This window comes from Mycobacterium sp. IDUB_37 (genome assembly GCF_055419245.1).
The window spans coordinates 571,212-686,554 of record NZ_JBVAXG010000004.1; the positions used below are offsets into that span (position 1 = coordinate 571,212).

Genomic DNA, 115,343 nt, shown 5'->3' on the forward strand with positions numbered 1-115,343 from the left:
CGACCTGCTCCAACCGTGGTTCATCCGCAAGGGCGCGATGATCGCCTACTACGGGCAGATGGAGTTTCGGGCGCTGACCCACGGGTTGCAGGCGGGGCTGATGCACATGGTCTCGCAGCAGTTCTCGGCGCCGCTCTACTTCGGTGACTACACGGTCGCTGAAGGCCAGGGCAAACTCATCATCGGCGACCGCGGCTACGACATCAATTCCTATGATCTCGACGACGGCAATCTCACGATCCGTGCCGCGAATCTCCTTGCGTTCCAACCTGGATTGTCGCTGAATCAGTCGATCGTGCCGGGCTTCGTCACGTTGATCGGTACTGGAAAATTCCTGGCATCGTCCAACGGACCGGTGATGTTCGTGGAACCGCCGGCCCGCGTCGACCCCGAAGCGCTGGTCGGTTGGGCGGACTGCCCCTCACCCAGTCATCACTACGACCAGCGGTGGATCTCCAGCTTCGTCGCCGCAGGCGCGGCGCGGTTGGGCTTTCACTCCGGCGAGGAACGCCAATTCGACTTCACTGGTGCAGGAACCATCCTGATCCAGTCCAGCGAGAAGGTGCTCAATGACTCAAACTTGGTGCGCAGCATTGAATCTCAGCTGAGCGGCCTATCCAGCACCGGGCTGCAACGCCTTAACCACGTCATCACGGCGCAGCTTCAGCAGCAGCACCAGGTCTGATGGTGGCGACCCGCTGCGCCCGGCTTCGCCGCGCTTGCGATCGCCACGACTAGTCCTTACGCCCCGCCTGCCACTGCATGCCCCAGCCATAGGCCTGGTCGAGCAACCGCTGACCACCGTTGATGTACTGCACCTCGCGATTGACGTGCAGTCCACCCTGCGCGTAGTAGAGCTGCGCGACGGCGCAGATCCGTGCCTCGTTGTTGGGTGAGTCCATCCGCACCTCGATCTCCGGACCGGACGTCGGGAACATCGTCACCACACCGTCGACCGCCGCCCAGTTCGGCGCACCTTCGTAGATCATCGCGAAGATCAGGATCCGCTTAAACAGTTCGGGCTGTTGAAGATTGATGCGCATGTTCTCGCCGCCGGAGGACGATCCGGTGCGGTCGTCGGCGTCCAGCGAGATGAAGGGCGGTTGGGTTTCGGATCCGTAGGAGTTGCCCAGCGCCTGGACGACGCCTTTCTGCCCGCTGGCCAGCTCGTACAGGCAACCGAGGTCGAGGTCGATGGCGGGGCCGTACCCGCCGGTGTTCCAGTTCAGGTTGACCCGCATAATCCCTTGCTGCTCACCGGCTTTGGTCAGGCTGATGCGTGGCGCATCTTTGGTGAGTTTGATCTTGGACAGGCTGACTCCGCCCCCGGGTGGCTGCTGCGGCGGGTAGGCCGGCGGCGCCTGAGGCGGTGGATATGCCGGGGGAGCGGCGGGCGGAGGGTACGCCGGTGGCGGGGGATACCCAGAAGGCGGTGGGTACGCAGGGTTCGCTGGGGGCGGAGCCGGCGGTGGCGGAGGAATGCGGCCCGGTCGCTTGGTGTAGTCGATACCCATAGAATTCCTCTCGTAAAGTGTTCGCCCGCAAAGGGATTAAGAGGCAGGCGCTTCCTCGAGCTCCGGGGTGTCCTCGCCAGCGGCTTCCCGTCGATTGCGCACGATACTAGTGAGGAAGGCGGCCCCGATCAGGACGACACCGATCAAACCAGTGACGACCTCTGGGATCTCGTACTTGGGGGATACCGACACCAGCAAGATCACGGCCAAAGCGCCGATGGCCCAGTGCGCCCCGTGTTCGAGGTAGACGTACTCGGACAGAGTTCCCTTGCGCACCAAGAAGATTGTGATCGACCGCACGAACATCGCCCCGATGAAGCCCAAGCCGAGCGCGATGAGGATGGGGTCAGCGGTGATCGCAAAGGCGCCGATCACGCCGTCGAACGAGAACGAAGCGTCGAGTACTTCCAGGTAGAGGAACAGAAAGAAGCCGGCCTTGCCCGCTACCTTGGCGAGTTCGGAAGGCCCACTTCGGACTTCCGCCTCCTCATCGTCGTCCTCTTCCTCCACGTCGAACATCGAACCGAGTCCGTCGATCAGGATGTAGAGGATCAAGCCAAGCAACCCGGACAACAGCACCGTGGCGCGCTTGTCAGGCTCCGCGATGAACTGCGAAGCCAGGATGATCGCCACCCCCGCGACCGCTACGGCGAGTTGGTCGAGTTTGCCGGCCTTGGCCAGCGGCCGCTCCAGCCACGACAACCAGGTGATCTCACGTTCGTCGAAGATGAAGTTCAAGAACAACAGCAGCAGGAACGCGCCACCGAACGCGGCGATCTGGGGATGCGCCGCGGTCAGCGCGGTTTCGTAGCTGGGACGGCCGTCCGGGAAGAACGCGGCATGGTTTTCCGGCGGGTTGAGTGCTCGGTCGAACGCCTCGCGCGGGGCCAGGTCTGCAGTGATCCATACGACCAGCAGCGGGAAGACGCACCGCATACCGAACACCGCGATCAGGATGCCCAGAGTGATGAAGATGCGCTGCCAGAACTCGTTCATCCGGCGCAACACCGTGGCGTTGATGACCGCGTTGTCGAATGACAGCGAGACCTCGAGGACACCCAGGATCGCGCACAGGATCACCGCCTGGACGCCGCCGTACAACCCGGCGACGATCAGCGAAATGATCGTGACCACGATCGAGGGCCAAAATATCCGCCACGCCATGGGCCGACTCCTAATACCAGTGCGGACGCGTCAAGACGCGTCCGCAACGACGACTACCCGCATGCTGGCTCTCGAGTGTTAGACGTTTACGCCGTAATCCCGGGCGATACCCGCGAGGCCTGACGCGTAGCCCTGACCGATGGCGCGGAACTTCCACTCAGCGCCATTGCGGTAGAGCTCACCGAAAACCATGGCGGTCTCGGTGGAGGCATCCTCGGAGAGGTCGTAGCGGGCGAGCTCGGTACCGCTGTTGCGGTCGACGACGCGGATGAAGGCGTTCTGGACCTGACCGAAGCTCTGGCTACGGCTGTCGGCTTCATAAATGGAGACCGCGAAGAAGATGTTGGTGATGTTGGTCGGCGAGGCCGCGAGGTCGACGTTGATGACCTCGTCGTCACCGTCGCCGCCACCGGTGAGGTTGTCGCCGGCGTGCTCGATCGTCCCCTCGGGGGAGCGCAGGTTGTTGAAGAAGATGAAGTGCGAGTCCGAAAGCACCTTCTTGTTCTCGCCGGTCGCGATCGCGCTGGCGTCCAGGTCGAAGTCGGCTCCCGTGGTGGTCCGCACGTCCCAGCCCAAGCCGACGGCGACCGCCGTCAGGTTAGGTGCCTGCTTCGTCAACGAGACATTGCCGCCCTTGCTCAGACTGACGCCCATCCCATACCCCTCCATACGCTGTGCACAGCATTTCGGAACTTGTACCTGCAAACACAGGACCGACGCCCACGGTAGTACATGCGTGGTGACAAATACGAGGAGAATCTTTGTGCACCCCAGCTCACCGGTAGAATCCGTGCGTGCCTGGTCGGTGGTTCAAACGGTCAAGCGCGCCACGTAACAATCCGTACTTGGAGTCCGCGCAAGCGGCCCTGACTGCTGCGTTTTTGGACGTGGAAAATCGCCGGAACGTCGTGGAATCGTCCTTTCAGGCGGCCGCGGCCGTCGAGCCGAACCCAAGTCTTAAGCAACAGTTCGACGCCGTGCTGACCGTGTGTGACGACGCGACGGCGGCATACCTGACTGCGACTGGCTCAGATGGCCACCCGACCAGCGGCAATCCGAGCTCGTACGACCCGATGGCAAACGTGCAACGTGCACAGCAACTTCTCGACTCGGCCGGCCGCAGTCTGGACCAGTTCTACAACCGCCATGGAGCAACCCTGCAAGCGGCAGCGGCGCGAGGGCAGGCCGTGTCTGCCGAGGCCGACTCCGCCGTTGCCGAAGCCGACGACGTTACGCGCAGATTGAAGCAAATCGACGATGCGTTGCGCGCCTACCCCTCCGTCCAGCGGGTCACCGATGAGCTCGCGGTGGCGTACTACGACCTGGAGGTGGCGCGCCAGGGACGTGACATTGCGAATGTGGGCGATCGCAGCCGGAAGCTGAAGGAAGTCGCACGCACGGTCGCAGAAACTCTCGACGCGGCACCGAAGCAGGGAGACAAGGCGCGCCACACGCTGGCGTCGCTGCGCACCCGATTGGATGCGTTGCGGAACCGGGTCGACAGCGTGGATGCCAACAGGTCGGCGCTGCTACGGGAGTTTCACGGCGACAGCTCGCTCGATCTGATCAACAACGGGACGAAGAGTCGCGATCACCTGAACCGCGCCGACTCGCTGCTCGCTCAGGCAGTCGCGGCCGTGCGAGAACGTGGACCGGAGGCGGCGCTGGAGCTGGCGGCACAATCGCGTGCCGAGCTGACCGCAGCCGAAGAACTCATCGATGCCGTCGCCGACAGGCTTGCCATGCTTCGCGAGCTACGCAAAGATCCAGCCAGCAGGGAACGCGACGTTCGTTTCCGGCTGAGGGACGCCCAGCGGTTAGCAGTCGACCGGGGTGTAGTGAGCGAATGGGGAAAAGCACTGGACGCTCAAGCGGCGCGTATCGACGCGATCGTGCAAGGGCTGGGTGGTCCACACCCGGACTACTGGGGCTACCACCGTGAATTGACGGACGTGTCAACGTTTATCGGCACGATCGTTTCCCGCATCCGGCAACGTTCGGCCAGATGAGCACCCCGCACACCCCTTCGGTAAAGGCGATCCGACACTTCCACCACCTGTCGGAGTCCGAACATGAGCGGCTGTTCGTTCACGCGCCCGAAGAGTTCACCGACGACTCCGATCGCGAACTGCTCGCCGTCGCTCTGGGCGCCACCCTCTACATACCGGCCGATCGTCCCGGACTTGCGACGACGGTGGCGCGGCGCGCCAATGCTGGTGTGTGCTCGATGGTGCTCGACCTCGAAGACGCCATTGACGAGGGCTCGGCCGGTACCGCACTGAGCAATGTGGTCGCGGTGCTCGATGAATTGGCCGAGAAGAAACAGGCGACGCGGGCAATGATTTTCGTGCGTGTCCGCAGCCCAGAATGTGTTGGTCAGATTGCAGGGGCCCTCGGTGACGGGCGAGATGCATTGACCGGCTTCGTGATCCCGAAGTTCTCCGCAGATGGTGGTGAGCGCGTCTTGCGGGAGGTTGCGGAGGCGGCGCGGGTGATCGGCAAGCGGCTGTACTGCATGCCGGTATTCGAGTCGCCGGCCTTGGCTTATCGTCAGAGCCGCGATGCCGAGCTGGCGGCGATCGCTGAAATCCTTGCGGCGTATCGGGATTCGGTGCTGGCGATCCGTATCGGGGCTACCGACATGTGCGGGCTGTTCGGCATTCGGCGCGACCGCGACCTGACCATTTATGACGTCCGAGTCGTCGCCGATGTGATCGGTGACATCGTCAACCGCTTCGGCCGGGCCGATGGCACCGGATTCGTGATCACCGGACCCGTCTGGGAATACTTCGCCGATCACGAACGCCTGTTTCGAACCATGTTGCGGACAACGCCTTTCGCCGAGCAGGACGCCGTGCGGTTCCGCGACAAACTGGTGAGCCGCCACCTCGATGCGCTGCTGCACGAGGTGAGCCTGGACCGCGCCAACGGACTGCACGGCAAGACGGTGATCCACCCGTCGCACGTGGCGGCGGTGCATGCGCTGGCGGTTGTGTCGCACGAGGAGTACCGCGATGCGACGGACGTGGCGGCCTCGGAGGAGAGCGGGGTGCGTCGCTCGGAGTACCGCAACAAGATGAACGAACCACGGCCCCATCGGATTTGGGCGCAGCAGGTGCTGCGACGCGCGCAGGTCTTCGGTGTCGCGCGCCAGGGCGTGTCTTTCGTCGATCTGCTGACGGTGCTTGCTGGCCGATGACCCCATCGTCATGGGCGACAAGGACGTTCGGTTTCGCTGTCCTCGACCGCGGTGACGTCGGCGCCGACTCGGTCACCGAACTGGTGTTACCCGGCCTGCGCCGCAACCCACGCCGCGCGCACTTGTTGGTTTCGCCCGTCTTGGGCAAGCACATCGCCGCGCCGCCGGCCGCGGTGATCGACGCCGGCAATCGGCTCGCCGCCTGCGTCCGGTCGGTGGTCGACGGTGACGTCGACGTGCTGGGTATGGCGGAAACCGCGACGAGCCTCGGACATTGCGTCGCTGACGGTCTCGATGCCGCCTTATACATCCACACCACCCGGCGGTCCGCCGCGCCCGAGCACATCTACGCCGGCTTTCAAGAAGGCCACTCGCACGCGACCGACCACACGCTGCAGCCCAGCGCCGCCGACCTGTTGGAGCAGGGGCGCCCGTTGGTCATCGTCGATGACGAGATATCAACGGGAACAACGGCATTAGCGGCGATACGGGCGCTGCACCACCGTCGGCCGCGATCGCATTACGTGGTCGCGTCCCTGGCGGATGTCCGCGAACCCGAGCGCGATGGCGCGGTCACCGAGACATCCGAGAAGCTCGGTGTACGCATCGACCATGTCAGCCTCGCAGCCGGGCGGGTGTCGTTGCCGGCCACGCTGATTGACGAGGTCAACGCGCTGCCGGCGCCCACGCTCAATACCCCGACCAGCCCACGACGGGGGACCGGGCACCGTATCGAGGTACCGTGGCCGCAGTCGGTCCCCGAAGGTGGGCGGCACGGCTTCCTTCGTTCTGACGGTCCTGCGTTGCAGAAGGCGTTGGAACCCGCGGCCGGCCGGATCGCCGAACATCTTGACGCTGATCGGCCGGTTTTGGTGGTCGGTCACGAAGAGTTCATGTATCTGCCGCTTCGGATCGCTGAAACACTCTCCGCTGCTGGCTATTCGGTGCTGTACCAGTCGAGCACTCGTTCGCCCGCCTACGTCCACGACGTCGCCGACTATCCGTTGCGCCGCGGATATCAGTTCAGTGCGTGCGAGCCCGGCGACGAGGCACCCCGGTTCTTGTACAACGGCTGGCCCGGCGCACAGTTGCTTCTGATGATTGATTCCGTTGCAGATACGTCGCGGCTGAACGAGTCCGGCGGTGTGGTGGATGTCCTGACCGGCGTGGGTTACGACGTGCTCGTCGGTGCGCTGCCGTGAAGCCCCTCACCGGGCCGTCATTCGGCTCATACGCACCCGACGAGGTGAGCTGGCTGCTCACCGACCTGTCCGCCGTCCAGTTGGAAGCCGACACCGTCGAGCGCGAGCGAGAGATTCAAAGCGGCCGAGCTCATTACGCCGAATCCCTGCCGATCGAATACCAGCCGGATCAGGACTACCGGGACCTCTTCACTGCGGTGCTCGCCGAAAGTGCCCGGCGACTGGCCGTCGCGGTGGGCATTGTCACCGAGTTGGTGCTGGCCGAGCGTGGCCGCGATCTGGTCTTCGTGTCCCTGGCGCGGGCCGGCACGCCCATCGGCATCCTGATGCGACGTTGGGTGCAGCACCGACACGGCATCGAGTCTCCGCACTATGCGATCTCGATCGTCCGCGACCGCGGGATCGACACGGTTGCCCTGGATTATCTTGCCGCTCAGCATGATCCGCAGAACGTCGTGTTCGTGGACGGCTGGACCGGCAAGGGCGTCATCACCCGCGAGCTGGGCGAGGCGTTACGGGACTACCGCGAGGCAACCGATGTCGTGTTCGTCGACGACCTGGCCGTGCTCGCCGATCCCGGGCACTGCGTGCGCACCTACGGAACCCGCGACGACTTCCTGATCGCCTCGGCGTGCCTGAACTCCACCGTCTCGGGTCTGGTTTCGCGCACCGTGCTCAACCGCCGCCTCCTGGCGCCCGGCGACTTCCACGGCGCCAAGTTCTATCGTGAGCTCGCCGAGGATGATCAGTCCGCTACCTTCCTCGACTCGGTCTCGGCGCACTTCGACGCCGTGCTCGAAGACGTCCGGGACGGCATCGCCGAGATCCGGGCCGGCGACCGGACGCCGACCTGGACCGGATGGGCAACCGTGGAACGGCTGCAACAGGAGTACGGCATCGCCAACACCAACTTCGTCAAGCCCGGCATCGGGGAGACCACTCGTGTCCTGCTGCGACGAGTCCCGTGGCGCATCGTGCTGCGTGATCTCGAGGAGCCCGCGCATCGACACATCCGCATGCTTGCGCAGGCCCGGAATGTGCCGATCGTGCACGACCCTGACCTGGCCTATGCGTGCGTCGGGCTTATCAAAGACATCGCAAGATGAGCGCGCTGATCGCTTCCGACCTGGACCGCACGCTGATCTATTCGGATCGTTCCTTCGGCGAGGCCGTCGAGCGCACCTGCGTGGAGATCTACGACGGGTCGCCGGTGTCGTTCATGACCGACCAGGCGGTGGCAGCGTTGCGCGCGCTCGCCGCTCGCTGCATCGTGGTGCCCGCCACCACCCGCACCATCGCGCAGTACCAACGGATCGAGCTGCCTGGCGGACCGTTCCGTCACGCGGTGACCAGCAACGGCGGCAACATTCTCGTCGACTCGGCAGCCGACCCCGCCTGGAGCGCGGAGATCGCCGCACGCATCAACGACGGCGGACCACCGCTCGATGAGGTCATCGCCGCCCTGCAAGCACGCGTCAGCCACGACTGGGTGCAGAAGCTGCGCGTCGCTGAAGACCTGTTCTGCTACCTGGTAGTGCTCGAAGACAGGCTGCCCGACGCGTTCCTCGACGACTGGGCCGGTTGGTGCGCAAGCCGTGGCTGGGTGGTCTCCCGGCAGGGGCGAAAGATCTACACGGTCCCCGAGGCACTCCGTAAGTCGCACGCGGTCGCCGAAGTACGACGGCGGCTCATTGACGACGGCAGCCTGACTGAAGACGCGCCGGTGCTGGCCGCCGGAGACGGGGCACTGGACGCCGATCTGCTTAGCTACGCTGACCACTCGATCCGGCCGGCGCACGGCGAGCTGCACGCGCTCGACTGGCGTGCTCCGGGCACCGCGGTGACCGCTTCCAGCGGCGCCCGAGCGGCCGAGGAGATACTGGCTTGGTTGGCAGATCACAGTGCGTCGCGCCTGCCCTGACCAGCGGTACTTCGGCGACTCGTAGGGTTGTCGGTGCACCGGGCGAGAATTTGCGGCATCGCTGCTGCGGTGTTAGCTCCTGTGACAGGATAGGCACAGGTTGTAGGGGCCGCGAGAGCCTGTAAGGGAGGCCTGGGAAGTGCGCTGTGGGCTCACCGTATAACCCGTTCGATTCGGGTGCCGCGGCGAATATCGGCGGCCCGAGTCCGAGCGGCTTTCCGACTCCCGGCGGCTTTCCGACTCCGGGAGGTTTCCCGGCTGCCGGCCCTACCCCGTCGGCGAGCGCTGCGCCGTTGACCATCGCCAAGCCGCCGACGAGTGTTCTTGCTGTCGGTGCCGCTATCGCGGTGGTTGGTGCGGTGCTGGCTGGGATCTTTTGGGCCAGCTGGATCGCCCTCATCGGTTGGGTACTCGCCGGCCCGGTTGCCATCGGCGTCCTCGCTTTCTACGTTGCCCAGGACACTGCACGTCGCGCGGAGCCGGTCTACTTGCGCCCGGACTGGCTTGGCATGGCCTATGCCGCGGTGGCCTCGCTCGCGGTGATAGGCATCGTGGTGTCGTCGCTGAGCGTCGCCTTGTGGGTGGGCCGGCTGTGAATCGCATTCGCAACTTTGCCGCCGTCCTGGCGATATTGGTTGTCTCGGTTGCCCTCGCATCGCCGGCAGCGGCCAAGCCCGCCGAAACGGGTGCCGACCGGTTCGGCGGCTGCCTGGCGGCCCAGAAGACCGGCCAGATCCTGCTGATGATCGACGAGTCGGGGAGTCTGCAATCCACCGATCCGCAACACAACCGCGTGACCGCTGCGAAATACCTGGCCCGCAAACTCTCGCAGTTCTCCGGCGACTCCGGAATCAATCTCGACATCGCCGTCGCCGGTTTCTCCGATGACTATCACCCCGTGGTGGGGTGGACAAAACTCGATGCAGCCAGCTTGCCCGCGGTGGAGTCCGGCATCGACGGCTTCAAGAATCGCGACAGCGGGATCGATACCGACTATTGGTTGGCCCTCGACGGTGCCCGGTCGTCGTTGGGGAGTGCCGCAAAACCAGGCAACGGCAAACCGTGCCAGGCGCTGGCATGGTTCACGGACGGAAAGTTGGACTTCACCCAGCGGAACGCCACCAAGCCGTACGCGCCGAACACCAACCTGAACTCTCAGGCCGGCATCGACGCGACGATCAAGGCCGCTCAGGAAAGCATCTGCCGTGACGGGGGACTGGCCGATCAACTGCGGTCGTCCAATATCGTCACCCTCGCAATCGGACTGGCGCCCACGCCCGAGTCGAACTCAGATTTCGACCTGCTCAAGGCGATCGCGACCGGTCAGCCGACGGGTTCGGTGACTTCGTGCGGAGCGATCCGTAGCCCCACACCCGGCGATTTCTATCTGGCGCAGAACATCGACGACCTGCTGTTCGCGTTCGACAAGTTCACCACCCCGGGACAGCCGCCGATCGAGAACAGCACCGGGGCCTGTGCCCGGGTGATCTGTGAGGAGGGCAAACACCGGTTCGTGCTGGACCGTTCGGTGCGCAGCGTCAGCGTGCTGGCGTCAGCCGATCGGTCCGGGCTGGTTGCCTACTTGGTCGCGCCCAACGGTTCCCCGACAGAGTTGAAGGGCGGGCCGACGACGGCCGACGTAGGTGGCGTCAAAGTCGATTACCAATCCGAGGGTGGCAGGTCGGTATCGATCCGCATGACCAATTCCCAAGCGCCGCAATGGCAGGGCGTCTGGGCGGTGGTCTTCGTCGATCCGGTCGGTGACGGAAACGCCAAAACCCGCTCGAGCATTCACATCTCCGGTGACCTCTATCCGGCTTGGCCGGGTGCCGGAAAGTCCGCCCTGCACAGCGGGGACAAGGATGCATCATTGACGTTCGGCCTGGTGGATGGCCATCAGTCGCCCGTCGACCCTGCGACCCTGCCCGGTAAGGCCGTGTTCTCCGCCGTCCTGACCGATGCCAAAGGCGCCGAACACCCCGTCGCGGTGGACATTGCGAAGGATCGCATCACCACCCCGCAGGTCATCGATCTCTCCCAGGTCCCGCCCGGTGCGGCCACACTCCACCTGACGCTGGACATCACCACCGCCGACGCGCGCGAACCCAACGGCAACCTGGTGCCCGGCACTGCGCTCGCATCCCAACGGGTCGACCTGTCCGTCACCGTGGTTCCTCCGGTCGGCTATCCGAAGATCGGCGACCGTATCGATTTCGGCGTGCTCGAAGGTGACGGTACCTTCAACGCGAGCCTCGCGGTCACCGGACCGGGATGTGCGTGGGTGCCGCGCGACGGAGCGGCGACCATTGCCGCGTCTCCCGACGGGGTCGGCAAAGTGACCCTGGACTCGACTGCGGATTCGACGGATAACTGCAAGAAACTGGCCGAGAACCAACAGGCGCCGCTGCCGGTCGCGATACACATCCCGTCCAAGGGCAACGGCGTGATCAACGGCACCGTCCGAGTCATGGTTGCCCCGGCCGAAGGTGGCCGCGGACCTGTCGCCGTCGACGTGCCGTTCACCGCTTCACTGCACAAGCCGTTGAACACGACGAACTTCCTCCTCACGCTGCTGGTGGCGTTGATCCTCGGCCCGGGAGTGCCGCTGCTGCTGCTGTACCTCTCGAAGTGGCTCATCACCCGGATACCCGCCAAAGCCCTGCGGGCGCAACAGATTCCGGTCCGAGTATCGGGTGCATCGGTGCTGCGGGAAAACGGTCCGTTCGCGGTACGCGACGGTGAGTTGGTGAATCTCGTTCAAGGACTGGACAAGCCGGCCCGGCGGCTGGATCTCGGCGGTATCACCTTGCGCACCCGGATCGGTCGGTCACCGTTCGGCGCGGGCTTCGTCGTCGCGTCCGCGCCGGGCCGTGCCGGAGCCGCCGGGAAATCAGCAGCCATGCACGGCAAGACGCCGGACGCGAAACTGCCTCTGGCGGTGCACAACACCTGGTTTGTGTTGCGCGACCCGGCGGGCCCGCCTGACGTCGCCACCGTGGTGCTGCTGGTCGGCGGTGATGCGGGTGCCCAAGTCATCGACCGGCTTGTCAGTGAGGTCAACGCGTCGCTGCCACGGGTGCTGTCCGACCTCGTCGCCAAGACCGTTGCCAATACGAAGACGGGCACGAAGCCGCCGCCTTCGTCGGAAGTGCGCAGCGACAACCCGTTCGAGCCCGCAGGGTCTTCGGCCGCCAGCAATAACCCGTTCGCTCCGGGCGGCGGGAGCCAGTACGGACAGTCCTACCCGCCTAGCAGCAATCCGTTCGGCGCCGGTGCCCCGCCGAGTGGCGGTCCGTTCTCGCCCGGCCCGCCGTCGCGTGGGTCGCAGTATGGGCAGCCGTCGCGAGAGTCGAACAATCCGTTCGACTCCGGTGGTTCGCCGAATCCGTTCGGGCCCAGCGGTTCTCCGGGCCCACCTCCGCCGCCAGGCGGCGGTGACCCAACCAACCCGTTCAGGTGACCGGCTGCACCGCTTGTGGCGGCAGGTCCCCACAAGTCGGCTGCGCGACCAAGGAGGATTAGCAACGAATGCGTAAGTTCCTCGTCGTTGGATGCGGCGGTTCCGGTGGAGCCACGCTGGCCTACATGATGGATCAACTGCACTCCGACCTCGCCGACCACGGCGTGACGCGGATTCCGCAGGGCTGGCAGTTCGTCCACCTCGATGTGCCCACCTCGCCAACTCCGGTCCGCAATATCGGCACGGTGCGCGATCAGGGCGGCGTCTACGTCGGTACCGGACCACAGAGCGATAGCTACAAGGTGCTCGACGGCGCACTGTCCCAGCAGTTGATCGGCCGGCAGGCTCTGGACACGGTCGCCACCTGGGCGCCCCGCGAGCCCGAATCGGTGCACGTACCACTGAGTACCGGTGCGGGCCAGTACCGGACCTTGGGCCGGATCATCACGCTCAGCCAGGTCGGGCGGGTCCGCGAGGAACTCCAGCGAGCGTGGGACCGGCTATTCCTGAACTCGACGGACTCGGAGATGCGGGGGCTTTCGCTTCCCGGTGCCGGTGCCTTCGACCCGAATGACATGCCCATCGTGCTGGTGGTGTCGTCGATGGCCGGTGGCGCGGGTGCGTCGATGGCGCTGGACATCTGCCGGGTGCTGACCATGGTCTCGGGGCTAGACCCGCGCCTGATGGGCGTATTCATGGTCGCCCCAGACATTTTCAGCAGCCTGCCCGATTCGGCCGTTACCGGTGTGCGCGCGAACGCGCTGGCGATGCTGGGTGAGATCGTGGCAAGCCAGATCGGTGCGGCCCGCGAGCACGATGTCGCATTGTTGCGCGCGCTGGGCCTGGAACACGGTGAGGGTGAACTGATTCCGTTCGCCCGGGTCTTCCCAGTCGGTCGCCACGTCGGCGCACAACGCACTGTTTTCGGCGACGGCACACCCGATGCCGTCTATCGCGGATTGGGCCGCGGCCTGTCGGCGTTGATGCTGTCGGGCCAGGCGACACAGCAGTTCGTGGAATGGGATCTGACCAACGGCGCCGGGGTAGCGGGGAACCGCCACTACCTCGGGTGGGGCAACAAGCAGTGGACCAACTTACCTTGGGGCGCTTTTGGTTTCGCCAGCCTCAGCATGGGCCGCGACCGGTACAAGGAATACGCGGCGCAGCGGCTGGCGCGAAGCAGCACCGACCAATTGCTGCGTGGACATCTGCAGTCGGACAATCTGGCGTCCGACGAAGAGCAGGTCAACGCGATCCTGGACAACCAGTGGCCGAACATCTGCGCTGAGCTGGGCCTGCCGCTGGCGGGCGCGGGGTCGGTTGCGTCGTGGTTGATGGGTGGGGTGTTGCAACGCCACGATGCCGCCCAACAGGCGGTGGCCATCGTCGACGGGACGGTCCGCCGCGACATGCCGCAAGGGGGCGGTGTCGCCGCCGCGCAGTGGACTGATCGGGTGCGCCGGGTGCTCGCCGATCACCGTGACAACCTGCTGGCCGGATCCCGCCAGACCGCCGAGTTGGTGGCGTTTCGGTGGCAGGACCATTTCGTTGCCCGACTGGAGGCCGCGACGATCGCTGCCCTGGGCGACAAGGGGTTGCCGTACGCCACCGGCCTGGTCAAACGGGTGCGCCGCCAACTGCAGGATGTGGTGGTGCCGAGCGGTGCCGAACTGCTGCGCCATGCCCCGGGTGCCCGCATCGGGGAGGTCTCCGAGGACGCGAAACCCGTTCTCGCCGCACTGAAAGGCACCCTGGCCAACAGCTCCGAGGTATTGGAGCGAGTGCTGAGCGGCACTGTCGCCAACGTCCAGACACAGATCTATGCGCAGTTGGCCGACCAGGTCAGCAAAGCCTCCGCCGCACTGACGACCGAAGTGATCGACCAGTTGGTGTCTGCGCTGGACGAATCGCAGACGTTGCTGCGCCGCACGGTTGCCGAGCCGGCCCGCGAGCTGGGCTTGGCTTTTCTGCAGACCGACGAATACGCCGCATGGCCCTCGGAGGACGACGACGCGGTGGCAGCACGGTTTTCTGAGGCCAACAACGAAGTCATGCTCACCAGTTCGGCGCACTTCAAGCAACGCTATGAAAGCGATCTACCCCAGGCCGTGGGCACCGACGCGGGTACCCGTCACGCCTTCGAAGAAGGCATCCGTCGGGCGGTCTGGCATGTCATCACCGGTCGCTGGACGACCGTCAGCGGTACCCGCGCACCCGCCGACGACCAGCCGGTGGTGGAGCGCACCACGGCATGGCGTTCCAGTGTGTTCCCCCGCGATCCGGAGACGGGTGAGTCGCTGATCGCGCAACGCGCCCGCTACGACGTGCACACCCGTCCTCCCGAGTTGCTCTCCCGGGCAAGGAAATTCGTTGCGCGCGCCGGTGAGTCGTTCGACCGGTTCTGCTCGGTGTCGCTGCGCGAATTCGTGCTCGGCGCGGACAACCCGCCGGAATCGGAGATGGCCTACCGCCACCGCGACATCGTCATCAAATTCGGTGAGGCACTGAGCCTTGCCCGTCCGTTGGCCAGCGTCAACGAGAAAGCCATGCAGGCGATCCACGGTGCCGCCCAAATGGAATACCAGTACAAATTCTCGGCGATCCCGTTCAAGGACAACCGGGTCGCCGACGATCTGGCCGCCGCGCTGCGCGAACAGCCACGCATCGACAAATCCAGCGCGGATGCGCTCGCGCGTGCCCTCAACGATGAAGGAAAACTCAAGCGGATCAACATCTTCGGCTCCTACCCGAACTATTCGCCGCTGGCCTACACCGCGGTGATCTCGGAGGCCTCGCGGCAATGGCAGGCCGCCTCGCCGTCACAGCGCAGAGCATTCTGGACAATGCGGCGCGCTCGGCCGCTCACCGCGGCGCTGCCTATGCATCCCAGTGAACGGCTGGCCTGCGTCTCGGGCTGGATTCTGGGGCGCGCCATCGGTTTCATCCACGTTCCCAGCGAACCGGGAGCACAGCCAGCCCAGGTGTGGAGCACCGAGGAACGGCGCTGGCTGCCGTTCCCCAACCCCCTACTCACGCCACCGTCGGAGTTCCTGGCCGGCTATGACTGGCTGCCGGCCATCCTCGAGTCGTTCCTGATCGCGATCGCCCAGTCGCATCAGCCGCCGGTGATGTCCTCGCTGCTGCCCTACATTGCGCTGCGCCAGATCTATGACGAGTCCCCCGAAGACCCGGTATCGGGGATCCACTCGCTGGCGGCGAAGCGGCATTTGACGCAATTCCTGCGCACCGGAAACACCGAAACCGGCGTGGAATCCGTCGTCGACGGAACCGGACCCGGCGTCAGCGTCGACGAACGTGCCGCAGCTGTCGAGAACTATTTCAACCAGTTCAACGAATTCACCGGTCACCACTACATGGCGCCCGGCGAAGGCGCGACGCCCGGTAATCGCGGGGCTGCCGGTGGCGGATCCTTCTCGACGATCACGGTGCGCGCGCAGGCCGCGACCACGCCGATATTCCGGGACCTGGCCCCGGATGTTTTCGCCGCTACCCGCAAACTCATCGGCTTGGTCGCCGAATGTGCCGAGGCCGCTAAGAGACCCGTCACACACGACCCCGGTACCCAGCAGCCCCCAACCGGGCCTAGCGGCAACGCCTTCGAAATACCGGCCGGCGGGAACTTCTGAGATGCCGGATGCCACCGTTGTGCTCGCGCCGACCGGCGTCGCGGACGGCGTGCTTGCGGTCCTCACCGACCTGTCCGCGGCCGGACTGGTCGATCCGTTCTTCTGGATCACCGATCCCAGCGACGTCGAGCCACCGCAAACGCTGCTCCGCGTCGCGGGTGGCCGCACCAGCGATGTGGCCTTGCGGCAGTTCGTCACCGCGCGCAACCTCGACGTGGTCCGGATCTGCGTCATCGTGCCGTTGGTGGGATCGGGCCCGCCGCTGAGGCTGAGCCAGGAACGCGCCATCACCGATCTGCTGGCGTCATCGGTGGGTACCGCACGCACTATCCGGGTGCGAATCCTGTTGGCGCGCCCCGGCGCAACGCCACCCGCCGGAGCGCACGTCGCGGTGGACGGCTGGCACAACTTGCTGGTCGCGCCGGAAGACCGGCCCGGCCCGTCCATCGGCCATGTCCCGCTCCCGGCCGACGACAATCCCGCCGAAATTGGCCGTTTTGCTGCGCCGGTCGTGGCGGGTGCCCTGGGTCTATGGAGTGAACTCAAGCACGCCCCGCTCGATCACGCGCCGGTGATGCCCGGAGAAGTCGTGCGGCTGACGCGATCGTTCTACCGAAAGATTGATACCGGGCAGGCCGAATCGCAGTTGCGTCAGCAATTGCTGTCCCACCAGGGGGGCTTGCCGTTGCCCACCGACCACCGCGCCCAGGTTGTGTATGTCACCGACGTCTCGCTGGCCGCGACGAGCATGGCCGACAAATTCTGGACCAAGCACGCCGCGGTACTCAAAGGCCCTCGCCGCACTTACGAACAAGCCGCCGCCGCGCAGAAGATCGGCGTCGGCGCTGCGCTGAAAATGTTCTTCGGATTCATGTGGGCGGCAATCAAGAATGCGCCCGCATCCTGGTATGCCGCGATGATCAACAGTGTTTCCACCGGCATCGCAGCCACCGTCAATCGCGCGGTGTTCGGTGTTGCGGGGTCAGCGTACGAGGTGGTGGTCAACGGTCGCACCGCTCGCGGCCAACGCGCCGAATGGGCCGACATAGCCAATGCGTCCAGCCAGCTCAGCGGCGTTCTCGCCGGCCAGAATGTCGGTGAACACAGTTCGCGCATCGATCTGTCCGCCGTGTGGCAGGACTACAGCCGGGCGGCGATGACGCTGGCCGACGCGGGCGCGCGCGTCAACGAGTTGCCGCCGGTGCAGATCGGTGTGAGCCGGGCGATCATCGGCAGGGCAGCAGAGATCATGCCCGGTCCTGCCGAGAGATTCACCGGCATTCCGGGAGTCATCGCTGCCAGTGTCGAAGTCGACAGCATCGATGCCACCGACTCGCTGGGCCTGATGAGCCTGCGGCACAAGCTCAATGACCTGGAGCGGGGGGCCGGCAACGCGCTGCAGGCCCGCGAAACGCGGACCAGCATGGAAGCCTGGCAGCGCCAGCACGCGTCCAGTTTCGGCGTCGTCGTGGGCCGCCGGCTGGCCGATGCTTTTGGTTCGGTTTACGGCGAGGTGCAGGCGCGTCTGCAGAAACTCAACAACCTACCCGCGCTGCCGCCGGAGCCCGATTCGAGCAACAAGAAGCTGGCGCGCTGGATCCAGTTCACGCTTGTGCTGATGCTGCTGGTGACGGGCGCGGTCATCTACTTGAGCGTCATCGATCTGCTGAAGTGGTGGCACGCCTTGATAATTGCCCTGGCCACCTACCTGATCTGCCTGATCCTGTGCGTGCGCGCGTTCATGCGCAATCAACAAGAATTGTTCCAGCTGATCAACAAGCGCAAAGCCGTGCTCGACGAGCGTGCAGTCGACGACGACAACCTGCGCTCCGCGTTGCGTGACCTCAGTCGGCTCTCCCAGGCATACGGTGAGTACCTGGCATGGAGTCGCGCGCTGGGGGCCTTCCTGGCAGCGCCGCTGGGTCCCGATTTTCAGCAGAGTCGTGAGTCACTGCGCGTCTCTTGGGGTTTGCCGATGTCCACCGCGATCGGCTACGCGACACCGGCCAGCGACGACATCGCGACGACGGTCGGTTACCTGCGCCGCGACCTATTCAATCTCGGCTGGCTCAGTGGCGCCTGGGAGCACTTGGTCATCAGTGCGCTTCCACCACAGCCGGGTAGTCGGGAGAGCAACGCGGACAGTTCTCCGCTCTGGCTGAATCCGGGGCAGGGGAGCGGCTCGGTGCTGGACCAATGGGCCACAGCGCTTTACGACGGATCGGTGACCTCGACCGGCGCCGACGTCACCTGGCGACGAGCCCTGCAGAATCTGACCGGATCACTGGGGCAGTTGATCGACACGTTGGTCAGTCGCGTCCAGCAACCGGGTAGTGCGCCAGCGCCTCGAACGGAATTCCTTGCCGAGATCGATCGACCCGCACCGCCGCCAGGTACCTACCGCTTCGACTCATCGTTGTTGACCGACACGGCGATCACCAACGGCGCGGCTGCGGTGTTGCAGGACGATCGGCAGGTCAATCGCGATGGTGTCGGAATAGTCTGTGTGGCAACACAGTTCAGTGATGCCATCCCGGTCGACTACATCAATGTCGGTGCCGGGGACGTCGCGCAAACGATGTGGAACGAGCCGATTCCGGCCCCGCCGGGCGGGTCCCCCCGTACCCAGAGCGTCGACGTAGCCGAGTCCAGACCGGGCTACATTCCCGATCCCGGCGGGGGGTTCAAGTTCTGACATGGCCGATCCGAAGGAATTCAAACGCCTCGGGGTGCTGACCCTATGGGCGACTCGAGTAGCGGGCGTTGGCGTCACGACGCCACTCGCCGACGAACTGGCCACCGTCGCGGCCTTTCCCGAGGATTGGGCCGGGCGCGTAACCTCCCCGTTGCTCGCTTCCTGGGCGCCGACGATCAACTACCTTCTGCACCAGATCAAATTCGGGGTGAGTCCCGTGACCGCCGTCGATCTGCTGCCTGAAGAACTGGCCAGCGTTGTCGCAGAACCAGTCACTCCGACAACTCGTCCCGCCGCCCGGCCCACTTCACCGGGATTTTCCGTCGCAACAACAACCGACCCCGGGGAAGGTCAGCCGCCGCGGAGCAATCAAATCGTCGAGGCGCTCATGCAATGGCGCGCTCAGCGGATCTCCGAAGGTGCCGACGGCGCGGACCTGATCAGGGATGTCACCCTGAAAAATCTGGTCAAATGGGGATACACCGACGCAGAGCAGATCGGCAAGAAACTAGCCGGTCCGGCCGCGTACCTCGGTCGCGAAATCGCCGCTGTCATAGCGCAGTTCGCGGATGCGACATCGGGTAGCCCCACGCTGGCCGAAGAGGCAGCGCCCACCCTGGCAGCGGAACCCCCTGCCGTCGCACCGGCAAAGCGGCACCGCGCCGTGCCTAACGAAGCCGCTGAAGGCGTTGTCCTCAACCTCACTCACCGCGACTTCTGCGAGTACGAGTACGGCGACTCCGAGGTGCCGGTGGGGCCCATCACTATCCGGGGCACCGCGGACGGCGTGCGGTTGGCATATGAGCCGTTCATACCCAACGGCTCGAAGATGGTCATCTATCGGGTGGTATCCGGCGACGACTCGCCGCCGTTCAAACCGGAGGCCGGCGATCCGGTGGCGGTCACCACCGCCCTGCACGTGCATGACAACCGCTACCTGACCTGCGCGGTGCGCAATTACCAGGTGTGGTGCCACGTCGGTGTTGACGACGAGGACGCCCGACACAATCAACCCTTCCTGATCGCCGAGGGCCAGGAAGTCAGTCCCGTTGACGATTTCCATGTCAGCGAGGACGAGGGTCGGGTGATCGGCAAGTGGACGACCTACCCGGGCACCCAGTTGGTGCGAGTCTTTCGTATTCCGTTGGAGGGCAGTGCGCCTGCGCGGGAAGACCCGCGCAATCAGATCGGTGTGGGCCAGACCAACCTGACCGGCTTCGTCGACAACGAAGCCAAGCGTGGCATGCGCTATCTGTATCGGGCGTTGGCCGTCGTCACCGTCGGTTCCTCGCAGCGACTGTCGCGACCACGGCAACAGGAGATCCTGGTCTCGGTCGTGCTCAGCACCGTCGACGATATGAAAGTCACTATCGCCGAAGATAACTCGCGCTTCGACCTGGCCTGGACGACGCCGCAGGCCGGACAGGTCCGGGTATATCGGTGCAGTTCACCGCCGCCACCGGGCCTGCAGGGCAGCGAGATGCCCGAAGCTGCGCTGCAAGTGCAGGGATTCAATGATGAAGCGCTGATCAAGGATCCGGTCGTTGCGGGCGACGCCAACAGTTCGCGCGTTCTCGCCGTGCCGTGGCCGGCCGCCTGGGACCGCGCCTATCTGACGCCGGTCACGGTGCTCGGCGGCAATGCCCGCATCGGCACCACCAAGATCCAGACCCGCCCGCTGCCGCCCGTCAGCGACGCCGAGATCATCGAGCGCTTCGATACCGAGATCATCACCTTCGGCTGGCCCGCCGGCGCGGCCGCGGTGCTCGCCTACGTCGGCAGTACGACACTGAGCCCCGCGGAAATCTGCGACCGCAGTCGGCCCTTGGCCGAAATGAGCAGCGCAAAATACCGTCGCGACGGCGGGCTAGTCCTGCCGCGGCCCTTGGAGCCGAAAGGATGCATCGTTTGCCTTGTCCCGGTGGCATTTTCACGGGGCGAGCAGATCCGGGGGCAGGTCACCGCGCTGCGCTATACCGGTCTGCATCGACTGGGTTATCGCCTTCTGCCGCATGAAGATTCACCCCCGAACATCGGCATGTTGTCGCTGAAGACCGAGCTTGACATTGATTCGCCGCTGACCCTGGTCATGGTCTATCGCGCCGACCGATTGCCGCTCAACCCTGAAGACGGTGATCTGGTGTACTTCCGCTCAGCTCAAGGGGGCGAATCGACGCCGCAATGCCTGATCGAGGGCATGCCGCGCGGCGACTGGAAGACCGGATGGTTGGTCGATCGGCAGCAACGGCGTGGCTATTTCCGGCTTTTCATCGCGCGGGTCGCCGACCGCACCAGGCGTTACGCACTGGCCGATCCGTCGTTGCGGACGCTGTGGTACGAACCGCCGAGCGGAGCGCCGCAATGAGTGTCCGCTCGCCGTGGGACGTTGCGCTCAACAAGACCCCGAATGTTTCCGGCCCCCGTTACGCCGAACTGATCTACGCCTCGTGTGACGACCTGGGGTCCGGCGGTGGCTGGCAGGTCAAGGATGAGTCCGGTGACCTGACTGCCGCCGAACGCCAGGTGTTGACCGCTCGCATCGCCACACGATTTGACGCCGGCGAGCCATTGCCGACCTACCCGACGCCCGCTGAGATTGCCGCCCGTCGAGCCCGTTTGGTGTATGCGCCGCTCAAGGGGGACGCTGCCGCCTACTGGCACACCGTGGATGCCGGTAGGGATGCGACCGGACGGCCGGGCAACGTCTTCGCCCATGTTGTGCTCGATCGGCAGATCTCGGGCGCATCGCCGGTCCGGCCGATTGAATTGTGGCAGTCCCGGCACTGGCTTCGGCCATACGGTGCCGCCGAAGTCGCCTCCGCGACCCTTGCCGGGAACCCATTCCCCGAGCCCGGCGAACACATCAGCGCAACCTCGGTAATCACCTTCCTCACCGGAACCGCGATCGACCGGCAGAGCGTTTTTCGTGTCCTTCTCGATGCTGTCCATGCCGCCATGTCCGGGGGGCCTGGCGTGATGCTGATTACCGACGACCTCGACAGCGGACCGTTGTGGATCGCGGCAGTCAGCTATTTCATGCCACCGGCGACTGCCCGCAGATTCAGCTGGTCCACCCATGACGACCCGGCACTGGCAGCATCCGATCTGCGTGCGGGGATTCACCTGGTCGTTGTCACCCGCGACCGCGCGACCGATGCACGGGCACGGGCACGGGACTGGATTGCTCTCGACGAACGTGACGAGCCGGATATCGGTCAGCTCGGTTCGACGCATCGCACCAGCATGGGGACGATCACGGTGACGGGGTGGTCGGTACTGGGCGAAGGGGTGCTGAGCGACGAATTCTTGGCGATAAGGCTGCTGGCGGAACAAGACAGGATCGCATCAGCGCTAGGTGATCATGAGCTCACGCCAGAGTGGCCGCTGGCAGTCGCGGTGCGCCAAGAGCAGGAACTCAGCGAGTTTCATGCTGACGCAGACCAAATCATCGCCGAGGATGCGCCGCCCGACACCAACGATGTCGAATGGATCGGCGCGACGGTGGCCGCGGCCATTGCAGCGACCGCCCCGACAACCATTGCGGATGCCCACCAACGATTCATGCGGGCGCGCCAGCGGCAGGCCGGGTTACCCAATGCGGCAAAACAACTCCTGCGCAACATCCTCGCCGAACCCGAATGGATCGTCAGCGGCCCGCTGGCGGACCTGCCGTCCGAACCGGTGGTCGATCTCGAACCTTTCCGCCCGGATATCGACGACGCCTTGGAACGGTTGGCTGCCGGGCAATCGGTGCAACCGTTGTACGCACGGCTGCGCATGGTCGAACTGCTGCACCGGCTTGGCCGCGCGGGTACCTACGCCAGTCCAGATGCGTTGATACAACCCGGAACATTGACCGCACTTGCCGACAGCGTGTCGGCCCGCCCGTTGCTTGACGACGACGCGATCAGTCTCTCGGTGCGCGAGAAGGTGTTGCGTCCGTTGATCGCCCGCCAACCCGCACGGTTGCTCGATACCTACGACCGCCCGGTGTGGCAGTGGCTGTTCGGGGATGACGCTGCCGCGCCGGTGATTCCGCGCAGCCCGCATGCCCACGATGCCGTGTTGTTGCCGCGCTATATCGCGTGCGTGCTGAGCGATCGCGAAATGCTCTCTCTGACAGCGGAAGCGGCTTCGCGACTGGCCACCGACGCCATGTACCTCGCATTGACCGCCGACAACCTGTCCGACGCCGACTGCCGGGATCTGATCACCAGGCTCAGTGGGCACAGCCGATTGGCGGCGCCGCAGGTCCTGGACATTTTCACCCGGTGGCCCCGGCGGGTTCGGCCCGCAGCCGCGATCTCCGCTCTGTACTACGAGCCACTTCCCCCCGAACTGGTCAAGGTGATCGCGAACCTGCCGTTGACGCCGGATCATTGGGATCGGAGCGCGGTCGCCGCCGCGCGACTACGGGTGCTGTACGCGACCCAACCTTGGTCGGCCGAGATGGTTGAAAAGGCGTTGCGTGACTGTGCACCAACAGTTTTGGCCAACCTTTCGCCAGGCCATGTGGCTGATCTCGCCGACGACCTTCTGGAGACCCTGGCGGTATTGATCGTGGTGGGACAAACACGCGCTGATGCGTGGTCCGACGTCGAATCTCATGTTGCGGATGAACTTCGTCAAGCACTCGCCGGGCGGTCCGGCGATCTCGTCGACCTACTCTCGGAGTTGATCGGGATCAACGTTGTCGACGTCAATTGGTTTGTGGCGCACGCATTGCTGCGCCGCGTCGGCGCGGAGATTGAAAAGCCGACCTTGCTCGACGCACCTGCCGAGTTTGCCGAGTCGATCGATGAGGACGTCTGGTCGGATCTGTTGAGCGAATTGACCGAGCGCGGCGCCTATGTTGCTCCGGCCGATGCGGTTGACCTTCGGGACAGATGTTGGCCCGTCGTCCGCGCCCTGAGCGCCGACCATGCCGAGAAGTTCTTCTCCGGTTACGCCGAAGCCGCACGAGAGTGGCTGCAGCCCAATTACATCGGCAATAGGCAACGCAAGCAACCAGAGTCTCACTGGACGAGCTGAGAGGAAACACGTCTGTGGCGACTTACCTGCTGGACGGGGCCGGATCTGCGCGGCTACCGCGGCGTCCGCTATCGGTGACGCTGGCGGTCGTCGGCGCAGGCTCCTCGGGTGTGCGTCTGATAGCCCGCCTCAACAACGGTGCTGCCGCACCCGTCCGCATGCACTCCGGCGGGATGCTGATCGTGCCGCGTGTCGATGAAGAGATCATCATTGTGGCCGTGCCCGATTCGGGCCGGGCGCAGTTCGACGAGGACACGGTCCTGCACGTCACTATCGGGCCTGACAGCCCCGGGGATCTCGACGCCGACTACGCCGAACTCGCGCCCCGCGAGGTTTCCGGACTGGCTTCGATCGAATTAGCGACGATCGCTCCGGCAACCATGGATCAGGTGGCCGTCACAACCCGCCTGACCGCCGCCGATGCGCCATTGCCCCTACTGGCCAACCGTGCGCGGGTTGCCTGCCGTGGCGCGCTGGGAATGGACTCGTTGCCGCCGGAACGCCGGGTGACCGTTGGTTGTGTGATCGACCCCTCAGCGTCGATGGCACCGCTCGTTGTCAACGGAACACTTGCTGCCGCAACGGATATCGTCGCCGGAATCGCCGCGGTGGTCGGCGGCGCGCAGCCGCTGCACGCGTGCCTCGCTGATGGCGGTTACACCGAGATACCGGCGGGACCGACCGCGGAGCTGGCAGCGCGAGTCGGCAAGGCGCTCGGCGAATCCGGCTATGGCATCGGCGCCAACCTGGACGTCGCCGTGGGCCGCGTCGCTGACACGGCGGGACTCACCGTGGTGATCACCGATACAGCCATTCAACCTGCGCGGAGACACAGTCCGGTGAGCTTGTTACTGCTCTCGGAGTCTGGTCGCCGCTATCCCGGTTTCGCCGGTGCCGCCTTGCCGCCGCCACCCGCCAACGTTCGCGCTGATTCGTACTACGATTCCCACCCGCACCTGATCGACCAGGCGGTGGCAGCGTTGGTAGCTCCCCTGAGACAGCGGAGATGAGCAGATGACCAAGTGCCCGCGGTGTTTCAAGGCCCTCCCCGAACATGTTTCGACCTGGGTCGAGGCCCAGCCGCGCGAAACGGCGGTCGACCCGGTGGCGAGTGCCTACCGAGGACATCCGACCCCGATGGGCAAGATGGCCGAGTATCAGGTTCCGGCCGGGGTAGCGCCGACTGAGCCATCCCTGGGGCAGCAGGCCGAACGTGAACTGAACGGCGCGGTCATCGAGCTCTGCCCGCTGTGCCACTATCACCTACCGCCGTACTGGCGCACTGGCTCTGTCACGTGCGTGGCGATGGCGGGTGCGCGTTCCACGGGCAAGACCGTCTACATCGCGGTAATGATCAAACAACTGCAGCGGCTGCTCGAGAACCACGGCCACGAAATGGATTTCGTCAACGCCGATACGTACCGACGCTATCAATCCGACTACGAGAAGCCCCTTTACGAGGAACGTGGCATCCTGCCGCCGACCCCCACGGCCGCAACGGGCAGCGACCATCACGAGCCACTCATTTTCAGTCTCGGTGTGTGGAACGGTGTGCGGGAATTCCTGGTGGTCCGAGACGTTGCCGGCGAGGACATGGAGAACCGCAATGTCGGCGGGCCTCCGTGGGAATTCTTCGCTGCCGCCGACGCGGTGTTGTTCCTTTTCGACCCGATGCGCGTCGAGGAGGTCAGAGATCATCTCCGCGACCTGATTCCCACCGGTGCCGCCACCGGGGGTGACCCACGCGATGTGCTGCGCACGGTGATGCGCCTGATCGGCGACGGCAATCCCAAAGTTGCCGTCATACTCTCGAAATTCGATGCACTGCAGCAGCTTCGGAAGGTCACCGGGGGCAACTTCGGGCGCATCATGTCGAACGCGGGTGCTGCCTTTGCGCGTGACCCCGGCCTGGTCCCCGGGCACTACGACGACGACGAAGGCTGGTTGCTGCACGCAGAGGTGCACAGTCTGCTGCAACTTCTCGACGCAGGCCCGATGCTGCGCAACATGATCAACCCACAGAACGGTCGCCGTTACACGCACCGGTACTTCGCGGTGTCGGCGTTGGGCGGTGCTCCACACGGCCAGAAGATCAGTGCCAGTGGCATTTGCCCGTTCCGCTGCCTGGATCCGATGCGCTGGGTCTACGCTGACCGTCAAGTTCTGGCGTAAGCGTTTCATCGCGAAAGGGAGATTGACGCTATGTCGGTGAGCCTGCAAAAGGGTCAGCGCATTTCGATGGTCAAGGCGAGCGGTGGCACCCTGACCAGAGTGCGGATGGGGTTGGGCTGGGACGCGGCGCGCAAGCGCAGATTCTTCCGTTCGAAGCCGCAGGATATCGACCTGGATGCTTCGTGCATGATCTACAACCGCAAGGGCCGGATGGTCGACGCTGTCTGGTGGAAGCAGTTGGAGAGCAGAGACGGATCTATCGTGCATACCGGCGACAACCTGACCGGCGATGGGGAGGGTGACGACGAATCGATCATCGTCGACCTGAAGGCATTGCCCCAATCGGTCGCTACTTTGGTGTTCGTCGTCAATTCCTTTACTGGACAGAACTTCTCGCAGATCGAGAACGCAACCTGTCGCCTGGTGGACTGCACCACCGAAACCGAGATCGCCCGCTACGTACTGACTGGATCGGGCGTGCACAATTCGCAGATCATGGCCAAAGTGTCGCGCGATGGCGAGATTTGGACGATGACGGCCATCGGCGCGATCGCCAACGGCCGCACCTTTCACGACCTCGAACCGGCTGTGCGCCAATTTATTTGAGTGGCTGACGGCAAGGGAGGATGAGCACGATGCCCCAGGATTGGTCGAAGCGGCTGCAGCAGTTCAATGACGTACCGAAGAATCGGGAGACCCTGGCCAAGTTCGCCGAGTCGGCGCGGATTCCCGATCGGTTTCGTCCCGCATCCGCGCCCGCACCATCCACCTTCGAGCCGAGTCCGCCCTTCGTGTTTGACGTTCCGCTGGGGACCTACCCTGACGATGTAGCGGTGAGCCCTGCGCCGCTATCAAAGCCCCGGCGGCCCGTCACCGTACGTGCGGCTTCCTTTGCCCTCTTGGCCGCGGCGACGCTGACTTTGGCGCTGGTGGTGTTGGCCGTCGGGGCCATCACTCAGCTGAGAGAAACCCTGGACAATGCGCTGAAGCTCGACAAGAGCGGCGCGGCCACCCTGTTCGCCTCGGGATACGAGGACGATGCGCAGACCGCCCTCATTGCCTCGGCTGCCGCACTGGGAGCGGTCTGCGCGATCGTTTATCTGATTGTGGCCCATCAGATTTGGCGTGGGCGCCATTGGCCGCGCTGGGTCAGCCCATTCTTGGCCGTGCTATCGCTTCCCGCGCTTCTCCTCGGCCACCTGGCGATAGTGGTGGTTTTCGCTGGAATGTTCACTGCGGTCGTGTGTTGGTTGCCGAGCGCGCGAACGTTCGCCACCCAGAGTCGTGCCCACGTTGCCGCGGTGCGGGCAGCGCGCCGGCTTGGCTAGTCGTCGAGGCTGTCAGACTCCCGCGGTATTCTGAAAACGCTTCATGAGATGCCGTCGTCAAGCTCCGACTGGACGGCACGCCAACCCCACGCTCGTGGGTGGCTCGGATGACGAAGTGGCCCGCATCAACCGATGTCGGCAAGAGCGCCTCCTCGGCGGAGGCTTCGAGTTCGGGAATAGACATGACACCCAACAGGATTCACCCCTGCGGTTCCTATCATGCGGGACATCGCGTCCATTGGATCCAGGCGAAGAAGTCGTTCGAAAATCAGCCGACGTTCGAGGTCTCCGTGGTTCTAGGCTCCGATGGGCGCATTGAACTCGAAGGCGACGGAATCAGCCTGGTGATGTGGAACCACGATCCCGAGCAGTTCAGTGCGACGTGGCATTACCGTGGTCGCAGTTGGCCCGGTCAGCGAGCGCTGTGGCGACCACGTTTTCACCTGCTGACACCGTTCGGATTCGCGGGCGGCCATTTCAACTTGGCCGCGTTCGACGAGCGGACGCCTTGTCATGAGGGCGCACGGCAGTCGCCGGGGGAGTCACCCGAGAACTTTGTGACGCGAGCAGCGCGAGAAGACGGCGGATATGTGGTGCCGCTGGACTTCTTTCATCAGCCAGACGACGGCAGCTAGACCGTGTCACCCCTGGGATGTTCAATTATGTGATGGCGGAAGCGACGGAGCCTCCACGGCTGGCCAACGGCGCCGAGCGGTGCGTGTATCACACGCTGACCGAGCAACTGCAGCCCGACGATCTGGTGATCGCGAATCAGCGCGTGACCGACCATCGCAAGGACCACGAGGTTGACTTCGTCGTCGCCATCGAGGGCGCCGGCATCATCTGCATCGAGGTCAAGGGCGGCGAGGTCTGGCACGACGGCAAAGGCTGGTGCCAGTTCCGGGGTGGCAAGCAGGTCCGCATTGAGCCGATCCGGCAGGCGCGTGAAGCTTGTTACGCGCTTCGCGAATATGTTGAGGGCGACCCGCGCTGGACGCTTAAACGACCGCGCTGGGACCACGTTGTCGTCCTGCCCAATACCGAACTGCCGAAGAACTTTTCACTGCCCGAGTGCCCCCGGTGGAAGATCATGGACCGCACGGATCTGCCGATGCTGGTGCACAAGCTTCGCCACATCCTCATTCGTCAGGAACTCGACAAGCCGCTGCTTACCCAGGAAGGGATCCGTCAGCTCGCCATCGCTTTGAGCGGCCGGGGACTCCCGCAGCGTGACGTCGTGGCCCGCGCCCTCGCCAACGAAGACGGCGCGGACACGCTCACCGCACATCAGTCCGTCATCCTCGACGCCGTCCGCCTCCTGCATCGCGTCGAGGTGCGGGGCGGTGCCGGCAGCGGTAAGACCTTTCTCGCCATCGAGCAGGCTCGCCGACTTGCGCAAAGTGGTCAACGGGTCGCGCTCGTCTGCTACTCCCACGGGCTGGCGTCCTACCTGGAGCGCATCAGCGCCGCCTGGCCTCGGCGCCAGCAGCCGGCCTATGTTGGCGAGTTCCACGCTCTCGGGGTCAATTGGGGCGCACCCGAAGGACCCGATGAATCGCTGCGCACCGAGGAGACTGTGCAGTTCTGGGAGCATGACCTGCCGCTGCAAATGTCCGAACTCGCCGGACAATTGGAGCCGGGCCACCGATACGACTCGATTGTCGTCGACGAGGCGCAGGATTTCGCGGACGCCTGGTGGGATCCGCTGCTTGCCGCACTCAAAGACGACGAAGCCGGCGGACTGTATGTCTTCTCCGACGAGGGCCAGCGCGTCTTCAACCGACACGGGTCACCACCGGTTCCGTTGGTGCCACTGATCCTGGATCACAACGTGCGCAACACCAGGCAGATCGCCACGGCATTCCAGCCGCTGGTTGATCATCCGATGCGCTTTCTGGGTGGCGACGGGCCCTCGGTGAAATTTGTGCCCTGCTCGCGGGACGATGCCATGGATACCGGCGATGACCAGGTCGAGTCGCTTCTGGAAGACGGATGGCGCCCCGAGGACGTCGCCTTGCTGACCACCGGTAGCCGGCACCCCGAGCAGAAGGAACGCCAAGCTGCCGGCAACGCCGCCTACTGGGACAGTTTCTGGGACGCGGAGCAAGTGTTCTATGGCCACGTTCTCGGTTTCAAGGGACTCGAGCGTCGGGCGATCGTGCTCGTTGTCAACGAACAGACGGCGTTCGAGCGCTCTCGCGAGCGGCTCTACGTGGGCCTGTCGCGCGCCCGCGACCAGCTGGTCGTTTGTGGCGACCCAGACTTCATCCGCGAAGTCGGGGGACAGCTGCTGGCTCATCGGTTGGGGCTCTCGGCGCCGTAGTTACACTGCTGCTGGGTCGCCGCGCCGGGGGAGTGCTGCCGGTCGACCGCGCAAACTTGGCCGCAGCAGCGATTGTTAGGGCAATTTTTATTTCCGCTGCGCGCGCCTCACCGGAAAGTCTCAACTAGAGCTTTATGGTTTCGAACCATGACGTTGCGGGGGACCACGGTACTGCCAGAGCTTGAGATTCTGTCGGCCCTGGATTTCGATACGGCGGTTCCATGCATCTGCCAGAAGTTCTGCGACGAAGCCGACCATGCAGCGGACTGGTGGGTCACGCTCTCGTGCGGGTGCCGATACCCGTTCTGCAAGAAGGCCTTACAGATATCGAAGATTCGGTTGAAGGTGCGGTCGCTGACGTGTCGGCTGTGCTCGGCGCAGGACATCACCATCCGAAGTGTGAAGCGCATATAGCTTTCCCTGTTGACGGCCGCGCGGGGATGCCTAGTTGTACGCCGTGCTTCCCGCCACCGGGTGTGTGGTACTGACGATCTTCGCGATGCAGTGATCCCGATCGAACCCATGACTCCGGCACCAGGCCAGCGCGCCCTTGGCGTCGGCAAAGGCGGTGCCCACGATGGTTACCCAATAGTTCGGCTCGGAGAATGTTGACCAGTCTCCCGACCAGAGCAGCAGAGCGCCGAAACGATCCCTCAGCGCCACGTGTTCGTTTAGCGCCATTGCGTTGTCCCATGGGACGCCGCCCTCGATGGTGCCGGGGCGTTTCGAGCTCAGCTGCGGAACCCATAGGTCAGCGAGACGGCTGTAGACGAAAGACCGGTCACCGCTGACGTATTGGCGGAGTCGCTGCTCGGGAGACACAGCCGCTGCGGTCGTCGGAACAGGTGCGGGTCGCGTGCTTGAGGGCGTTGTCACCGACGCACTCGGCGACGGAGTAGTCGTCTGATAACTCGGTTGCTGATACGTCGGATACCCCGAGGTGGGGTAGGCGACGGTCGGCGTCGGACTAGGCGAATCGGACTTGCCCAGCACGTTAACCGCCAACAGGACGACCACCACGACCAGCGCGGCAGCGATGGCGACCAGAGTCGGAACCAGGTACTTCGACGAACTGTCGCCTTGAGTCGTCGGCGCAGGCGCAGGATCGAAACTCCTTGGCGGGGGACTGGATTGCGCGCGGAAGTGCTGGTGTTCCCTGGGTGCTTCCACGTAATGCGCGGCGAACACGGTGCCAGTGGAACTCGACCCATTTTCGTCCGCCGACAGGGCACGCTTAGCCGCGCGGGCCAACGCTCCGGCACTGCCATAGCGATCGTCGGGGTGTTTCGCCATTCCCCGGGCGATCACATCGTCGAGGGCCGCTGGGACGTTCTTGTTCGCCACGCTTGGCCGCGGAGGTGGCGATGACAGGTGGGCACCGACGACCTGCTGGTGATGCCCGGTGAACGGTGGCCGGCCCGTCAACGCCTCGTACAGCACGCACGCCAACGAATAGATGTCGACCGCGGCAGTCGCCTCCTGCTCGCCGAAACGCTCCGGCGCCATGTAGAGAAAGCTGCCTACCTGGTAACCGGCGACGGTCAGGTGCGTATCGCCTTTGGCTTCGGCGATGCCGAAGTCCACCAGGTAGGCGAAATCGTCGGGAGTGACGATGATGTTCTGCGGCTTGACATCTCGGTGAATCAGCCCCTGAGTGTGCGCGGCGTCCAATGCTGCCGCGACTTGGCGGATGATGTCGACGGCACGCTCGGGCTCGAGCACCGCCCCCTTCTTTACGGAGTCATGCAGGGTCTGACCCTTGACCAGTCGCATATCGATGTACAGCGTGTGGTCGATCTCGCCCCAGTCGTGGATCGGGATGACGTGCGGCTCCTGAAGGACCGCCGCGGCACGCGACTCACGCAGAAACCGGGTGCGAAAGGTGTCGTCGTCGGAGTACTCGTCGGGCAGCACCTTCAACGCGACGGTGCGGCCTTTGTCGGTGTCGAACGCTTCGTACACCTCGCCCATGCCGCCCTTGCCGAGCAGTTTGTTCACCTCGTACTTGCCGAAGGTCCCGCCAACGAGTGACTTCACGGCACCCCCTACCTCTGGTCTTTACGGGCAGTATCCGCGAGGGGTCTGACAAATCGAGCTAGTTTGCCGAGGCGGCAGAAACGCACTGAGTCTGAGGCGCCGGGGGCCAGATCCTTACCAGCAGTCGCCATCGCAACTGAAGCAAGTCCTCCACGAATCGCCATTGATCCGTCTCCCCGCGCAAACTCAAGCCGATTTTCGGAGCGTACGCCCGGTTCGCTAGATGGACAATCGGCCGGCTTACTTCTTGCGCAGCGCGACGATCTGGTCGTTGCGGCCGCCGACGTAGACGGTGCCCACGTTGTCCACCGCCAACCCCCACGGGTTGTCGAGGCCGGTGAAATGCAGCTCGACTTGCGTCGACGACCCGGCGGGCAGTTTGAGCGTCCGGCTGTTCCCGGTGTCAGTGACGTAGACGGTTCCCTGGCTGTCCAACGTCACACCACCCGGTTGCTTCAGGCCGGTAAAGGGCAGCGCCACTTGCTTTTTGGTGTCGGTAGGCAACATCAAGACCCTGTTGTTCCCGCCGTCGGAGACATAGACCGTTCCGGTGCTGTTCACTACCAGGCCGGTGGGATCTTTGAGGCCCGTGAAAGGCACCTCAGTCTGTGTGTTGGAACCGGCGGCGAGTGCGACTACCCGGTTCTTGGCTGTGTCGGTGACGTAGACGGTGCGGCTGCCGTCCACCGAGAGGCCGGTCGGATTGGCAAGGTCGGTGAAGGGCAAGACCTCTTGCTTCTGCGAGCGGGAACGAAGTACCAACACCCGCTTGTTGCCTGCGTCGTTGACGTACACGGTGCCGGTGTTGTCCGCTGTCACCCCGGTCGGATAGTTGAGGTCCGTGAACGGCAGGACGACCGGGCTGTTCGAGCCGGCGAACAACGCCAGGATCCGATTCTCTGGTGTGTCGGCGACGTACACCGTGCCGCCGCTGTCGACCGACAACCCTTGTGGGTCGCGCAAGCCGGTGAAGGGCAGTGTTACCTGCTCGGTCGCTTCGGCTTTCGGACTCGGCTTGCTGGAAATGAGTACTGCTGCAACGGTTGCCACGACCGCGACCGCTGCAGCGGCCGAGATGGCAACAGCCTTGCGTCGCCACCAGGGGGGCGACTTCGGCCGCGCCGGTGGTGGCGACGAGACGGGTCGTGCGGCCGGGGGCTCTGGGCGAGGGGCGGGGGCTACGGGTATTACCGGCCGCGCCATGGTCATTGCCGGGTCAACCTGCTGGCGCGGCGGTGGTGGGGGGCTCGGCGGTTGGGGGCGGTTGTCCGGGCGGCCGTTGTAATGCACCTGTGGCGGCGGCGCCGACCGGGCCTGAGTGGGCGTGTGTCGCACAGATCCGATGGCTTCGTGGGCGGCTCGGGCGAAATCCACGGCAGTGTCGTAGCGATCGCCGGGGTTCTTGGCCATACCTTTGACAATCACCTTGTCCAGCGACATGGGAATGCTGGGATTGGTGCTGGACGGTCGCGGCGGTGGCATTCGCAGGTGGCCGCCGATCTGTTGTTCTAACGTGTGGCCGGGAAACGGTGACCGTGCCGTCAAGCACTCGTAGAGCACGCAGGCCAACGAGTAAATGTCGGAGCGCGAATCTGCTGGGGCCGGACCGAACCTTTCCGGGGCCATGTAGTGGTAGGTCCCGATGACGTCGCCGACGGCAGTCAAAGCCAAATCGCCTGCTGCGCGGGCGATTCCGAAGTCGATCAGATAGGCGAAGTCATCCGCGTCGAGCATGATGTTGGACGGCTTGACGTCTCGGTGCAGCAGACCGTCTTTGTGCGCGGCATGCAAACCTTTCGCGGCCTGCTCGATGATGTGCACCGCCCGTTCCGGAGGCAGCGGCCCGCCGCTGAGCACCGACTCCAAGTCGTTGCCTTCGATCAATCGCATATCCACATACAGCCGCCCATGGATCTCGCCATAGGTGTGGATCGGGATCAGATGCGGACTGTTCAGTCGTGCCGTGGCGTGCGCTTCGCGGCGGAAACGTTGCTGGAATATCTCGTCGTTGGAAATGTCGGTCGGCAGGATCTTGAGTGCAACTACCCGTTGGGTATCTGCGTCATAGGCCCGCCACACCTCGCCCATGCCGCCGCGGCCCATCACCTCGATCAGCCGGTACCTTCCGAACGGCGTTCCCTCCAACAATCCCTCCTACCGACGTTTCCAACTACCACGGCCAGCAACTTGCCCGACCATAGCGTGCACCTATGACAGCCGCATGCGTTTCTGTGCGCTAAGGTGCCGCGTCGCTATTTTTGAATACAACGTTAGTGCTGGAAGTTGCCGCTGCATAGCGAAGAATGTCCGGGCTGCGATTACCGGCCGGATGGCCCGCCGCCGGCTTGCGGATTTCAAATCCAACGCTTGCCTGGCTCACACGATCTCGTGCGCGCAGCTTACTTTCGCCGCAACATGACGATCTCGTCATTGCGCCCGCCGACGTACACGTTGCCATTGGTGTCGACTGCTAAGCCCCACGGATAATTCAAGCCGTGCAGCGGCAACTCCGTTTGGGTCGATGAGCCTGGCGCGAGTTTGAGCGTCCGATTGTTGCCGCTGTCTGTCACGTACACCGTGCCGTGGCTGTCCAACGTGACGCCGCCGGGCTGCTTGAGCCCGGTAAAAGGAAGCACCGCTTGGTTCTTCGAACCGGCAGGCATCACCAGCACGCGGTTGTTGCCGCCGTCCGAGACATAGACGGCGCCGTTGCCGTCCACAACCAAGCCGGTCGGGTCGTTGAGTGCGTTGAAGGGCAATTCGGTCTGCGCATCGGATCCGGCCACGAGCGCAACCACGCGATTCTTTGCCGTGTCGGTCACGTAGACGGTGCGAGCGTTGTCCACCGACAGGCCGGTCGGGTTGTCGAGGTCGGTAAAGGGCAGCGTGCTCTGGGTGTTCGACCCGGCGAGAAGCGTGACCACCCGCTTGTTGCCGGCGTCGTTGACGTAGACCGTTCCACTGCTGTCTGCCGTCACACCGGTCGGATAGTGCAGGCCATCGAACGGGAGGACGTTCGCGGTTTGCGAGCCTGCGGGCAAGGCCAGGATCCGGTTGTGCGGGGTGTCGGCGACGTAGACCGTGCCGTCCGAACCCACCGATAGACCCTGCGGGTCACGCAGCCCCACGAAGGGCAGCGTCACCTGCTGGTATTCGTCGCTCGTTGGGCTTGGTTTGTTGATCAGGATCAGGGCCGCGATAGTCGCGACGACCAGGACCATGGCAGCGGACGAGATGGCGACCGCCTTGCGCCGCCACCACGGTCGCGCCGCTGGTGGCGGCGTTGCAGCCGGCGGTGCGGCCGGCGGCGCGGCCACCGGCTGAGGCGCGGAGAGCAAACTCGGTATGGGTCGCGCCATCGTCGGGGCGGCATTCTCGTCCTGTTGCGGCGATACCCGAGGTTGACTGCCGCTGTCCGAACGAAATCCGCCGTAACTGATGTTGCCGGACGGTCGCGAGATGGGCGCGGGCGCAGGTCGCGGCGGTATCGTGAGCGCCTGTTGGGCGGCTCGCGCCAAGTCCGGCGCGGTGCCGTAGCGCTCGCCCGGCTGCTTGGCCATCCCGCGCGCGATCACCATGTCCAGTCCTCCGGGCAGCCCCGGATTGGTGCTCGACGGGCGCGGCGGCGGGGTCTTCAAGTGGCCGTCGAATTGTTGACCAATGGTGTCGCCGGGAAATGGGTAGCGTGCGGTCAAGCACTCGTAGAGCACACAGGCCAGCGAGTAAATATCCGAGCGAGCGTCGACCTGTGCGGGGCTGAAACGTTCCGGCGCCATGTAGTGGCAGGTTCCAACGACATCGCCGGTCGCCGTCAGCGCCAATTCGCCTGCCGCGCGCGCGATTCCGAAATCGATCAGATAGGCGAAGTCGTCGGCCTCGAGCAGGATGTTGGAGGGCTTCACGTCCCGGTGCAGCAACCCACTCCGGTGTGCGGCATCCAGGGCTTTGGCGACCTGGTCGACGATGCGCACCGCCCGCGCCGGCGGCAGCGGGCCGCGGGCCAGCACCCACTCCAGGTCGCGCCCCTCGATCAACCGCATGTCCACAAAGAGCTGGCCGTGTATCTCGCCGTAGGTGTGAATGGGGATCAGATGCGGGCTGTTCAATCGCGCGGCTGAATGGGCTTCCCGGCGGAACCGCTGCTGGAATACCTCGTTGTTGGAAATCTCGGCGGGCAGGATCTTGAGCGCCACCTGCCGGTCGGTGCCGGCGTCGTATGCGCGCCAGACCTCACCCATGCCCCCGCGGCCCAATAATTCGATCAGCCGGTACTTCCCAAACAACTTTCCCTGCAACAAGCCTCCCACGGACACCTTCAGCTTCTGGCAGGCCACAACCTGCATCGATGGCAATCGCACGCAATTTTACTGCGCCGCGCCAGTGTCGCACCCTGTGTGTCCACGGAACTTAATCGTGGCGCTCCGCCTCCTGCACCAACTGCACCCGCGAGGCAACTCCCAATTTTACGTACACATGGGTCAGGTGCGGCTGGACCGTCCGCGGCGAGATGAACATGGTGCGCCAATGTCCTTGTTGCCCAAACCTTCCTGAACCAGGCGGGTCACCTGCGATCACCGCGTCCGCGTTGGGCGTAGGCGATCGCCTGCTCGGTGGACAAGGCGGCACCATCAGCCCAGCACGAATCAAAGTCACTGGATCCCAATGCATCCCGAACGGTAGTCGACATTTTGTCGTAGTCGGCCTGATACATCGGGAACCGCGGATTCTCCATGCGCTCTCGAACTGCCCAAGCTGCACCCAACAGTCGCGCCGCATGCGCGTGGTTCCCCTCGTCGCTCGCCAGGCGCGCCAAGCACTCCAGCGTGCTTCCGACTCCCGTGTACCCGCGGGTGTCAGTCGCGACGACGAGCGCATCGTGGGCATCGCACTCGGCCTGATCTGGATCACCCTGCGCCACAGCGATATAGGCGCGCACCGTGAGTGCGAAAACGCGGTACCAGCCGGGTACCACCGTGAGCGCTTCGTCGGCCCGCTGACGGGCGGCCACCAAATTGCCACAAGCCAACGCGGCCTCCGCATTCGGGGTGGCGCTTCTGGTGAACGCTTCGCGCAGTGGAACGGTCTGCGTCAGCGCCATCTCGGCGGACTTCCAGGCGGCCTGCGCGTCGCCCCGGGCAAGGTGAGCGTAGGCGAAGGTCGAAAGCACCGTGTCCGTCGCGATTCCGCCAATTGCCGCAGAGGCCGCCTGGGCAGATTTGGCCGCCGCGAGTGCGCCGTCGGCCACGCCGCGGTAGGCAAGGACGCCGCCGTGGCTGGTATTGCCGAAGACGGTCATGGTGAGATCGCCCGCCGCTTCAGCCTCGTCGATCAACTCGCGAAGGACCTGACAAGCGCGACGCAGAAATCCCTGATAGGCCAACCCGCAGCCCAGCCATTGCCGGCAGCTGCGAGAGAAGAACCTGTCGCCGATCTGTTCGGCGACGGCCAGTCCCTGCTCGCCGGCGGCGACGGCCGCAACGGGGTCCCCGGCGAAAATCGCCGCGGTCGCCTGATAGCTGAAGATCTGACACTCGCTCCACAGGTCGCCGGCCGCGCGCACCAATTCGATTGCCTCGGCGAAGTATTGCTGCGCCTCCTCCGCGCGGTAGAGGGTGAGCATTCCGCACGCGATGAGGGCGCGCGAGATCAGTGCCGGGTCGTCGATCTTGCGCGCAATGGCAAGGGCCACTTGAGCTCGCTCCGGATCGCAGGGCAGCCCGACCCAGGCGGAGAGAATGCTGCGGTGGGCGACCGCGCGAACCCACACCACCGGTTCGATCGTCGAGTGATCGGCATCGCCCAGGACGGCGTCGAACCCGGCCAGCGCCTCCATCACCCGGCCGCCGCGCAGCCACAACGGCCGCAACGAAGAGATCAACTGCAGCGCCATCTCGAGATTGGAGCTTTCGCGGCTCCACGCGAACGCGGCGCGCACGTTGTCGACCTCGGCTTGCGCCCACCGCAGCAACTCCTCGTCGCCGGGGTGTCCGCGGGCCTCGAGCGCAGCGGCCGCCGCGGTGTAATGGTCGCGGTGCCGGTTGCGCACCTCATCGGCTTCACCGGACTCGGAGAGTTTTTCCTGCGCGTACTGGCGAACGGTTTCTAGCAGGCGATAGCGCATCCCTTCGCCGGTGGAGGTGCAAGTTTCGAAGGCGACGACCAGCGACTTGTCCACCAACAGGCTGAGCTGGTCGAGCAACTGGTAGCCCTCTATCTCGCTGCTGGCTCCGACGCCTTGCGCGGCGTCCAGGTCGAACCCGCCGGCGAAGACGGCAAGCCGGCGGAACAACACCTGCTCGGTCTCGGTGAGCAACGCGAAGGACCAATCCACCGAGGCGCGCAGCGTCTGCTGCCGTCGCACCGCGGTACGCGAACCCCCGGTGAGCAATCGGAACCGGTCGTGCAGGCTGTCGACGATCTGATTCAGTGACAATGCCCGAATGCGTGCTGCGGCAAGCTCAATGGCCAATGGCATGCCGTCCAGGCGCTGACAGATCTCGGTGACCAGCGCGACGTTGTGTTCGTCGACAACGAATTCGGGCCGGGCGTGCCGGGCGCGGTCGGTGAAGAGTTCGATGGCGTCGTCGGCAACGGAGAGCGAGGGTATCCGCCAACTCAGTTCGCCGGGCACCCCGAGTGGCTCACGGCTCGTGGCCATGACGGTCAAATGCGAACAGGCGGCCAGTAATTCGACGACCATGGCGCCGCAGGCATCGAGCAGGTGCTCACAGTTGTCGAGTACCAGCAACATCGACTTCTCGCCGATGAATCGCACCAGTTGGTCCATGATGGCGCGGCCGGGCTCATCGGGCAGGCCCAGCGCGCGAGCCACGGTCACCGGGGCCACAACGGAATTGGTGATCGGCGCCAAATCGACGTACCACAGTCCGTCCGGAAATTCGGGGGTGAGTCTTGCGGAGACTTCGATGGCAAGACGGGTCTTGCCCGCACCTCCGGCGCCGGTCAGGGTGGTCAGTCGATTGCCGGTCACCAGGGCCCGCAGCTCCGTCATTTCGTCCACGCGCCCAACAAAATTCGTCAACTGAGCCGGAAGATTATGCGAGGTAGCAACATTGCGAACCCGCAACGGCGGGAAGTCGTTACGCAGATCCGGGTGGCACAACTGCACCACCCGCTCCGGGCGGGGCAGGTCCCGCAATGGGTAGTTGCCCAGCTCCGCCAGCCACACTCCGTTGGGCAGGTGGTCGAGGACCAGCGGCTCGGTCGCACCCGACAGCACGGTCTGCCCGCCGTGCGCGAGGTCGCGTAGCCGTGCGGTCCGGTTGATGGTGGGGCCGGCGTAGTTGGCCTCGTCGCGCAGCTGAATCTCGCCGGTGTGCACGCCGATCCGCAACCGGATCGGCGCCAGCGGCGCCAGTTGCAGGGCCAACGCGCACGCCACCGCGTCGGATGCGCGGGCGAAGGCCGCGACGAAACTGTCGCCCTCACCTTGTTCGAGTGGGCGCACTCCGTCGTGGGCGGCGATGGCCGTATTGACGGTGCGGTTGAGCTCTGCCAGGGCCGCGGTCATGCGCTCGGGCTGGGTCTCCCACAACCGCGTAGAGCCCTCGACATCAGCGAGCAACAGCGTCACCGTTCCGGTCGGCAGCAACTCGCTCACGCCCAAATCGTCCCAGGTAGCCGCGGTATTTCCGCGCGTTGGCTCATGCTAACCAGCTTGGCGGCCGGACTCACGTACTAAATCGGTGCAATCGCGCAGATTGGCACGATCTTGGGATCGGTAGCTGAGCGGGCCGCCTTGACTTAGCCCATGAGAAGAACAGAGGAGCGCACCGATTAGCAGAGTCACGATTTCCACGACCTTTGTCGGCTTCACGCCGACCGGCCAGGACGGCTTTGAGCTGCAGTCACTGTCGGGAAACTTTCGCTGCACGATGAAGAAGGCCGAGTCGGCTGACCCCGCCAGCACCGGCGATCTCGTCAAAATCACGCGCGCCTCCTGCGAATTGGAGACAAGGTAGGACCGATGAAGGCACGTGCCCTGGTCGCGCTCGCCATTGCGGCGGCGTGCTCGGCGGGATGTTCGCCGGCACCCGAGATGGATTCCAACTGGTCGCCACCAGCGACGACCGGCCCTGCGCCCGCGTACACGACAGTGCAGCAGTTGTGCGATACGCAGTCGTGGCCCATGGCGTTACCGAACGTCGTCGACCAACTCCTGTACCAGGCCAAGGACGGGGCACTCCAGTGCTTCGACAACCTCAAGACGTACGCGCCGGACGGACATGACCCGCTCAAGAACCCCGCTAAACCGGCCGAGAAGACCTACCGGATCATCGCCGTCTCACCCGCCGTCGGCACGCCGATCGGGCGCCACGACCAGGTGACACTTGACCTCGTCGAGGTGGACTCTCGAGAACCGTCCGCGTTTCGGCCGTGCGAATGGGTGACGACGAACGAAGCTGCGGGCATCATGGGCGGGCCAGTGACCGCCGAACCCTACGGCGGTCAGTCCGGGTCTGTCGATATCGCTTGCATTTACGACAAACCGGGCGATGTGGGGGACGCCGTGGAACTCGACCTGCAATTGCCCGGCGCATTTGCCGTCGACGCCGCCTCGGAATATGTGCTGGCGACGTCGGTGAGCCATCCCATCGTCGTCGAAGGTGTTGGAGTGAAGGCCGCCTGCGTCGACGAACTGACGACGACGCCGCCGTCGATGACGCTCGTCGTACTGCTCGATGGTGGCCGGGTGTTACGGGTCACGCAGGGGTACGGACAGTGCGGGACGTTGAAACGGTTCGCGCAGTTGGCAATTGGGCGGATCGGCGGATAAATCCATGCAGGACAGGATGATTGACCTATCCGAGCTTGAATGCGTCCCGCGAAACACTGAAGTAGTGCCCACTACTGCTGTCCGTGCACTTCATGCCGGTCTGCTCGTTGCTGGCACAGGTGATGGTGCCCTCCGAGATGGTCTGCCCGTAGTTGAGGGAAGCCTCGCCGGGAACGCGCAAGGTATCTCCGTGGCATTCGATTTGCGCGGGTTTGCCGGGTGCCAGGGTGAAGCGGCTTCCCCAGGCGATGTGCTTGCCGCACTCCGGTGGTGGCGGAGGCGTGTAGGTGTACTCGCTGATGTCGCAGGCGGCGCCGCTCGGACTCAGAGTGCAGTAGATGTTTCCCGACGGGGACTGGAAGTTGTCGGTACCCGCGTGCGCAGTTGCGGGGAGTGCGATCGCGACCGACGCGGCGACCATCAGAGCTTGGGGCACGATCTTCATCGGGCTGAGCTTAGTTGCTACGTCGAGCAGCGAAGTGAGGTTTATGTGAACTAATCAGGTGAGGGACCGGGAGTCCGCCACGTCGTACTCGGCCACGGACGCCGAAGTCATCGCCGCGCCTTGATCCTCCGACGGCCCCTCACCTCGGAATGCCTCGACCGCGGACTGCGACTCCCACCGCTCAAAGATGTTGATCCGCGCCGGATCGAGTAGGTCGGCGCTGATCGCGAAGTCGAGGCAACCCGGCGCCTCGCGCGCCTGCTCGACCACGGATACGCACCCCGCCAGATATTGCTCGCGATCGTTGGGTTCGACTTTGATGTGGCCGGCCACTATCACCATGGGCAATCACTTCCGTTCGTTCGGCTTTTGGTGCAGCCAGGCGAATTGCTCAATTCCGACCGCCTGCAGCACTATTCGTGACGCCATCGGCCACGAACGCAACGGCTCGGGGCCGGCCACGATCTCTGGCCGTTCGACGTGAAAGGTCTCGCCTCTCCATTCGAGTGTGCCGCCACTCGCACTGAGATTGCGGAACCAGTCGGTCGCGGTGCCATAAGTCAACGGCACCAGGAAGCCGTCGCCGTAGGCATTCACGCCGAGCGAAGTCTGATAGCTACGTCCACTTTTGCGCCCGGTATGAGTCAGTAACCCGTGGTCTGACTGTCGCGTTCCGGACGTTCTTCGGCTCACGGCGTTGGCCGCCTTCAGCAACCGCCGGAAGGAGTCGTATCTGAGCAGCGCGGCCCGATTTCGACGGGCGGCTCTGAACAACAACACCACCAGCAATTGGCCGACAACGACCGCAAGAACGACCATCAGGGCGGCCTTCGCAGCACGGGACGTTGGGGTTGTCGAGGCCATGCGGTGAGCGTAGGCCGTCGGTGCTGGGCCGGGCAGCGGCACTTGGGTGAGGGGCGCATGATCAACTCCGGTTGTTACCATCGCGCGGTGAGCCGATTTTCCAGGCGCGACGTGCTGAAATGCGCGTTCGCAGCACCGGTAGTCCTCGCCGCCGCCGTCGCAGTTCCACGCGCGACCGCGGCCGGCATCTCCGGAATGAGTGTGTTCCTCGACCCCGGTCACAACGGTGTCGCCGACGCTTCGATCAACCAACAGGTCCCCAACGGCCGCGGCGGCACCAAGCCCTGCAACACCTCAGGGACCGGGGCGAACGACGGCTATGCCGAGCACGCGTTCACCTGGGACGTCACCAATATGGTTGCGAGCAACCTGCTGGGACAGGGGGTGAACGTCCAGCTGTCGCGCAGTGATGACAGCTCCGCCGGACCTTGCGTTAACGACCGCGCCGCGCGAGCCAACGCGATGCACCCGGACGCCATCGTCAGCATCCACGCCGACGGCGGCCCCGCGTCCGGGCATGGATTCCACGTCAACTACTCCAGCCCGCCGCTCAACGATTCCCAGTCGGGCGGCTCGGTTCAGCTCGCCAACGCGATGCGCGGTGCCCTGATCGCGGCCGGCCTACAGCCCGCCAACTACATCGGGTCCGACGGCCTCTACGGTCGCGCCGACCTCGCCGGCCTGAACTTCGCGGAGTACCCGGCCGTGCTCGTCGAACTCGGCAACATGAAGAACACCGAAGACGCCGCCCAGATGGAAAGCCCGGAGGGGCGGGCGAGGTACGCCAGCGCTGTGACCCAAGGGATCGTCAACTATCTCCAAGCCAAAGCGGGGTAGCACCCGGCGTGTGATCGCGGTGGTCGCAGCGGTGGTTGTGGCGATCGCGATTGTCACGCTCACCGCGGCCGTCACCCATCGCTATGCTTCCGCGCCGCGAACGGCCGCACCGGCACCGCCTGCGCAACGGAGCACGCCGCCAACGCAATCCGCGCCGGTGGACCTGAAGGCTGATTTCGGGCAGTTGGCCATCCGGCTGAACGCGACCATGGGTATCAGCTTCAGCGCCATCGGGAGCGGGCAATCCATCACCAGCTGGGGCGAGTGGCCCGAGGGGCGGGCCTGGTCCACCATCAAGGTGCCCCTGGTGATCGCCGAATACCGTCATCAGCACAGCGTCACCGACAAGATGAAGGCCGCGATCACCGAATCGGATAACGCTGCCGCCGAAGCACTTTGGCAGCAACTCGGCGCGCCGGCTGCCGCCGCGCAGCAGGTCGAGCAGGTCCTGCGCGAAACCGGCGACCCGACCGTCGTCGAATCGCGAAAGCTACGACCAGAATTCACCGCTTTCGGCCAAACCGAGTGGTCGCTGGCCAATCAAGTGCGATTCCTGGCGAGCGCATTCTGCAATAAGGACAATGACCCGATCTTCGCTTTGATGGGCCAGATCGATCCGCAACAGAGCTGGGGGATCGGCACCATCCCCGGCACGCAATTCAAAGGCGGTTGGGGTCCGTCACCGGCGGGCAAATACCTCGTCCGCCAATTCGGTGTCCTGACCACCCCGGCCGGCAAGGTCGCTGTCGCGATCGCCGCCGAGCCGGCATCGGGATCGTTCGACGACGGCAGGCATGCCCTGGACGAAACCGCGATCTGGTTGGCGAGCCGCCTCACCCAGCTGCCCGCCGGACAGTGCCAGGGAAAGCCCTAGACACCTGGTACCGTGCCGCATAATCCCTAACGGGAGGAGGTGACGGTGTCAGCGGACGACCAGCGTGTCGGCACGACCTTCGGCAAGTACACGATTACCGGCGTCCTCGGCAAAGGCGGGATGGGCGAGGTCTACGAGGCCTACGACAACCAGATCAGAAGGACTGTCGCCCTCAAGATCATCAAGGGGCAGTACGCGAACGACCGGAAATTCCGCACCCGGTTCGAGCGGGAATCACACGCCGCCGCGACACTGCAGGAACCGCACGTCATCCCGATCCACGGCTTCGGCGAGATCGACGGCTCGCTGTTCATCGACATGCGCTTGGTGCGCGGCAAAGACCTGGACAGTTTGCTGACCGAGCGTCCGCTCGAGCCGGGCCGCGCGGTCGCCATCGTCACCCAGATCGCGGCCGCACTCGATGCCGCGCACGCCGACGGCCTGGTGCACCGCGACATCAAGCCACAGAACATCCTGGTCACCCCGGCTGACTTCGCCTACCTGGTCGACTTCGGCATCGCCGAGGTGATGGGGGAGCACACCCGGCTCACGGGGGTCAACATGCGCGTCGGCTCCTGGGCCTACATGGCGCCGGAACGATTCACCGATCAGGAGCTCACGCCCGCCGCCGACATCTACTCGTTGGCCTGCGTCTTGTACGAGGCGCTGACCGGCCAACTGCCGTTCCCGGCCGAGACCCAGGGCGGGTTCGTCGCGGCGCACTTGTCGACGCCGCCACCGCGGCCAAGCCTGACGAACCCGCGGATCCCGGCGACACTGGACGCAGTCATCGCCCGGGGCATGGCGAAGGAACCCGACGATCGTTACGGCAGTGCCGGTGCATTCGGCCGCGCCGCCGAACGAGCGCTGCGCAGCGGTGCGCGGACCGCGGTGGACCCGTCCGAGGATCCGACCCAGCAAGCGTCGTGGCCGCAGCAGCAGGCGCCGCGGCCGCGGCAACCGCCGCCACAACAGGCGCCGCGACCGCAACCACAACCACAGCCGCAACCACGAGCGCAGCAACCGATGCCGCCGTATCAGGCGGTCTACTCGCCCCCTCAACCTGTCAGCGAAACGCCCAGTAAGCCCGGACGGAGCTGGTTGGTTCCCACCGTGGTCGCGGTCATCGCGGTCCTGGCGATCGTCGCGATCGGCGTGGTCGTCGGGCTGCCGTCGGATAAGGACTCGCCGCAAACGCAGCCAACGTCGTCGTCGTTGACGGTCCCGCCGACCATCCCGCCATACTCGGACGAGCCGACGACATCGATACCGCAGCAATCGATCCCGCCGCGGCCCACTGGCAGCGCGATTCCGCCGTTGGTGACCGGTCCCGACCAGAGCACCACCCACCAAAGCTGCGACCAGGGTTTCCAATTGAGCGACGCCACCGGGTTCGGGTCGCACGGCGGGCGGGGCTCCGTGGCCACATCCTGCTACTTCGCCAACACGGTGCTGCGCACGTACTGGAACACCTACGGCAACGCCACCACCTCCGGCACCCGGACGGTCTCGGCGCCGGGCGCGGTCGACTGCAACACCGTGGCCGGTGCCAGTTGCGACCCGCGGAACAAGGCGAATTTTCTGATGCAGTGCGGCGGGGACGGCGCGAATTCCTGGATCCGATGCATCGGCGGCAAGGACGCGGTCGTCTATCTGTGGTAGCCGAAAGGCGTTACAGCAGTTCGGTAATCGAGGTGGTGACGATCAGCAGCAATGCGGCGATCCCAATGATGTGCACCTGCCGGCGAGGATTGATGTTTGTCGGCAGCGGAATTTCTGCCAACGTTTTCTGACGTCGTAGCGCGATCCCATAGGTGAGCAGCGCTACGGCGCAGGCCAATCCGGCCGGGATCAGCGCGCCGGACCCCACTTTGGCACCATGAACATCCTTGACGGCCAGCAGTGCGCCATTGACCAGGAATGCGAACGACGTCCGCGTCCAAGCCAGGGTGGTCCGCTCGACCGGCCCACCAGTCGTGAAGCGCGGGGCGGTCAACCCGTGACCGCCTTGGCAATAACTAATGCGAGTGCGATCAACCCCAGCACGATGAGACCTATCGCAAGCAAACCAGGCGTCGGATGCTTCGGGAGCGGGAGACCTCGGCGCATCGCGTGATCCGCCTGCCGCCAGCGCTGCAATCCGATCCCGCTGGTGCAGATGGCCAGCATGGCGAGGCCGACGCCGAGCACGCGTCGCGCGCCGGGCACCGCCAGTTCCGGGACGAGTTGCACCAACGCGACCGCGGCGGCCAGCAGCCCCAGCGAAGTGCGCTGCCAGGCCAGGAAAGTCCGCTCGTTGGCGAGGGTGAAGCGATAGTCGGGTTCTTGCTCGGTGACTGCAATGACTTCTTCGTCGGTGGCCACGTGGACATCGTAGATTCGGTTGGGTGCTGAAAGCGTTGCTATTTGATGTACAGGGGACCGCGACGGACTTTCATTCGACGGTCACCGACGAGGCACGGCGGATCAGTGCCGGTCGGCACCCCGGCGTCGACTGGGATGACCTGGTCCGACGCTGGCGTGCGGGGTATTTCGCGGCGTTGGAAACTGGACGTGAAGGGGCGTGGATCACGGTTCACTCTGTCTACCGCCGGGTTCTCGATGACGTTCTGGACGAAGTCGGCGTCGACGATCTCGCCGGCCCCGAACGCGACGAGCTCACCCTGGCCTGGCAACGGCTGCGCCCCTGGCCGGACACCGTCGCGGGGCTGACCCGGCTGAAGACTCGCTACACCCTGGCGACGCTGTCCAACGCCGACGTCAGCGCGGTGGTCAACCTCTCCAGGCGGGCCGGACTGCCCTGGGACGCCATCTTTACCGCCGAGATGGCCGGGGCCTTCAAACCAGACCCGGCCGCCTACCGGATGGCCGCGACGTACCTCGGCCTGCAACCCGCCGAGATCATGATGGTGGCCAGCCACAAGTACGACATTCGGGCCGCCGCCGAACTGGGCTTCCAGACCGCGTTCGTGGCCCGACCGCTGGAGTTCGGCGCCGGCGCCACCGCGGACGTGGCCTACGAAGACGAGTTCGACATCAACACATCCGACTTCCTCGATCTGGCACAGCAACTCGGCTGTTAGCCGAAAGCCCTTGCGCATCTGCCGGTTACGCTGGCCCGCATGTCGTCAAAGGAACAGCTGTGGAAGCAGCGCACCGAGTGGCCGCTCGCGGCGGTCGCCGTCGCCTTCCTCGTGATGTACTCGGTGCAGATACTTGCTCAGCCGCACGGTGAATTGGCGCGAGTGCTGTGGTTGCTGTGCTGGATCTCGTGGACCCTGTTCGTCGGCGACTATTTTGCGCGCCTGTTGCTGGCCGAGGATCGTCGAGAGTGGTTCCTGCTGCACCTTTTTGATCTGTTGATTGTGGCGCTGCCCTTCATGCGGCCGCTGCGGATGCTGCGCTTGGTCGTCCTGCTCGGTGTGCTGCAAAAGGCCGTCGGTCATGCGGTTCGCGGTCAGATTCTGCTGTACACCATTTCCGGGGTCACGCTGCTGATTTATGTAGCGTCGCTGGCCATCTTGGACGCCGAACGCCACCACCCGGGCGCCCCGATCAACTCCTTTGGCAACGCGGTGTGGTGGGCCATCACCACGGTCACCACCGTGGGCTACGGCAACCTCTATCCGGTGACCGTCACCGGACGGGTGGTCGCGGTGATGTTGATGATCGGCGGCATCAGCCTGATTGGTGTGGTGACCGCATCGCTGGCCTCATGGATAGTCCAGCGGGTGTCGGAAACCGACACCGCCAATCAAGCCGCGACCACCGTCCAGATCGACGAACTGCGCGACGAAATCCGCGCGCTCACTGAGCAATTGCGCCAGCGCAACACGTCGGAAAGCTAGGCCACTGCGGCTATCACGAGCCGATCAGCGTCAGCAGCGGGCTCGCCAGACGTTGGCTTCCTTGTATGCATCGCGCAGAAACTTGCGCTGCGCTTTGTCGGCAGGACCCCATCAGTCGTTAACCTGACTTCCAGCGGGTACACGCGACCGAGAGCCCAGGCACGTTTGGTGAGCAAAGGGGTCACACATGACCATCATCGACAGGACTTTCCGCACCGTGGGTCGCGCGCTGAAAGGCGCGGCAACGGCGACGGCGGAGGTGCCGGCTCCGGCTCTGGCCATGAGTGCGATCGGGTTGTTCGGCCTGGTCGATTGGCCGCTCGTGGTAGCCGTCAGCGGCAGCGCCTTTGTACTGCATCGAGCTGGCCTCATCGGCAAAAAGGCGGGGCCGATCGAGGTGTCGGAAGGCGATGCCGCCCACGGCCCGGACTAGATAACCCGCTGGCCTGCATCCTCATCAGCAACGCCGACGTCTTGTGGTTCCTCGAGCGACACGCCTCGCGTTTCCGGCAGCAGGTAGGTGCAGACCAGGCTGATCAGGACCATGATCGCCATCATGAATCCGATGCTCCAACTGCCGTAGTGGTTGAGCAGCGGGCCGGCAATCAGTGGTGGCACGGCCCCGCCGAGGATGCCGGCAAGGTTGATCGCGAGTCCGGCGCCGGTGTAGCGATGCCACGTGGTGAACAGTTCGGGCACGAACGAGGCCATCGGGGCGTAGGTGACCGCTGAGATGGCGTAGATGCCGGCGATCGCCAGCGCAAACAGGCCCGGCACGTCGGCGTCGATCAGTGGAATGACCGCGAACGACCAGGGCACAGCCGCCGCCCACCCGGCCAGGATGACCGGACGGCGGCCAACCCGGTCGCAGAGTCTGGCGGACACCGGAACCAGCGCGGTCCACACCAGGCCGCCGAGGATTCCGGCGATCAGTATCACGTTGCGGGACATACCGAGATGGCTGTGCGCATAGCTGGTCAGGTACGCCCCGGCCATGTAGACGTAGGTGAACAGTGCCACGAAGCTGCCCGACGCCAGCACGACGTAGGCAGGCTGCTGCCGGATGACATCCAGCAGTGGCGCCCGCGGAGGCCTGCTGTGTGCCTGTTGCTTTCGGAACACCGGGGTTTCGTCAATGGTGACCCGCACGTATAGGGCGATGGCCACCAGCAGCCCGCTGAGCAGGAAGGGCACTCGCCAACCCCAGTTGAGGAACGCCGGACTTGTCTCTCCCACTGTGTAATTGACGATCAGAAAGGTCAGGCCGGTCAGCAACGTCGCGATGCCAGCGCCGATCGCTGTGAAGGTGCCGTAGCGACCGCGTTGACCGCTCGGCGCGTATTCGGCGGCTAACAATGCCGATCCCGCCCACTCGCCGCCGACCGCAAAGCCCTGCAACAGTCGCAAGGTCACCACAATCGCCGGCGCCGCCTCGCCGATCGTCGCCTCGCCGGGCGTCAGCCCGACGGCTACCGTGCACAGGCCCATGATCAGCAAAGTGGCGACCAGGGTCGCCTTCCGTCCCAGCCGATCACCGAAATGTCCGAAGACGGCGCCGCCCAACGGCCTCGACACAAACGCGGCGGCGAACGTGCCCATCGAGGCGATCGTCGCCATCGCCGGGCTGAGGTTCGGGAAGAAAACGGTGGGAAACACCAAGGCCGCAGCAGTGCCGTAGATGTAGAAGTCGTAGAACTCGACGGTGGTGCCGACCATGCACGCGAACGCAATTCGTTTGACGCTGACGGGTTTGCTCACTGTCAGTGGCGCGCTGACCCGGTCAGCAACTGACCGTTGGCGCCTTGGAGCAGGCAGATCACGGTGCTCGGATCCGGATCGGCGCCGGTTCTGTCCTGATGTGAGTCGATCAGCCAGCCCACCGTGTAGGGACTGCCTTCGACGGGTTGTCCGGTGTAGGACGCGACGCCCGCAGCACACTCCCGATTGGCGACGGTGACGATGACCGAGTCGACGGCCACCGGCGCGCGCAGGAATACCTCCGCCAGATGCGGTGCCGCGCAATCGGCCACCGTGACGGTGATGCGGCTGAGATCTGCCGGTGGAAGGTCGAGTACACACTGACCGACCTGTAAGTCGATCCACTTCTGCGTCTGCCTGGCGGGGCTGGCGGGCTTCGGGGCAACCGCGGCGGTGACCGCCGTTGCTGACGAGGTGCTGGCCGCCATGGGTGCGGTGGCCTGGTGCGTCGGGGTGGCACAGCCCGCCAGCAGCGCCGCGGCACCTAGGCCGCACAGCGCGTCGCGGTTCCGAACCATCATGGCGGCGAGTGTAGGCATCCCGGTCCGCACGGGTACGCACATTCGGCCAAATCTGCGCATTCTGTGCGGGCCTGTCCCGTGATACGTTCCGACACGATGCGCCGCCACCTGTCCGACGTCCAACGCGTTATGCAACCCGCGGCGCGACTGCGCGAACAGGCCGAAGCGCTCGACGACTACGTCGGCAACGGCGACAGCGTGCTCGACGTCGGGTGCGGTACCGGGCATCTCTCGGAATATCTGCGCGACATGTACGGGGCGGTCCCAACCGGCGTCGACGTCAAAGATTTCCGCGCCGTCGACATCCCTTTCACGGAGTTCGACGGCACCTCAATCCCTTTTCCGGACAACTCGTTTGACCATGTCATCCTCAGCGAGGTGCTGCACCACAGCCACGATCCGGTAGGGCTCATCGCGGAGTGCCGACGAGTCGCGCGCCGTCGCATCATCGTGTTCGAAGACATGCCCGACGGACTGGTTGGAAAGGTCGCGCTGTTCGCGCACGTGCAAGCCTTCGCGCGCTACCACCGCTACCCATTCCGCCCCGCCCGCCCTGACGAATACCGCAAGGCGCTCGCCTGGCTTGGCACGAATACCGAGTGTGTCGCCCGAGTTCCGCAGCCCCCGGAGTGGCTGGGCGTCTACCCGCGGATTCTGTACGTCTACGAACTGCCTTTGGCCGACTAGCCCCGGACCGTTTCGATCGCCCAGGCCGGCATGATCGGCGCGCGAGTGAGTCCGTGATCGCCCTGGCCGATGCTACGCAACAGCCACTGCACCCGCAGGATGCAGCAGCCCATCCGGACCATCGAGAAGATCTCGTACCAATCCAGCGCCTGCAGGGGCCGACCGATCTTTTCCTCGAAGCGCTCGATGACCCGCGCCCGACTATCGAAGCCGGACAGCTCTGGATCGGCGTCAATCCCGTTGACCTCCAACGTTTGCCGACGGGTGGCCAGCCACCAGGCGAAGTCGGTCTCGGCCGGACACAGGCAGGCCTGCTCCCAGTCCAGCACCCCGATGATCTGACCGTTGTCGTCGAAGATGGCGTTGGACAATCGCGCGTCGCCCCAGCAGACCGCGAGTTCGGCGGGGTCGTCGGGCCGGTGGCGATGCAGCCAGTCGAAGGCTTCCGCGATGAGCCCGGGTACCTGCCTGTCGGTGGCCCATTCGACGTACTCGCGCCACCATGCCAGTTCGGCACTATTGCCGACGCCCTGCGGGCGGTGCAGCCAGGGCGCCTGATCTACCGGAACCCGTTGCAACGCAACCAAAGTATCGACGAACGAATCGTGAACTCGCCGCTGCACATCGACACCGGCGCCGTGCAGCCATCCGCGCGACGCATACGAGGTGTCCGACGGGGTGTGTCCGACAATGCGCGGCATCACCAGGAAGTTCGACCCGAGCCACGACGTGTCGGGCTCGAAGTAGATCGGCGATGGTGTGGCGACACCGTGCTTATGCAGGAAGTCCTGGGTTCTGGTCTGGCCGGCCAAGTCGTACTCGGCATAGATGCCGCCGCCGGAGGGCGGGATCCGCACGACGAATTCTCGGGTGTCGTCCACGCTGAACAGCAGGCTCTCGCTGGACCACCCCGCGGCGCGGTTGGCCGGACCCAACTCGCCGACGTCGACAGACTCGCCGAACCTGTGCTCGAACCAACCCGCGAGTTGCCGACGGGTAGCGGCAAGATCACGTTGGACAAGCGACAGCCCAGCCATAGACAAACAGTTACATATCAAGTATCAGATGTAAATAGACTCTGCTTACATATAAGGCATAAGACGTAAAGGAGGATCTCGATGGTCAGACCGGAGCCTCTGACGTTCGGGGACATCGAAGATACGACGAGACCGCTCGCGATCGTCGTGCACGGATTCCCTGACACACCGCATACCTGGAGGCATCTCGGGCCGGTGCTGGCCGAGCGCGGGTACCGGGTGGTGGCACCGTGGCTGCCGGGCTACGACGCACCGGCGACCGGACCGATCAGTGTCGGCACCTACGTGCGGCACGTGCTTGCGGTTCGCGTCGCCTATCGCGGCGATGAGCGCGCCGTCCTCGTCGGGCACGATTGGGGAGCTCACACGGCCTACGGGACGGTGGCCAGTGAACCGGGCGCGTTCCGCCGTCTGGTGACGCTCGCCGTCCCGCCGAGTCCGGCGCTGGGAGAATCGATCTTCAGCTATCCCCAGCTCAAGCGCTCCTTTTACATCTGGCTCATCCAGCAGGTCGGGCTGGCGGAGCATGTGCTGGTGCAGCCTGGATTCTGGGAACAGCTGTGGGCGGACTGGTCGCCGGGATACGATGCGCAACAGGATATTTCGTTGCTGCGCGAGTACGTCACTGCCGACACCATCACGGGCGTGATCGCTCCCTACCGCGCGACATTCAACCCTGACTTCGCCGACCCCGAGGCCGCCGCGGAAGAGGTTGCCGCACTTACTGCGCCATCGATACCGACCTTGTACTTGCACGGCACCAACGACGGTGGGTTGGGTGCCGAAGTGGTAGCCGGTGCGGCCGAGCACCTACAAGCTGCTGGATCGGCATTCGAAATGATCAACAGCACAGGTCATTTCCTGCATCTGGAACGCCCTGACGTTATCGCAGAACGTGTTTGCGCTTGGCTGGCCGACTAGCTAGCGGTCGCTGGGCGAGCAGGCCGGCGACCAATGCCTGCGGCATAACGTAATTCAGCCAGAAACTGATCGCTGTCGTTGCCACCCACCAGGTAGTGGCACACCGCCACCCGCACCACCGTGGACGCCGCCAAATCGGCATTCTCGCCGGGGATCAGGCGCGCGATGCGTTCGTGCAGCACCGGCATCACCCGCTTCATCTGTGCAAGAACGTGTTCGGGCTCGGTGTCGGCCAGGAAGCCCAGCGAGTAAGTGTGCTGGAAGGAGACGACGAATTGCAGAGCCGCATCGAGCCTTTCGGTACCACGAAGGCCGGCGACGGCCGTAGCCATGCCGGCGTCGAAGTTGTCCTGCTCGTAGAGTCCGAACGCGGCGAGCAGTTCGTCCTTCGACGGGAAATACCGGTACAGCGTCGGCCGGGAAACCTTGGCCTCGGCGGCCACCTCGGAGAGCATCAACCGCTTGCGACCACTACGCGCGAGCACCACGAACGTGGCCGCCAAGATCCGTCGACGCGTCGACGCTTCGGCGCTGGGAGGCAGACGGACGGGCACGTGGAGTACTTTACATCCATACCATCAAATGTCACACTGCATGGCGAGACAAAGGGACTCTAAACGTAAGGCAACTGGCGATGCTGTCAACCAATTACGGCGGTCTGGTACCCGAGGATGAGTCCTTGACGCATCAGATTGTCGACACGTTCGCCACGGTCAGCCAGTCGGACCCGTCCTGGACGGAAAAGATCTGGACTATCGCGCACGCGCGGGACAACTCGCTGCAGTTGGTCCTCGGTATCGGCAAGTACACCAACAGGGGGGTCTTCGACGGTGCCGGCGGTGTGTGCCGGGGCACCGAACAGTGGACCGTCCGCGCTGGTCGCAGGCTGTCCTCGGACCCGTCGGGCACCGACGTCGGCCCCATTCACTACAGCGTCGTGGAACCGCTGAAAGCCATCCGCGTCACGCTAGACAAGAGCGAGCACGCGCCGATCGCCTTCGACGTCACCATGCGCGGCAGCTTCGGCGCGGCACTGGAGGATCCCTGGCCGGACCGCAGCCCAGACGGCTTTCGGGTGACCCATAACGTGTTGCGCTACCACCAGATTGGGGTGGCCTCGGGGTGGGTGGAACTCGACGGCGTCCGCACCGACGTCAACCCGGACGAGTGGATCTCGATACGCGATCACTCCTGGGGCCTGCGTCCCGGCGTCGGCAAACCCATCCCCGGCCTGCCGCGCGGAGGTCGGCGCATCAACCAGATGCTGATGACCTGGTGTCCGATGACGCTCACCAGGCCGAACGGGTCGGCCTACTCGCTTTTCGTGTTCTTCCAGCAGGAGAAGGGCGAGGGCTTCGAATCCACCCGCTTCCAAGCCGAACAACAAAACGACGACGGCACCTCGCAGCGTTTCGCCGCCGTCGAACAAGACCTGCACTTCGACGACGGCAACCGGCGCCTCACCCACGGCACCATCACGCTCACCGAAAGTGACGGCACTAAGCGGCCTTTGACGATCACCGCGGCCGGGCCCACCGGGTTTCACCTCGGCACCGCCGGCTACTACGGCTGGAACGACTGGGTATACGGCGAGTGGGTCGGTGACCTCAGAGTGGAGGGCTACCACGTGCCGAACTGCGACCACCCCGACACGGCCCGCAAGGTTCACCAACTGCGGGACCTCTTGGTACGTGTAGACGATCCGGTTGGCGGCGGCACCGGCCTGGGCAACGCCGAGACCTTCGCGATGGGCGCCTTCCCCGAACGCGGTCTCAGCTCGTCGAATTCTTTTCTGTAAGCGCGGAAATCGCAGAGATCTTCAGGCCTTCATCGACCATGACCTCACTGGCAGCACGTTCTCCGGAGCGAATGGCCCCGTCAATCCAGCCGCACATCACGGACGAACTCTCGGTGCCCGCCCAATGGATTCGACCGCACGGCCTGCGCAACGCATGCCCGAACTCGGTGAGTACACCGGGCGGTGCGTGGCTGAGCATTCCGCCTCCGGAGTAACGCTCCCGGCTCCAGTTCTGCTCGACGTAATCGACCGGCGCTGCGGCCTTGGCCCCGAACCGTTCCACCAACGCATTGAGGACGGCCTGACGGCGCCCCGCTTCGTCGAGGCGCTCGTATTGTCGTGCCGTGGGGCCCTCGATGATCACACAGAGAATGCCGGACGTCGCGGTGTCGGTACAGGCGTCGATGGTGACTTGGGCCAGCGATCCTGGCGCCGCCGACTGGCCGCACAAACCGTCGCGCCGCCAAAACGGCTCGTCGTAGACGATCGAGACCTTGACGACCGCGCCGCTCGGCATCCGCTGGTGCAGAAATGACCGATCCGTGGGAAGCATTGGCTCATAAACGATTTGGCTGGCAATCGCGAGCGGGACGGCGACAATGGCGTGCCGGGCGCGGACGCTGTCGCGTTCGCTGCGCACCGTGACGCCGTTGGCGTCCTGCTCGATGGTCCGCACCGGCCGCGAGAGGTGAATCGCATCGCCCAACTCGGCGGCCATCGGTCGGTAGATCGCGCCCATGCCGCCGACAACCCGTGAATCCTGCGACCCACCTTTGGCGCTCAGCACGAAGCCGGGGCCACCGGCCGATCCCATCTGATAGAGCATGAAAAGCATCGACACCTCGCTGGCTGCCGAGGTGTAGCAGCCGGAGATGGCCAGATCGAGCAGGTCGTGCGCGGCTTTGGACCTGACATTCTTGTCCAGCCACTGGGCCAATGTCATACGGTCCCACTTCTGGGCTTTCTTTGCCTTCCAGGGGGTCTCGAGCGGGATGGACTTGCACATCTGGCCCAACTCGAACATCGCTGCGCCCAGGCTCAGTGACGCCCACGGACTCAGGGTCCACGGGACGGTGCCGTGGTAGCGGATCTGCTTACCGTCGACAACCATCATGGCTTCGCCGTCGGTGTACTGCGGGAAGGTTTTGACGCCGAATTCCTTGGTGAGTGCCAGGATTCGGTCCTGTGTCGGCCCGATCCATGCGCCACCCTTATCAATCCATGAACCGTCGTCGCGCTCCACCGTGAAAGTGCGACCACCGACCCGATCGCGCGCCTCCAACAGGACAACCGAATGGCCGGCCTGGCGAAGCCGAAGTGCCGCAGTCAAACCCGCGAAGCCAGCGCCGACGACGCATACGTCGACTTCGGTCATGACGGCGGAGTCCAAGCCACTTGCAGGCTCTTGATCCCATGAATGAACTGGGAAAGCAGACGCGCGGGTTCGTCGGTCGCGACGATATCGGGTATCTCGCGGCGCAATTCGTCGAACGCCACTCTGATCTCGCGACGGGCCAGATTGGCGCCCAGACAGAAGTGGGCGCCGCCGCCACCGAAGCCGACGTGTGGGTTGGGGTTACGTGCCAAGTCGAACATCCACGGGTTCGCGAACTTTGACTCGTCCCGGTTGGCCGAGTGGTACCACAGCGTGACCTTGTCGCCTTCAGCCATTTTGGTGCCGCTGAGTTCGATATCGCGGGTCAGGGTGCGGCGCATATAGGTCACCGGCGATGCCCAGCGCACGACCTCCTCGACGGCGCTGTGCGACAAACCGTCAAAGTCGGCCCACCATTTCTCCCGCTGCTCGGGATACCGTGACAGCGCAAGGACGCCGTGGCTGATGGCGTTTCGGGTGGTCTCGTTGCCGGCCACCACCAGCAGGATGAAGAACATCGCGATTTCCGACGACTCCAGGCGTTCGCCGTCGACCTCGGCTTCCACCAGGGCGGACGTCAGGTCGTCGTGGTGGTTGGCGCGGCGGTCTTCGGCAAGCGCGGTGGCATAGGCGCCGATGTCCATCGCAACCTGGCCGAACTCCTCGAAGTCGGTTGCCAGGTCCGGATCGCCGAAGCCGAGAATCACGTTCGTCCAATGGAATACCCGCTGATGGTCCTCTTCGGGAATGCCCATCATGTCGCAGATGATCTGCAGCGGCAGCGGTCCGGCCAGCTCGCTGACCAGATCGCATTGCCCATCGGGATGATTGGCGACCATCGAGGTCACCAACCGGTGCGCCCGCTCGCGCACCGATGTTTCGATGCGGGCCACCACCTTTGGCGTGAACGCCCTACTGACGATCGAGCGCAGCCGCTGGTGGCGCGGATCGTCCATCACGATCATCGAACCGAAATACTCGGCCAATTCCGGCGTTTGGTCGCTGATCACGATGTTGGGGCTCGAACTGAAGATTTCGGGATGACGGCTGGCGAAATGCACGTCGTCCAGCTTGGTCAGCGCCCAGTGCCCGTTGCCGGCGGTGAATCCTTCGATCTCGATCGCGGGCCAGAACGAGATCGGCGCCTCCCGGCGCAAAGTCGCAAAGGCGCCGTCGCGGTACTCGTCGTCGAGGGCCCAGAAATCCAGCGAGCCGAGCGCTATGTCGGCAACGGGGATCTCGGGCGGCGCCGTCCCGTTGACGCGTGACGCAAGGCCCGGTTGCTTGCGCGCCGTCGGGTCAGTCTTGAGGTCCATGCGATTCTCCTACGCACCGCTTCGACTGTGAAGCGCCTGCCATTCGCGAGGGTAGTCGTGATCGCAAGCGCATCAACCGCGTCAATGCGAGCAGACGGCCCGTCCGGGCGTCCCGGTCGAGTGCGCGTCATTCACCTGCGTGCCGTCGAGCGAGATCTTGCAGGCGATGGTGCCCTGCCCCTGGGCGCTGAGCAGGAAGACCTCGCCACCGAAGGCCTGAAACTCGGTTGACCACGGCAGGGGCACGTTCGTCGCGTTCAGCTGGCCCTGGGGCGTCTGGTACGAGATGTACTCGGCAACGCCAGTGCCGCTCACCTCGTAGCGGACTTGTGGAAACGCGCCTGGCAGGGGGACAGCGTTTGCCACGCCACTAGTGGCCGCGAAGGCGGTGCCAATGGCAAACAGGATCGTTGATGCGCGACGACTTGTCATGGTTGTTCATGTTGTCATCACCTAGGGGTGATTACGAGACCCTTTTGGCATGGAACTTCGTCGCGATCACAAGCGCGGCGGAGCCGGGCGCAGTGGGTCGCGACCGTCGGACCTCGTCGCGATCACAAGCGCGGCGGAGCCGGGCGCAGTGGGTCGCGACCGTCAGACCTCGTCGCGATCACAAGCGCGGCGGAGCCGGGCGCAGTGGGTCGCGACCGTCGGACCTCGTCGCGATCACAAGTGCGGCGGAGCCGGGCGCAGTGGGTCGCGACCATCCGACCTAGGGTGAGAGCTAGGGGCCGAGCAGGAGGTGTAGATGACGCAGAGTGGCGTTTCCAAGAGGGTGGTCGTGTGGGGCACCGGCTTCGTGGGCCGGATGGTGATTCCCGAGATCGTCAAGCATCCCCTCTTTGAGTTGGTGGGTGTGGGCGTCAGCAACCCGGACAAAGTTGGCCGCGACGTGGGTGAAATCTGCCGTTTGGACGAGACGGTCGGCATCACCGCCACCGACGACGTCGACGCGTTGATCGCACTCAAGCCCGACGCGTTGGTGCACTACGGCCCGACGGCGTTGCACGCCAAAGACAACATCCTGTTGATCACTAAGTTTTTGCGGGCCGGCGTCGATGTGTGTTCGACGTCGATGACGCCATGGATCTGGCCGACGATGCCGCAGAATCCGCCCAACTGGATCACGCCGATCACCGAGGCCTGCGAGTTGGGGGAGGCGTCGTGCTTCACCACCGGCATCGACCCGGGTTTCGCCAACGACCTGTTCCCGCTGACGCTGATGGGCCTGTGCTCCGAGGTCAAGAAGGTCCGGGCCTCGGAACTGCTGGACTACACCAACTACGAGGGCGACTACGAGTTCGAGATGGGCATCGGGCGCGAACCCGAGTTCAGCCCGATGCTGGAAAACAAGGATGTGCTGATCTTCGCGTGGGGCGCGACGGTGCCGATGATCGCGCACGCCGCCGGCATCATGCTCGACGAGATGACCACCACCTGGGACAAGTGGGTAACCCCGACCGACCGTAAGTCGGCCAAGGGCGTCATAAAGGCCGGCAACGTCGCTGCCGTCCGGTTCACCATCAACGGGCTTTACCAGGGCGAAACCCGCATTCAGTTGGAGCACGTCAACCGCATCGGCCTCGACGCCGCGCCCGACTGGCCGACGGGTCACGACAATGACGTGTACCGGGTCGACATCGAGGGAACGCCGAGCATCTTCCAGGAAACCGCCTTCCGGTTCACCGACGGCTCGGGCCGTGATGCGGCGGCAGCGGGTTGTCTGGCCACCGGACTGAGGGCCCTCAATGCCGTCCCCGCAGTCAACGATTTGTCGCCGGGCTGGGTGACCGCACTCGATCTACCGCTCATTCCCGGCGCGGGAACTATTCGCTAACCAGCGACGATGGCTCATGATGGAGTCGTCGTACAGCTCACGCACAGCCGACCCATAGATTGGCTATAGGTATTGCCGAAAAAATTGGAACAAATGGGGTGAGGTGGGTGCAGCGCATGCCACCGGATACAGGGATGGGAGCACATGGCAGACGAAGTTAGGCCCGCGCTGGGTCTATCGATCGGTGCCACCAATATGGCGGCCGTGACGGCGGACCACGCCATCACGCGCAAACCCGTGTTGACCCTGTATCGGCAGCGCGCGCCCGAGGTCGGGGTGCCGGCGGAGAACCCGAGACTGGATGAACCCGGGCTGGTGATCAACGACTTCGTGGACCGGGTCGGGGACCGGGTCGGCATCGTCGCCGCCGATGGCTCGATGCACCGCAGTGAAGCCCTGGTCGCCGACGGGTTGAGGGCGTTGGCCTATGCCGCCACCGGCGGTCGCGCGCTACCGGAGAGCGCCGCGGTGACCTATCCGACGCACTGGTCGCCGACCGCGATCGACGCGTTGGGTGGGGCGCTGAGTCGGGTGACCGAATGGTCGTTGCGGGCCAAGCCGTTGACGCTGATACCGGACGCCGCGGCAGCCCTGTTCGCGGTGCGCGCCAACCCGGGCATACCTGCTCGCGGGGTCGTCGCGGTGTGCGATTTCGGCGGCAGCGGGACGAGCCTGACGCTGGTCGATGCCGCCGCCGACTATCAGCCGATCGGTCCCACCGTCCGGCATCACGACTTCTCCGGCGACATGATCGACCAGTTGCTGTTGACCTACATCATGTCCGAGATGCCCGGCACCGGTTCCTTCGATCCGTCCGGCACGTCAGCGATCGGGTCACTCACCCGGCTACGGTCCGCCTGCCGCAATGCCAAGGAACGCCTCTCGGCCACGACGGTGACCACCCTCGCCGAAGAGGTGCCGGGGATGCCCGGAGATGTTCGACTCACTCGCAACGAGCTCGAGGAGACAATTCGCCCGGCGCTCGACGGAGTCGTCCGTATCATCCAGGAATCACTGGGGCGCAACGGAATTGGTGGTTTGGTAGCCATCGCCACGGTGGGTGGTGGCGCCAATATCCCGGCGGTGACGACGTCGCTGTCCGGGCACTTCGGGGTGCCGGTCATCACCACGCCCCGCCCGCAACTGACTGCGGCGATCGGCGCCGCGTTGCGCGCGGCTCGCGGGCCGGGTGACACCAGTGCCACTGCGCTGACGCCCGCTGCGCCTCCTGCGCACGCTGTACCTCCTGCGCCCGCTGCCGCTGCGCCGGCAATCGCTCCGCTCGCGCAGGGGCCGGACGAGAGTGGCTATCAGGACCTCAATATCGACGCTCCGGTGTCGGCGATGAAGCCGGCTTTGGCCTGGTCGGAGGCAGCCGAGCAGTCTCGTGTCATGCCGGCCGTCGATGCGGGTGAGGGCGGTGGTTCGGGATTCACTGCCGCACGCCCGCAGATGAAATTCGAGCAAGAACCCAAGCCGAAATCCGAGGGCAAATCCTCGCCTTTGCCGTGGTACCGCCTGCCGGCAGTGATCATCACCAGCACCGCTGTGGCGGTGGTGCTCGTGGGGACTGCGGTGGCGATCGCGCTGAGTTCAGGGAGCGAGCAAGGGACGAAGCCGCCGGTGGTGAGCACTGCTCCCGTCACGCCGACAACCTCAGCGCCGCCGCCGGCTCCCGAGAGTGCCAGTCCTGCACCGCCCCCCGCGCAGACCCCCGAGGCAGCTCCCCAGCAAGAGGCTCCGCCGGCATCGCAGGCGCCGCCGCCTGCCACGACTGAGGCGCCGCCGCCGCCGGCCACGACTGAGCCGCCGCCGCCTGCCACGACTGAGTCGCCGCCTCCGGTGAGCACGCCGCCTTCACCGCCGGTGACCACAGCTCCCTCGCCGCCGGTGACTACCCCGCCTCCGGCGCCGCCGGTGACTACGCCGCCGCTACCGCCGGCCCCGCCGCAAATTCCACAGATTCCCCAGATCCCGCAGATACCCGGCATTCAGAACATCCCAGGCATGCCACGAGTCCCCGGGGTCGGTCAGGCTTCCGTCCCGGGGACTCGTGGCGGGTAGGGTCCGCAGGGCCTAGGTGCTTGCTTTTTCTTTGTCTTGGGCTTCCTTGAGGACTGCGGCGTTGAATTCCTTGTCCTTCTCGAAGTTTTCCTTGACTCGCTCTTCGGCTTCTTTGTTCAACTGTTCGGTCGACTTGTCGCCGTCATCGGCGTTCTCGTCCGCTCGCGCACCACGGTCGCTGGTCTCGGTGAGGTTGCCCCTCCCGCCGCCCTTCTTCTCATCCTTGTCTTCAGAGTCACCGGCAGGCTTTGTCGATTCCGGTTCGTCGGACTCATCGGTGGCCGTGTCTTTCTTGGCCTCGTCTGAAGAGCCGTCCTTGTCGGAGTCCTTCTCTGTGCTCTCGTACTTCGGATTGCCGTCATCGTCGAGCCACTCGTTGACCGCGCCGCCGGTGATGGTCTTGCCGGACCCAGGCAGCACCAAGGTGGGCCGGTCCTGGTTGGCAATCTCGATCATTTCTTCGGCTTCTTTTTTCTGCTCATCGCTCACGTCGATGTCGTCGGAGACGCCGATGCCCGGGTCTTTGTCCTCGGGCTCGTCTCCTGACTCGTCTTTGGCCTTGTCCTTGGCCTTGGTTTCTTCGTCAGCCTGATCTTTTGCCTCGTCAACACTCAACGCTCTCGCCCCCTACGGAGTTAAAAATTGTGCCCGACCACTGTGAGGACTACCACTAAAGCGTTGTGTCGAAACTATTACGCGGACGAACCACGCTTGACCAGCACTATTGACGCAAGCGGTATTTTCATCCGTTTGGGAGCCTGGGCCAGTCGTGCGGCGACTGACGCCTCCAGTCGTTGTACGAATTCTGATGCACGTGGGTCACTAACGCCGCCGTCAAGACCTGCCGTCAGCGTCGGGAACAGGGCGGCACGGGCGAACGCAGCCCACTGCGCGCCGAATGTCTCTGCATCGCAATCCTTTTGATACCGGGTCCAGAATCGGTCCTCGGCGTTGAACATGTCGAGATGGTCGATGGTCAAACCTTCGAACCAGCCACTGGGCAAGAAAGGAGCGCGAAAGTCCTTCTCGCTGCGGGCAACCACGGGTATCACCATGCGCTGTACCTCGTCGTCGCGCAGCATGCGCTGTTCGGTCAACTCGTGCAGCGCCGCCATCATTGCCTCGTTCAACGGTCGGTAGCCGAATTCGCCGTCCTCGTCGAGAGCCATGGTCAGCACCACCAACCTTCCGCCGGGGCACAATTCGCGCCCGCGGAATGCCACGAAATTGTTCCAGTCGAGCGCTGACTGACGCGCATATGCTTTTCGCGCCTCGTTGTTGGTGCTGTACGCGACCTGCACATGGTCGGTGACTCCCGGAGCGCCGGCCGGAACCCGGCTCAGCCACTGGACCGCCCACGAAGACCAGCCGAGGTTGACCGTGCCGGTCGGCAAGATCTGTTCGTAGAACGATCGGCCGACAGCGGACGGGAACGTCGCGTTGTCGTGGTGCAGGTAGCTGTCCGGGTCGTCGGACAAGGTTTGAAACAGCGTGGTGAAGTCGTTCTCCGGCACATCGGTATGCGCCATCAGGATTGCGTGGTCGTGACGGGTGCGGCTTCGTAGGACCTCGATGGCGGATGACATCGGCTTCAACGAATTGTGGCCGGTGGCCGCGCCGTAGTCGGCGACGACGACCGGCGATGGCGGTTTGGGCAACGGCACCTGTCGGGCGGCCTGCTCGAACAGCGCCACGGCCGGCACCAATCCAGCCGCCTGCAGGCGCGACGACTGCGTGTAGGTCGCCGATTCCATCGGTTCCGGACGCACCACGACGCTCGACTCGGGTATGCGAGCCTTCGGCGGCATTTCAGGCCTGCGTCGGGTAGCTGACACCGGTAAGTCTCTCTGAGATCTCCCAAAGTCGTTCGCTGTCAGCATTATTGGCGGCTTGCGAGGGAACCTTTGCCTCCGTCACGCCGCCGCCGGCGGCTTCGTAGAAACCGCGGGGCCCGTAGAACGCGCCGCCCTCCGCCTGCGGCGTGGCTGCGGCATAGAGGGCCGGCAGGATCCCCTCGTCAATCTCCTGCCACAGGAAGGGGGCGAAACGCCATGACGAGGTGTACAACCGTTGCATCAGGGCGGGCTTCTCGCGACCGTGCGACGGTCCACTGATCTGCAGGTTGGTCTTGGTCAAGCCCGGGTGCGCCGCATTCGACAAAATGCCCCAGCCCGCCTGAACGCTGCGACGTTCCAGTTCGCGGGCGAACATCAGAACCGCCAGCTTCGACTGCCCGTAGGCCGACATCGAGACGTAGGACTTCTCGAACTGCAGGTCGTCGAAATGAATTTTGCCGCGGCGGGCCGCGAGGCTGCTCAGCGAGACCACCCGGGCGTTCTGCGCGGCCCGCAACAAGGGCAATAGATGCCCGGTCAGCGCGAAGTGCCCGAGATGGTTACTGCCGAACTGCAATTCGAAGCCATCCGAGGTGGTGTCGCGTTCGGGCGGGGTCATGACGCCGGCGTTGTTGATCAAGATGTCGATCGGGCGTCCGAGTGCATTGAGGTCCTCACCCAGGGCGGCGACCGAAGCCAACGACGAGAGGTCCAACTCCTTGATGGTCAGTTTGGCGTCGGGCACAGTGCGACGGATCTCCTCGATGGCCGTCTCACCTTTGGCGCGATTGCGGATGGCCATCACGATGTCCGCGCCGGCCACTGACAGTCGCTTAGCCAGACCGAACCCCAGGCCACTGTTGGAACCGGTGACGACGGCCAACTTGCCGGACAGATCGGGCACCGTGGCGATGAGATCGTTGGCCATTCGAAGGCTCCTTTTCCGGTTTACGGGTCTCCGGTCGGAACTAGTGTCCCCTCTGGGACTCGGTTCTCGCGCGTCGACCTGTCCATATCGCCATGTTTGCCGGGCGCGCGGTTAGCTGGGGCTTTATCGGCCCGTCTCGCGCGTGACACACTGCCTGGATGAACAGCAGACGGGCCGCCAAGATATCGCTGACCCTGGCCATCGTGACGATGGTGGTAGCGGTGGCCGGGTTCATCACCACCTTGGTGCTTAATGCCTTCGTCCTGGATGAATACGACGCCTACGGTGAGGTGCCGATCCCGGGCTCCGGCAGCATTCACCTGCCCGCAGGCGAGGTCACGGCCAGCCTGCACGTGATGGTCATCGGCGGCCCGAACGGCGGCGGTTTCCCGGTGCCACCGCTGGGTCTGGGCATCACCCCGCCGGTAGGTGTGCCGAAGCCCGAGGTGACCGAAAGTAGCGGCAGCACAACGTCAATCAATAACGATGTACACGTGCGGGTGTGGAAGATTTACGTTGCGGCAGAGGGCAATTACGACATCACCACCGAGGGACAGGTCAGCGGGTACATCAATCCGCGCCTGGCTTTCGGTCACCAGAGTTCGCACGGCAATCTGGTTTGGGTTTTCGTTGCGCTCTTCGTCGTCGGACTTGTCGATCTGGTGCTGTCAATCTTCTGGCTGAGCCGCACTCGCCGCATCGTGGTGACGTCTGGGTTGAACAAGCCATTTCTCAGCGAGCCCGCCGGCTACGTCTCGCCCCTGGCTACGGGGCCGAAATCTGCTTATGTGCCGCCGCCGGCTCCGTTCGAGTCGACGGGGGAGGGAGTGCGGGTGGAGCGGCTGAAAACCTTGGCGTCGCTGCGGGATTCGGGCGCGCTCACCGAGCAAGAGTTTCAGGCTGAGAAGCGCAGGATTCTCGACGGGTACTGAGTTTCTCGCGCGTTCGCTAGGGCGGATGAGGGCGCGTGTTTGTCCTGGACGCGCCGTCGTGGTTGGCATTGAGCGGTCGCTCGCTGGGGATCGCCGGTGGTCGTGGGCGAGGGTGCAGAGAATTACGGGGACACGCCACGTTTGGCGCGATTCTGTGCACGCTCGCGGCTAAGTCTCGGCATGACTCAGTGCCCGCGCGCGACCCACTCTTCGTAGTTGACGATCTCTTCGCCGATGGTGGTGCTGTCGCCGTGTCCGGTGTGCACAACAGTTTCGCCGGGAAGCTTTCCGAGTCGCTCCGAAATCGACTCGAGAATTGTCGGGAAATCCGAATACGAGCGGCCGGTCGCTCCCGGTCCGCCGGAGAACAGTGTGTCGCCGCTGAACACGATGCCCAGGTCATGGACGTACCAGCACACCGATCCCGGGGAGTGTCCCGGGGTGTGCAGCGCGCGAATTTCCGTTCCCCCGACTTTCAGCGCTTCGCCGTCACGAATTGGGCGAAAGTCACTGTCCGGGTGCGTCATTCGCCACAACACCTCGTCGGCCGGATGCAGCAGCACCGGCGCGTCGAGCGTCTTGCCCAGTTCGGGTGCCACCGTCACATGGTCGTTGTGGCCGTGCGTGCATACCACCGCCACCACATGGCGGCCCGCGACGGCCTCGACGATCGGTGCCGCGTCATGCGCGGCATCGAACACCACGACATTGGAGTTGTCGCCAATGAGCCAGATGTTGTTGTCGACTTCCCAACTGCCGCCGTCGAGTTCGAAGGTGCCGTGGGTGACCACCTTATTGATGTCAACCATCAGAGCACCACTACCGAGCGCAATACCGTGCCGTCATGCATCTTGTGGAAGGCCTCCTCGATGCCGTCTAGCCCGATTCGTTCGGAGACAAACTTCTCCAGCGGTAACCGGCCCTGCAGGTACAGGTCGATCAAGGTGGGGAAGTCGCGCTCGGGCAGGCAGTCGCCGTACCACGACGACTTCAGCGAACCGCCGCGGGAGAAAAAATCCACCAGGGGCATGTCCAGTCGCATGTCGGGCGTCGGTACCCCGACCAGCACCACGGTTCCGGCCAGGTCGCGGGCATAGAACGCCTGCTTCCAGGTTTCGGGTCGGCCGACCGCGTCGACCACGACGTCAACGCCGAAGCCGCCGGTGAGGTCCTGGATGGTCTCGACGACATCGAATTCGCGGGCGTTGACAGTGTGGGTGGCGCCGAACTTGCGCGCCCAATCGAGCTTGGTGTTGTCGGTGTCCACCGCGATGATCTTCTTCGCGCCGACCAGCGCGGCCCCGGCGATCGCGGCATCACCGACTCCGCCGCAGCCAATGACGGCGATGGTGTCATCGCGCGTGAGTGCGCCCGTGTTGATCGCGGCACCCAGGCCGGCCATCACGCCGCAACCCAGTAGTCCGGCCACGGCCGGGTCGGCTTCCGGGTTGACCTTGGTGCACTGCCCGGCCGCCACGAGCGTCTTGTCGGCGAACGCCCCGATTCCGAGGGCGGGGGTGAGTTCGGTGCCGTCGGTCAGCGTCATCTTCTGCGCGGCGTTAAATGTGTCGAAGCAGTAATTAGGCCGGCCCCGCTTGCAGGCTCGGCACTGACCGCACACTGCTCGCCAGTTCAGAATTACGAAGTCGCCGGGCGCGACGCTGGTGACGCCGGGGCCGACTGCTTCGACGGTGCCAGCGGCCTCGTGACCGAGCAGGAACGGATATTCGTCGTTGATACCGCCTTCGCGGTAAGTGAGGTCGGTATGGCAGACGCCGCACGCACTGATGTCGACGACGGCCTCGCCCGGCCCGGGATCTGGGATGACGATGTCGACCAACTCGACGGGCTGGCCCTTGCTCCGTGAAATCACGCCGCGCACTGTCTGACTCATGCGTTTCAACCTACTGTCGGTCGCCATACACCGCTCAGCCGCCCGTCTAGTCGGCGCGAACGAATATGAGTGTCCGTCGGCGTGGTCGTGGCCCTGAGCGCACATGGGATTGTGCGTGTGCCGGAGGGCGTCTGATCGCTTCGCGTGAAAGTGGAATCACTTTCCAAAATGCCAATTGTGGAATCGGGGATGTTTTCGATCCGTCCCGGTGCGGGCGCGTGATCGCGGAAAAAACGCGTTTGCTCACTATTTTTGGACGGAATACGAAATCGGGTGCGGGAAGCTGCAGTTCGCGGTGAAAAAGAGTTCCTAAACCGAATTTTGGAGTCGTGTGCAATAGCCATAAAACGAACAAAGACCTTATTGCGATTTAATTGACGCCGTCGCTACGCTTCACCCCGAATTGCGCGCTTTATGCGACCTAAGCTGCCGCTCGGGTTGTCCTGTCTTATGGGGGTACGGGATGTCGTTTGTTATTGCTGCGCCTGGGGTCTTGGCTTCGGCGGCTGCGAGCCTGTCCGGGCTTGGGCTGAATATCGAATCTGCCAGTGCGGCAGCGGCGGCGCCCACGAGTCTCATCGTGGCAGCGGCTGCCGATGAGGTATCGACGGCGATTGCAACGTTATTCGGGACACTCGGTCAGGAATTTCAAAAGATCAGCATCCAAACGTCAGCGTTTCACGCGCAATTTGTGCAAGCGCTCAGTGCGGGAGGGGGCGCTTACGCCGCCGCCGAGGCTGCCAGCGTTTCACCCTTGCAGACATTGCAGGGATCGGTGCTTTCCGTCGTAAATGCGCCCACCATGCTGCTGGCGGAACGTCCGTTGGTTGGTGACGGCGCCAATGGAGCGCCGGGGCAGGCAGGCGGGCAGGGCGGGATTCTGTCGGGCAACGGCGGTAACGGTGGAGCGGGGAATGCGCCTGGTATGGCCGGTGGACGAGGCGGGGATGCCGGGTTGATCGGCAATGGCGGCAACGGTGGGGCCGGTGGCATCGGGGCCGCCGGCGGGCGCGGCGGCAATGCGGGCCTGCACGGTAACGGGGGAATGGGCGGGGCCGGTGGCGCCGGGTTGGCGGGCGCGGTCGGGAGTGCAGCCATGATGCCGGGCGGGGCAGGCGGCGCAGGCTTCAACGGCGGAAATGGCGGGGCCGGTGGGGCAGGCGGCAACGGTGGAACCTTGACCGGCGTCGGGGGCGCCGGCGGTGTCGGCGGGGCCGGCGGGTCTGGCGGCGCGGGCGCGGCGGGCGCGAGCGGGGTCGGCTACGGCCTGGCCGGTGGCGCCGGCGGCAATGGCGGGACCGGCGGTATGGCCGGCGCCGGGGGACTTGGCGGCAACCACGGTCTGTTGTCGGGCCAGGGGGCCGACGGCGCAGCGGGTATCAGCGGGGTTGGTGGCGCCGGCGGTGCCGGTGGTAGCGGAGATGTCGGCAGCAATGGTGTCTCCGGTGGTGGCGCCGGTGGCGTCGGCCACAACGGCGGGGCGGGCGGCCAGGGCGGCGTCGGTGGCGCTGCCGCCGAGGGTGGCGTCAGCGGTAACGGCGGCGGTGGTGGGGCCGGCGGGCTCGGCGGCCAGGGCGGAATCGGTGCGACCGGCGTGGGCTTCAATGTCGGCGGTGGCAATGGCGGCGCCGGCGGCAATGGCGGTGCGGCCGGAAACGGTGGGGTGGCCGGTGCCGGCGGTGGCGGCCAGGCCGGCGCGGCGGGTAGCGGTGGCGGCGGTGGGAATGGCGGTGCTGGCGGGACAGGCGATGTGGGTTCGGCCGGCAACGCCGGTAACGCCGGCGGTTCAGGCGGCAAGGGCGGAAACGGTGGATCCGCGAGTGCTACCGGCATCGGCGGCAACGCGGGCAGCGGCGGTCACGGTGGCGCCGGTGGTGACGCGGGAGCCGACACCGGTGCTGGTGGCCAGGCCGGCGGTGCCGGCGGCAATGGTGGTGACGCCGGCGCGGTCGGCAGTGGCGCCGTCAAGGGCACCGGCGGACATGGCGGTCACGGCGGTGACGGTGGCGACGGTGCCGCCAGCACTGCCGCGAAGGCCGGCGTTGCCGGCAATGCTGGCGGGGCAGGCGGTACGGGTGGCAGCGGCGGTAACGCTTCCGGTGCGGGCAGCGTCGGCGGTGACGCGGGTGACGGTGGCAATGGCGCGGCTGGCGGCGCGGCCGGTGCTGACGCCGGTAGTGGTGGTAAGGCGGGTGGCAGCGGCGGCAACGGCGGGTCCGCCGGCGCCGTGGGCAGCGGCGCGGTCGTGGGCAACGGTGGCGCCGGCGGGACCGGCGGCAATGGTGGCAACGGCAGTGCCAGCACCACGATCGGTGCGTTGGGCAAGGCCGGATACGTGGGCGGCGCTGGCGGTCAGGGCGGCGACGGCGGCAGTGCCATGGGTGCGGGCAGTGTTGGCGGCAAAGCCGGCAATGGCGGCAATGGTGCCGCCGGCGGTGCTGGTGGTGCCGACACCGGTAGCGGGGGTCAGGCCGGTGGTGCTGGCGGCAATGGTGGTGCTGCGGGCGCGGTCGGTACCGGTGCGACGGTGGGTGGCGGTGGCGCCGGTGGGACCGGCGGCAATGGCGGTAGTGGCAGCGCAAGCACTACTGCCGGTGCGGCAGGCAAGGCCGGGTATGCCGGCGGCGCTGGCGGTCAGGGCGGCGACGGCGGCAGTGCCACGGGTGCGGGCAGTGTCGGAGGGAAAGCCGGCAACGGTGGTAACGGAGCCGCTGGTGGCACCGGTGGTGCCGACACCGGAAGCGGGGGTCAGGCTGGCGGTGCCGGCGGCAACGGCGGTGCTGCGGGCGCAGTCGGTACCGGATCGGTTGCATCGGGCGGTGGCGGTGTTGGTGGAACTGGCGGCACCGGGGGCCAGGGCGGTAGCGCCAACACCGCGACGGCAGGAAATGCCGGCAACGCTGGCGGCGTCGGCGGCAAGGGCGGCAACGGTGGTGCCGGTGGCGCTACCGGTACCGGCGGCAACGCGGGCAACGGCGGCCAAGGCGGCAACGGCGGCACTGCCGGTGCTGACACCGGAAGCGGCGGCAAGGTCGGTGGCGCAGGCGGAAACGGTGGTGCTGCCGGTGCGGTCGGCACCGGAGCGACCGTGGGTAACGGCGGCGCTGGGGGTACCGGCGGCGTCGGCGGAAATGGCAGCGCAACCACCTCGACCGCCGCGGCGGGCAAAGCCGGGTACACCGGTGGCGCCGGCGGTCAGGGTGGCAATGGCGGCACTGCCACAGGCGCAGGCAGTGTCGGCGGCAAAGCTGGCAATGGCGGTACTGGTGCTGCCGGTGGAACCGGTGGTGCTGACACGGGAACTGGCGGGCAGGCCGGCGGTGCCGGTGGCAACGGTGGCGCTGCCGGCGCGGTCGGCACTGGAGCGACCGTGGGTAACGGTGGCGTTGGTGGGGCCGGCGGCAATGGCGGCAACGGCAGCGCAAGCACCACCAGCGGTCCTGCCGGCCAGGCTGGTTACACGGGTGGTGCCGGCGGCCAGGGCGGCGACGGCGGCAATGCCACAGGTGCGGGCAGTGCCGGCGGGAAGGCCGGGAATGGCGGTAACGGTGCTGCCGGCGGGACCGGGGGTGTCGACACCGGATCCGGCGGCCAGGCCGGTGGTGCCGGCGGCAATGGCGGTGCCGCGGGCATTGCTGGCACCGGCACGGCTGCGGCAGGGGCCGGCGGCACCGGTGGCACTGGCGGTACGGGTGGTCAAGGTAGTAACGCCAACATCGTGGCGGCCGGAAATGCCGGCAACGCTGGCGGCGTCGGCGGCAAGGGCGGCAGCGGTGGTGCCGGCGGCGCTACCGGGATTGGTGGCAACGCGGGCAACGGTGGCCAAGGCGGCAACGGCGGTACTGCCGGTGCTGACAACGGAAACGGTGGTCAGGTCGGTGGCACCGGCGGCAACGGTGGTGCTGCGGGTGCGGTCGGTACCGGTTCGACCGTAGGTAACGGTGGCGTTGGTGGGACCGGCGGCACGGGTGGCAACGGCAGCGCCAGCACCACGACCGCAGCGGCGGGCAAAGCCGGTTATACCGGCGGCGCTGGTGGCGTTGGTGGCGCCGGCGGCAATGCCACGGGTGCGGGCAGTGTCGGTGGTAAGGCCGGCAGTGGTGGTAATGGTGCTGCGGGTGGGACTGGTGGTGCCGACACCGGAAGCGGCGGTCAAGTCGGTGGCGTAGGCGGTGACGGTGGCGCCGCGGGCGCTGTCGGTACCGGTGCGGCCGCCTCCGGCGGTGGCGGTGTCGGTGGAAATGGCGGCACTGGAGGCCAGGGCGGTAACGCCAACGCGGCGGCGGCCGGCAATGCCGGTAATGCAGGCGGCGTAGGCGGCAAGGGCGGCAGCGGTGGTGCCGGCGGCGCTACCGGGACTGGTGGCAACGCGGGCAACGGTGGCCAGGGCGGCAACGGCGGTACTGCCGGTGCTGACAACGGAAACGGTGGTCAGGTCGGTGGCACCGGCGGCAACGGTGGTGCTGCGGGTGCGGTCGGTACCGGTTCGACCGTAGGTAACGGTGGCGTTGGTGGGACCGGCGGCACGGGTGGCAACGGCAGCGCCAGCACCACGACCGCAGCGGCGGGCAAAGCCGGTTATACCGGCGGCGCTGGTGGCGTTGGTGGCGCCGGCGGCAATGCCACAGGTGCAGGCAGCGTCGGTGGTAAGGCCGGCAGTGGTGGTAATGGTGCTGCGGGTGGGACTGGTGGTGCCGACACCGGAAGCGGCGGTCAAGTCGGTGGCGCAGGCGGTGACGGTGGCGCCGCGGGCGCTGTCGGTACCGGTGCGGCCGCCTCCGGCGGTGGCGGCGTCGGTGGAAATGGCGGCACTGGAGGTCAAGGCGGCAATGCCAACGCGGCGGCGGCCGGCAATGCCGGCAACGCTGGCGGCGTAGGCGGCAAGGGCGGCAGCGGTGGTGCCGGCGGCGCTACCGGGACTGGTGGCAACGCGGGCAACGGTGGCCAGGGCGGCAACGGCGGTACTGCCGGTGCTGACAACGGAAACGGTGGCCAGGTCGGTGGCACCGGCGGCAACGGCGGCGCGGCTGGCGCCGTTGGTAGCGGTGCAACCGTTGGTGGCGGCGGCGCTGGGGGCACCGGCGGCAACGGTGGAAATGGCAGTGCTAGCACCACAATCGGTGCGGCGGGCAAAGCCGGTTACACCGGAGGCGCCGGCGGCCAAGGCGGCGACGGTGGCAACGCCACAGGTGCGGGGAGCGTCGGCGGCAAGGCCGGTAATGGCGGCAACGGCGCTGCCGGTGGAACGGGTGGTGCTGACACGGGAACTGGCGGGCAGGCCGGCGGTGCAGGTGGCAACGGCGGTGCCGCGGGCACCGCTGGCACCGGCACGGCTGCGGCAGGTACTGGCGGCACCGGTGGCACGGGCGGAACCGGTGGTCAAGGTAGCAACGCCAATGCAGGCACGGCCGGCAACGCAGGCAACTCCGGTGGGGGCGGCGGGCAGGGCGGCAACGGTGGCGCTGGCGGCGTGACCGGCACCGGGGGCAACGCTGGCAACGGCGGCCAAGGGGGCAACGGTGGAGCTGCCGGTGCGGATAACGGAAACGGCGGCAAGGCCGGCGGCGCAGGCGGCAACGGTGGCGCCGCGGGTGCCGTCGGCACCGGTGCGACCGCGGGTAGCGGCGGCGCAGGTGGCACTGGTGGAAACGGTGGCAACGGCAGCGCCAGCACCACCACGGGCCCGGCCGGCCAAGCCGGCTTCAACGGTGGCGCTGGCGGCCAGGGCGGTAACGGCGGCAACGCGACAGGTGTCGGCAGTGTCGGCGGCACGGCCGGTAACGGCGGCAACGGTGCGGCCGGCAGTAATGCCGGTGCTGACAACGGCAGCGGCGGCAAGGCCGGCGGCGCAGGCGGCAACGGTGGCGCCGCGGGTGCCGTCGGCACCGGTGCGACCGCGGGTAATGGTGGCGCAGGTGGCACTGGTGGAAACGGTGGTAACGGCAGCGCCAGCACCACCCCGGGCTCGGTCGGCCAAGCCGGCTTCAACGGTGGCGCCGGCGGTCAGGGCGGTAACGGCGGCAACGCGACGGGTGTCGGCAGTGTCGGCGGCAAGGCCGGTAACGGCGGCAACGGTGCGGCCGGCAGTAATGCCGGTGCTGACAACGGAAGCGGCGGCAAGGCCGGTGGTAACGGCGGCAACGGCGGTGCTGCCGGAGCATTCGGCACCGGCGCGACTGCGGGCAACGGCGGCACCGGGGGTGACGGTGGCAACGCGGGTAACGGCAGCGCCAGCACCACCACGGGCGCGGTCGGGCAGGCTGGTTACGACGGTGGCGCCGGCGGCCAGGGCGGCAATGGCGGCAACGCCACAGGTGCCGGCAGCGTCGGCGGCAAGGCTGGCAACGGCGGCAACGGTGCCGCAGGCAGTAATGCGGGTGCCGATACCGGCAGCGGCGGGAAGGCCGGCGGTAATGGCGGCAACGGCGGTAACGCTGGGTCAGTCGGTACCGGGGTTACCGCGTCGGGCAACGGCGGTGTCGGCGGCAAGGGCGGTAACGGCGGCGCCGGCAGCTCTAGCAACACCGGCCTCGCCGGCATCGCCGGCAATGCTGGCGGCGCAGGAGGCAACGGCGGTAACGGCGGCAACGCCGTTGGCAACGCTGGTGTCGGCGGCGCTGCCGGTGCCGGCGGTCAAGGTGGCAATGGTGGCGACGGCGGCGCCGACACGGGTACCGGCGGGACCCGGGCCCCCAACGGCGGCGCCGGCGGTAAGGGCGGCAATGGCGGCAGCGCCGGCATCGGCACCACGACCGGCGATGGCGGCAAGGGAGGCACCGGCGGCAATGGCGGCAATGGCGCGACCGGGGTCACCGCCCCGGGTGGCGGCGACTTTGGTGGTGTCGGCGGCAAGGGCGGCGGCGGCGGTAACGGTGGCAATTCCGGCAACGGCGGTACCAATGGCGGCAGCGGCGGCGGTGGCAACGGTGGCAATGGCGGTAACGCCGGCGACGCCGGCCCCACCTCCGGCATTAATGGTGGAGGCGGTAACGGCGGTGACGGTGGCGCCGCCGGCACAGCCGGGAGCGGCGGTGCAGCGAGCGCGGTCGGTGGTGCGGGCGGCAACGGCGGCAATGGGGGGAATGGTGGCGAGGGCAGCGATTACTTCGGTGGCGGTTCGCCTCCTTCAGGTCCTGCTGGCGGATTCGGCGGTAATGGTGGCGCCGGCGGTGCCGGCGGTGTCGGCGACCTCGTCGAAATCGGCGGCAACGGCGGCAACGGTGGCGTCGGCGGCCGGGGTGGCGACCCCATCAACAACAACGGTGTCGAGCCCATCTTTGGCGGTATCGGCGCCACGGGCGGTGCTGGCGGAGCAGGTGGCGCCAGCACCGGCGGACTGTTCACGAACACGGGTGGTGACGGCGGCAACGGTGGGGTTGGCGGCGGCGGTGGAAACGGATCACCCGGCTACGACACCATTGCGTCCGGAACAGGCGGTCGCGGAGGCACCGGCGGCGGGGGCGGAGCAGGTGGTGCCGCCAGCGGTCCCGGCGCCACTGGCGGAGACGCCGGGGTTGGCGGTGCGGGTGGTACGGGAGGGGATGGCGGTCGGGGGCTGGCAGGCCGCGGCTTCCCCGGTGGTACTGGCGGCATCGGCGGTAAAGGCGGCGGCGGAGGTAACGGCGGGATCGGCACCGTCAACGGCGCCGGAGCTGCGGGCGGTACCGGCGGCAGCGGCGGCAACGGCGGCACCGGCAGTGTTGGTGGTCTTGGCGGAGCCGGCACACCTGGCAAGGGCGGCGGCTCCGCCACGGGGACTGCCGGCGGAGTCGGCGGCGGCGGCGGCTCAGGCGGCGACGGCGGTATTTGATCAGGTGATGTCGTTCGGGTCGTCGGTGTAGCGTCGCCGACGTGACGTCCGCACATACCGCCGTCGGCACTGGCCCGGAAACCACCGAGACGTTCAGCGAACGGATCGTGACGATCCTCGACAACGCCAGCCTCTCGCTGCTGTTGAGCATCGGACATCAAACCGGTCTGTTCGACACGCTGGCCGGCCTGTCGCCGGCCACCAGCGCGCAGATCGCCGATGCTGCCGGACTCAACGAACGCTACGTCCGAGAGTGGTTGGGCGGCATGACAACTGGACACATCGTCGGGTACGACCCGGCCGCCGCCACTTACGAGTTGCCGGCCCATCGGGCGCGAGTGCTCACTCGCGCGGCGGGGCCGGACAATCTCGCCAAGGTCGCGCAATTCCTGCCGTTGCTCAGTGGCGTCGAGCAGAAGATAGTCACCTGCTTCCGCGAGGGCGGGGGCGTTCACTACAGCGACTACCCCCGTTTTCACCGGCTGATGGCCGAGGAGAGCGGGGCGGTCTTCGATGCCTCGCTGGTCGACATCGTGCTGCCGTTGGTCGATGGCCTGCCGGAGCGGCTGAGCTCCGGCGCGGACGTCGCCGACTTCGGCTGTGGCAGCGGACATGCGATAAACGTGATGGCACAAGCCTTTCCGGCGAGTAGATTCACCGGTATCGACTTCTCCGACGAGGGCGTCGCGGCCGCTTCCGACGAAGCTAGCCGGCTGGGTCTGACGAACGCGATCTTCGAAAGCCTCGACCTCGCACAGTTGGACAAGGAATCCAGTTTCGACGTCATCACCGTCTTCGACGCCATCCACGACCAGGCGCATCCGGGCCGCGTACTGGCGAACATCCACCGCGCGCTTCGGCCCGGCGGCGTTCTACTGATGGCAGACATCAAGGCGTCGAGCCGCCTCGAGGAGAACATCGGCCGGCCGATGAGCGTCTACCTCTATACGACTTCACTCATGCATTGCATGACGGTCTCGCTGGCGCTGGACGGCGACGGACTGGGCACCGCCTGGGGCACGCAGCTGGCCACGGCGATGCTCCACGAGGCAGGGTTCGCCGACCTGCGGGTGGCGGAGATCGACGGCGACCCGCTCAATAACTACTACATAGCTCACAAGTGATGGCAGCCCTAGACGTTCTCGATGACTGGCCCGTCCCGAAGGCCGCCGCAGCGGTCGTTGGACCCGACGGCGTGCGGGCCACACACGGCGATACCTCCCGAGTGTTCGCCCTTGCCTCGGTGACCAAACTGCTGGTGGCGCGCGCGGCACAGATCGCGATCGAGGAAGGGGTGGTGGAACTCGACACCGAGGCCGGTCCGCCCGGGTCCACGATCCGCCACCTGCTCGCGCACACCTCCGGTCTGGATATGCACACCGACAAAGTGCGGGCCGAGCCCGGCACCCGTCGGATGTATTCCAACTACGGTTTCGCCGTGCTCGCGGAGACCATCGAGCGGGAGTCCGAGATCGAATTCGGTACCTACCTGTCCGAGGCGGTGTTCGAGCCGCTCGGCATGTCGTCGACGCGACTGGACGGCGGCGCAGCGGCAGCCGGGTACGGGGGAGCCTCGACGGTGCAGGACCTGGCGGTGTTCGCAGGCGAATTACTGCGTCCGGCGCTGGTGTCGGACCAGATGCACGCCGACGCGACCGCCGTGCAGTTCCCCGGTCTGGACGGGGTGCTGCCGGGATATGGATCGCAGCGCCCCAACGATTGGGGGCTGGGCTTCGAGATTCGGGATTCCAAATCTCCGCATTGGACGGGAGCCCACAACTCGGTGCGCACGTACGGCCATTTCGGTCAGGCGGGTGGGTTCATCTGGGTGGATCCGGACGCGGATCTGGCGCTGGTGGTGCTCACGGACCGTGATTTCGGGGAGTGGGCGCTGACGCCGTGGCCCGAAATTTCGGACCGAATCCTGTCCGTGTGATTTTTAGGAAACGCACAGTAGCGCAACACCGGCATCACGAGGCACAATAGACACGCAAGACACAAAATTTGATGCGAGCATGCTGCTCGTCGGGTTCACCAGGTCGTTGGGGAAGACGTCCCTCGTGGAACCGAAGGAGCAACAAAATGCGTGCGTCTAATCAGTTCGCCGACGTGACGGCTGGTGTGGTGTACGTCCATGCCTCGCCAGCGGCGGTTTGCCCGCATGTCGAGTGGGCGTTGTCGTCGACCTTGCAAGCCAAGGCGAATTTGGTGTGGACGCCGCAACCGGCCATGCGTGGTCAGTTGCGTGCGGTCACCAACTGGGTCGGTCCCGTCGGGACAGGTGCCCGGTTGGCGAACGCGTTGCGTTCGTGGTCGGTGCTGCGGTTCGAGGTCACTGAGGACCCCAGCCCCGGCGTCGACGGGCACCGGTTCAGTCACACGCCACAGCTCGGCCTGTGGACCGGGGCGATGAGCGCCAACGGCGACATCATGGTCGGCGAGATGCGACTGCGGCAGTTGATGGCTCAAGGCGCGGACACCCTTGCCGCCGAAATGGATTCGGTGCTGGGAACCGCATGGGATGACGCGCTGGAGGTTTACCGCGACGGCGGTGACGCCGGCGAGGTGACCTGGCTCAGCCGGGGTGTTGGCTAGCGGCCGTGCCGCGTCCGCGGCGATACCGGGCGTGACCGTCGCGAAGGGACCGGTTGCACGCGTCGCCGTAGGTCGGCGTCCGGTGCAGCGGGCCGCGGTCGTCGAGCCGGATGCGGACGTGACGGGGCGCCACCACATGGCCTCAGCGATCGCTAGCGCGGCGGAGCCGGGCGCGGCGGATCGCCACGATTTGGCCTCAGACGCGCCGGGTCGCCACCACATCGCGGACCCGAACGGTATACCTGGTCGCCACCGCAAGGCAGAACCGAGTCCAACGGGTCGCCACCACAGAGCGGAGACAGGTTCAGCGGGTCTCGACCGTCAAGGCTGAATCGGCTTGGCCGACACCGGTATATCGACGTTGCCCTGGCACGCGCCGCTTGCGATGTCGGTGTGGAAGACGCCGGTGAGGATTCCGTACTGGCCCGGCGTGTAAACGGTTATCGACTTGGCCGGCGCGTATTCCATGGTGCCGTCGGGCAGCAGGCAGTCCCACTTCCACGTCATCTCGCGCACCCATTGGGCGCCGTTCCAGGTGAATTCGATTGCGGACGGCATGGATTGGTTCTTGGGCGGCGCGGGGTTGTTGACAGTCGCCACGCAGACGCCGGCGTTGCAGCTCGAGCTGAGCGAAACGTTGGTCCGGTGGGCAGGTTCGTTCTGACCCGCGGCGATGCTGGTGCCGGACTTGGCGTTGGTCGAGAGCACCATCAGGTACGGCCCGTTCCACGAGGCCACCTCGCTGGCCTGGGCGATCGGAGTCAGGCACAGCGATGCGCCTATGGATGCAGCTGCCGAAGCAACCGACACGGTCCTAGCAAGACGCGACACCATCCCAATGCCTCCCGATTTCGAGTGGGTCTGGCATGAATGTCGCGATCGGTCACCGGGTCGTTACAAACTGGGGCGCAGCACCTGCAGGGCGGCGGGCACCGCGGAGATCTCGGCCGGCAACGGGCAGGCGTAGTCGCCGTCGGCGTACACGTTGATCCCGGGGCACTCGACTTCGATGGTCCTGGCGCGTGCGGTGGTGACTTCGTCGAGTCCGACGTGCGTGCCGTCGATGACTTTGGGGAAGAAGCGGATCAGCTTCGTCCGGGATTCCGACTTGACCATGGTGAGGTCGAGCAGGCCATCGGTGCGGTCGGCGTTCGGACAGACCAGCATCCCGCCGCCGTAGCTGCGGGTGTTGCCAAAGGCCGTCATCGTGAGATCGGTTTCGATCTCCTGCTTTCCGTCGAGCATCAGGCGGAACGGCAGCAACCGCAGCTGCGACAGCTCGGCGAGCATCGCTACGTAATACCGGGCCTTTCCGTGTGGCCAGCTCATCCGATTGGCCCGATCGGTCACCAGTGAATCGAATCCTGTTGCCGCCACCGTGCCGAACCACTTCGTGTACCCCGTGCGGTCCTTGATGCGGCCCAAGTCAATGGTTTCTGACCAGCCGTCCACCACGATGTCCGCGGCTGCCTCGGGATCCTTTGTGGGAATGCCGAACTCGCGAGCGTGATCGTTGCCGGTGCCTGCCGGGATGATCCCCAGCGGGACATCGCTGCCCGCCAACACCTGCAGCGCGTTGGTGATGACGCCGTCGCCGCCGGTGACGACGACCGCGTCGGTACCCTTTTCCACTGCGGCCGCCAGCAGATAGCGGGCGTCTTCGGCGTTTTCACCCACGATCTCGATGACTTCCACACCGCGGTGGTGCAACCGCGCGATCGCACGTTGCGCTGCCTCGACCGCGGCACCGTGTCCCGACAGGGGATTGGTCAAGGCGGTGACCTTCGTGATCTCGCGCTGGCCCGTCCGTCCGGTAGCCGGATTTTCTCTGGTCACGGAATCAGCTTGCCGGGGTTGAGAATTCCGGCAGGATCCAGTGTCGCCTTGACCGCACGCAGCACCTGCACGCCCAGGTCGCCGATCTCGTCGCGCATCCAGGCGCGGTGGTCGGCGCCGACCGCGTGATGGTGGGTGATGGTTCCGCCGGTGGCCATGATCGCGTCACAGGCGGCCTTCTTGGCTGCCCACCACTGCTCGAGTGCGTTGCCGCGCTGGCCGGCGACCACGGTGAAGTACAGGGACGCACCGGTCGGGTAGACGTGCGAGACATGGCACATCACCAACGCAGGAGTTCCGGATTCGGCCAACGAGGTGGTCAGCGCCTCGGTGACGGCGGCCTTGAGCGCGCCGATGTTGGACCAATGGGTCGCGGTCTCCAGCGTCTCGCACAATGCGCCGGCGGCCAGCAACGAGTCGCGGAGATAGGGCGCGCTGAATCTGCCGTGCTCCCAGGTCTTTGCGGGCCCTTCGCCCAGGGACCTACCGCCGTGCGCCTCGAGTAGCGCGCGGGTCTCGGCGTGCCTGCTCTCGGTGTGTTCCTTGGTGCCCTCGAATACCGTCAGGCCCAAACATCCACCGGCGCTTTGCTCTTCGCCGATCGTCTCGTGGGTTGCCAGATTGACACCGCTCTCGACCTCGTCGGAAAGCCGCACGACGGTGGGGCCGGTACCGGCCTGGGTCACCGCACGCAGGGCCGCGGCCCCGGTCGCGAAGTCGGGGAAAGACCACGCCTCATAGCTCGTCGTCTCCGGAACCGGGTGCACGCGAAGCCGCACCTTGGTGATGACGCCCAAGGTTCCTTCCGAGCCGATCGCCACCTGGCGCAGGTCTGGACCGGCCGCAGACGCCGCGACCCGGCCTAGGTCCCACACGCCGACCGGCGTGACCATGGTGAGCCCGATGATCATCTCGTTGAACCGGCCGTAGCCGGCGGAGTCTTGGCCCGACGAGCGGGTGGCCGCGAAGCCGCCGATGGTGGCGTACTCGAAGCTCTGCGGGAAGTGGCCAAGCGAGAAGCCCTGTTCACCGAGTAGGCGTTCGGCTTCCGGTCCGGTGACGCCGCCGCCGAGTTCGGCGATGCCCGAATCCTTGTCCAGGGAATGTAATTGGTCGAAACGACGCAGATCGAGCGAGATCACCGCGTTGAACTGGCCACGAGTGGGATCCAGCCCGCCGGTGACGTTGGTGCCGCCGCCGAAGGGGACCACCGCGATGCCGTGATCGGAGCAGTAGCGCAGAATCTCGGCGACCGTCTCGTCGTCACCGGGCAACAGCACGGCGTCGGGCGCATCCTGGACGCCTCGGTCCTTGCGGCGCAGCATGTCGGGAGTGGACTTGCCGCCGGCCCGCAGCACCCTGTCGCGGTCCGCGGTGCGGAAGAACTCGGTGCCGACGATCTTGGTCAGACCCTCCTGATCGGCTTCTGACAATGTCGACGGACGCAGTTGCACCTGGTCGATCTGAAGCTCGTCTTCATCCGAATCTTCAAGTCCGACAACCTGCTTGAGCAGAGTACGGATTCCGTCGGACAACGGCTTGGCGGCGGCCGGGTCGCCCCACGCGTTCCATTTCATTGGCGGAAGGTATTCATCAGGATGCGTCATGCGTTACAGTATTACATATGCTGTCAATGAGTAATGAACCATCTTCGGATACCGGGGATCGCATACTTGCTGCGGCGGCGAGTTGTGTGGTGGATTACGGCGCCGACCGGGTGACGCTGGCTGAGATCGCTCGTCGCGCGGGCGTGAGTCGCCCGACGATCTATCGGAGATGGCCGGACACGCAATCGATCATGTCGACCCTGTTGACCAACCACGTCACCGACGCGATGCGCGACGCGCCCTTCGACGGAAACGATCGAGAGGCGCTGGTGCGACAGATAGTTGCGGTGGCCAATCGGTTGCGCGACGACGATCTGATCAGGTCGGTGATGCATTCGGAATTGGCCCGCGTCTACATCACCGAGCGCCTCGGGGCGAGCCAACTGATCCTGATCGAAGGGCTGGTAGCCCGGCTGGAGGAGGCGCAAAAGTCGGGCAGCGTACGGGCCGGTGACCCCCGTCAACTCGCCACCATGGTTCTGCTGATTGCGCAGTCGACAATTCAGTCCGCCGACATCGTCAAACCGATCCTCGACGACGAGGCGCTCGCCACCCAACTCTCCTACTCGCTGAACGGATACCTGTCCTGATGGACCACTCCACGACTCTCAACGCCGCGCGACGCACCGCCGACCTGCAGGCGCTGGCCGACGGTGAACCGCTGGACGTCATCGTGATCGGCGGCGGCATCACCGGCGCCGGCATCGCGCTGGACGCCGCGTCTCGAGGCTTGCGTACGGCTCTGGTGGAGAAACACGACCTGGCCTTCGGTACCAGTCGGTGGAGTTCCAAACTGGTGCACGGCGGGCTGCGCTACCTGGCCAGCGGCAATGTCGGTATCGCCCGGCGCAGTGCCATCGAACGCGGAATCCTGATGCAGCGCAACGCACCTCACCTCGTCTCTGCAATGCCGCAATTGGTTCCGTTGTTGCCGTCGATGAACCACGTCAAGCGTGGGTTGGTGCGCGTCGGATTTCTGGCCGGCGACGCGTTGCGGGTGATGGCGGGCACGTCGTCTTCGACGTTGCCGCGGTCCCGTTGGATTTCGGCGCGTCGGGTGGTGGAGATGGCGCCGACCGTTCAGCGCGAAGGTCTGGCAGGTGGCTTTTTGAATTACGACGGGCAGCTGATCGACGACGCGCGGTTGGTGACGGCAGTTGCGCGTACCGCTGCTCAACACGGCGCGCGGATCCTCACCTACGTCGCCGCATCGGAGGCGACCGCCAATTCGGTGCGATTGACCGACCAGCGCAGCGGCGAGTCATTCGACGTGAAGGCCGGCGCGGTCATCAGCGCCGCGGGAGTGTGGGGCGGGGACATCGACCCGGCGCTGAAGTTGCGGCCAAGCCGCGGAACGCATTTGGTTTTCGATGCCAGCGCATTCGGCAATCCGACTGCGGCGCTGACCATTCCGATTCCGGGTGAGCTCAACAGGTTTGTCTTCGCCATGCCTGAACAACTCGGCCGGATCTACCTCGGACTGACCGACGAGGACGCGCCCGGCCCGATTCCCGATGTGCCGGAACCATCTTCGGAAGAGATCTCGTTCCTGCTCGACACGGTGAATACCGCGCTGGGAACCACCGTGGCGGCCTCAGACGTGATCGGCTCCTATGCCGGGTTGCGGCCGCTGATCGACACGGGTGAGGGCCGTACCGCTGATGTGTCACGCGACCACGCGATCTTCGAGTCACCGACGGGCGTGATCAGCGTGGTGGGTGGCAAGCTCACCGAATACCGTTACATGGCAGAGGATGTACTGAACCGAGCCATCGAGGTACGAAGTCTGCACGCCGCGGACTGCCGTACCCGCAATCTGCCGCTGATCGGGGCGGCGGCGAATCCAGGACCCGCCGCCGGACCGGGTGCCGGCTTGCCGGATTCCCTGGTGGCGCGCTACGGCGCCGAGGCGTCGACGGTCGTTGCCTCCGCCACGTGTGAGCGGCCGACCGACCAGGTCGCCGATGGCATCGACGTGACCCGGGCCGAGTTCGAGTACGCCGTCACCCATGAGGGCGCACTGGATGTCGGCGACATACTCGATCGCCGCACCCGCATCGGCCTGGTGGCGCGGGACCGCGAGCGGGTGGTCAGCGTGGCCGAGGAGTTCCTCGCGGGGGTCTAGTCGGGTTGGGTGAGCAGACGCAAACTCGCACAATTTCGAGCGAAATCGTGCGAGTTTGCGTCTGCTCGCGGGGGCGTGGTTATCGGGTGCGGTTCATGTGATGGGCGATCCGTTGAGCCAGGCGTGCGGGTTCACGCCGGACGTCGTAAACCACGATCGGGATAACTATCCATCCGAGTTCTTGGATGGCCGCCAACCGTGCTTTGTCGCGAAGCATCTCGTCGCGCCCAGCATGCCATTGGATGCTCTCGTATTCTGCGACCAGACGAAATTCAGGCCACGCGAAGTCGACGCGGTACACGGTGCCGTCCGGGCAGCAGATCGGATACTGGAGTTCGGGAGTCGGAAGCCCGTTATCGATCATGACAAGTCGCGCTTCGCTCTCCATTGCAGATTCCGCAAGCGCATCTGCAAAAGGTAGAAGGTCACGCACTGCGACGATGCCGCGACGGCCACGCTGTTCGGCGACGGCACATTCAATTTCGTTGCGGTTGCACTGCATTGAATGCAGGGCCGCGTCAAGGGTGGCGAGCGCCCGCGGACGGCGCAACTGCCGTGCAACCTCGACCGCTGTCCAAGCGGGTGCTGTGGCGAGCCGTTCCTGGACCACCTGTAGCCGAGCTCCGACACGTTGGTGCACCAACAAGCCGGTTGTGGGGCGCATACGAACGCCGGGGTCAAGTACGTGAATGGCAGAAGTGTTCTCAGTGTCGAACCCATACAGCGCGGCGGCCGTTCCCAGGCACGCAACAGCCTTCTGGCCCATGAAGGAATCGAGAGCAGCCAAGCGGCCCAACAGATCTGGCTGCTCTGCTGCGTACACGCCGTGCCACACGCGGACCAGGGCGCCGGCCTTGACTTGGACGTCGAGCTGCTGGCGAGTCATGACAGTCAGCAGCTGCGCGGTGGTGGCAAATCCGCCGGCTTGCTCTAGCAGCGTGGTGGCATCGGCATGCACTGCGAAAGCATCTACTGACCGATCCGACGAGGCTAATCAGTGCTGGGGATAAGTGGTGAGCAGACGCAAACTCGCACGTTTCGATGTTGAAACGTGCGAGTTTGCGTCTGCTCGCGGTAAGGGGGTGACCCTTACAGCGGGATGTTCTTGTGGCGGCCGCGACGGGCGGGCGCCTGAGCCAACGCTTCGGTCAGCTTGCTGCGGGTGTGCGCAGGGTCGATCTTCTCGTCGACCACACCGATCTCGATGGCGCTGTCCACGCCACCGGCGATGCGCTCGTGCTCGGCGGCGAGCTCCTCGTGCAGCGCCTCGCGCTCATGCTCGGGCGCGGCGGCCAGCTTGCGCTTGTGCAGGATGCCGACGGCCGCTTTGGCGCCCATCACCGCAACCTCGGCGTCCGGCCAGGCGAACACTTTGGTCGCATTCAGCGAGCGGGAGTTCATCGCAATGTAGGCCCCGCCGTAAATCTTTCGCGTCACCAGCGTCACCCGGGGCACGCTGCATTCACCGAATGCGTGCAGCAGCTTGGCGCCGCGCCGCACCACACCGCCCCACTCCTGGTCGACACCCGGCAGGTAGCCGGGCACGTCGACGACGACCACCAGCGGGATCCCGAACGCGTCGCACAGGCGCACGAAACGCGCTGACTTCTCGGCACTTTCGGAGTTCAGGCAACCGCCCAGCCGCAGTGGGTTGTTGGCGATCACGCCGACCGTGCGACCGGACAACCGGCCAAGCCCGACCACCATCGACGGCGCCCACTTGGCCTGGAACTCGTCGAACGGGGTGTCCCCGTCCAGGATCGCTTCGACGATCGGGTGCACGTCGTAGGCACGACGTGCGGATTCGGGCAGCAGCGCCCGGATGTCGGTGTCGCCGGCTTCGGCCTTGCTGCGGTCGAAATGACCTTGCTGGCAGAACAATCCGACCAGACGGCGGCTGCGCTCATAGGCGTCGAGTTCGTCGTCGGCGACGATGTGGCACACGCCGGACTTCTTGTGATGGGTCTCCGGGCCACCGAGCGACGCCATGTCGACGTCCTCGCCGGTGACGCTGCGGACGACGTCCGGTCCGGTGACGAACACCCGACCCTCCGGCGCCATGATGACAACGTCGGTCAGCGCCGGTCCGTAGGCGGCGCCGCCGGCGGCGAAGCCGACGACCACCGATATCTGCGGGATGTAGCCGGACGCGCGGATCATTGCCTCGAACACCGTGCCGACCGCGTGCAACGCCCGAACGCCCTCGGCGAGCCGAGCGCCGCCGGAGTGCCAGATGCCCACGATCGGGCTCTGCTCCTCGATGGCGGTGTCGTAGGCGTTGACGATGTGCTGGCAGCCTTCAGTGCCCATGGCGCCACCCATGACGGTGCCGTCTGTGCAGAAAGCGATGGTCCGCACGCCGTTAACGGTGCCCGACGCAGCGAGCACTCCGGAGCGGTCACGCTCGTGCAGCAATGCCAGGCTGTCGTTGTCGAAAAAGTTGCTCAGGCGCAGTAGCGGATCGCGGGGGTCGAGCGACTCGCCAACCGCCTCAGGGGCCATGATTGTCATCGCAGATCTCCTTGTTCGGCAGTGATGCTCTGGGTTTATCCGACGGTTCTTGGGTTTCTCTTGCGTTTTCCTAGTACCGCCCAAAGGCGATGGCCACGTTGTGGCCGCCGAAACCGAATGAGTTGTTGATCGCGTAGTCGTATTTGCCAGGTCGCGGCTTGCCTGCCACCACATCCAGGTCGATTTCTGGATCGAGGTTCACCAGGTTAAGTGTCGGCGGGACGATCTGGTCCCGCAACGCGAGCACGGTCAGGATCGACTCCAACGCACCGACCGCACCGACGGAGTGGCCGAGCGCAGATTTCGGGGCGTACACCGCGGGGCGGTGACTGCCCATCGCGTTGTTGATCGCCCTGCCTTCCGCCACGTCACCAACCTGGGTGCCGGTGGCGTGGGCATTGACGTGGTCGATGTCAGTGGGGGTCAGACCCGCCAGCTGGATTGCCCGCGAGATCGCGTGCCCCGCGCGGACACCGTTGGGGTCGGGCGCCACCATGTGGAAGCCGTCCGAGGTGATGCTTGCTCCCATGATCCGCGCGATGATGTTCGCGCCACGGGCCTTCGCGTGCTCCTCGGTTTCGATCACCATCAGAGCGGCAGCCTCGCCGAACACGAAGCCGTCGCGGTCCTTGTCGAACGGACGACACGCACCGGCGGGGTCATCGTTGTTGGTGGACATCACGATTCGCATATTGGCGAACCCGGCGATGGGCACCGCCTCAATCTTTGTCTCGACGCCGCCGCAGATCGCGATGTCGGCCTCGCCGAGCACGATTTGCTGCCACGCGTGAGCGACACCCTCGGCGCCAGAAGCGCACGCCGAGATCGGTGTGATGACACCGGCCTTGGCGTGGCGTTCCAGACCGACTGCCGCGGCAGCGCCGTTGGGCATGTACTTCTGCACGGTGAGCGGGGAGATCGCTCGGAAACCCTTCGCGCGCATGGCGTCGTAGTTGAAGACGAGTTCTTCGGCTGAGCCGAGGCCGGTCCCGATGGACACCATCAACCGATTGGTGTCCACCTCGGGCGAACCGGCGTTCTCCCACACCCGCCGGCCCATAATCGTGGACATCCGCTGCAGGTAGCCCGTCCGACGCAACTCGACTCGCGTGAGATGGTGGTCGAACTCCTCCAACAGGTGACCGCCGATGTGGACCGGCAGGCCGAACTCCTCCACAAACGGGTCATCGAGCGTGCGGATCCCGGACTGGCCGTCGAGCAACAACTTGAAGGTGTTGTCGGCGTCGGTTGCCAGCGCGGTCGTCGCGGCGATGCCGGTGACGACCACATTCGGGAATGCTTTCCCGGTAACCAACTCTGTCATGGCGTTTACGAACATTCCTTCCGTACGTCGTGGTGATCGCGAGGCCGGCAATGCCGGTCGAAGCGGGTCACCACCGTCTAGCCTCAGTAACGCCCGAAGGCGAGTGCCACATTGTGGCCGCCGAACCCGAACGAGTTGTTGATCGCGTAGTTGAACTCGCCATAGCGAGGCTCACCAGAGACAACATCAAGTTCGATCTCAGGGTCCGGGGTCTCGTAATTAAGCGTCGGTGGAATGACTCCGTCCCGAAGGGCCAGCACCGTTAGAGCAGATTCGAGCGCGCCCACCGCACCGATGGAGTGGCCAAGCGCCGACTTCGGTGCGTAGACCGCGGCACCCTCGCAACCAGCGACCCGAAGGGCGTTGGCCTCGGCAGCGTCGCCGATGGGTGTCGCCGTTCCGTGAGCGTTGACGTGGTCAATGTCCTTGGGGGACAAGCCCGCCAGCTCCATTGCCCGAAGCATCGCCCGACCGGCACGTGCGCCGTCGGCCGCGGGCGCCACCATGTGGAAGGCGTCCGAGGTGATACCGGCGCCCATCAACCTGGCCAGCGGCTTGGCGCCGCGTGCCTTGGCGTGCTCCTCGGTCTCGATGATCATGAGCGACCCGGCCTCGCCGAACACGAAGCCGTCACGGTCCTTATCGAACGGTCGCGACGCGCGCTCTGGCTCGTCGTTGCGAGTCGACATGGCCCGCATCATCGAGAACGCCGCGATGGGCAGCGCCTCGATGGGGCCCTCAACGCCACCGCAAACGGCAAAGTCTGCATCACCCATGACGATCTGACGCCACGCGTGAGCGATGGCCTCAGAGCCCGAGGAACAGGCCGACACCGGGGTGATAACCCCGGCGCGGGCGCCGAGTTGCAGACCCACGACCGCCGCGGCGCCGTTGGGCATGATCATCTGAACGGCGAGCGGCGACACCTTGCGGGGGCCGCCCTCGTTCATCAGGTCGTAGCTCTCCACGATCCGCTCGGCGCCACCGAGTCCGGTGCCGACGACAACAGAGAACCGGTCGGGATCGACCTCGGGGGCGCCAGCGTTCTCCCACAACTGCGTGCTGAGCCACTTGCTCATCCGCTGGACATAGGACATGCGGCGCATGTCGAGCCTGCCCATGTGGTCGTCGAACGCCTCCTTGAGGTGCCCGCCGATTCGGACGGGCAGATCCCACTTGGTGACGAAGTCGTCTTCGAGCACACGGATGCCGCTTTCGCCGGCTAACAAGCCCTTCCACGTGCTCTCGATGTCCGGCGCGAGCGATGTCGTCGCCGCGACGGCAGTTACCACAACGCTGGGGTAACCGCCATTAGCAGTGGAAGGCTTGGTCACTTGCTTTCCAGCCTCGACTGAACGTTGGCAGCGGCCTCGGGGTTCTCGGTGACGAGCTTGGAGCGCAGTGCCTCAGCAGCCTCGGGGTTCTCTTCCTCGAGCTTCTGGATGTAGGAGACGACGTCGCCGACGGTACGCAGACCAGCGAGGTCCTCGTCCGGGATCTTCACGCCGTACTTGTCCTCGGTCTGAACGGCGATCTCAACCATCGACAGCGAGTCGATGTCCAGGTCGTCAACGAACGACTTCTCCGGGGTGACCTCGGACGGCTCGATACCGGTGACCTCTTCGATGATTTCGGCGATACCGGCGATGATTTCTTCTTGACTGACGGCCACAGTATTTCCCTTCATAACATGTTGTGTACAAACCGATTTGACGTACTTTTAGTGATTCCGGCTCGAGTTGCAGTTAAAGACTGGCCAGCTCGTCCAGATCTGCGGGTGACTTGACGGCGCGCGTCGGAACCCCCCGAAGTTCGCGTTTGGCGATACCGGTGAGTGTGCCCGCGGGCGGGAACTCCACGATCGCCTCGATGTTGTGCTCACGCAGCGTCGCGGTGCACAGATCCCAGCGCACCGGCCGGGTCAGCTGAGAAACCAGGGACTCCATCGCCGCGGCGGCGGAAGTCACCGGCTTGCCGTCGAAATTCGACAACAGGGTTGCGGTGGGCTCGGCGGTCGCGATACCGGCTGCCGCTGCGGAGTAGCCGGCCAGCGCGGGAGCCATGAACTCGGTGTGGAAAGCACCGGCCACACCCAATGCGCGAACGCGGGCCCGGGCGGGCGGGTCCTCGGCGAGCTTTTCCAACGCGGTCAACCGGCCCGCGGCGACAATCTGGCCGGCGGCGTTGCGGTTGGCGGGCACCAGGTCGAGTTGCTCGAGGCGGTTCAGCACCTCGGCCTCTTCTCCACCGAGCAGCGCGGACATGCCGGTGGGCTCGGCGGCGCAGGCCTTGGCCATCTCGGCACCACGGGTGGCGGCCAGCATGACGGCGTCATCGCTGCCGAGCACGCCGGCGATTGCGTAGGCCGCGATCTCGCCGACGGAGTGCCCGGCCACGATTACCTCGCGTCCTGACAACAAGCCCCTCTTGGTCAACTCCTGGTGGGCGAGCAAGGTGGCAGCGACGATCAACGGCTGGGCGATCGCGGTGTCGGTGATCTCTTCGATCGATGCGGTGGTACCCAGTCGTGCCAAGTCCAGGCCGCTAGCCTGAGACCATGCGGCGATCTGGTCTGCCGCGCCGGGCAGTTCCAGCCACGGCGACAGCATTCCTTCGCTCTGGGAACCCTGTCCGGGCGCAAGCAATGCAATCACGTGTCTAAGAGAACACTGTGAAGACGGGTTTGCGGGGTGTAACAGATTATGAACCTCGTCTTAAGTTTTTGTAGACTTCCTACAAAACAGCTCCGTAAGCTACATGTTTGAGATCCGGCCGCGATCTGTCATATAAATCACTATCGCCCCGACGGGCCTACCGTACCGCCTCTGACCGGCAGCGGAAGCCCTGAGACCTGATTGTTGCCGACCCCTGAAGGGTGTGTCGGGTAGTTGAGTTGACCCACCGTCGCCGCCACTCGCAGCACATACGCGTCCCGCGGCTCGGTGGGGTCACGCCCGGTGAACTCGGCGATCCGCTTCAGCCGGTACCGCACGGTGTTTGGATGAACGAACAACTTCCTGGCACAAGCCTCAATCGCGCCGCCAGAGTCTAAGAAAGCATTTAAGGTTTCGAGCAGTGTGGGACCCGCATCCGCGAGTGGCTGCATGACATCGGTGTGCAGCGCCACGATCGCCGAGGCGTCGCCCATCAGGGCCCGTTCCGGGAGTAGTTCCCTGGCCTGAACCGGTCGCGGAGCGCCACGCCAGCCTGCCACCGCGTTCATCCCGGAGATCGCCTCGCTGGCGCTGTGATAGGCCGCGCTCAGCATGGGCGCCGTGGGGCCGATGACCACTGGATTGTCGGCAAATGCCCCCAGGATGTCCTTCAAGAATTTGTCGGTCGGTGACAGCTGGCCGGAGACGATGGCCACCAACCAGGTGCCGTGCACGTCGGTCAGGGCCGCCCTGCCGTGCCGGGCGGCGATGTCGCGGACGACCTGACTGGCCCGCTCGCTGCTGTTCTCGGTGGCCTCGCCGTCGCGGTTGGGCGCCGGGGTGCCCACCACGACCGTTGCCGGCGCGGTGGTGTCCCAGTTCAGCGCGGCCGCCCTGGACAGCAGTTCCGGACCGGTGTCGCCGCGGACGACGGCGTCGACGACGCTGGCCTCCATCCGGCTGTCCCAGGCGCCTCGGGCCTCCGCGGCATCGGCGTAGGCGGTGGCGGCAGTGAACGCCAGGTCGCGGCTGTACTTCAAGATGCCCACTGTCAGCGCGGTCAGCTGCTCTTCGGAGCGCGCCAGCAGCGGCACCACCTCTTCGAAGTACTCCATGGTGGTCCGGACCATGTCCACGGTGTGGCGCAGCGCGATGCGTCGCGTCAGGTCCTGGGGCACCAGCTCGAAAGCCTGCGCGGTGTAGCTGACATTGCTGTGGGGGTCCTGCATCCACTCGACGAAGTTGACCACCGCTGTCTGCACCACCAGCGCCACGCTGGCGCGCTGGGAGGCTTCCAGGTCACCGAAGAACGGCAGCCGTTCCTGCATCGCCGAGACGGCCTCGGTGGAAAGTCGGCCCGAATACTGCTTCAGCCGCCGCAGCAGCGAGTCGGGCACGGCGTCGAGCATCTCGAGTGGAGATTTGAGACGCGCCAGCTGCGCCTTGTTGTCGGTCACTCCTAAAAGCTACGCCCAATTTCTGGAAGGTTCTTCCAAAGGGAGCGGCGCGATTGTGAGCCAGCTTCACGTTCGGTGCCGAGCGTGAAACCAGCTTCACGTTCGGTGCAAGGCAGGCAGTGTCAGGCCACGCCGGGGTCGGAGGTCTGCTCCGGTGCGGCCTGGACGTCGTCGATCTTCAACTCGCGCGCTGCCGCGACGGCCACCGAAGGGTCGATCTCACCGTCGCGGGCCAGCGCCTCGAGCACCGCGACGACCAGCGATTCGGCGTCGGTGTTGAAGTAGCGCCGCGCGGCGGGCCGGGTGTCGGAGAAGCCGAAGCCGTCGGTACCCAGCGTGACGTAGGTGTTCGGCACCCACGGCCGGATCTGCTCGGGAACCGCGCGCATCCAGTCCGACACCGCGACCACCGGGCCACTGGTGTCTTTGAGGACCGTCGTGATGTACGGCTCGCCCGGCGTCTCGTCCGGGTGGCGCAGCCTCTCCCTCTCGATGGCCACACCGTCGCGGTTCAGTTCGCCCCAACTGGTCACCGACCACACGTCCGCGGACACGTCCCAGGTTTCTGCCAGCATGTCGGCTGCCTTGAGCGCCGAGGGCATCGAGACCCCGGAGACCAGGATCTGCGCCGTATTGGATCGCTTCTGCTTGGCCACCCGGTAGCGATAGATGCCGCGCAGCAGGCCCTCGGGGTCGAAGTTCTCCGGCTCCGGCGGCTGGCGGTAGGGCTCGTTGTAGAGGGTGATGTAGAAGTAGATGTTCTCCGGGTTCTTCCCGAACATCCGCTCCAGGCCGCTTTCGATGATGTACGCGACTTCGTAGGCGAACGACGGATCGTAGGACACCACTGCCGGATTGGTGGCCGCCAACAGCAACGAATGCCCGTCGGCGTGCTGCAGGCCCTCACCGACCAGCGTGGTCCGGCCGGCGGTGGCGCCCAGCACGAAGCCGCGGGCCATCTGGTCGGCCGCGGCCCACAAGCTGTCGCCGGTGCGCTGGAACCCGAACATCGAATAGAAGATGTAGAGCGGGATCATCGGCTCGTTGTGGGTGGAATACGACGTGCCGACCGCGGTGAACGAACCCATCGACCCGGCCTCGTTGATGCCCTCGTGCAGGATCTGCCCGATTGCGCTTTCCTTGTACGCCAGCATCAACTCGGCGTCGACAGCGGTGTACAGCTGCCCGTTGCGGTTGTAGATCTTGAGCGACGGGAACCACGAGTCCATCCCGAAGGTGCGCGCCTCGTCCGGAATGATCGGGACGATCCGCTTGCCGATTTCCTTATCCCTCAGCAGTTCTTTGAAGGTGCGCACCAGCGCCATGGTGGTGGCTACCTCCTGGTTGCCCGACCCCTTCTTCAGCGCCTTGTAGGTGTCGCGGCCGGGTAGCTTCAGCACCTTGGCCTTGGTCCGGCGCTCGGGGAGGAAGCCGCCGAGGGCGCGGCGCCGGTCGAGCAGGTAACGGATCTCCGGGGCGTCCGGCCCGGGGTGGTAGTACGGCGGCAGATAGGGGTCTTCCTCGAGTTGGGCGTCGCTGATCGGAATCCGCATGGCGTCCCGGAAGTGCTTGAGGTCGTCGGCCGCCAGCTTCTTCATCTGGTGCGTTGCGTTGCGGCCCTGGAAGTGGGCGCCCAGCGAGTAGCCCTTGATGGTCTTGGCCAGGATCACCGTCGGCTGGCCCTTGTGGGCGGTCGCGTCGCGGTAGGCGGCATAGACCTTGCGATAGTCGTGCCCGCCACGCTTGAGATTCCAGATCTCGGAGTCGCTCATCTTCTCCACCAGCGCCTTGGTGCGCGGGTCGCGGCCGAAGAAGTGGTCGCGCACATAGGCGCCGTCGTTGGCCTTATAGGTCTGGTAGTCGCCGTCCGGGGTGGTGTTCATCAGGTTGACCAGCGCGCCATCCCGGTCGGCGTGCAGCAGAGCGTCCCACTCGCGGCCCCAGACCACCTTGATGACGTTCCAGCCGGCGCCGCGGAAGAACGACTCCAGCTCCTGGATGATCTTGCCGTTGCCGCGTACCGGGCCGTCGAGGCGTTGCAGGTTGCAGTTGATCACGAAGGTCAGGTTGTCCAGGGCATCGTTGGCGGCTACCTGGATCAGCCCACGGCTCTCCGGCTCGTCCATCTCGCCGTCGCCCAGGAACGCCCAGACGTGCTGGTCGGAGGTGTCCTTGATGCCGCGGTCGTGCAGGTAGTGGTTGAACCGCGCCTGGTAGATGGCGTTCATCGGACCCAGGCCCATCGACACAGTGGGGAATTCCCAGAAGTCCGGCATGAGCCGGGGGTGTGGGTACGACGGCAGGCCGCCGCCGGCGTGGCTGTGTTCCTGGCGGAATCCGTCCAGACGGTCGCTGGTCAACCGGCCTTCAAGGAAGGCGCGCGCGTAGATGCCAGGGGAGGCGTGGCCCTGGATGTAGACGTGGTCGCCGCCGCCAGGGTGTGATTTGCCGCGGAAGAAGTGGTTGAACCCGACCTCATAGAGGGCCGCCGACGACGCATACGTCGAGATGTGGCCGCCGACGCCGACACCGGGTCGCTGCGCGCGGTGCACCATGATGGCCGCGTTCCACCGGATCCAGGTCCGGTAGCGACGTTCGACGTCCTCGTCGCCGGGAAACCACGGTTCCAACTCGGTGGGGATGGTGTTGACGTAGTCGGTCGACGTCAGCGCCGGGATAACGACCCGCTGCTCGCCCGCCCGTTCCAGCATTCTCAGCATCAAATACCGCGCCCGCGCGGGCCCGGAGCGCGCCAGCAACTCGTCGAACGACTCCAGCCACTCCGACGTTTCCTCGGGATCGATGTCAGGCAGATAGGACGCCACACCTTCGCGAATCACCCGAACGCGGTCGGGTTCGCTTGTGCTGCTTTGGGTTCTGGCCAGATCGTTGCGGGAGAACTCAGTGGTCAACGCACTACTCCTGTAGTTGGCAGGGTGGCTCTCAATCGATCGCACCCCTATCGTGCCGCACCGGAGTACCCGGCGGATAGGCGCGGTCCAGTCCATTTGTTGCTTCGACCCGCACTTCTTGGCACACCGAAGTCGGGACTTGTGGGGCAGATGGGATCGCGACCCGGTAACGTCACGCCCGTGCTCATCGGATGGCGTGCCGTCCCTCGCCGGCGCGTGGGGGAGTTTCCCAAGCGCGGTGCCACGGCTCTGGGATGTGTTGCGGTGCTGGTGATGGGAATCGTGGGGTGTACGAAGGTCACCGACGGTATCGCCGGGCCCGACACCAGCGTGGCCCCGGCGTACCGGTCGTCGGTCTCGGCATCGGTGTCGGCATCGTCGGTGACGTCCAGCGTCAAGGAATCGCAGCGTCAGCAATCGCTGACCACCAAGGCAATCCGGACGTCGTGCGACGCGCTGGCGACCACGAGCAAAGAAGCCATCGACAAGGTGAACGCCTTCGTCGCGGCATTCAACGCCGGCAAGAGCACGGCGCCGGCCGAACGTCCCGCGATCGACGCGCTCAATGCCAGCGCCACCGCCGTGGAGAGCAGCTACAGCGACGCCATCCCGGGTCAGATGCGTCAGGCTTTTGACACCTATAACGACGCGGCGCGGCAGGTGGCGAACGCCATCGGCACCCACGCGCCGACGGGCGAATTCAATAAGCGGGTCGATCGGCTCAATGACGCCAAGACCAAAGCACTGAAGTTGTGCATGGGCTGATGAGCAATCTTCGTATGAAGCTGGCTACCGCCTGTGCGACGATAGCGTCAATCGCTACTCGTACGGTTGGTTAAGGGAGGATTCAAGTTGGTCGCGGCGGATCGCGCCTACGCTCGAAAATTGGGCGTTGAACGGGACCAAGTCGTCCAGGAGTGGGGCTGGGACGAGGACACCGACGACGAAATCCGGGGGGACGTCGAGGATGCCTGCGGCAGCGAGCTTCTCGACGAGGATACCGATGAGGTAGTCGACGTGGTGCTGCTGTGGTGGCGCGACGGCGACGGGGACCTGGTCGACACGTTGATGGACGCGATTACCCCGCTCGCCGAGGACGGCGTGATCTGGGTGTTGACGCCAAAGACCGGTCGGCGAGGGCATGTGGCGCCGGCCGATATCGCCGAGGCGGCCCCCACTGCGGGGCTGATGCCCACGTCGTCGGTGAATTTGGGCAACTGGAGTGCCAGCCGATTGGTTCAGCCGAAGTCGCGGGCCGGGAAGCGCTGATGCTTGACGTCGGAGCTATCGCCCCCGACTTCACGCTGCGAGACCAGAACCAGCAGCCCGTCACGCTCAGCAGCTACCGAGGGGCCAAGAACGTGCTGCTGGTGTTCTTCCCGCTGGCATTTACCGGGATCTGTCAGGGTGAGCTCGACCTGCTGCGTGATCACCTACCGCAGTTCGAGAACGACGACAGCGCGGCGCTGGCCATCTCGGTGGGGCCGCCCCCTACGCACAAGATCTGGGCGACTCAGAGCGGGTTCCTGTTTCCGGTGCTCTCGGACTTCTGGCCGCACGGTGCGGTCAGCCAGGCATACGGAGTGTTCAACGACGCAGTCGGCATCGCGAACCGCGGTACTTTCGTGGTCGATCGGTCCGGAGTCATCCAGTTCGCTGAGATGAAAGGGCCTGGTGAGCCCCGCGATCAGAAGATGTGGGTCGATGCGTTGGCGGCGCTGAAGGCCTGAGCGTTTTGGGTGGTTGGCCTTTCGGCGTGTAACCTGCGCCGGGGCAAAAGGGCGCGTAGCTCAGTGGTAGAGCTCTGGTTTTACACACCAGCGGTCGGCGGTTCGATACCGTCCGCGCCCACCAGTGTTTACGCATGTCAGCGGCATACTGAGTTGATTTGGCTTGAGGGCAACCCCCGTCGTGCCAAGAGTGCGCCAACTAAGTGCCGGGACCCGGCGCAGGTGAACGGAACGCAGGACTTCGTCCCAAACGTATTCGAGCTGACCGGGGCCAAGGAGCGGCTGTGGCCCATCAACGAGCACAGCTGGTTGTCGGGCATCCTCCGACGCATTGACCGAGCCACCTGGCGGGCGCCCTTGCGCTCAAGGAAGCCGGGCGAAGAGAACCCGAAGGCCGCTCTCTCCCGGGGCGGCACCGCATGACACGACTACCGACACTGCGCGTTTGGCGGCCTACCGTGAGATTGGCGGGCTGTAATCAACGCTTCCGTCGGCGGGGGATATCCCGCCGAGAAGCACGTCGCCCGCCGATTCGATGCCAGAGCGTCTTCGTACACGTGGCCGTAGACCCGGAGTGTCATCGCCGGATCGTGGTCCAGCCACTTCGCCGTCGCCGACAACGTGGTGCCGCTGTCGAGCATCCGCCGGCGAGCTCGCTGCTGTGCAGTGGCGGCGGAACGCCTTGGAGCACGGTCTCGGGCCGAATCGGAGAGCCATCCTCATTGATCCCAATGAGGCCTGTGTCGATCCATGTCGGGCCGAACGCCAGTCTTTCGCGCTTCGCTTTGATGCCGGGCTCGCCGAAGGTGCTGAACAGCTCGGAATACCCGGCGCCGTTGGGCGCGCCCGCAGGTAGGCCAGCGCCGCGGCGGAACGGTTTCCGCGCTTGGCGCGCTGGGGGATTCGTTCGCTGTACAGGCGCAGTGTCAGCAACTCGTCGAGGTTCGGGGTGTCGAGGTGCTGCAAGCGGATAGAGCAAAACGCGGGGCTGTGCAAGCCTTATTTCAAGATGGCGGCTAGAGCGTCTTTCACAGCTTGATACGCAGGTTTCGGGTTACCCGCAGCGTCGAGCAGCCCAAAGTTGTCCATGATGTCGTTCAGGTCGGTGCCAGCATCGACCATGTCGTAGAAGAACACCGGTCCGGCCCACGGGGTGGTTTTCTCCCACGCCAGAACTTGAGCCACGGCCGTGGCTTGGTCGGCGGCACTGACTGAGGCGTAGGGCGCTGTGCCAGTGGGCGCGCCGAACTCAGTCAGCCAAACCGGTTTTTGCATGACATCATAAACGGACGTAATCGACTGTAGCCCAGCCACACTGGGTAACTCTGGGAATGTATACGGGTGCAGCGCAACACCATCCAGGTACTTGTTTGCCCCAACCGCGTTGAGCCCCTCCACAAAATCCAATGGCGAGATCTGTCCCGCACTCGATAATCCCCCAGACAACACAAAAGAACTCGGGTCGACGGCTTTGATTGCCTGGTAGCTAAGCTCCAGCAACGTGGCATAACCAGCGACTTCTGGTGTTGGTCCCCAGAACTCGCGAATGTTGGGTTCGTTCCACACTTCCCATGTGCTGATCTTGCCCTGATAGTGGGTGGCCGCTGCGGATGCGAACTCAGCGAATTGAGCCGGATCAGTAGGCGCTCCGTGCATAGTGGGGGTGTTACCCGTGGTAGCCCAGTCTGGGGCGTAGGTGACCAGCCCAACGATCTTGAACCCATACTCCTGCGCCAGATCCACCATCGGGTCGATATAGGACCAGTCCAAGGTGCCCTGCGACCATTCAACAGCCTGCCAGCCGATCTCTATCCGAATCCACGTCATGCCAGCGTCTTTCATCGCCTGCAAGGAAACCGCCGTCCACTGCGTCGGGTCACCAGCCGGGAGTGCCGCACCACCACCGCCGTGATCGACGTGACCTGTGCCGCCTTGCCCGCCTCCGCCCCCGGTGCCGCCGAGGCCGCCTGCGCCGTTGGTATCGCCGTCCCCGCCTGCTCCGCCGGTATCGCCGGGATGGCCCACGGTGCCCGGGGACCCTGGCGCGCCGCCGCCGCCGGCGCCGCCGGTGCCGCCGGTGCCGCCGGTGCCGCCGGTGCCCGCTGCACCCGTGGGCCCGGCGGTCCCCACCATGCCCGCGGCCCCGCCGCTGCCGCCGGGGCCGGCGTCACCGCCGTTGCCGCCGCTGCCACCAATGCCGCCGACTGCATCCACGCCCACACCGGCACCACCCAGGCCGCCGGTGCCGCCCCTGCCGCCGGCCCCCCCAACCCCGCCGGCCCCACCATTGCCGAACAACATCCCGCCGTGGCCGCCGGCACCGCCCGGACCGCCGACACCACCGGCACCACCCTGGCCGCCAGCGCCACCCGCGGTGCTCGCCTGGCCGACCGTGCCGGTTACACCCGCCCCGCCGGCTCCGCCGATCCCGCCCTTCCCGAACAATCCGGCATCACCACCGCGGCCGCCGGCCTGCCCCGGGGCACCAGAGCCGCCGGCACCGCCGTTGCCCCACAAGATCCCGCCCGCCCCGCCGGCCTGCCCGGTGCCGGGCGCCCCGTTGGTGCCGTCACCGATCAGCGGGCGCCCCAGCAGCAGGTTGGTGGGCGCGTTGATCACACCCAGAATCGCGTCCTCGAGCGGCTGCAGCGGCGAGGCATTGGCCGCCTCAGCGGCCGCATATGCGCTGCCCGCGCCGTTCAAGGCCTGCATGAACTGGGCATGAAATGCGGCCGCTCGCGCGTTGAGCGTCTGATACTCCTGGCCGTGGCCGGAGAACAGCGCCGCAATCGCCGCCGACACCTCATCGCCAGCGGCGGACACCAGCGCTGTGGTCGGGGTCGCGGCCGCGGCATGTGCCGCGTTCAGCGACGCTCCGATGCCGGCCATATCCGCGGCCGCGGTGGCCATCAAGTCTGGTGCTGCGATCAGATATGACATCGCTGTCCTCCAGTACGGCCCACGACACATGACTCAGCAGCTAAAGACGACAGCCCGATTGAGGCGGGAGCAAACCACCTTCTGTCAAATGTTCTGACTCAGTTCGGCTGAAATTGAATCGCTCAAAAACTTTCCCATTAGTTAAATACCTGATCCGAGATATTGCTAGTAGTTCTTATCGCATTCAGCGAATTCAAATCGTATAAAAACGCGCTTACTTGCAGATCAAATATCCTGCCGAACGCCAAATGTCGTACTAAAGTCATGTGTTGAGCCCGTCGCGCAGACCTGGAGTACTCGGTACGGAGTCGGTGTCGAGATGCGGGGAGGGGGCGACAAGAGGCCAGCCGTGCGGGCCGGGTGCGCCATCCTGGCCGAAGAGGCCCGCAGCGCCACCGGGGCCGGCGTCGCCACCGGTGCCGCCGGGCGTACCGGTGCCGCCGGCATCGCCATTCCCGCTGATGCCGAAAATGCCTTTCGAGTTGCCGCCGCCGCCACCACCGCCAGTGCCGCCGATATTGGCGGCGAGGTTCGCCCCGCCGGACCCGCCGGTGCCGCCACCGCCGAAGATCACCCGGCCAGCCGCATCTGAACCGGCCTTTCCGCCGTCGCCAACCAGGTGGCCACCCGCACCGCTGGCGCCGCCGGTCCCATCCACCCCGTCCGCGACGTTGCCCGATCAACGGGCGCCCGAACAAGAAATTCGTCGGCGAGTTGATGAAACCGATGAACTGCTGAAACGGCGAGGCAGCAGCCGCCTCCGTCAGCGCGCATACGACCCAGCACCAGCCGACAAGCCGCCAAAAAGCAATTCTGGAACGCTGCTGCTTGCGCACTGACCGCTCGATACTCCACCCATGGGAATCGAACGTTGCCGCAACAGCCGCTGACGCTCATCCCCAGCCGCGGCCAATAGGCCTTTCGTCGGGACCGCAGCAGCCGCATTGGACTTCCACTAGCGACCGATGCCGGTAAGGTCTGAGGCCGCAGCCAACAAAGTCTTAGGCGCTGCGATCAAACTGGGCATCCGAGACCACTCAACTAACTCGGTCACGACTTAAAGAAGTCGGCACGTGGGCCTCGGCGCCATGCCAAACGACTCGGCAAATACGAACGATCGTCGGAATTTCGTTAAGAAGAACAATATATCCATAAACTGCAACATCGACTAAGTGGTTGGCATAACCAGCACGACGATGCTGATCTGGCGCGGCGACGAACCCGGCGTGCGCATATTCAGTGCTGGGTCAATTAACGGCGCCGCGGGTTACCTGCGGGCCGGGCGCGGTGCGATGTCGCGACAAGAGTCGCGCTGCTTGACCCGGTGCTCCGAGTCGGAGCATCGCGGCCAATGCCGTCTCGAGGACCACTTCCTGTTGCACGCGGCTGCCGCCGATCGATGGAAGCCCGGAAAGCGATTCGAGGAGATAGTCGAGCGCGGCGCGCGGCTCACCCGCTGTCAACGCGATGAAGCCTTCACCGATCAGGCGCAACGTAGTTGCCTGTTCGTTGGTCGCGTCGGGAACACTGATCGCGCGGATCGCGGCCGGGTCGTTCGCCGCCGCCAAGAGAAGCAGCGCGTGAAATGCCATGAACGGTGTTTTCGGTGCGTAGGCAAGCGAGCCGACCTCGGCGAGTATCGGCATCGGATCCGGCGGAGTCACCCAGTCCGGGTGCAGGCGCGCCCGCCAGGCAAGTGAACCCGCATCGACCAAACAGCGCACGTCCCTGGAATGGGGCGGCGCGAGAGACGATGCGTACCGGCGCGCCGCCGCAGCGGCATTGCCCATGGCGAGTTCGTGCAGCGCGGCATGCCACTGAAAGTGCGGGACGTAACGCTGCGTGCTGCCGTGACCGGCGATCCATTCCGTTAGCCATTTCAGTCCGGCTCCGTGCGCGTCGCTCTCGTAGTGGACGTGGGACAGTGCGTGCGCGGCGTTGCCGTTGCCCGGGTCGAGGTCGAGCGCGGCATCGGCGAGATCGGCGGCGTCATACCAAAGGCCCTGTTCGGTTCGCCCGTACGCCCGTAACCCCAGATACCAGGGCGCCTCGCCGTGCACGCCGGTGAACCGCTCGACATACTGCCAGGCGTCCGGCAGTGCGCCGCCGACCCCCGCGAACGCAATCGACGGTGCGAGCACCAGCAATGCGACCGGGTCATCCGGCACGCGGTCGAGGTGGTCGATGAGTGCGGCGGTGCCTGCGGCGTTCCCCTTCTCGCACCATGTTGCAATGGCCTCGACGTGGCTGCGGTCCTCTTCGCTGCCATGTGCGAGCGCAACCCGGGCTCGCGCCAGGTGGCCGTTGACTGCGTCGGGACCGCCGGCCCGGTCGGGACGTTCCGTGGCAATCATCGCCAGCGCGACATGCGCACGCGCGTGGTCGGGATCTTCCGCGATCGCGGCGGCGAAAGCTACCGATGCACCGTCCTGGACGGCCAGCAATCGACGCACGCCCTCGGCGTAAGAAGCATTGGCACCGGCCACTTTTGGGGTGGTCGTGATGAGACGGGGTGCCCTCATCGGACGTTCGCACACGTCGTAGGCCAGCAGTTGCGCTGTGGCGGCGGCCTGAGCGCGAATCTCGGGGATCGCCGTGGTCTCCCACTCCTCGCCCTGACGGATCGCCCCAATGCAAATGATGCCCTGGACCACGGCGCCGCCCTCGTCGATGAGGCGGCCGTCGGTATCGAGTCGAACGCCGATGCCGCACGGGTGCATCGACGCGACACCCGAAGCCAGCAGGTTCGCCCACAGGGGGGAGCGTTGCAGGGACCGTCGATCCCACGCGGTCCCGGTGGCGCCAACCACCGCGTCACCGCGCCGACGAACTGATCCCTCGGTGGTCGTCACGACCAGTTCGACCCCATCTCCGCGCAGCGATACATCGGCCACTTCGCCGGCCTCGATGATCAGTTGGCCACTGCCGATCGCGGCATCAATCGCGGTGGCGATCGTCGGTGGCATCCGGTGGCGCAGGACCTCCCACTGCCGCAAGTCCTCGCGCAGGAGACGGCGTTGGTCCTCCCACCCCAGCGAGCGCCACAGCCGAGCGGTGCGTGGCCGCACTGCGTCGATAACTTGTCGCCAGTTCAACCCGGCGTCGCGAGCGTGTGCGAGATCCGCACCGAGTGCGGCACGCAGCTGATCCAGGGTGTTCGCGTCACCGAGCGCATCGAGGTGAGGTAACTCTGTCGGCGCGCCGGTGTCGCGGAATCGACGCGGGAGTGCGCCGTGGCGCGACAACATCGTCACCGTGGCGCCGCGTGCGATCAGATGCAGCGCTACGTCGATGCCCGTGAGTCCAGAACCGATCACCAAGACGCTCTCGGGCCGACGCGCACCAAGAGCCGCGAGCGCGCCGGGTCCCCAGGGATCCACGACGACCTTGCCGTCAGTGCCCGCGGCCAACACCGGAGCGAACGCGCGTTCCAACGAGTCGGGCAGGCCACCCGCGGGGCGCCCAGACGCAAGCACAACGGCGTCGGCCGATAACGAACGTCCGTCGTTCAGCTTCACCTGCGTTGACGCGCCGGGTACCAATCCGACGACCTCGGCGGTCTCGATCCGCACGGCGGCACCCGCCAGTTGCTCCCGCAGGTAGCGGCCGTACGCGAGGCGCGGTGCGAAGCTCTCAGCCGGCGCGACAGCTCGTTCGTCCAGCCAACGACAGAAGTGGTCGGGATCGTCCGGCCAGGCAGACATGCGATGCGCAGGAACGTTCAACAAGTGGGTCGGGTCGTTGGTGCCGTACGCCGCGCCGGTGCCGGGGTGACCGGACGCGTCTATCAGCGTGATTTGAAAGTCTGGTTTGCTCCGGCGCAGATGTGCCGCGGCGAGTACGCCTGCAGCACCACCACCCACGATTGCGACGCGGATCACAGCGGAAGGTTATCTCTTATGGGTCGGCCGTAGTGTCCATATGAGGCGAGCGATCTGTCTTGAAGGAGCCCGATGACCGCACTGGAAGGTCAGAGTTTTCGCGCCGACTCGGTACCGCAGAACTGGGCAGCGCTCGGCGCCTGGCTTGGCGATCGCGGGATGGCGCTCGACGCGGGCGAGCCCCGTCAGTTCGCGAACGGTCTGGCGAACCTGAACTATCTGATCTCGGTCGATGGCCGACCCGTGGTTCTGCGCCGGCCGCCGGGCGGACAACTGGCCGAGGGTGCCAGTGACATGAAGCGCGAGTTTCGGGCACTGAGTCGACTGCATGTGCACTACCGTCGCGCTCCGCAGGCAGTGGCTTTCTGCGAGGACGCCTCGGTACTGGGGAGCCCATTTCAGCTGATCGAATACCGGCCGGGCACCGTAGTGTCCGACACGATTCCCGAACACCTTGCCGGCATCCCCAATGGCCGGCTCGCTGACGAATTCGTGACCGCGCTCGCCGAACTGCACTCGATCGACCTCGACACTCATCCTGAGCTCGGTGACCTCGGGCGTCCCGAGGGATTCATCGCACGACAGATTTCCGGTTGGAACCGGCGGGCGCACAATGCATTCGACGGATCACCGCCGACAGCGGTCGAGCACATCGTGTCCTGGCTGGGCGCCGCAGCGCCAGAGCCGTCGATCAAACCGACTGTGCTGCACAACGATTTCAAGTTCGACAACGTGATCTTTGATGAAACGGGCACGGCCGCCGCCGTGATCGATTGGGACATGTCGACGCTGGGCGATCCACTCTTCGATCTCGGCGTCACGCTGTCCTACTGGGCGCAACCGGACGACGCGGACGTCATTCGCGAACTCCGATTGGCCCCTTCACTGCAGCCGGGCTTCCCGGACCGAAAAGCACTCGCGGCGAGGTACTTTGCCGCCGCAGGGCGCGAAGCGGTGCCGGTGGGCTTCTACCTGGCGCTGGGTCGACTCCGGCTCGCGATCGCATGGCAGCAGATGTTCGTGCTGCATCAACGCGGGGCGCTCGTCGGTCCGCAGTACGCCGCATTCAGCCGCATTGCGACGTCCGTCTTGGCGGTGACGGCCGATTCTCTCTCGACAGAACACTTCTGATATTCCCACTCGGAAGATATTCCCCCTACACACAAAGAAAGAGGATGGCTCCGTGATCGACTTCTCCGTACCCGCGGAACTGACCGCGCTCGGCGAACGGGTCCGCACATTCGTCATCGACGCGATCATCCCCTACGAGCGCGACCCGCGACTCACCCAGCACGGCCCCACCGACGGGTTGCGCCAGGAACTCGTCGAGTTGGCCCGCAACGCAGGCCTGCTGACCCCGCAGGCGTCCACCCGATTCGGCGGCAAGGGCATATCGCATATCGAGCAGTCAGTGATCTACGAGGCCTCCGGGTGGTCCACGCTCGGACCCGTGGCAATGAATTGCGCTGCGCCTGACGAGGGGAACATGTTCCTGCTCGACAAGCTGACCACCGACGAGCAAGCTGAGGTCTTCCTGAAACCCGTTCTCGACGGCCGGGTCCGATCCGTGTTCGCGATGACCGAGCCCGGCGGAGCAGGTTCGGACCCCTCGCAACTGCTCACCGAGGCGCGACGCGACGGCGACTCCTACGTCATCAACGGCCGCAAGTGGCTCATCACCGGCGCAAACGGCGCGGGCACCTGGATCGTCATGGCCAACGTGGTCGACGATGGAGATCTCAGCGGACCAACGTTGTTCCTCGCCAAAGGTGATGACCCCGGATCTGGAGGCATCGTCATCGAGCGGGTGATGAACTCCATGGACCGCAACTATGTCGAAGGACACGGCGTGGTCGTCTTCGACGATCTGCGGGTGCCGGTGGCGAATGTGCTCGGCGAAGTCGGCCAGGCAATGCGCTACGCGCAGATGCGCTTGGCCCCGGCGCGCCTCACGCACGCCATGCGCTGGTTGGGTGCCGCATCACGTGCTCAGCACATCGCCTTGGAGCATGCGAAGACCAGAACGGCGTTCGGCGGCCCGATCATCGACCATCAGGGCGTCGGATTCATGCTGGCGGACAACGAGATTGCGCTCACCCAGTGCCGCCTGGCGATCTGGCACACCGCCTGGGTTCTGGACCAGGGGCACAAAGGGCGGCACGAGAGTTCGATCAGCAAAGCATTCGTGTCTGAGGAGCTGTTCAAGGTCGTCGACCGCTGCATACAGGTCATGGGTGGAATCGGCGTTACCGACGAAACGCCGATCGAGATGATATTCAGGGACATCCGCGGATTCCGTCTCTACGACGGGCCCACGGAGGTCCACAAGTACGCGATCATCCGGCGGATGAACCACGTCGGTTCGGCCGCAGCGCGCGTGCCGGGATCTGAGAACATATGACGGATAATCCCGTCCTTCAGGCCTGACCCCCTATGGTGTGAGTGTGGACCATGCGGGGGAGCGCGGGCCCCGGACCGGGGCTTTGACCGACTGTGAAAGCGAGCAGCTGCATCTATCCGGTCGCATCCAAGCTCATGGCGCGCTGGTTGCCGCCGACCTGCAGGATCGTCGCATTACCTACGTCAGTGCGAACACAACCGAAGTGATCGGGGCGGAGCCGGACCAACTGTTCGATTCCCCGATCACGGCAATCTTCGCCGACGACGAGCAGCCGCGGCTGGAACAGGCCATCGAGCAGAGTGGCCACCGGCCTTCGTCGCCCGATCTCTACGGAGTGCGCCTGGCCGCAGGACCTGACCGCAAGGTCGATGTGATTCTGCATCAGGTAGGCGGGCAGGTAGTCATCGAGATCGAGCGGGCCCAAGGAGACGAGCAGGCCAACGTCGTCCCGGTTCTCTATGCCTCGCAGGCTTTGGGCGAGGCGACGGGTGTCCCCGCGATCGAGGCGGCGGTTGCGAGCGCGGTACGCGCACTGACCGGCTTCGACCGCGTGATGGTCTACCGGTTCCACGAAGACGGACACGGCGAGATCGTCGCGGAAGATCGTCTCCCAGGACTTGTTCGCTACCTCGGGCATCACTTTCCGGCGGGTGACATCCCTCCGCAAGCCCGCCAGATCTACACCCGCAAAGCGTCGCGGTACATCCCGGACGTCGACGAGGGCGACGTCGCCGTCATCGCGTCAACACGCATGGCCGGCAAGAGCCTCGACCTGACCCAGGCCGCGCTGCGCAGTGTTTCCCCCTTCCACATCGAATACATGCGCAACATGAATACGGGAGGGAGCCTTTCGTTCGCCATGGTGGACGGAGACCGGCTGACCAGGCTCGTCTCGTGTTCATCCAGGAATCCGCGAACGCTCTCGCGCTCGCGGCGCAGGTCGTGTGAATTGGTGGTCCTGCAGGCGAAACTCCAACTCGCCTCGGCCGAACAGATCGCCGGGCTCAACGAAGCGGCCAGCCGCGAATCCATCCGGACACGGCTCAAGGCAGCGATGCAGAGCGCGCCCACGATCGCCGAAGGACTTATTTCCGGTTCCGGTGACCTGCTGGAGCTCTGTCATGCCGACGGCGCCGCGGCGGGTGTGGACGGGCAATACCGGTCTATTGGCGCAGTGCCGGCCGAGGACGCCGTGCAACGACTCGCAGGTGAAATCCGCGCGGCGCGGCCCCCGGGTTTGCCCTGGGCTACCGACCGCTTAGAGCTATCGACGACTGACTCTCTCGGTACAGCCGGCTGCTTGTTCGTCGGTCTCGGAGCGGCGAATGACTTCGTGGTCTGGTTCCGCCAAGATCGTGTTCAGCAGCTCCGCTGGTTGGGGGATCCGAGCGCTCAATCGACTGGGTCGATCAATCCGAGGAAGTCTTTCGATACCTGGGTACAGCGAGTCAGCGGTTCCTGTGTGCCCTGGCTGGAAGCTGACCTGCAGGCGGCGCAACTGGTTGCCTACGACGTCGAATCCGCCCAGCTGAGCCGAGCTCAGGCCAAACTGGCACACCTCGGCCTGCACGACTCGCTGACGGGGCTACCGAATCGTCGCCACCTCAGTAGCGTCATCGCCGAGATGCTGGCAGCAGCAACTGCAACGGATCCGTTGGCCGCCATCTTCATTGATCTCGATCGCTTCAAAGAGGTCAACGACGCACACGGACACGACGCGGGCGACCGCGTGTTGCGCGAGGTTGCAAGGCGCATATCGGCGGCGACCCGTGCCTGGGGTGAGGTCCTGATCGGGGCAGATATGCGCCCGCCCGCGATCAGGCTCGGCGGGGACGAGTTCCTGGTGGTACTGCCTGGTGCTGATGAGGAGGGTGCCACCGTGGTGGCTGACCGGGTCCGTCAGTCGCTGCGGGAACCGATTGTGATCAGCCCGGTCCTGGCGCTGACCATCAGTGCCTCGATCGGAGTGGCATTGGCCGCGGAGCCCGAGGAACTGCACCATCTGCTGAGCCGGGCCGATGCGGCCATGTACGAAGACAAGCGGCGCCGCGGCGCCACGTCCCGGCACTAGACGAGACGAATCAAGTTCGGGCCGCCGCTCGTGCAGCCCGGTGCGCTGCCGTGGCCAGGCCGATGTCGTCGACGGCGATGCTGGCGATTTCGGGTGTTTCGTGGGCGGTGATGGCGGCGAGGACGTTGCCGGGCGGGGTTTGGATGGCAGCAGTCACGCCCAGTTCGGGCATCAGCCGCACGGCGTCGAGCCATCGAACGGTATGCCGGACAGCCTGAGCGAGGTCGTCGACTACTTTGTCGGTGGCGTGGGCGAGCCGCCGGCCGGTGGCGTTGGCGAAGTAGGCGCGTCGCTGATCGCCGTGCTGAATCCGACCGAGCGCATCCGCGACAGCTTGCGCGGTGCCGGCCTGCACGGCCCCGTGCGATGCGACGCTGACGTGCAGAATCTCCAGATCGCGGGCGCCGACGCCCGGGGCGTGCCTGCGCAGCGTGTCGAGTGCCGCTCGGGTGCCGCCCACGACAATCTGGTCGGCCGAGTTAATAGCGGCAATCCAGAGCGGGTCGTTCTGGGTCGCCAGCGAGTCGAGCAGTGACCGTACGGATGCCACATCCAGTCCGCGAAGCGCTGCCATGCCCCAGGTGCCGTCAGCGCAGGCGCGTTCCATCTCGTCGCCGCGGACTTTGACCACGCGCAGCGCGTCGCTGAAGGTGATGACTCCGGCGAGAACCGCGGCCGCGAACGCGCCAACGGAGTGCCCGGCCACGAACTCGGCCCGCACGCCATGGTCGTCGACTAGCGCGCGAGCCGTGACGACCCCGGCGACAAGCAGTGCGAGTTGCGCATTGGTGCTCGATTGCAACGAATCCTCGGTGTCGAGCCGGGCCGGAAGGTCTTCGAGGGAATCCAGCACTTCTGTCGCCTCGCGGTGAGCCCGTTCGGCGGCAGGGGTGCCGGGCAGGCCCTCGAGCATGCCGGGGCGCTGGGAACCTTGTCCGGGAAAAAGGATGACGACACTCATCGCTGTGTGCCCGGCGGCTCGGTCATCGCCTGGTCAAGTGCGACAAGCCGCGGGCCGTCGCTGGTCCGCAGCAGGATCTTGTCCGGACGGGACGCGAGTTCGGCCAGCGCGACCGCGCCGGGCGCGATCTCGAGTTGACAGTCCACCAGTGGCTCGGGTACCGGTTCCACTGCTGGCTCAGCGTGTTGCGGACGGCTCGGGAAGCTTTCCTGGTTTTGTGGGCGTCCGTGGATTCGAGCCGGTTGGAGAGGTCATCAGGGCCGGAGCGGGCGCGCGCGACGGCATGCCCGGCGCCCTCGCCGTATTGCAGATCGAGCCACGCCGGCGTCGCGTGCCGGCGGCCGTGCGGGTCGTGGCCCATGTTCGGGGCACCTCCGAACCCGGACAGTCGACCCTCGGTGACCGTTGAGGAGTTCGCCTCGCCGTCCATCTGCAGGGTGGAGCCGATGAACATGTCGATGGCGTACTGCCCCGCGAGCTGGCACAGCACCCGATTCGACCGCAGAGACCCGTCGGCGCCGTTGAAGAAGACGTCGGGCCGGGCCGCGACGTAGTTGTTCATGCCCGATTCGCCGCCGAAGCTGTGCACGGTCTCGACCCAGCCGGACTCGATAGCGGGTATCAGCGTCGGGTGCGGGTTAAGCGCCCAATTCCGGCAGATTTTGCCTTTCAGGCCGAGCTGCTCGCCATAGGTCGGCAGGATCAGTTCTATTGCGGCGGTACTGAACCCGACACCGTGGTTGAGCGAGACGACCTCGTGACGCTCATAGATGCCGCGCAGCGCGAGCATCGCCTGCAGGATCTGCACCGGCCCAATGCCTTTGGGGTCGCGGGTGAACAGTGGCTCGAGGAAGAACGGCCGGTCGGCCTGCACCACCAGGTCCACCCAGTCGCCGGGGATATCGACCCGGGGCAGCTCACCCGGCCCGACGATCTCGTCGGCCTGCACGACGACGATGCCGTCGTGGAAGGCGGCCGCCTCCGCGATGATCGGGGTGTCCTCGGTGTTCGGTCCCGTATACAAATTGCCCTGCTCGTCGGCCGCCGACGCGCACAACAGTGCGACATCGGGCCGCAGGTCGATCACCATCCGTGCGTACAGCTCGACGTAGGTATGCACCGCGCCGATCGAGACGGTGCCGTCCTGAACCAGCTGCGCGATCCGCACGCTCTGCGGTCCGGCGTAGGCGAGGTCGAGTTTGGTGGCGATGCCCTGCTCGAATAGGTCGAGGTGCTCGCTGCGGGACACCGACCCGATCAGCATGTGCAGGTCGTGCAGCTTGGCCGGGTCGCACGCAGCCAACGTCCGGGACAGGAAGTCGGCCTGCTTCTGGTTGTCGCCCTCGAGCGCCACTTTGTCGCCCGGACGGATGAGTGCCTCGAGCACCTGCCCCAGCGCGGCCGGCCTGATCAGCTTGCCGTCCGTGTGCGGGCGAGCTTCGGCCAGACGCTCCCGCTTGTTTGTGCGCCGGGTATCCCAGACGCGATGACCGGGCGATGCCCCGGCCGTCGTCATCCGCACTTCCTGTTGGAGTTCACTGTGCTTTGGTCCACGGGGTACAGCCGTTGGTGATGAACTGCGCCACTGGGGGACCCGAAAGGTTTGCGACGAGCGGCTTTCCCGGCAGCGCACTGTCGCCGAGGAGGAATTTCCCATCCTTGGTCCAGGTACTGAATGAGCAGGAAGGTTGGACGTCGCGGGCGTCGACGTTGGCGTAGTAGACGCCATACGGGAGTCGGTCGGGCACCGAGTACGTACCGGGCCCGTAGGTTTCGTCTGCGCGCGCAGACGGGCAGATTACGCAGCCGGCAACGCACACGGTCATTACAAACGCTCGGAAAGTCAGGGAGACGTTGCAAATGCCGGTTCGCATCAGCCCTCCCATTGACTCATCATTCACCGACCCGCGCGTGCGGTCGACAATCAGACGATAAGTTCTTGGCACGACTTTCGCAGACGCCGGGGTAGCCAGGCGGGTCAGACGGTTTCCATCCGTTGGTCGGCGGTGTAGGAATCAGGGTCATGAGTCAGCAAGAACCCCTGAACATGCCGCTTGAAGAGGCAATGCGCACCCAACGTGCCATCCGTCGGCTCAAGAGTGACCCGGTCGACGACGCCCTCATCCTGCACATACTCGAGTTGGCCATGAAAGCGCCGACCGGTTCGAATGCCCAGAACTGGGAGTTCATCGTTGTCAAGGATCGTGAAGTCGTGGCCAAACTGGGCCGATTGAATCGCTTTGCGCTGAATAAGTTCGGGTCGATTTATAAGCGCGTCCTGGGCAACCGAATCGACGACAAGATGCTGCGCATCGAGAAAGCGGTGCGATGGCAGGCCGATCACTTCGATGACATCCCCGTCGTCGTGGTCGCCTGCCTCAAGGGGGTGATCGCGCCCGCGCCGACCATCGCTGCCAGCAGCGCGTGGGGGTCGATTTATCCCGCGGTGCAGAACCTTCTGCTGGCGGCACGCGCGGCCGGCTTGGGTGCGGCCCTGATCACTTTGCCGTTGTGGAACTCGTTCGCGGCGAAGCGAGCGCTGGGTTTGCCGTGGAACGTGACGCCGTGCGCGGTCATTCCGCTGGGTTGGCCGATCGGCAAGTACGGCCCGACCACGCGCCGGCCGGTCGGGGAGTTCGTGTCGCTCGATCGGTACGGCAACCGGGCGTTCCGGTAGCCATCAGGCGTACCGCGATGGGCTACCGGCTCCATTTTTGGACGTGTTTGGCCCTGGTATGGCACGCTCGTGGGCGTGGGTGACCTTCCTGGTTCGCAGAGCGCGAGCGCAGCACGGCAGACATCGGGACCGCCGGTGCGGTCGCTGTCGTCGGATCAACAGCCGGCGACCAAGGCGGACCTGTACGCCGCCGTCGATGCCATGCGCGCCGACATGCGCGAATTGCTCGATCAGATCAGCACGTTGATCAAGGACTCGACCCAAAAATAGGGTGCCGTTGAGCCCCGTCGCGCCCGGCGTCACTATGAACTGGTGAAGCCGTTTCGCATCGACGTTCGCGATGATGTTCTCGACGATCTGAAATCACGATTGGCGCGCACCCGCTGGCCGGAGGCCGAATGCGTGGACGACTGGAGCCAGGGCATTCCGCTGCGCTATACCCGCGACTTGGCCGCCTACTGGGCCAATGACTACGACTGGCGAGCCCGTGAATCGGCGTTGAATCGGTTCGACCATTTCGTCGACCAGTTCGACGGCCTGGACATTCATTTCATCCATCAGCGGTCGCCGCACGAGAACGCCTTCCCGCTGCTGATCACCCACGGCTGGCCAGGTTCGGTGGTGGAATTTCACAAGGTAATCGAGCCGCTGACCAATCCGACCGCCCACGGCGGCCGCGCCGAAGACGCCTTCCACGTGGTGTGCCCGTCGCTGCCGGGGTACGGCTTCTCCGGAAAGCCGGGCCGCACGGGGTGGGGCGTCCAGAAGATCGCGCTGGTCTGGGAGGAACTGATGCTGAGACTGGGCTACCAGCGCTACGGCGCGCAAGGCGGCGACTGGGGGGCGGCCGTCACCACGCAGATGGGTCGCACCGCCACAAACTGTGCGGCGATCCACCTGAATATGCCGCTCGGGACACCCACGAGAGAGTCGCTGGCCAATCCCACTCCCGAGGAGAAGGAAGCGTTCGCCGCGCTGGCGGAGCACCGGAAGTCGGGTACCGGCTACTCCAAGCAGCAGTCGACCCGGCCGCAGACGGTGGGGTACGGGCTGGTCGATTCGCCGGTGGGCCAACTGGCCTGGATTGTCGAGAAATTCTGGGCGTGGACCGATTGTGACGGCCACCCCGAGAACGTGCTCACTCGAGATGAATTGCTGGACAACGTGATGATGTACTGGGTCACCGAGACGGCCGCATCTTCGGCTCGGTTGTACTGGGAGAGCTTCAAGGTGTGGGGCGACAATTCCCGAGTCGAATTGCCAACGGGTGTAGCGGCTTTCCCGAAGGAAATACTGCAGGCACCCCGGCGCTGGTGCGAGTCGAACTTCAACATCACCCACTGGACCACCATGCCGCGCGGCGGGCACTTTGCCGCCTTCGAACAACCGGAGTTGTTTGTCGAGGACGTCCGCAAATTCTTTGCGACGGTGCGCTGAGACTGGGCTAAACGATGCGCCAGCCGCGGCGTGCGCGAAACCTCATGTCCCACAAGTAAAGCTGATACGTGAGAATCCAGGCCCGGTGCGGAATCACCCGGTCGGCCAGCCGCAGTGCCGAGAGCAGCACGTCAAACCGGCGCTGCTGAGACTCTGACCAGTCCAGCCGCATCATCGCCCGGAACTCCGGCGCCAGGAACCCCGTCGTCGCAAAGAGGTTGAACGGCCCGGCAGCGGCCCGCAACGGCCATGGCAGGAAGGCCATGGCCGCGACCCCGTGCAGATGCTCCCGCACGGGTGGGTCTATTTGCAGGTCGTCCAGGGAGCGCTTCCAGTATTCGTCGAACGCGACCCGGTCCGACGGCCACATGCGTTCGGGCACCTGCAGCGTGGTGCCCAGGCGCTTGCCGTCTTGGTAGACGAGGTCGGCGGCGGCATCATCGAGTGGGCCGTGCAGGAATTCGTGTTGTTCCACGAAGTAGCGGTACAGACAGGCGGCGACCCAGAGTTGCAGCTTGGGATCAAAGGCGTTGTAGGAGACCGGGCTCGACGGTCGCGACCGTACCTGCCGGTGTGCGGTGTCCACCGCGCTGCGGATCAGTTTGCGGTCGGACTCGGTACCGATGGTCGCCACCGCCAGGTACGTCCCAGTGGTGCGGGCCCGCTTGAAGGGGTGCTTGTAGACGTTGCCGCTGTCCACCGGGCTTTCCAGCACGCCGTAGCCGACGCCCGGCAGTGACAACTGCATGATGACGTTCGCGGCCGGCAGCAATGTGGCCGCCGGGTTCAACAGGTCTGCAACCCTGGTTACGGGCCGCTTCATTGCGGTTCGTGCCCCATGTCTTCGAGTACACCATGTGTGAGACGCTGCCGGAGTGTTTGCGTCGACGCGGCAGGATCGGGTTGTCGGCGTGCTAGTCGGCTATCTGGCTGATCTTGCGTTCGGCGACCCGCAACGGGGTCATCCGGTCGCACTGTTCGGGACGGCGGCCGCCAAATTGGAACGGCTCAGCTACCGGGACGCCCGGGCCGCCGGGGTGGTGCACGTGTGTCTGCTGGTCGGCGGGGCCGGCCTGGTCGGCGCGGTGGTGCAGCGCGGCGGTCGGACCTCGACGATTGCCGGTACCGCGCTGGCAACGTGGACGGCGCTGGGCGGAACGTCGCTGGCGCGCACCGGGTCTGAGATGGCCGACCTGCTGGACCGCGGCGATATCGCCGGGGCGCGGCGGTTGTTGCCGTCGTTGTGTGGACGCGACCCGGCCATGTTGGACGAGTCGGGTCTGACGCGCGCGACGCTGGAGTCGGTGGCGGAGAACACCTCCGACGCTCAGGTGGCGCCTCTGCTGTGGGCGGCGGCCGGCGGCGCGCCCGCTGTGCTGGGGTATCGCGCGGTCAACACATTAGACGCGATGGTCGGCTACCGCTCGCCTCGATACCTTCGATTCGGTTGGGCTGCAGCTCGATTGGACGACATTGCAAATTTTGTGGGGGCGCGGGTGACCGCGGTGTTGGTGGTGGTCTGCGCACCGTTGGTCGGTGGATCGGCCGCCGGCGCAGTGCGGGCCTGGCGGCGCGACGCGGGCCGGCATCCCAGCCCGAACGCCGGCGTCGTCGAGGCCGCGTTCGCCGGTGCGCTCGGTGTGCGACTCGGCGGGCCTACCCAGTACCACCATGAGTTGCAGATCCGGCCAACGCTCGGCGACGGCAGGCAGTCCACGGTCGCGGACCTACGCCGGGCGGTCACACTGTCGAGGCTGGTTCAGGCGGCCGCAGTCTTCGTGGTGGCGGTCGCCGGATTTGCCGGTTATCGCCGCCGGCCGTAGCGGTCGGCCAGTTTCTGCTCGACAGTCATCTCGGTGACGGGCTGTTCGCCACCGGCCTCGGCAGAAGCCGGCGGGTCACCCTCGGTCGGCGATGCGGCCACCGGCGCGCGGTCTGCCCTGGCCTGCTTTTCCTGACGGCGAGCCCGGACCTCGGCGTAGATGAAATATCCCAGCGCGATCGGCGCGAGAACGCCGAAGGTAATCCACTGGATGCCGTAGGACAGGAACGGGCCGGCGTCCAGGTGCGGAATCCCGATGACGCCGAGCCCGCCCGGTTGGTCCTCGACCAACTGCAGATACGACCCGGCGAGCGGGACCCCGGTCAGCGCCGCGACCTGCTCGGTGCTGATCGAGTACACCTGCTGATAGCCGTCCCGGGTGAACGGGTCCTTGTTGGGCAGAGTGGGTTCGGAGTCGCGCAACCGCGCGGTGATGGTCACCGTTTGGTCCGGTGCCGCCGGGACCGGCGGCACGTGGGAGCCCTGCTCGGGCCGCACGTAGCCACGGTCGACCAGTACCGTCGGGCCGCCGTCGACGGCGAACGGCGCCAGCACTTCAAACGCCTGATCGCCTTCCACCGGCCGCAGTCGAGCAACCACCCGCACGCCCGGCAGGTAGTGCCCGGTGGCAGTCACCTCGCGCCACTGCGACCCCGTCGCGGACGAATTCTGTTGTGGGAGAAGATCTTTCAACGGAACCGGTGGGGTATTGACGGAATCCGCGATCTGCTGATTTTCCCGCGAGGTCCTGGTGTTCTTGCCCAGCTGCCATGGCGCGAGCACCGTGAAGCATAAATAGGTGAACGCGATGCACACCAGTGCCAGCGCTACCCAGCCCGGTTTCAGCAGGAACGTCAGTCCGTGAAACCGCCTCGGCATCAACCCGATCCGTTCTGCGCGAGTCTCTCGTCGACCCAGTCGTGCAAGCCCGGCAGCGCGGCCTCGATGACGACGAACACGTCCTCGAAGTCACCATGGTCACCGTAGTACGGGTCTTCGACGTCGGGCGTGTGGGCGCCGGACCGGGGGTCGAACGCCCGCAGCATCCGCACCCGGTCGTCCTCGACGCCGAGTTCACGCAGCAGCCGAGCATGGTTGCGTCCCAGGGCTATCACCAGATCCGCCGACAGGTGGTCGTCGTCGAGCTGTGCGGCGCGGTGGGCGGTGGGGTAGCCGTGATCGCGCAGCACCCGTTTGGCGCGTGTGTCGGCGCCCTCGCCGGCATGCCAGTTTCCGGTGCCGGCGCTGGTCACCCGCACGGCACCGCCGAGGCCGCGTTCCTGAATCTGGTGGGCGAACATCTTCTCGGCCATCGGCGACCGGCAGATATTGCCGCTGCACACGAACGTGACATGCAATTCAGGGCCCCTGTCAGACACCGAGAGCCCTCCGCAGTTCGTCGATGTTCGATACATGTGTCACGCCGGTGATACTGACCGATTCCGGGAAATCGCCCCGCCCGTAGCCCCAGCCGACCACGACCGTATCGATGCCGTGCGCGGCGGCCCCGTCGACGTCGTGGCTGCGGTCGCCGACCATCAGAACGCGTTCGGGCATTGGCTGCAGCTGTGCGATCGCATGGGCCAGCACGTCGGTCTTGTTCTTGCGCGAACCGTCGGGACTCGCGCCGGCGATGATCTCGAAGTGGTGGTCCAGAGCGAAATGGGCGAGGATGCGCCGCGCCGTCGGTTCCAACTTGGAGGTGGCGACTGCCAGCCGCACGCCGGCGGCCTGCAGGTCGGCCAGCAGCTCGGCGATGCCGTCGAACAAGCTGTTCATGGCCCAGCCGCGGGCGCCGTACTCGGCCCGGAAGGCCGCGAACGCCTCGTCGGCGCGCCCGTCGAGCCCCATCGCGTGGAAGGTCTCGTCCATCGGCGGGCCGACGATCCGTGCCGCCAGATCACCCTCGGGTACGGCGGCGCCGACGTGGGTGAGCGCGTGGCGAAAGCTCGCCACGATCCCGATCGCCGAATCGGTCAGGGTCCCGTCGAGATCGAAGATCACCAACTGCGGTGCTTCGCCCGCGATCGAACTTGTCACGGTCTCATTGTCGTTGATGGACCTGGTGGCCAAGCACGCTCCCGGGAGTTCGGCCTCTGTGTTTCGTTCGCGAAAGCGCGCACTAGTGTTTATTCGATGGCGGGGCTGGATCAGGGCGGGTCGACGCGCTTCGCGCGGGCGCGCTATCACGGCGATCAAGACGCGCTGCCCGGCATGCTGAATTTCGCCGTGAACGTCCGGCACGCGCGGCCACCGGAGTGGCTGCGAGAGCGATTGGGCGCCCGGCTGACAGACCTAGCCGGCTACCCGGCCGCCGCCGACGTACATGCG

96 protein-coding genes, 1 tRNA gene, 1 pseudogene and 1 riboswitch (2 of these 99 cut by a window edge) are annotated in these 115,343 nt (G+C 65.5%); of the genes and pseudogenes, 51 read left to right on the plus strand and 47 right to left on the minus strand.

Annotation, left to right across the window (positions count from 1 at the left end; genetic code table 11):
* Positions 1-685, plus strand: partial view of an AIM24 family protein gene (locus ACZY1I_RS16950; protein WP_463755760.1) — the 3' portion only. 74 nt of this gene lie to the left of the window's left edge; the window shows 685 of its 759 coding nt (coding positions 75-759); its start codon lies off the left edge, out of view; its stop codon occupies positions 683-685.
* A gap of 49 nt (positions 686-734) precedes the next feature.
* Here ACZY1I_RS16950 and ACZY1I_RS16955 read toward each other — a convergent pair whose 3' ends face one another.
* The 3 genes from ACZY1I_RS16955 to ACZY1I_RS16965 form a co-directional block, all read right to left on the minus strand.
* A complete protein-coding gene (locus tag ACZY1I_RS16955; protein ID WP_463755587.1) occupies positions 735-1,514 on the minus strand; it encodes a TerD family protein in 780 nt (259 codons plus the stop codon).
* A gap of 36 nt (positions 1,515-1,550) precedes the next feature.
* Positions 1,551-2,678, minus strand: coding sequence for a DUF475 domain-containing protein (locus ACZY1I_RS16960; protein WP_463755588.1), 1,128 nt, complete (start codon positions 2,676-2,678; stop codon positions 1,551-1,553).
* Positions 2,679-2,756: 78 nt separating this feature from the next.
* Positions 2,757-3,332 (minus strand): TerD family protein, encoded by a 576-nt coding sequence (locus ACZY1I_RS16965; RefSeq protein ID WP_463755589.1) that lies wholly within the window; start codon positions 3,330-3,332, stop codon positions 2,757-2,759.
* Between the two features lie 191 nt (positions 3,333-3,523).
* Here ACZY1I_RS16965 and ACZY1I_RS16970 point away from each other — a divergent pair, with 191 nt between their 5' ends.
* The 18 genes from ACZY1I_RS16970 to ACZY1I_RS17055 all read left to right on the plus strand — a co-directional run bounded on the left by ACZY1I_RS16970 (position 3,524) and on the right by ACZY1I_RS17055 (position 30,070).
* Entirely contained in the window at positions 3,524-4,687 is a 1,164-nt protein-coding gene (locus tag ACZY1I_RS16970; protein ID WP_463755590.1) for a hypothetical protein, read from the plus strand.
* Complete coding sequence (locus ACZY1I_RS16975) at positions 4,684-5,877, plus strand: HpcH/HpaI aldolase/citrate lyase family protein (protein WP_463755591.1); 1,194 nt, start codon at positions 4,684-4,686, stop codon at positions 5,875-5,877. The genes ACZY1I_RS16970 and ACZY1I_RS16975 overlap by 4 nt, the downstream gene beginning before the upstream one ends.
* A complete protein-coding gene (locus ACZY1I_RS16980) occupies positions 5,874-7,079 on the plus strand; it encodes a phosphoribosyltransferase family protein (protein ID WP_463755592.1) in 1,206 nt (401 codons plus the stop codon). Before ACZY1I_RS16975 ends, ACZY1I_RS16980 begins: the two co-directional genes overlap by 4 nt.
* The gene (locus ACZY1I_RS16985) at positions 7,076-8,185 is read left to right on the plus strand and encodes a cysteine protease StiP family protein (RefSeq protein ID WP_463755593.1); all 1,110 of its coding nucleotides are present in this window, start codon (positions 7,076-7,078) and stop codon (positions 8,183-8,185) included. Before ACZY1I_RS16980 ends, ACZY1I_RS16985 begins: the two co-directional genes overlap by 4 nt.
* Positions 8,182-9,000, plus strand: coding sequence for an HAD family hydrolase (locus tag ACZY1I_RS16990; RefSeq protein WP_463755594.1), 819 nt, complete (start codon positions 8,182-8,184; stop codon positions 8,998-9,000). Before ACZY1I_RS16985 ends, ACZY1I_RS16990 begins: the two co-directional genes overlap by 4 nt.
* Positions 9,001-9,146: 146 nt before the next feature.
* Positions 9,147-9,596, plus strand: a complete 450-nt coding sequence (locus tag ACZY1I_RS16995) for a hypothetical protein (RefSeq protein ID WP_463755595.1) — start codon at positions 9,147-9,149, stop codon at positions 9,594-9,596.
* On the plus strand, positions 9,593-12,460 hold the full coding sequence (locus ACZY1I_RS17000; RefSeq protein ID WP_463755596.1) for a vWA domain-containing protein: 2,868 nt from the start codon (positions 9,593-9,595) through the stop codon (positions 12,458-12,460). Before ACZY1I_RS16995 ends, ACZY1I_RS17000 begins: the two co-directional genes overlap by 4 nt.
* A 68-nt stretch (positions 12,461-12,528) precedes the next feature.
* On the plus strand, positions 12,529-16,107 hold the full coding sequence (locus ACZY1I_RS17005; RefSeq protein ID WP_463755597.1) for a tubulin-like doman-containing protein: 3,579 nt from the start codon (positions 12,529-12,531) through the stop codon (positions 16,105-16,107).
* Between the two features lies 1 nt (position 16,108).
* Complete coding sequence (locus ACZY1I_RS17010) at positions 16,109-18,802, plus strand: hypothetical protein (protein ID WP_463755598.1); 2,694 nt, start codon at positions 16,109-16,111, stop codon at positions 18,800-18,802.
* A gap of 1 nt (position 18,803) precedes the next feature.
* Complete coding sequence (locus tag ACZY1I_RS17015) at positions 18,804-21,167, plus strand: hypothetical protein (RefSeq protein WP_463755599.1); 2,364 nt, start codon at positions 18,804-18,806, stop codon at positions 21,165-21,167.
* Positions 21,164-23,833 carry a GAP1-N2 domain-containing protein gene (locus ACZY1I_RS17020; RefSeq protein WP_463755600.1) on the plus strand — a complete coding sequence of 890 codons (2,670 nt, stop codon included), beginning with the start codon at positions 21,164-21,166 and terminating at the stop codon, positions 23,831-23,833. Before ACZY1I_RS17015 ends, ACZY1I_RS17020 begins: the two co-directional genes overlap by 4 nt.
* A gap of 14 nt (positions 23,834-23,847) precedes the next feature.
* A complete protein-coding gene (locus ACZY1I_RS17025) occupies positions 23,848-24,843 on the plus strand; it encodes a hypothetical protein (RefSeq protein ID WP_463755601.1) in 996 nt (331 codons plus the stop codon).
* Between the two features lie 4 nt (positions 24,844-24,847).
* On the plus strand, positions 24,848-26,005 hold the full coding sequence (locus tag ACZY1I_RS17030) for a TRAFAC clade GTPase domain-containing protein (RefSeq protein ID WP_463755602.1): 1,158 nt from the start codon (positions 24,848-24,850) through the stop codon (positions 26,003-26,005).
* 36 nt (positions 26,006-26,041) lie between these two features.
* On the plus strand, positions 26,042-26,611 hold the full coding sequence (locus tag ACZY1I_RS17035; RefSeq protein ID WP_463755603.1) for a TerD family protein: 570 nt from the start codon (positions 26,042-26,044) through the stop codon (positions 26,609-26,611).
* Between the two features lie 29 nt (positions 26,612-26,640).
* Positions 26,641-27,333, plus strand: coding sequence for a hypothetical protein (locus ACZY1I_RS17040; RefSeq protein WP_463755604.1), 693 nt, complete (start codon positions 26,641-26,643; stop codon positions 27,331-27,333).
* Positions 27,334-27,372: 39 nt separating this feature from the next.
* Positions 27,373-27,484: riboswitch (SAM riboswitch) on the plus strand.
* Positions 27,441-27,968 carry a hypothetical protein gene (locus tag ACZY1I_RS17045; protein ID WP_463755605.1) on the plus strand — a complete coding sequence of 176 codons (528 nt, stop codon included), beginning with the start codon at positions 27,441-27,443 and terminating at the stop codon, positions 27,966-27,968. It overlaps the preceding riboswitch by 44 nt.
* A gap of 32 nt (positions 27,969-28,000) precedes the next feature.
* Positions 28,001-29,656, plus strand: coding sequence for a nuclease-related domain-containing DEAD/DEAH box helicase (locus tag ACZY1I_RS17050; RefSeq protein WP_463755606.1), 1,656 nt, complete (start codon positions 28,001-28,003; stop codon positions 29,654-29,656).
* Between the two features lie 147 nt (positions 29,657-29,803).
* Positions 29,804-30,070: a hypothetical protein gene (locus ACZY1I_RS17055; protein ID WP_463755607.1), complete on the plus strand. Its 267-nt coding sequence runs from the start codon at positions 29,804-29,806 to the stop codon at positions 30,068-30,070.
* A gap of 30 nt (positions 30,071-30,100) precedes the next feature.
* On the opposite strand, the gene ACZY1I_RS17060 is transcribed toward ACZY1I_RS17055, so the two are convergent.
* The 5 genes from ACZY1I_RS17060 to ACZY1I_RS17080 form a co-directional block, all read right to left on the minus strand.
* On the minus strand, positions 30,101-31,693 hold the full coding sequence (locus ACZY1I_RS17060; protein ID WP_463755608.1) for a protein kinase domain-containing protein: 1,593 nt from the start codon (positions 31,691-31,693) through the stop codon (positions 30,101-30,103).
* Between the two features lie 240 nt (positions 31,694-31,933).
* On the minus strand, positions 31,934-33,838 hold the full coding sequence (locus tag ACZY1I_RS17065) for a serine/threonine-protein kinase PknD (protein ID WP_463755609.1): 1,905 nt from the start codon (positions 33,836-33,838) through the stop codon (positions 31,934-31,936).
* Positions 33,839-34,092: 254 nt separating this feature from the next.
* On the minus strand, positions 34,093-36,036 hold the full coding sequence (locus tag ACZY1I_RS17070) for a serine/threonine-protein kinase PknD (protein ID WP_463755610.1): 1,944 nt from the start codon (positions 36,034-36,036) through the stop codon (positions 34,093-34,095).
* Between the two features lie 64 nt (positions 36,037-36,100).
* A complete protein-coding gene (locus ACZY1I_RS17075) occupies positions 36,101-36,361 on the minus strand; it encodes a LuxR C-terminal-related transcriptional regulator (protein ID WP_463755611.1) in 261 nt (86 codons plus the stop codon).
* Positions 36,255-39,314 (minus strand): ATP-binding protein, encoded by a 3,060-nt coding sequence (locus ACZY1I_RS17080; protein WP_463755612.1) that lies wholly within the window; start codon positions 39,312-39,314, stop codon positions 36,255-36,257. Before ACZY1I_RS17080 ends, ACZY1I_RS17075 begins: the two co-directional genes overlap by 107 nt.
* 366 nt (positions 39,315-39,680) lie before the next feature.
* Between ACZY1I_RS17080 and ACZY1I_RS17085 the strand changes: the two genes are divergently transcribed.
* Positions 39,681-40,490, plus strand: a complete 810-nt coding sequence (locus tag ACZY1I_RS17085; RefSeq protein ID WP_463755613.1) for a hypothetical protein — start codon at positions 39,681-39,683, stop codon at positions 40,488-40,490.
* Positions 40,491-40,515: 25 nt separating this feature from the next.
* Here ACZY1I_RS17085 and ACZY1I_RS17090 read toward each other — a convergent pair whose 3' ends face one another.
* From ACZY1I_RS17090 to ACZY1I_RS17100, 3 genes are read right to left on the minus strand one after another with little or no spacing between them, the layout of a single operon-like run.
* Entirely contained in the window at positions 40,516-40,935 is a 420-nt protein-coding gene (locus ACZY1I_RS17090; RefSeq protein ID WP_463755614.1) for a DUF6636 domain-containing protein, read from the minus strand.
* 54 nt (positions 40,936-40,989) lie between these two features.
* Entirely contained in the window at positions 40,990-41,277 is a 288-nt protein-coding gene (locus tag ACZY1I_RS17095) for a putative quinol monooxygenase (RefSeq protein ID WP_463755615.1), read from the minus strand.
* Positions 41,278-41,283: 6 nt separating this feature from the next.
* Positions 41,284-41,799 (minus strand): nitroreductase family deazaflavin-dependent oxidoreductase, encoded by a 516-nt coding sequence (locus ACZY1I_RS17100; RefSeq protein WP_463755616.1) that lies wholly within the window; start codon positions 41,797-41,799, stop codon positions 41,284-41,286.
* 87 nt (positions 41,800-41,886) lie between these two features.
* Between ACZY1I_RS17100 and ACZY1I_RS17105 the strand changes: the two genes are divergently transcribed.
* The 3 genes from ACZY1I_RS17105 to ACZY1I_RS17115 all read left to right on the plus strand — a co-directional run bounded on the left by ACZY1I_RS17105 (position 41,887) and on the right by ACZY1I_RS17115 (position 45,172).
* Complete coding sequence (locus tag ACZY1I_RS17105; protein WP_463755617.1) at positions 41,887-42,636, plus strand: Rv3717 family N-acetylmuramoyl-L-alanine amidase; 750 nt, start codon at positions 41,887-41,889, stop codon at positions 42,634-42,636.
* A 10-nt stretch (positions 42,637-42,646) separates the two neighbouring features.
* On the plus strand, positions 42,647-43,510 hold the full coding sequence (locus ACZY1I_RS17110) for a serine hydrolase (RefSeq protein ID WP_463755618.1): 864 nt from the start codon (positions 42,647-42,649) through the stop codon (positions 43,508-43,510).
* A 120-nt stretch (positions 43,511-43,630) separates the two neighbouring features.
* Entirely contained in the window at positions 43,631-45,172 is a 1,542-nt protein-coding gene (locus ACZY1I_RS17115; protein WP_463755761.1) for a serine/threonine-protein kinase, read from the plus strand.
* 10 nt (positions 45,173-45,182) lie between these two features.
* Here the strand turns inward: ACZY1I_RS17115 and ACZY1I_RS17120 are convergent, their stop codons facing one another.
* Both ACZY1I_RS17120 and ACZY1I_RS17125 read right to left on the minus strand, forming a co-directional pair.
* Positions 45,183-45,506, minus strand: coding sequence for a DUF202 domain-containing protein (locus ACZY1I_RS17120; protein WP_463755619.1), 324 nt, complete (start codon positions 45,504-45,506; stop codon positions 45,183-45,185).
* Entirely contained in the window at positions 45,503-45,853 is a 351-nt protein-coding gene (locus ACZY1I_RS17125; protein WP_463755762.1) for a YidH family protein, read from the minus strand. Before ACZY1I_RS17125 ends, ACZY1I_RS17120 begins: the two co-directional genes overlap by 4 nt.
* Positions 45,854-45,897: 44 nt before the next feature.
* On the opposite strand from ACZY1I_RS17125, the gene ACZY1I_RS17130 reads away from it, so the two are divergent.
* The 3 genes from ACZY1I_RS17130 to ACZY1I_RS17140 all read left to right on the plus strand — a co-directional run bounded on the left by ACZY1I_RS17130 (position 45,898) and on the right by ACZY1I_RS17140 (position 47,791).
* On the plus strand, positions 45,898-46,593 hold the full coding sequence (locus tag ACZY1I_RS17130; protein WP_463755620.1) for a haloacid dehalogenase type II: 696 nt from the start codon (positions 45,898-45,900) through the stop codon (positions 46,591-46,593).
* Positions 46,594-46,632: 39 nt separating this feature from the next.
* Complete coding sequence (locus ACZY1I_RS17135; protein WP_463755621.1) at positions 46,633-47,358, plus strand: potassium channel family protein; 726 nt, start codon at positions 46,633-46,635, stop codon at positions 47,356-47,358.
* 187 nt (positions 47,359-47,545) lie between these two features.
* Positions 47,546-47,791 (plus strand): hypothetical protein, encoded by a 246-nt coding sequence (locus ACZY1I_RS17140; RefSeq protein ID WP_463755622.1) that lies wholly within the window; start codon positions 47,546-47,548, stop codon positions 47,789-47,791.
* Here ACZY1I_RS17140 and ACZY1I_RS17145 read toward each other — a convergent pair.
* On the minus strand, positions 47,788-49,074 hold the full coding sequence (locus ACZY1I_RS17145; RefSeq protein WP_463755763.1) for an MFS transporter: 1,287 nt from the start codon (positions 49,072-49,074) through the stop codon (positions 47,788-47,790). The genes ACZY1I_RS17140 and ACZY1I_RS17145 overlap by 4 nt on opposite strands.
* A 44-nt stretch (positions 49,075-49,118) precedes the next feature.
* The gene (locus tag ACZY1I_RS17150; RefSeq protein ID WP_463755623.1) at positions 49,119-49,637 is read right to left on the minus strand and encodes a hypothetical protein; all 519 of its coding nucleotides are present in this window, start codon (positions 49,635-49,637) and stop codon (positions 49,119-49,121) included.
* 96 nt (positions 49,638-49,733) lie between these two features.
* Between ACZY1I_RS17150 and ACZY1I_RS17155 the strand changes: the two genes are divergently transcribed.
* Positions 49,734-50,324: a class I SAM-dependent methyltransferase gene (locus tag ACZY1I_RS17155; protein WP_463755624.1), complete on the plus strand. Its 591-nt coding sequence runs from the start codon at positions 49,734-49,736 to the stop codon at positions 50,322-50,324.
* Here ACZY1I_RS17155 and ACZY1I_RS17160 read toward each other — a convergent pair.
* Complete coding sequence (locus tag ACZY1I_RS17160) at positions 50,321-51,361, minus strand: phosphotransferase family protein (RefSeq protein WP_463755625.1); 1,041 nt, start codon at positions 51,359-51,361, stop codon at positions 50,321-50,323. The genes ACZY1I_RS17155 and ACZY1I_RS17160 overlap by 4 nt on opposite strands.
* 81 nt (positions 51,362-51,442) lie before the next feature.
* On the opposite strand from ACZY1I_RS17160, the gene ACZY1I_RS17165 reads away from it, so the two are divergent.
* On the plus strand, positions 51,443-52,282 hold the full coding sequence (locus ACZY1I_RS17165) for an alpha/beta fold hydrolase (RefSeq protein ID WP_463755626.1): 840 nt from the start codon (positions 51,443-51,445) through the stop codon (positions 52,280-52,282).
* On the opposite strand, the gene ACZY1I_RS17170 is transcribed toward ACZY1I_RS17165, so the two are convergent.
* On the minus strand, positions 52,279-52,836 hold the full coding sequence (locus ACZY1I_RS17170) for a TetR/AcrR family transcriptional regulator (RefSeq protein WP_463755627.1): 558 nt from the start codon (positions 52,834-52,836) through the stop codon (positions 52,279-52,281). The genes ACZY1I_RS17165 and ACZY1I_RS17170 overlap by 4 nt on opposite strands.
* 80 nt (positions 52,837-52,916) lie before the next feature.
* On the opposite strand from ACZY1I_RS17170, the gene ACZY1I_RS17175 reads away from it, so the two are divergent.
* Positions 52,917-54,080, plus strand: coding sequence for an Rv3169 family protein (locus ACZY1I_RS17175; RefSeq protein ID WP_463755628.1), 1,164 nt, complete (start codon positions 52,917-52,919; stop codon positions 54,078-54,080).
* Here the strand turns inward: ACZY1I_RS17175 and ACZY1I_RS17180 are convergent.
* From ACZY1I_RS17180 to ACZY1I_RS17190, 3 genes are all read right to left on the minus strand, one after another.
* Positions 54,055-55,455, minus strand: a complete 1,401-nt coding sequence (locus tag ACZY1I_RS17180) for a flavin monoamine oxidase family protein (RefSeq protein WP_463755629.1) — start codon at positions 55,453-55,455, stop codon at positions 54,055-54,057. The two genes, ACZY1I_RS17175 and ACZY1I_RS17180, sit on opposite strands and share 26 nt — an antisense overlap.
* Positions 55,452-56,771 carry a cytochrome P450 gene (locus tag ACZY1I_RS17185; RefSeq protein WP_463755630.1) on the minus strand — a complete coding sequence of 440 codons (1,320 nt, stop codon included), beginning with the start codon at positions 56,769-56,771 and terminating at the stop codon, positions 55,452-55,454. Before ACZY1I_RS17185 ends, ACZY1I_RS17180 begins: the two co-directional genes overlap by 4 nt.
* An 81-nt stretch (positions 56,772-56,852) precedes the next feature.
* The gene (locus tag ACZY1I_RS17190) at positions 56,853-57,203 is read right to left on the minus strand and encodes an MmpS family transport accessory protein (RefSeq protein ID WP_463755631.1); all 351 of its coding nucleotides are present in this window, start codon (positions 57,201-57,203) and stop codon (positions 56,853-56,855) included.
* 316 nt (positions 57,204-57,519) lie between these two features.
* Here ACZY1I_RS17190 and ACZY1I_RS17195 point away from each other — a divergent pair, with 316 nt between their 5' ends.
* Positions 57,520-58,608 (plus strand): NAD(P)H-dependent amine dehydrogenase family protein, encoded by a 1,089-nt coding sequence (locus ACZY1I_RS17195; RefSeq protein WP_463755632.1) that lies wholly within the window; start codon positions 57,520-57,522, stop codon positions 58,606-58,608.
* Between the two features lie 144 nt (positions 58,609-58,752).
* Positions 58,753-60,672: an Hsp70 family protein gene (locus ACZY1I_RS17200; RefSeq protein ID WP_463755633.1), complete on the plus strand. Its 1,920-nt coding sequence runs from the start codon at positions 58,753-58,755 to the stop codon at positions 60,670-60,672.
* 12 nt (positions 60,673-60,684) lie between these two features.
* Here ACZY1I_RS17200 and ACZY1I_RS17205 read toward each other — a convergent pair whose 3' ends face one another.
* The 3 genes from ACZY1I_RS17205 to ACZY1I_RS17215 all read right to left on the minus strand — a co-directional run bounded on the left by ACZY1I_RS17205 (position 60,685) and on the right by ACZY1I_RS17215 (position 63,435).
* Positions 60,685-61,287, minus strand: coding sequence for a hypothetical protein (locus tag ACZY1I_RS17205; RefSeq protein ID WP_463755634.1), 603 nt, complete (start codon positions 61,285-61,287; stop codon positions 60,685-60,687).
* Between the two features lie 77 nt (positions 61,288-61,364).
* Positions 61,365-62,480, minus strand: coding sequence for a class I SAM-dependent methyltransferase (locus ACZY1I_RS17210; RefSeq protein WP_463755635.1), 1,116 nt, complete (start codon positions 62,478-62,480; stop codon positions 61,365-61,367).
* 1 nt (position 62,481) lies between these two features.
* Entirely contained in the window at positions 62,482-63,435 is a 954-nt protein-coding gene (locus tag ACZY1I_RS17215; protein ID WP_463755636.1) for an SDR family oxidoreductase, read from the minus strand.
* Between the two features lie 158 nt (positions 63,436-63,593).
* On the opposite strand from ACZY1I_RS17215, the gene ACZY1I_RS17220 reads away from it, so the two are divergent.
* Complete coding sequence (locus ACZY1I_RS17220) at positions 63,594-64,367, plus strand: SHOCT domain-containing protein (RefSeq protein WP_463755637.1); 774 nt, start codon at positions 63,594-63,596, stop codon at positions 64,365-64,367.
* A 185-nt stretch (positions 64,368-64,552) separates the two neighbouring features.
* Here the strand turns inward: ACZY1I_RS17220 and ACZY1I_RS17225 are convergent, their stop codons facing one another.
* Together ACZY1I_RS17225 and ACZY1I_RS17230 are read right to left on the minus strand one after the other, a co-directional pair.
* Positions 64,553-65,176, minus strand: a complete 624-nt coding sequence (locus tag ACZY1I_RS17225; RefSeq protein WP_463755638.1) for an MBL fold metallo-hydrolase — start codon at positions 65,174-65,176, stop codon at positions 64,553-64,555.
* Entirely contained in the window at positions 65,176-66,261 is a 1,086-nt protein-coding gene (locus ACZY1I_RS17230) for an S-(hydroxymethyl)mycothiol dehydrogenase (protein WP_463755639.1), read from the minus strand. The genes ACZY1I_RS17225 and ACZY1I_RS17230 overlap by 1 nt, the downstream gene beginning before the upstream one ends.
* A 463-nt stretch (positions 66,262-66,724) precedes the next feature.
* On the opposite strand from ACZY1I_RS17230, the gene ACZY1I_RS17235 reads away from it, so the two are divergent.
* From ACZY1I_RS17235 to ACZY1I_RS17250, 4 genes are all read left to right on the plus strand, one after another.
* On the plus strand, positions 66,725-74,071 hold the full coding sequence (locus tag ACZY1I_RS17235; RefSeq protein ID WP_463755640.1) for a PE family protein: 7,347 nt from the start codon (positions 66,725-66,727) through the stop codon (positions 74,069-74,071).
* A gap of 41 nt (positions 74,072-74,112) precedes the next feature.
* Positions 74,113-75,195: a class I SAM-dependent methyltransferase gene (locus ACZY1I_RS17240; protein WP_463755641.1), complete on the plus strand. Its 1,083-nt coding sequence runs from the start codon at positions 74,113-74,115 to the stop codon at positions 75,193-75,195.
* A complete protein-coding gene (locus ACZY1I_RS17245) occupies positions 75,195-76,007 on the plus strand; it encodes a serine hydrolase domain-containing protein (protein WP_463755642.1) in 813 nt (270 codons plus the stop codon). Before ACZY1I_RS17240 ends, ACZY1I_RS17245 begins: the two co-directional genes overlap by 1 nt.
* 146 nt (positions 76,008-76,153) lie before the next feature.
* Positions 76,154-76,666 carry a DUF3145 domain-containing protein gene (locus tag ACZY1I_RS17250; RefSeq protein WP_463755643.1) on the plus strand — a complete coding sequence of 171 codons (513 nt, stop codon included), beginning with the start codon at positions 76,154-76,156 and terminating at the stop codon, positions 76,664-76,666.
* 321 nt (positions 76,667-76,987) lie between these two features.
* On the opposite strand, the gene ACZY1I_RS17255 is transcribed toward ACZY1I_RS17250, so the two are convergent.
* The 3 genes from ACZY1I_RS17255 to ACZY1I_RS17265 form a co-directional block, all read right to left on the minus strand.
* A complete protein-coding gene (locus ACZY1I_RS17255; protein WP_463755644.1) occupies positions 76,988-77,476 on the minus strand; it encodes an Rv2253 family sensor-like surface protein in 489 nt (162 codons plus the stop codon).
* Positions 77,477-77,560: 84 nt separating this feature from the next.
* Entirely contained in the window at positions 77,561-78,502 is a 942-nt protein-coding gene (locus tag ACZY1I_RS17260; protein WP_463755645.1) for a diacylglycerol kinase, read from the minus strand.
* The gene (locus ACZY1I_RS17265) at positions 78,499-80,079 is read right to left on the minus strand and encodes an FAD-binding oxidoreductase (protein ID WP_463755646.1); all 1,581 of its coding nucleotides are present in this window, start codon (positions 80,077-80,079) and stop codon (positions 78,499-78,501) included. The genes ACZY1I_RS17260 and ACZY1I_RS17265 overlap by 4 nt, the downstream gene beginning before the upstream one ends.
* 47 nt (positions 80,080-80,126) lie before the next feature.
* Here ACZY1I_RS17265 and ACZY1I_RS17270 point away from each other — a divergent pair, with 47 nt between their 5' ends.
* Together ACZY1I_RS17270 and ACZY1I_RS17275 are read left to right on the plus strand one after the other, a co-directional pair.
* Entirely contained in the window at positions 80,127-80,699 is a 573-nt protein-coding gene (locus ACZY1I_RS17270) for a TetR/AcrR family transcriptional regulator (protein WP_463755647.1), read from the plus strand.
* Positions 80,699-82,234: a glycerol-3-phosphate dehydrogenase/oxidase gene (locus ACZY1I_RS17275; protein ID WP_463755648.1), complete on the plus strand. Its 1,536-nt coding sequence runs from the start codon at positions 80,699-80,701 to the stop codon at positions 82,232-82,234. Before ACZY1I_RS17270 ends, ACZY1I_RS17275 begins: the two co-directional genes overlap by 1 nt.
* A gap of 79 nt (positions 82,235-82,313) precedes the next feature.
* On the opposite strand, the gene ACZY1I_RS17280 is transcribed toward ACZY1I_RS17275, so the two are convergent.
* The 8 genes from ACZY1I_RS17280 to aceE all read right to left on the minus strand — a co-directional run bounded on the left by ACZY1I_RS17280 (position 82,314) and on the right by aceE (position 93,092).
* Complete coding sequence (locus tag ACZY1I_RS17280) at positions 82,314-83,192, minus strand: hypothetical protein (protein WP_463755649.1); 879 nt, start codon at positions 83,190-83,192, stop codon at positions 82,314-82,316.
* Between the two features lie 131 nt (positions 83,193-83,323).
* Positions 83,324-84,745, minus strand: a complete 1,422-nt coding sequence (locus ACZY1I_RS17285; RefSeq protein WP_463755650.1) for an acyl-CoA carboxylase subunit beta — start codon at positions 84,743-84,745, stop codon at positions 83,324-83,326.
* Positions 84,746-84,815: 70 nt separating this feature from the next.
* Positions 84,816-86,069, minus strand: coding sequence for a 3-oxoacyl-ACP synthase KasB (kasB, locus tag ACZY1I_RS17290; protein WP_463755651.1), 1,254 nt, complete (start codon positions 86,067-86,069; stop codon positions 84,816-84,818).
* Positions 86,070-86,152: 83 nt separating this feature from the next.
* On the minus strand, positions 86,153-87,403 hold the full coding sequence (gene kasA, locus ACZY1I_RS17295; RefSeq protein WP_463755652.1) for a 3-oxoacyl-ACP synthase KasA: 1,251 nt from the start codon (positions 87,401-87,403) through the stop codon (positions 86,153-86,155).
* A complete protein-coding gene (gene acpM, locus ACZY1I_RS17300; RefSeq protein ID WP_463755764.1) occupies positions 87,400-87,741 on the minus strand; it encodes a meromycolate extension acyl carrier protein AcpM in 342 nt (113 codons plus the stop codon). Before acpM ends, kasA begins: the two co-directional genes overlap by 4 nt.
* Before the next feature lie 73 nt (positions 87,742-87,814).
* The gene (locus tag ACZY1I_RS17305) at positions 87,815-88,723 is read right to left on the minus strand and encodes an ACP S-malonyltransferase (protein WP_463755653.1); all 909 of its coding nucleotides are present in this window, start codon (positions 88,721-88,723) and stop codon (positions 87,815-87,817) included.
* Positions 88,724-88,863: 140 nt separating this feature from the next.
* A complete protein-coding gene (locus ACZY1I_RS17310; protein ID WP_463755654.1) occupies positions 88,864-90,180 on the minus strand; it encodes a PucR family transcriptional regulator in 1,317 nt (438 codons plus the stop codon).
* Positions 90,181-90,302: 122 nt separating this feature from the next.
* Positions 90,303-93,092 carry a pyruvate dehydrogenase (acetyl-transferring), homodimeric type gene (aceE, locus tag ACZY1I_RS17315; RefSeq protein WP_463755655.1) on the minus strand — a complete coding sequence of 930 codons (2,790 nt, stop codon included), beginning with the start codon at positions 93,090-93,092 and terminating at the stop codon, positions 90,303-90,305.
* Positions 93,093-93,272: 180 nt separating this feature from the next.
* Between aceE and ACZY1I_RS17320 the strand changes: the two genes are divergently transcribed.
* The 5 genes from ACZY1I_RS17320 to ACZY1I_RS17340 all read left to right on the plus strand — a co-directional run bounded on the left by ACZY1I_RS17320 (position 93,273) and on the right by ACZY1I_RS17340 (position 95,245).
* The gene (locus ACZY1I_RS17320) at positions 93,273-93,857 is read left to right on the plus strand and encodes a hypothetical protein (protein ID WP_463755656.1); all 585 of its coding nucleotides are present in this window, start codon (positions 93,273-93,275) and stop codon (positions 93,855-93,857) included.
* An 87-nt stretch (positions 93,858-93,944) separates the two neighbouring features.
* Positions 93,945-94,361 (plus strand): DUF3052 domain-containing protein, encoded by a 417-nt coding sequence (locus tag ACZY1I_RS17325; protein WP_463755657.1) that lies wholly within the window; start codon positions 93,945-93,947, stop codon positions 94,359-94,361.
* A complete protein-coding gene (locus ACZY1I_RS17330) occupies positions 94,361-94,822 on the plus strand; it encodes a peroxiredoxin (protein WP_463755658.1) in 462 nt (153 codons plus the stop codon). Before ACZY1I_RS17325 ends, ACZY1I_RS17330 begins: the two co-directional genes overlap by 1 nt.
* Positions 94,823-94,871: 49 nt before the next feature.
* Positions 94,872-94,946, plus strand: a tRNA-Val gene (locus tag ACZY1I_RS17335).
* Between the two features lie 98 nt (positions 94,947-95,044).
* On the plus strand, positions 95,045-95,245 hold the full coding sequence (locus ACZY1I_RS17340) for a hypothetical protein (protein ID WP_463755659.1): 201 nt from the start codon (positions 95,045-95,047) through the stop codon (positions 95,243-95,245).
* Positions 95,246-95,821: 576 nt separating this feature from the next.
* Here the strand turns inward: ACZY1I_RS17340 and ACZY1I_RS17345 are convergent.
* The 3 genes from ACZY1I_RS17345 to ACZY1I_RS17355 form a co-directional block, all read right to left on the minus strand.
* Positions 95,822-97,762 carry a PE domain-containing protein gene (locus ACZY1I_RS17345; protein ID WP_463755660.1) on the minus strand — a complete coding sequence of 647 codons (1,941 nt, stop codon included), beginning with the start codon at positions 97,760-97,762 and terminating at the stop codon, positions 95,822-95,824.
* Positions 97,763-98,024: 262 nt separating this feature from the next.
* A complete protein-coding gene (locus ACZY1I_RS17350; protein WP_463755661.1) occupies positions 98,025-98,420 on the minus strand; it encodes a hypothetical protein in 396 nt (131 codons plus the stop codon).
* Positions 98,421-99,009: 589 nt separating this feature from the next.
* On the minus strand, positions 99,010-101,643 hold the full coding sequence (locus ACZY1I_RS17355) for an FAD/NAD(P)-binding protein (RefSeq protein ID WP_463755662.1): 2,634 nt from the start codon (positions 101,641-101,643) through the stop codon (positions 99,010-99,012).
* Between the two features lie 72 nt (positions 101,644-101,715).
* Between ACZY1I_RS17355 and ACZY1I_RS17360 the strand changes: the two genes are divergently transcribed.
* Genes ACZY1I_RS17360 through ACZY1I_RS17370 form a run of 3 tightly spaced genes read left to right on the plus strand, consistent with a single transcriptional unit; the run spans position 101,716 to position 106,115 of the window.
* On the plus strand, positions 101,716-102,774 hold the full coding sequence (locus tag ACZY1I_RS17360; RefSeq protein ID WP_463755663.1) for a phosphotransferase family protein: 1,059 nt from the start codon (positions 101,716-101,718) through the stop codon (positions 102,772-102,774).
* Positions 102,775-102,826: 52 nt separating this feature from the next.
* Complete coding sequence (locus tag ACZY1I_RS17365) at positions 102,827-104,044, plus strand: acyl-CoA dehydrogenase family protein (RefSeq protein WP_463755664.1); 1,218 nt, start codon at positions 102,827-102,829, stop codon at positions 104,042-104,044.
* 43 nt (positions 104,045-104,087) lie between these two features.
* Positions 104,088-106,115 (plus strand): sensor domain-containing diguanylate cyclase, encoded by a 2,028-nt coding sequence (locus ACZY1I_RS17370; protein ID WP_463755665.1) that lies wholly within the window; start codon positions 104,088-104,090, stop codon positions 106,113-106,115.
* A 10-nt stretch (positions 106,116-106,125) separates the two neighbouring features.
* Here ACZY1I_RS17370 and ACZY1I_RS17375 read toward each other — a convergent pair whose 3' ends face one another.
* The 4 genes and pseudogenes from ACZY1I_RS17375 to ACZY1I_RS17390 all read right to left on the minus strand — a co-directional run bounded on the left by ACZY1I_RS17375 (position 106,126) and on the right by ACZY1I_RS17390 (position 108,902).
* Positions 106,126-107,076, minus strand: a complete 951-nt coding sequence (locus ACZY1I_RS17375) for an ACP S-malonyltransferase (RefSeq protein WP_463755666.1) — start codon at positions 107,074-107,076, stop codon at positions 106,126-106,128.
* A complete protein-coding gene (locus ACZY1I_RS17380; RefSeq protein WP_463755667.1) occupies positions 107,073-107,246 on the minus strand; it encodes a phosphoribosyl-dephospho-CoA transferase MdcG domain-containing protein in 174 nt (57 codons plus the stop codon). The genes ACZY1I_RS17375 and ACZY1I_RS17380 overlap by 4 nt, the downstream gene beginning before the upstream one ends.
* A gap of 137 nt (positions 107,247-107,383) precedes the next feature.
* Positions 107,384-108,592 (minus strand): annotated as a pseudogene (locus ACZY1I_RS17385) (malonate decarboxylase subunit alpha); the annotation flags it as partial.
* Positions 108,593-108,611: 19 nt separating this feature from the next.
* Entirely contained in the window at positions 108,612-108,902 is a 291-nt protein-coding gene (locus ACZY1I_RS17390) for a hypothetical protein (RefSeq protein ID WP_463755668.1), read from the minus strand.
* A 197-nt stretch (positions 108,903-109,099) separates the two neighbouring features.
* Between ACZY1I_RS17390 and ACZY1I_RS17395 the strand changes: the two genes are divergently transcribed.
* The 3 genes from ACZY1I_RS17395 to ACZY1I_RS17405 all read left to right on the plus strand — a co-directional run bounded on the left by ACZY1I_RS17395 (position 109,100) and on the right by ACZY1I_RS17405 (position 111,190).
* Complete coding sequence (locus ACZY1I_RS17395; RefSeq protein ID WP_463755669.1) at positions 109,100-109,753, plus strand: nitroreductase family protein; 654 nt, start codon at positions 109,100-109,102, stop codon at positions 109,751-109,753.
* A gap of 69 nt (positions 109,754-109,822) precedes the next feature.
* Positions 109,823-110,023, plus strand: coding sequence for a hypothetical protein (locus ACZY1I_RS17400; protein WP_463755670.1), 201 nt, complete (start codon positions 109,823-109,825; stop codon positions 110,021-110,023).
* 42 nt (positions 110,024-110,065) lie between these two features.
* Positions 110,066-111,190 carry an epoxide hydrolase family protein gene (locus tag ACZY1I_RS17405; RefSeq protein ID WP_463755671.1) on the plus strand — a complete coding sequence of 375 codons (1,125 nt, stop codon included), beginning with the start codon at positions 110,066-110,068 and terminating at the stop codon, positions 111,188-111,190.
* A gap of 7 nt (positions 111,191-111,197) precedes the next feature.
* On the opposite strand, the gene ACZY1I_RS17410 is transcribed toward ACZY1I_RS17405, so the two are convergent.
* Positions 111,198-112,013: an oxygenase MpaB family protein gene (locus tag ACZY1I_RS17410; protein WP_463755672.1), complete on the minus strand. Its 816-nt coding sequence runs from the start codon at positions 112,011-112,013 to the stop codon at positions 111,198-111,200.
* 52 nt (positions 112,014-112,065) lie between these two features.
* Between ACZY1I_RS17410 and ACZY1I_RS17415 the strand changes: the two genes are divergently transcribed.
* Positions 112,066-113,013, plus strand: coding sequence for a cobalamin biosynthesis protein (locus ACZY1I_RS17415; RefSeq protein WP_463755673.1), 948 nt, complete (start codon positions 112,066-112,068; stop codon positions 113,011-113,013).
* Here the strand turns inward: ACZY1I_RS17415 and ACZY1I_RS17420 are convergent.
* From ACZY1I_RS17420 to ACZY1I_RS17430, 3 genes are read right to left on the minus strand one after another with little or no spacing between them, the layout of a single operon-like run.
* The gene (locus ACZY1I_RS17420) at positions 112,995-113,891 is read right to left on the minus strand and encodes an SURF1 family cytochrome oxidase biogenesis protein (protein WP_463755674.1); all 897 of its coding nucleotides are present in this window, start codon (positions 113,889-113,891) and stop codon (positions 112,995-112,997) included. The genes ACZY1I_RS17415 and ACZY1I_RS17420 overlap by 19 nt on opposite strands.
* Positions 113,891-114,427 carry a low molecular weight protein-tyrosine-phosphatase gene (locus ACZY1I_RS17425; RefSeq protein ID WP_463755675.1) on the minus strand — a complete coding sequence of 179 codons (537 nt, stop codon included), beginning with the start codon at positions 114,425-114,427 and terminating at the stop codon, positions 113,891-113,893. Before ACZY1I_RS17425 ends, ACZY1I_RS17420 begins: the two co-directional genes overlap by 1 nt.
* The gene (locus ACZY1I_RS17430) at positions 114,384-115,016 is read right to left on the minus strand and encodes an HAD-IA family hydrolase (RefSeq protein WP_463755765.1); all 633 of its coding nucleotides are present in this window, start codon (positions 115,014-115,016) and stop codon (positions 114,384-114,386) included. Before ACZY1I_RS17430 ends, ACZY1I_RS17425 begins: the two co-directional genes overlap by 44 nt.
* Positions 115,017-115,148: 132 nt before the next feature.
* Between ACZY1I_RS17430 and cobC the strand changes: the two genes are divergently transcribed.
* Positions 115,149-115,343, plus strand: the beginning of a protein-coding gene (gene cobC / locus ACZY1I_RS17435) for an Rv2231c family pyridoxal phosphate-dependent protein CobC (protein WP_463755676.1). It continues 870 nt past the right edge of the window; 195 of the gene's 1,065 nt are visible here — the first part of the coding sequence; its start codon is at positions 115,149-115,151; the stop codon falls past the right edge of the window.

What these genes read in the sequence shown, in the direction of transcription:
- ACZY1I_RS16955 (WP_463755587.1), bottom strand. Translation starts at nt 1,514, where the DNA reads ATGGGTATCGACTACACCAAGCGACCGGGCCGCATTCCTCCGCCACCG.
- ACZY1I_RS16960 (WP_463755588.1), bottom strand. Translation starts at nt 2,678, where the DNA reads ATGGCGTGGCGGATATTTTGGCCCTCGATCGTGGTCACGATCATTTCG.
- ACZY1I_RS16965 (WP_463755589.1), bottom strand. Translation starts at nt 3,332, where the DNA reads ATGGGCGTCAGTCTGAGCAAGGGCGGCAATGTCTCGTTGACGAAGCAG.
- ACZY1I_RS16975 (WP_463755591.1), top strand. Translation starts at nt 4,684, where the DNA reads ATGAGCACCCCGCACACCCCTTCGGTAAAGGCGATCCGACACTTCCAC.
- ACZY1I_RS16980 (WP_463755592.1), top strand. Translation starts at nt 5,874, where the DNA reads ATGACCCCATCGTCATGGGCGACAAGGACGTTCGGTTTCGCTGTCCTC.
- ACZY1I_RS16990 (WP_463755594.1), top strand. Translation starts at nt 8,182, where the DNA reads ATGAGCGCGCTGATCGCTTCCGACCTGGACCGCACGCTGATCTATTCG.
- ACZY1I_RS17005 (WP_463755597.1), top strand. Translation starts at nt 12,529, where the DNA reads ATGCGTAAGTTCCTCGTCGTTGGATGCGGCGGTTCCGGTGGAGCCACG.
- ACZY1I_RS17010 (WP_463755598.1), top strand. Translation starts at nt 16,109, where the DNA reads ATGCCGGATGCCACCGTTGTGCTCGCGCCGACCGGCGTCGCGGACGGC.
- ACZY1I_RS17015 (WP_463755599.1), top strand. Translation starts at nt 18,804, where the DNA reads ATGGCCGATCCGAAGGAATTCAAACGCCTCGGGGTGCTGACCCTATGG.
- ACZY1I_RS17020 (WP_463755600.1), top strand. Translation starts at nt 21,164, where the DNA reads ATGAGTGTCCGCTCGCCGTGGGACGTTGCGCTCAACAAGACCCCGAAT.
- ACZY1I_RS17030 (WP_463755602.1), top strand. Translation starts at nt 24,848, where the DNA reads ATGACCAAGTGCCCGCGGTGTTTCAAGGCCCTCCCCGAACATGTTTCG.
- ACZY1I_RS17040 (WP_463755604.1), top strand. Translation starts at nt 26,641, where the DNA reads ATGCCCCAGGATTGGTCGAAGCGGCTGCAGCAGTTCAATGACGTACCG.
- ACZY1I_RS17045 (WP_463755605.1), top strand. Translation starts at nt 27,441, where the DNA reads ATGACGAAGTGGCCCGCATCAACCGATGTCGGCAAGAGCGCCTCCTCG.
- ACZY1I_RS17050 (WP_463755606.1), top strand. Translation starts at nt 28,001, where the DNA reads ATGGCGGAAGCGACGGAGCCTCCACGGCTGGCCAACGGCGCCGAGCGG.
- ACZY1I_RS17055 (WP_463755607.1), top strand. Translation starts at nt 29,804, where the DNA reads ATGACGTTGCGGGGGACCACGGTACTGCCAGAGCTTGAGATTCTGTCG.
- ACZY1I_RS17070 (WP_463755610.1), bottom strand. Translation starts at nt 36,036, where the DNA reads ATGCAGGTTGTGGCCTGCCAGAAGCTGAAGGTGTCCGTGGGAGGCTTG.
- ACZY1I_RS17075 (WP_463755611.1), bottom strand. Translation starts at nt 36,361, where the DNA reads ATGCATTGGGATCCAGTGACTTTGATTCGTGCTGGGCTGATGGTGCCG.
- ACZY1I_RS17085 (WP_463755613.1), top strand. Translation starts at nt 39,681, where the DNA reads ATGAAGGCACGTGCCCTGGTCGCGCTCGCCATTGCGGCGGCGTGCTCG.
- ACZY1I_RS17090 (WP_463755614.1), bottom strand. Translation starts at nt 40,935, where the DNA reads ATGAAGATCGTGCCCCAAGCTCTGATGGTCGCCGCGTCGGTCGCGATC.
- ACZY1I_RS17095 (WP_463755615.1), bottom strand. Translation starts at nt 41,277, where the DNA reads ATGGTGATAGTGGCCGGCCACATCAAAGTCGAACCCAACGATCGCGAG.
- ACZY1I_RS17100 (WP_463755616.1), bottom strand. Translation starts at nt 41,799, where the DNA reads ATGGCCTCGACAACCCCAACGTCCCGTGCTGCGAAGGCCGCCCTGATG.
- ACZY1I_RS17115 (WP_463755761.1), top strand. Translation starts at nt 43,631, where the DNA reads ATGGGCGAGGTCTACGAGGCCTACGACAACCAGATCAGAAGGACTGTC.
- ACZY1I_RS17135 (WP_463755621.1), top strand. Translation starts at nt 46,633, where the DNA reads ATGTCGTCAAAGGAACAGCTGTGGAAGCAGCGCACCGAGTGGCCGCTC.
- ACZY1I_RS17140 (WP_463755622.1), top strand. Translation starts at nt 47,546, where the DNA reads ATGACCATCATCGACAGGACTTTCCGCACCGTGGGTCGCGCGCTGAAA.
- ACZY1I_RS17145 (WP_463755763.1), bottom strand. Translation starts at nt 49,074, where the DNA reads ATGGTCGGCACCACCGTCGAGTTCTACGACTTCTACATCTACGGCACT.
- ACZY1I_RS17150 (WP_463755623.1), bottom strand. Translation starts at nt 49,637, where the DNA reads ATGATGGTTCGGAACCGCGACGCGCTGTGCGGCCTAGGTGCCGCGGCG.
- ACZY1I_RS17155 (WP_463755624.1), top strand. Translation starts at nt 49,734, where the DNA reads ATGCGCCGCCACCTGTCCGACGTCCAACGCGTTATGCAACCCGCGGCG.
- ACZY1I_RS17160 (WP_463755625.1), bottom strand. Translation starts at nt 51,361, where the DNA reads ATGGCTGGGCTGTCGCTTGTCCAACGTGATCTTGCCGCTACCCGTCGG.
- ACZY1I_RS17165 (WP_463755626.1), top strand. Translation starts at nt 51,443, where the DNA reads ATGGTCAGACCGGAGCCTCTGACGTTCGGGGACATCGAAGATACGACG.
- ACZY1I_RS17175 (WP_463755628.1), top strand. Translation starts at nt 52,917, where the DNA reads ATGCTGTCAACCAATTACGGCGGTCTGGTACCCGAGGATGAGTCCTTG.
- ACZY1I_RS17180 (WP_463755629.1), bottom strand. Translation starts at nt 55,455, where the DNA reads ATGACCGAAGTCGACGTATGCGTCGTCGGCGCTGGCTTCGCGGGTTTG.
- ACZY1I_RS17185 (WP_463755630.1), bottom strand. Translation starts at nt 56,771, where the DNA reads ATGGACCTCAAGACTGACCCGACGGCGCGCAAGCAACCGGGCCTTGCG.
- ACZY1I_RS17190 (WP_463755631.1), bottom strand. Translation starts at nt 57,203, where the DNA reads ATGACAAGTCGTCGCGCATCAACGATCCTGTTTGCCATTGGCACCGCC.
- ACZY1I_RS17195 (WP_463755632.1), top strand. Translation starts at nt 57,520, where the DNA reads ATGACGCAGAGTGGCGTTTCCAAGAGGGTGGTCGTGTGGGGCACCGGC.
- ACZY1I_RS17200 (WP_463755633.1), top strand. Translation starts at nt 58,753, where the DNA reads ATGGCAGACGAAGTTAGGCCCGCGCTGGGTCTATCGATCGGTGCCACC.
- ACZY1I_RS17210 (WP_463755635.1), bottom strand. Translation starts at nt 62,480, where the DNA reads ATGCCGCCGAAGGCTCGCATACCCGAGTCGAGCGTCGTGGTGCGTCCG.
- ACZY1I_RS17215 (WP_463755636.1), bottom strand. Translation starts at nt 63,435, where the DNA reads ATGGCCAACGATCTCATCGCCACGGTGCCCGATCTGTCCGGCAAGTTG.
- ACZY1I_RS17220 (WP_463755637.1), top strand. Translation starts at nt 63,594, where the DNA reads ATGAACAGCAGACGGGCCGCCAAGATATCGCTGACCCTGGCCATCGTG.
- ACZY1I_RS17225 (WP_463755638.1), bottom strand. Translation starts at nt 65,176, where the DNA reads ATGGTTGACATCAATAAGGTGGTCACCCACGGCACCTTCGAACTCGAC.
- ACZY1I_RS17230 (WP_463755639.1), bottom strand. Translation starts at nt 66,261, where the DNA reads ATGAGTCAGACAGTGCGCGGCGTGATTTCACGGAGCAAGGGCCAGCCC.
- ACZY1I_RS17235 (WP_463755640.1), top strand. Translation starts at nt 66,725, where the DNA reads ATGTCGTTTGTTATTGCTGCGCCTGGGGTCTTGGCTTCGGCGGCTGCG.
- ACZY1I_RS17245 (WP_463755642.1), top strand. Translation starts at nt 75,195, where the DNA reads ATGGCAGCCCTAGACGTTCTCGATGACTGGCCCGTCCCGAAGGCCGCC.
- ACZY1I_RS17250 (WP_463755643.1), top strand. Translation starts at nt 76,154, where the DNA reads ATGCGTGCGTCTAATCAGTTCGCCGACGTGACGGCTGGTGTGGTGTAC.
- ACZY1I_RS17265 (WP_463755646.1), bottom strand. Translation starts at nt 80,079, where the DNA reads ATGAAATGGAACGCGTGGGGCGACCCGGCCGCCGCCAAGCCGTTGTCC.
- ACZY1I_RS17270 (WP_463755647.1), top strand. Translation starts at nt 80,127, where the DNA reads ATGCTGTCAATGAGTAATGAACCATCTTCGGATACCGGGGATCGCATA.
- ACZY1I_RS17275 (WP_463755648.1), top strand. Translation starts at nt 80,699, where the DNA reads ATGGACCACTCCACGACTCTCAACGCCGCGCGACGCACCGCCGACCTG.
- ACZY1I_RS17285 (WP_463755650.1), bottom strand. Translation starts at nt 84,745, where the DNA reads ATGACAATCATGGCCCCTGAGGCGGTTGGCGAGTCGCTCGACCCCCGC.
- kasB (WP_463755651.1), bottom strand. Translation starts at nt 86,069, where the DNA reads ATGACAGAGTTGGTTACCGGGAAAGCATTCCCGAATGTGGTCGTCACC.
- ACZY1I_RS17330 (WP_463755658.1), top strand. Translation starts at nt 94,361, where the DNA reads ATGCTTGACGTCGGAGCTATCGCCCCCGACTTCACGCTGCGAGACCAG.
- ACZY1I_RS17345 (WP_463755660.1), bottom strand. Translation starts at nt 97,762, where the DNA reads ATGTCATATCTGATCGCAGCACCAGACTTGATGGCCACCGCGGCCGCG.
- ACZY1I_RS17360 (WP_463755663.1), top strand. Translation starts at nt 101,716, where the DNA reads ATGACCGCACTGGAAGGTCAGAGTTTTCGCGCCGACTCGGTACCGCAG.
- ACZY1I_RS17375 (WP_463755666.1), bottom strand. Translation starts at nt 107,076, where the DNA reads ATGAGTGTCGTCATCCTTTTTCCCGGACAAGGTTCCCAGCGCCCCGGC.
- ACZY1I_RS17390 (WP_463755668.1), bottom strand. Translation starts at nt 108,902, where the DNA reads ATGACCGTGTGCGTTGCCGGCTGCGTAATCTGCCCGTCTGCGCGCGCA.
- ACZY1I_RS17395 (WP_463755669.1), top strand. Translation starts at nt 109,100, where the DNA reads ATGAGTCAGCAAGAACCCCTGAACATGCCGCTTGAAGAGGCAATGCGC.
- ACZY1I_RS17410 (WP_463755672.1), bottom strand. Translation starts at nt 112,013, where the DNA reads ATGAAGCGGCCCGTAACCAGGGTTGCAGACCTGTTGAACCCGGCGGCC.
- ACZY1I_RS17420 (WP_463755674.1), bottom strand. Translation starts at nt 113,891, where the DNA reads ATGCCGAGGCGGTTTCACGGACTGACGTTCCTGCTGAAACCGGGCTGG.
- ACZY1I_RS17425 (WP_463755675.1), bottom strand. Translation starts at nt 114,427, where the DNA reads ATGTATCGAACATCGACGAACTGCGGAGGGCTCTCGGTGTCTGACAGG.